We start from the raw sequence: 112,485 nt of genomic DNA, 5'->3' as shown, positions 1-112,485 counted from the left end.
CTGTGCTGTCAAAGCCAGCCTGGGCGCGGCACTGCACTCGTACTTCAGGACGCAGCAAGACTTCTTCGCAGGCGGGTGATGGCGCCAGGCAGGCCGCGCACCTTCAGGACGCGGCCATTCTCATCGTACTCCTCTGACAGGACGCGCGCGCTCTCGTACACCTCGCCGATCAGCCCTTGCTTCGCATATGGCAGGATCAGCACATCCTCAACCATCTCCGCCTCGAAGAAGGCGATGATGGTGTCCCGCAGCGCACTCACATCCCCAGGCGAATGGGCGGAGAGCATGATCGCGTCCGGATGCCTGGCCAGGAGCACGGCGCGCCGCACGTCGTCCACCCTGTCCATTTTGTTCAACACCAAGCGGGACGGTACCGCATCCGCGCCGATCTCCCTCAGCACGCTGCGGCTCACCTCGAGCTGCGCCTCATAGGTCGGGTCCGAGGCATCGACCACGAAAAGCAGCAGCGAGGCCTCGAGAGCCTCCGTCAAGGTCGAACGAAAGGAGGCGACGAGGTCGTGCGGTAGCTGCTTGATGAAGCCAACCGTGTCCGACACGAGCACTCGTGGCCTGGTTTCCGGCTGGAGGATACGAACCGTCGTATCGAGCGTGGCGAAGAGCTTGTCCTCCACCAGGACCTGACTTCCGGTCAGCGCACGCATCAGCGAGGACTTGCCCGCATTCGTGTAGCCGACCAGCGCCACCCGCAGCTGGTCCCGCCGGGCGGAGCGACGATGATCGCTGTCGCGCTGCACCGCCTCGAGCTGTTCCTTCAGTTCGGCCAGCCGATCGCGGATTTTGCGGCGATCGAGGTCAAGGTTGGTTTCTCCCGCTCCGGGCCCCTGCTGCCGGCCCCCGCCCCCCGACGATTCCCGCAGGCGCGGCGCGACGTATTTCAGCCGCGCCATCTCCACCTGCAGCTTCGCCTCGCGGGTATTGGCGTGCCGGTGGAAGATCTCGACGATGACGCCGGTGCGGTCGAGCACCTGGGCCCCGGTCGCCCGCTCCAGATTACGGATCTGGCTGGGCGAGAGCTCGTGATCGACGATGACGAACTCAGGCTTGCGGTCGAGCTCCGGTTCGGATTCCGTCGGGTCGGTTGGCGCGCCCGGAGCCGCGGCATCGGCCGCTCCCTCGAAACGTGTCCTGGCCTTCGACCTCGGCGGCGGCGCCATTGAGCCGATCACGCCGCTGCCGCCGGTCAGCGCCGCCAGTTCCGCCAACTTGCCGCTGCCCAGTACGGAACCGGCACCCGTCCCCTCTCTCCGCTGAGACACCGCCCCAACGACCTTGTAGCCAAGCGTTTTCACCAGGCGCCCCAGTTCCTCCAGGCTGGCTTCATGGGCGACATCATCGACTTGCGGCGTCTGAATACCGACAAGAACGGCAAGCGGGGTGGGGGGCTTGGTCTCCATGAAGGCCCAATAGCACGGCTCAAGCTAAAGCCCGAAGACCACCTTGTTATCGACCACGGCCGTTCCGAGTCCGTTTTATCCGATCTCACCTTTCCGTCGGGACTCCGAATGCCGCCGTTTTGTCGGCCGGCCCATTCAAGCGCCGACCGACATGGCAAGGGGCACGGAGTTGTGGATGGCCGACGCTCTGATCAGCCGAGGAGGATCGGCGTTCCAGCCGGTCCTGCCGGGAACGACATCGCCGCAACCATCGCACAGGCACATGCCGGCGCTGCCCACGAGAGGCCTCGCCGCCGGCCCTTGATCAACGGACCATCTGCGTCGCCGTGAATGCGAAGTTGTCATAGGAGTTCTCGGCCACGCGGAACCAAGTGAACTCCTCGTCGCGGTACCGACGATAGGATTCCAGCACCTTCCGGAACTTCTCGTTCCGCTGCGCCGTTTCCTCGAAAACAGCATTGGCGGAGCGCCAGGCCGCCTCGAGCACCGGGCGAGGATAGGCACGCAGCTGCGTACCAGCCGCTACCAGCCGCCGGAGTGCCTGCGGATTGGAATGGTCATAGCGACTGGTCAGCTCTGATTCCTGCTCGAGGCAGGCAACCTGGAAGGCCTGCTTGTACTGCTCGGGAAGCGCTTCCCAGGCACGGAGGTTCACCATCGTGAACAGGCGCGCACTCGGTTCGAAGAAGCCGGGATAGTAGTAGTAGGGTGCCACGCGCGCGAAGCCGAGCCGCTCGTCGTCATGCGGCCCCACGAACTCCACGGCGTCCAGCGTGCCGCGCTCAAGGGAGGGATAGATATCACCGGCCGCGATCTGTATCGGCACGGCGCCCATGCGCGCGAAAACCTCACCGGCCAGTCCGGCGACCCGGAACTTCAGGCCCTTGAAGTCGTCCGGGGTGCGGATCTCCTTGCGGAACCATCCCCCCATCTGCGCGCCGGTATCGCCGGTCGGAAATCCGAGAATATTGTATTCCTTGAACAGCTCGTTCGCCAGATCAAGGCCGCCTCCGTGGCGTAGCCAGGCAGTCATCTGTCGCTGCGTCAGACCGAATGGCAGGACGGAGAAGAAGGCGAAGGTCGGGTCCTTGCCTACATAGTAGTAGGGAGCCGTGAACGCTGCTTCCACCGTGCCCGCCTGCACGGCGTCGAGCGCCTGTAATCCGCCGACGATCTCGCCCGCAGCGAAGACGCGTATCTGGAAGCGGTTGTCCGTCAGCGCCGCGATCCGCCGCGCAGCATTCTCCGGGGCCGACGACAGGAGGTCGAGACTCTTCGGGAAAGATGAGGTCAGGCGCCACCGAACTTCCGGCAGCGTTTGCGCTATCGCAGGTGCGGCGAGCGCAGCCGGCAAGATGGCGGCAGAGCCGCCCAGCAGGGCACGGCGGTCCATGATCATTCCTCCCGTCGACTTCTTCTTGGATGCAGATAGGAAACAGAAATCTCGCAACGCGCAAGGGAGTCGCAGCGGCACGAGCCCTCTTCGGAGAGATCGCGTGCCTGCCGCGGCCCTTGCCAGCTCGGGGGTGCAGCGAGTTCATCGCGGGGACGAGACGTCGCGTGTTCGACGCGGAGGTTCCCTCGCCGGGGCAAGCTCCCAGCGGCCGGTTCACATCGAGTCCAGACCGAGTGCCCGGCGCATGCGCGCTTTCAGCGCCACCCCGTCGCGAGAAGGGATGCAGCGGGGCTTCTCCTCGCCACCGATCCGGACCACGGCGACGAGCGGCCCCGCTCCGAGCCGGCCCACCCTCTCCGCCAGCTCCTTGACCTGCGCCTCCGTCTCGATCCGCATCGTCTCGGCGATGCCGCAGGCCCGCGCCACCTGAGCCAAATCGGTCAGGCCGCCGGAGGTATGGCTCCGTTGCGCGCCGGTTTCACCGTAGAGGCCGTTGTCCAGGACGACCACGGAGAGGTTCGCGGGGCGCTGTACGGCGATGGTCGCCAGAGCGCCCAGGCCCATGAGGCACTCTCCATCCCCGACGAGAACGAGAACCGGCACCTCAGGTTGAGCCAGGGCCAAGCCCAGACCGAAAGTCGTTGCGCCGCCCATGGCACCCCAGAGATAGAAGTTCCGCTCATGGTCCCCGGCTGCTGCCAGATCGTAGGTAGGCGAGCCGAGGCTGGCGACGACCAGCAGGTCCCGACGGCCCCGCATGATCTCGAGAACGACTGCCCGCCGGTCGAGTGCTGGAGGGGCCGCCATGTCGCCCCCCGTCATTTGGTGAAGACCTTCGCGCCGATGAGCTTCTGTGACAGCAGCACCGCCACGGGTGTTCCCCCGAGGAAGGCCATCCGTGTCGCCGCTTCCACGGTAGGCGCCACTTCGGACGGGTCCGAAGCGCGGAAAACCTTCACGTCCATCAGCTCGAGTGCCTGCTGCGTCGCCGATCCCATAGGAACCTGCCACGGATTGAACTCGCCCCATTCACCGCGCATGGTCACCAGGGCGAGCAAAGGGAAGCGGCAGGTCTTCACGAGCGACAGCATGTTGACGCAATTGCCGACACCGCTCGACTGCATCAGCAGCACGCCTCGCCTGCCGCCGATCCAGGCACCGCTGACCAAGGCAACCCCCTCCTCCTCGGTCGTCAGCGGCACTGCCGTGACCGCGGGGTCGTCGTGCAATCGCTGGATCAGCTCGGCATGGCCCCCATCGGGAACATAGGCGGCGATCGTGACATCCATGCTGCGGAGGACGTCATAGATCTCGCGCGGCCAGGATGCGCGAGGCTGCTCCACCGTTTCGGAGTCTCCGGCCACGAAGGTCGTCATCAACACCTCGTCCTCTTTCTGCCCACGGGCTGGCCGCATCGCCTTCGAGCGGATCGCCCGGCAGAAGGTGAGGTCTGCCGGCGATCCTGGATATGTACAGCCCTTCAGCCAGGCGGCGTGCCAGCCTTCAATCTCGGCGGCGGCAGGCCCGAGAGGTCGCATTGCGCGTCGAGCAGCGCGGAGAAGTCCTTCCCTCCAAAGCCGCGCGCGCGAGCGGAGGAGAGCGTCTCGCGCCCGGCCGCCGCCATGGGCAGAGGCACGCGTTCCGCATTGCCCGCCTCCACGATCAGGGTCAGGTCCTTATGGGCCAGGTCGATGGCGAAGCCCGGCCCCGTGTCGCCGGCGAGTACCTTTTGCGGCCAGTTGACCTTCAGCTGCCCATTGGTCGCAGTGGTGCCGTGCAGCACCTCCAGCGTCCGCTCCAGGTCGAGCCCGAAGCTCGCCGCCAGGGCGAGCGCCTCGGCGTTGAGCGTGCAGAGCAGCACGGCAAGGTGGTTGTTCACCAGTTTCGTGCGCGTGCCGCTGCCCGGCGGCCCGCAATGGTGGATGGTGCTTCCCATCGCCTCCAGCAGGGGTCGGACGCGGGCGAAATCCGTGTCGCTCGCCCCTACCATGAACAGGCTCTCGCCGCGCTCCGCGTGGCTCGCCAGGCGACCAACCGGCGCGTCCACGAAGCCGACGCCCTTTTCCGCGCATGCCGCAGCCAGCGCGTCGCTCGTGGCAGGATCCACGGTGGAGGTGTCCATGACCAGCGATCCCGGGGCGAGGTGTGCCAACAGGCCGTCCGCGCCCAGCACCACCTCACGCACCTCCCGCGGCCCCGGCAACATCGTCATGACGACGGAAGAGCAGCGCGCCAGCTCGGCCGGCGAGGAGGCCCGGCTCGCCCCCAGTTCCTCCAGCGCCGCCGCCGCGGTGGGTGCCATGTCGAAGACCGACAGGGCGAACTGCTTGCGGCGCAGATTCGACGCCATGGGACGCCCCATCCGCCCGAGACCGATGAAACCGACACGCTCCATTCTTGCTTCCTCTCCCTTCGCCTCACCGGACTTCAAGGACCGGCTTGCATATGCCGAAGTAGGCGTTCGATGCCTCTTCGCCGTCCAGCATGGCATGTGCCGGCGCCCGAGTGCCGCACCGGACGGCCCGATCTGCTGGCGGTCCTGCGGAAGTCGCGCCTCGCCTTCCAGGATGCGCCCTGTATCGCCGGCCAGAAACGACCTCTCCGCCCGCTTCGCGACGACGAGCAGGTTCGAACCAATCAGGCATCGCCCGATCCTCGGGGTAAGCCACCAAGGGTTGAACCGCCTTCACCGCTTTGCAAGCCGGCTTCGCCGATGTTGGAGCGCATCCTCATCGCAAGGCACCTGCATCCGATCGGCAGGGCCGGCGGCCAGCACAGGTGCCTCATCCTCAACGATCCCCGGCGGAAGCACCGCCCGGGGTGAAGCTCCCTCCCCCACTGCCGCTGTAGCAGCGCAGGCGCGCATCATGTCATCGGCCGACAAGGCAGTGCGAGGCACCCTGCCGATGTCAGCATCGCAGAGCCCGTGCCGAGGCGCATTCGGGCAGATCCTCCCAATGGCCGGTTTTCTCGGCCTCTTCCGCGGTAACACGGACCGGAAACCGCTGTTGGGATCAGCGTAGCAACACGGTTCCGCGTTGAGAAACCCGTATTTGCAGGTGATCGCGAGTTCTGTTCTTTTCCTTGCATGAAGCGATCGCTGGCTTAGCCTTTGTCGCCGGGCAGCCCTCTGACCCGGGTTGGTGGCAGTTTCAGGGCCGTGCCGTTATGATCGCTCATCTGCCTTCGGGAAGGAGCAGGACCACGGGGCGGCCACGACCATCCGCGATCCACCAGATCTGCGCCTTTGTCAGCCAGAACAGGTCAGCCATGGCAGCACTTCCGGCCACCATGGATTCAGCCACCCAGATCAGGCGCTAGCCCTGATTGATGGACCCTGAGCCTCGAGTCACCAGTTCAGTACCGATCTCCCTAACTTACTTTAACGCATGTGCTGGCGGCCGGACGGGGCACCGGCTAGGGCGTGCCGCGTAGGTCCTTGGATCAACCCTTCTCACGAAGGCAGCGAATACTTGGCTCTCAGTGTCCCAACCCTCATCGTCTACACCGCTGTCCTGATGCTGGTCATCACGGGCGCTCTGGTCCTGCCGAGCACTAGGGGACAGGGGCGGCGATGGCTGATGGCGGCGAGTCTTCCCTTTCTCGTCGGCTTCCTGGCCGCCGCAGTTTTTGGGCTGGATTACGCCTTCCCAAGCCAATGGCTCGAGACGGTCGGCGTTACCTTCGTCATCGCGGCCTTCTCCGCAGGCTGGTATGTGGTCCGCAACTTCACCGGCCGCTCAGCCCGGTTGGCCTTGGCGCTCCTCTTTCCCTTCTCCTATGCCTTGCTGAGCGCCTTGATCTTCATCCCGTGGCAGCTTGAGGCTGCGGAGGCCGTCTATCGTACTGCAGCCACGCTGGTCCTGAATGGGCTGATCGCACGTGACCTGGCACCCGGCCGGGCGCCGGAATTACCTTCTCGTCCGGTGCTGCGGGGCGTCTTCCTGATCTTCGCCGTGCTTGCGGCGTTCCGGATCGTGCTCTCCCCCTGGCTGCCTTCACCCCTGGGCGCCGCCACTTCCCAGGCCTGGTCCGTGGCCGCCTACAATTTCGGCATCGTGATCCAGGCCCTTGTCACGGCCGTGCTGCTGGTGGCGCTGGCCCGCGAGAGAGAGGCGGCTCGAAATGAGGCGATGTCGCTGCAGGATCCGATGACCGGCGCGCTGAACCGGCGCGCCCTGGAACGCCACGGCGCCGTCGTGGCGATCGGCGGACAGCCACTGACGGTGCTCGCTTTCGACCTCGACCATTTCAAGCGCATCAATGACCGCTTTGGCCATTCCGTGGGGGACGCCGTGATCTGCACCGCTGTCGAGACCGCGCGGAGCGTCCTGCGGGAGGACGATGCGGTGTTCCGGCTCGGCGGCGAAGAGTTCGCCTGCGTGCTCAGGGGCGTGACACCCGAGGTCGGGGTATCGGTCGCGGAGCGGCTTTGCAGGAGCTTCGAGGAGGCAGGGCGGAATGTGGCCGGCCAGCGCGTGGGAGCGACGATGAGCGTCGGCATTGCCTCCGCCCCTGCAGGAGCGGCCATCGACCTGGAAGACCTCATCGCGGAGGCGGACCGCGGTCTCTACAGGGCAAAGAACCGGGGGCGGAACCAGGTCGCCGAGGCCGCGTGAAAGGGGACCGGCGCGAGAGTGTGCGCGGGGCCAAGCTATGTGGTGAAGGTCGCCACTCCGAGTAGTAGGTCTCACAGCCTGTTCGAGGGGCCCTCCGCCGTCCGTCCCCATCTGCTCCTGAGGTGAACACCGTGAACCGCCTGGCGGGGCGGAAGGGCGGGAGAGATATGGACGGAGCGGCATCGGGCACGCCATGCGGCGCGCCTGAAGCACATAGTTTTGAACTGCGCGGTCCGCGAGGGGGCGGGCTGGCCGGAGCGGGCTGATCCGCTACCAGCGATAGTGCCACGCCTGCCTTGGCGGTGATGCAGGCGATCGCGGGGCATCTGCGGGTGGGCGGTGGGCGGCGGGCGCTTCCACCGGACATGCCGCCGTGGCGCACGGTCTATGGCTGGTTCCGGCATTGGCAGGCGCTGGGACTTTTCGAGCGCATGATGCGCGACCCGGTCCGGCTGCGCCGCCGCGCGGCGGGCCGCAGGACCGAGCCCCGGCTGGCGATCATCGACACGCAAACGGTGAAGTGCATCCCGGTACGCGGGCCGCGCGGCTTCGACGCCGCCGAGCGCACACTGGGACGCAACCGGGTGGCCATGGTGGATGCCGACGGTCACCGGCTGGCCTTGCCGTCCTCCCGGCCTCGGTCCAGGCGCGCGACACCTTGCCCGCGCTCGACGTCGACAAGGCGACCTGGCCCAGCCTGCGGGTGGCGATCCTCGACGGCGCCTTCACCGCCGAGCGCTGCCGCGAATGGCCTAACCTGCACGGCATGCGCCACGAAGTCCTCGCGCGATCGCTTGGCCAGCAGGGCTTTGTCGTGCTGCCTCGGCGAGGGGTGGTTGAGCGAAGCTTGGGCTGGCTCACACACTGCGACGGCCTGTTGCGTGACCGTGCCGGGCGCCTCGACGTCGCGGCGGCCCGCATCGCCCGCACCGACGTGCTCGCCGCCACCAAGGCCCTCGTCAACCCAGCCCGAACTCCATCAAACAAGCTTTAAAGCCGACCGGCTAACGGACGCCTCTTTCAAGCTCGTCTGGCGGAAGTGCTTCGGGTCGCATAGCAGAGTCCGGACGAGGATCCGAAGACAGGGCATTCAGAAGCCGCGGACGACGAATAGTCGTTTTCGGAAAGGTGAGGGCAGCGAGTCAGCGATTGCGCGGGAGTGGGGTGCTGGTGTCTGGAGCCGCACCGGGCGTGTTCTGCACCGGTCATCGGATCGTCAGCTTCGGCAAGCGGAGGTGAACTCTGGCGGCCAGTTGCCGTTCTACCTGATCAGCCGTCTCTACAAGCAGGCCTCAACTTGGCCACGACCAGCCTGCTATTCGCCGAATAGCGCACCGTGCTCAACGCTCGTCCGCCTTACCCATCGATGCGGCATCATCGAGACCGGCGCGGCCAGCTAGCGATTTAGAAACCGCAACCAGCCCATCCGGAGAACCAACCAGGCGCCACGAACGGGGAACCATCTTGCACGCCGATCAGGGTTCAAGCTTGCATGCTGATTGACAGGCCACGTTCACGGAAAGGGTCTCCCCCAGCCCTCCCGGCTCTCACCAGCGTGTCTGCCTCTGGTGAGGCAGGAACCGCTCAACATTGTTCGGGATGGGCGCGTAGCGGCTGGATGTGCACGGTGGACGAACATGTCGGCTCTGCGTTCGGCATCCGACATCGGCTGGCTGGCCAGGCCTGCAGCAGCTCTCCGCCGCTGGTCGAAGCAGCCAGTTGGCGCTGCTCGTCACCTCGGGCATCACTGGGCATCCTGGAGGAGGCGCATATGCAGGGAATGCCGAGGATGAGGTTCCCTGGAGGCAGCCTGCTGGCGGCCATGCTCGGCGAGAACGCACCGATGGACGCCCGGCGCGCGGCGCGGCGCCTGCGCTCTGAAGGCGCGCCCGCTCTGGCGATCGACGATGATATCGCTGGCCTGGCACGCGGGCTGGCCTCCTCCGAGGTGTCGCATTCGCCCGCCGTGCTGGACGTCTTACCGCCGCTGTTCTGGCTCGAAGCCCAACGGGAGGACGGATCTGGTGCCCGCGGGATCCGCGGATGGGTTGTGGAGAAAAAGCGAGACGGGCTCGCCGCCCGGAGCTTCCGCATCGCCTCCGGTCATGAGGCCGTTCCCGAGCCGGGGGGAACCGCGACGGTGCCCTTCGGCGCGGGGCCGCAGGAGGAGGACGAGGAGACCTGCTATGTGAGAGGTCTGGTTACCGCCGTCAGCCTGCCCGAGATGCTGTCGCAGATGGGAGAGAGCTCCCCCGTCGCGCTGATGCCAGCCGACGCGCTCGACCGGGACATGCGCCTCCTGCGCGGCTTCAGGCTGTCCGTGGCAATATCACCGGACTCGGCGCCGACCTGAACCCTTGATACCCCGTGATGCAGTAGGTCCATGAAGTACCACTCCCGGTCCTATCTTGTCCTCTGTCCCGCTTTGGGGATTGGGGCTTCGAGAAGGTCCTGGATCGGCGCCAGGGCCTCCAGGATGCGGCACTCGGCGATCGTGCCGTGGCCGCACTGCCCGATAAGGGAGGCGAGCTCACGGCGGAGGGCGCCGAGGTCGGCGAGCTTGCGGTCCAGCTCGGCCATATGCTCCCGCGCGACGGCGTCCACCGCCTCGCAGAACCGTTCCCGCTGGTCGGCGAGGCCGAGAAGGATGCGGACCGGCTCGAGGGAGAAGCCGAGGTCGCGGGCACGCCGGGTGAAGCTCAGCCGCGCGAGCTGCCCCGGCCGGTAGCTCCAGTAGCCCCCGCCCGTGCGGGGCGGCGGCGGCGCTGATCCGCTTCCTTGCCTCTCCCGAGGCCGCGCCGGCGTTACGCCGGACGGGGCTGGAACCGCTGAACAGGGGTTGAGCCCCGTCCCGCCCGCGACCAACGCCGTTTCGAGGAGGTCCAGCTTGCCGCACCCCGTCCCGTCCCGCCGCACCCTTCTCGCCCTGGGCGGCGCCGCCCTGCTGCCCGCGCCCGCGGTCCAGGCCCAACGTGCCTTCCCCAACCGTCCCATCCGCCTCGTGGTCGCCTTCGCCGCGGGCGGCAACTCCGACACCCTCGCGCGCCTGATCGCCCCGAAGATGTCGGCGGTGCTCGGCCAGAACATCGTCGTGGACAATCGGGGTGGCGCCGGCGGCACCCTCGCGGCCAACGCGGTCGCCTCTGCCCCCGCGGACGGGCACACGCTGCTGTTCGACGCGGCGTCTTTCGTGGTCGCGCAGTTCGTTCACCGCAGCACGCCCTTCAACTACGAGCGCGATTTCGCGCCGGTCGGTACCGTCGCGGATGTCCCCTACATCCTCGCCGTTCCCTCGAATGCGGGCGTACGCGACCTCCAGGGCTTCCTCGGCAAGGCGCGCGCCGACCGCGAAGGCACCTCCTATGGCACGCCCGGCGTTGGCAGCCCCGGCCACCTCGCCGGCGCGCTGCTCGCACATCGGGCGGGCGTGAAGCTGGAGCACATCCCCTACCGCGGCGGCTCCGAGGTGGCGCGTGACCTCGCGGCCGGGACGCTCCCGGCAGGGATCCTCACCGCGAACTCGCTCAACCCCGTCGTGCAGGGCGGGCGCGCCGTGGCGCTTGCCGTCACCAGCGCCAAGCGCGGCGGCATCCCCGGCGTGCCGACGATCGCCGAGGCCGGCGTCCCCGACTTCGACATCACGAGCTGGAACGCCATCTTCTGCCGCAGCGGCACGCCGGAGGAGGCGCGGCACCGGCTGGAGGAGGCGATCAACGCCGCGACCTCCGACGCCGAGGTGAAGGCGCGCTTCACCGAGATCGGCGCGGAGGCGACCGCCGCCGAGCCCGCCCGCCTCGGCGAGCGGCTGGTGCGCGAGCGAGCCCTGATCCAGCGACTGGTCCGCGACACCGGGATCAGCCTGGGCTGACCTCGCAATGTGGATGAGCCCGGCTGCCCCCCTGGCCAGCCAACACGAAGGCCCTCACGGGCAGCAATTTGTCGGGCCAGCTCCCCACGAGTGAAATGGCAGCCTGTGACCCGACGGGGCCATGACGGCTGAGCGCCCATCCCGGCCATTCGGATCATCGGAGAGCTTTCCGCGTAGCGGACGTCGCTCTCTGGCCGCCTATGGGCTGAGCCGGGCTGGAACAGGCTGCCTTTCTGTCGCTAGCTGCTGGCGGCAAGCGCCCGTCGGTACATGCCCGGATCGACATTCGCACCGGTCAGTGCAACGGCCACGGTCCGGCCAGCGACAGGCAAACGACCGGCCAGAGCGGCCGCGAGCGCGACGGCGCCGCCCGGCTCCACCACGAGGCCGAACTCCTCGAAGGCGACCCGCATCGCCGCGAGCGCCTCGGCATCGCTCACGACCAGCCCTCCGCCGAGGCGGGGCGCGTTGATCGAGAAGGTCAGGGCCCCCGGCATCGGCGCCAGCACCGCATCGCAGATGGATGTCGCACCGGGGGCATTGCCCAGCCGGATCCCGGCCGCGAGGCTGCGGGCCGTGTCGTCGAAGCCTTGTGGCTCCACGGCGAAGACGCGCGCCGCCGGGAGAAGGGCCTCCCAGGCCAGGGCGCAGCCGGCGGTGAGGCCGCCGCCCGCACAACACACCAGCAGCACGTCCGGCACCGCCCCCATCGCCTCAGCCTGTCGCGCCACCTCCAGCCCGAGGGTAGCCGCCCCGGCGATCACGCGGCGGTCGTCATAGGGCGGCACCAGGATGAGGCCACGCTCAGCCGCGAGCCGGCGCCCCAGCGCTTCCCGGTCCTCGCTCGCTCGGTCGTAGAGGACAACCTCCGCACCCCAGCCGCGGGTCCGCTCGATCTTCGCCGCGGGCGCGTCCGCCGGCATGGCGATGACCACGGTCCCGATGCCCAGGCGCCGCCCGGCCCAGGCGACGGCCTGGGCATGGTTGCCGGAGGAGAAGGCCACTACGCCCCGGGTGCGCTCTTCGGCCGAGAGGAGCGAGAGGCGGTTCCAGGCGCCGCGCGCCTTGAAGCTGCCCGTCCGCTGCAGCCCCTCGGCCTTCACCAGGAGCCGCCCGCCCAGCCGCGCGTTCAGGCGCTCACTCTCCAGCAGCGGGGTTTCGACCAGCACGCCCCGGATGCGCCCGGCCGCATCCTCGATTTCCGGGAAGGAGGGGGCGGTCAGGTGCCAGGGATGGGGGGCGAGATCGTTCATGGGGCAAGGTTGAAAGCCGGACGGTCCTGGGGCAATCGCAACATTGTCTCAGAGACAATGGCGGAGTGATGAGCAACGGCGCCCAGGACATCGCGGCGGCCCTGGAGGCTGAGATCAGGGAAGGCACGCTCCTCCCGGGCGCGCGGCTGCCCACGCATCGCGAGCTCGCCTTCCGGCACGGCGTGGCGCTCAACACGGCATCGCGCGCCATGCGCCTGCTGGAGGCGCGCGGCCTGGTGGTGGGCGAGGTCGGGCGCGGCAGCTTCGTCCGCGCGCCCGGCCATATCGACGCGGCCTCCTTTCGCATCGAGGAACGGACGCCCGGCATCATCGACCTCGCCCGCAACGTCATGCCCCTGCCGGGACTGGCCGACCGCTTCGAGAGAGCCGCGCGGGCCGTCCTGCGGCGCGAACGGGCAGCCATGGCCGACTACCAGCCCCATGCCGGGCGCGCGGCTGACCGGGCGGCCGGAGCCGCGTGGATGTCGCGGCGCGGCCTGCCCGACGATCCTTCCCGCGTCGTCATCTGCGCGGGGGCCCAGCACGCCGTCACCGTGGCGCTGATGGCGACGACCCGGCCCGGCGACACCATCGCGGTGGAGGCGCTGACCTGGCCGGGGATCAGGGCCAGCGCCACGGCCCTGGGCCTGCAGGTCGTGCCCGTGCCGATGGACGAGGCCGGGCTGCGCCCGCGCGCCCTCTTACGGCTGGCGCTGCGCCACCGCATCGCGGCGCTCTACTGCATGCCGTCGCTGCAGAACCCGACGGCCGTGACCATGCCCGCCCAACGGCGCGAGGCGGTGGCCGCGGTCGCGCGGCGCCTCGACTTCCGCATCGTCGAGGACGACGCTTATGGCTTCCTCACGGAGGATGATCCGCCGCTCGCGCCCTTGGCGGCGATCGCGCCGGAGAGGAGCTGGTATCTGCGTTCCACCTCCAAGGCCTTCACACCCGGCCTGCGCGCGGCCTGGATGCTGACGCCGCCAGGGCAGGTTGACCGGGCCGCCGACCTCATCCGCGCCACGGTCTGGACCGCACCGCCGCTCGGCGCGGCCGTCGCGTCCCTTTGGGTGGGCGACGGAACCGCCAAGCTCCTGGAAGCAGAAAAGCGGCGCGAGGCGCGGCTCCGGCAGGCGCTTGCTGCGCAACTATTGCCGATCCGCGCAGCGCCCGCGGCCCACCCCGCCTCGATGCATCTCTGGCTCGACCTGCCGCGGAGGACGGCGGCGCAGGACCTGGTGCGGCGCCTGGAAGGCCTCGGCGTGAGGATCACACCCGGAGCGGCCTTCGGGGTAGGTAGCACGCCCAATTGCGTGCGCCTTGCCCTCGGAACACCCGTGGACCGTGCCGATCTGGAGCGGGCTCTGCGTGCTGTCGCCAGCGCTCTCTGAGTTGGGGAACCAGCGTCTGTGCAGCTTGCAAGAATGCCGAGCGGTGCCTGCGGTCAGGACCTGAGCACCAGCCGCATGTGCGCTTTCCGGCAGCGTGCCCCAGAAGCGGCCAGACTGCTCCGGGCCAAACTCGAACCATGGATCGGCCACGATTGCGGAAGAGGGTCGCAGTTTGCGCCTCCCCCCGGCTCGGGCCAGGGATGGCGCCCTTATCGCGTGTATACAACGCTGCTCACCCGCTCATCTTCTCCTTCGCGGGTTGGCCGAAGAAGTTGCCCGCTGCACACGAGTTAGCGAACTGGTTCTTCAGCCGAATTCGCACATGACCGCCGACGAGGCCGATGTGGTGAATCCTGCACCTTACGAGCGACGCCCTGACCACTGGAGGAGCGGGTCGGCAAAGATGCTGGCACGGTTCGCCCCAAAGCTCCGCGCCGTCCCCGCAGACAGCGCGGGATTTCCATAGCGCCTCAAAACGACCGGGGGGCGGCACAAGGGTCGGCACAGTAGCCTGGAACCGTTAGGCTGGCCCTGTCGACTGTTAGCCTAAGCTGTTGAAATGGCGGAGGGGATGGGATTCGAACCCACGATAGGACTTGACATCCTATAACGGTTTAGCAAACCGCCGCCTTCGGCCACTCGGCCACCCCTCCGCAGGAGTGGAAGTCACACGGCGTTGCAGGCGCCGCTTCTACCCGCACCCGGCCCCGCCGTCAAATGCTCAGGACAGCGCCACCTCGAAACCCCGCTTCACCCCGGGCCGCGTCATCATCCGGTCGTACCAGGCACCCACGTTGGGGAGGTCGTCGAAGGGGACGAGATGGCGCTCGTGCCGCCAGACCCAGCCGATGATGGCGAAGTCCGCGATGCTCGGCTGGCCCTCGGTCGCCACGAAGTCCCGCCCGGCCAACCGCTTTTCCAGCACCCCATAGAGACGCTTCGTCTCCTTCCCGTAGCGCGCCAGGCCGTAATCCTTCGCCGGCCCGTCCGGCTGCATGAGGAAGTGATGCACCTGGCCGGGCATGGGGCCGAATCCGCCCATCTGCCACATCAGCCACTCCAGAACCGGCACGCGGGCGCGCAGGTCGGCCGGCAGGAAACGGCCGGTCTTCTCTCCGAGGTAGAGAAGGATCGCACCCGATTCGAAGACACTGATCGGCTGGCCACCCGGCCCCTCGTCGTCCTCGATCGCCGGGATACGGTTGTTCGGGCTGATGGCCAGGAACTCCGGCCGAAACTGCTCTTCGGCACCGATGTTGACGGTTTTCACCCGGTAGGGCAGCCCCATCTCCTCCAGCGCCACGCTGATTTTGCGGCCATTGGGCGTGTTCCAGCTGTGCAGCGTAATCATCGGCAGGTCTCCTCGCACCCAGCATCACCCCGCGCGTGCCCTGGGGGAAGCCCGGCTGGAATTCCACCCCCCACGAGCCGATCTATGCCGGACATGGCAGAGACGCACCCGCCGCCCAATCATTGTGCCGGGCCCTTCGTCCCCTCCCGGGCCGGTCACCAAGGGCCCCCTTCCTGGGCGATCCCGGCCGGTCACGGCATCACCCGCCCTCGCGCAATCCGGCCGCCGAGGCCGCCCCTCCTGGCCCGCGCCGCCCCCACAGGGCAGGCTGCAGCAGTCTTTCGAGAAGGAATCGCCCGACATGTCCGGCTCCTCCCCCCATCCCGGCATGAGCGACACCGCCGCGATGATGCATTACGACGCGAACAAGCGCTCCGTCCTCGTCGGCTACATCCTATGGTTCTTCCTGGGCTGGTTCGCCGTGCACCGCTTCTATGCCGGGCGAACGATGAGTGGGCTGGTGATGCTCGCGGTCAGCCTCGTCTCCTGGGCGCTGACGGCGGTGGCGATCGGCTATCTCGGCCTCGGGCTGATCGGCCTCTGGCTGCTGCTGGACCTCTTCCTGATCCCCGGCATGATCCGGTCCTACAACCGCGAGATCATCGCCTCCCTCGGGCGCTGATCCGCGGGAGTGATGCAACGCCGGCGAGCCCCGCGCGTCGTTACACCGCGCGGAGGTTGCTCATGGAACAGGACGGCTGTCTCGATTGCCTCATCATCGGTGGGGGCCCGGCGGGGCTGACCGCCGCCCTCTATCTCGCCCGCTTCAACCGCCGCCTCGCCCTCGTCGATGGCGGGGACAGCCGGGCGGCCTGGATCCCCACAAGCCATAACTTTCCCCTCTTCGCCGAGGGGATCGGTGGCCGGGATATGCTGGCCCGGCAGCGCGAGAACCTGGCGCAGTACGGCATCGAGCCCCGCCGGGGGCAGGTGACGGCACTGGAGAAGCGGGAGGGCCGCTTCGTCGCCCGGTTCGAGGACGGCAGCCCCCCGATCGAGGCCCGGCGCGTGCTGCTGGCCACCGGCTCGCACGACATCGAGCCCAGCCTCCCCGACCATGCCGACGCGCTCCGCCGCGGCCTCGTCCGCTACTGCCCGATCTGCGACGGCTACGAGGCGCGCGGGCGCAAGGTGGCCGTGATCGGCCACGGCGCGCGGGGGCTGGGCGAGGCGGTCTTCGTGGCCCGCAGCTACAGCCCGGACGTCACGCTGCTGACGCTGGGCGACCCGATCTCGGAGGAGGATGCCGGCCGCGCCGAGGAGCACGGGATCCGCGTCATCACCGCCCCGATCGACGCGCTGGAGGTGGAGGGGGATCGAATCAGCGCCGTTCGCGCGGGCGGGCAGGAGCACCGGTTCGAGACGCTCTACTCCGCCCTCGGCCTGACCGTGCGCTCCGACCTCGCCACCCGCCTCGGCGCCGAGCACGACGACACGGGATCCCTCATCGTGGACGACCACTGCCGCACCACCGTCCCCGGCCTCTACGCCGCCGGAGACGTGGTGCGCGGCCTCAACCAGATCGTGGTGGCGATGGGCCACGCCGCCATCGCCGCCACCGACATCCACAACCGCTGCGAGCTGCCGACGGAGGACGAGCCCGGCGGCAACCGCGCGCGCTAGCCGTCGAGCCTGGCCTTGAGCACCTCGTTCACCAGGGCCGGGTTCCCCTGCCCCTTCATGGCCTTCATCACCTGGCCGACGAACCAGCCGAACAGCGTGGGCTTGGCCCTGTACTGCTCCACCTTGTCCGGGTTGGCCGCGATGATCGCGTCCACCGCTGCCTCGATCGCGCCGGTGTCGGAAACCTGCCGGAGGCCGCGCTCCTCCACGATGGTGCCGGGCGGCTTGCCCGTCTCGGCCATCGCCTCGAGCACCTCTTTCGCCATCTTGCCCGAGAGCGTGCGGTCCGCGATCAGGTCCAGCAAGGCGCCGAGATGCTTCGCGGAGACCGGGCTGTCCTCGATCCCGCGGCCCATCCGGTTCAGGATGGCAAAGAAGTCGCCCATCACCCAGTTCGCGGCGACCTTCGGGTCCCGCCCGGCGGCGACCTCCTCGTAGAAGGCCGCCGTTTCCTTCTCCGCCACCAGCACCGAGGCGTCATAGGCCGAAAGGCCGAACTCGTTGACGTAGCGCGTCCGCCGGGCATCGGGCAGCTCGGGCAGGCCCGACTTCAGCTCCTCGATCCAGCCGGGCTCGATCACCAGGGGCGGGAGGTCGGGATCGGGGAAATAGCGGTAATCATGCGCGTCCTCCTTGCTCCGCATGGAGCGGGTGACGCCGCGCGAGGTGTCGAAGAGCCGCGTCTCCTGGTCGACCGTGCCGCCGGATTCCCAGACCTCGATCTGCCGCCGCGCCTCGGCCTCCACCGCCTGCATGACGAAGCGGATGGAGTTGACGTTCTTCACCTCGCAGCGCGTGCGGAAGCCCTCGCCGGCCTTGCGGACGGAGACGTTCACGTCGGCGCGCAGCGAGCCCTGCTCCATGTTCCCGTCGCAGCTGCCGAGATAGCGCAGGATCTGCCGCAGCTTGGTGAGATAGGCGCCGGCCTCCTCGGGCGAACGCATGTCGGGCTCCGACACGATCTCCATCAGCGCCACGCCCGACCGGTTCAGGTCGATATAGGACTTGCCCGGGTGCTGGTCGTGCAGCGACTTGCCGGCATCCTGCTCCAGGTGCAGGCGGGTGATGCCGATCTCGCGCGTGCTGCCGTCCGACAGCTCGATCGTGATCTTTCCCTCGCCCACGATCGGGTGGGCGAACTGGCTGATCTGGTAGCCCTGCGGCAGGTCCGCGTAGAAGTAGTTCTTCCGGTCGAAGCGCGACCAGGGATTCACCTGCGCGTTCAGCCCGAGCCCCGTGCGCACGGCCTGGGCCACGCATTCGCGGTTGATCACCGGCAGCATGCCGGGGAAGCCCGCATCCACGAAGCTCACCTGGCTGTTCGGCTCGGCGCCGAACCCGGTGGCGGCACCGCTGAACAGCTTGGCGTTGCTGGTCACCTGGGCATGGACCTCCAGCCCGATCACCAGCTCCCAGGGGCCGGTCTCGCCCGAGATCGTGTAGCTCATGCGAAGGCCCTCACCTGCGGCAGCTTCGTCAGACCCGCGGCGTGCTCGATGGCGGCGCTCACCGCGAACACCGTTTCCTCGTCGAAGGCGCGGCCGAGCACCTGCAGCCCGAGCGGCAGGCCCTGGCGGTCATAGCCGGCCGGCACCGTCATGCCGGGGATGCCCGCGAGGTTGGCCGTCACCGTGAACACGTCGTTCAGGTACATCGCCACAGGATCGTCCTGCTTCTCGCCGGCCGCGAAGGCGGCGGAGGGGGTCGCGGGCGTCACGATCGCGTCCACGCCGCGGAAGGCCTCGTCGAAGTCCCGCTTGATCAGCGTGCGGACCTTCTGGGCCTTGAGGTAGTAGGCATCGTAGTAGCCGGCGCTCAGCACATAGGTGCCGATCATGATGCGCCGCTTCACCTCGTCGCCGAAGCCCGCGGCGCGCGTGCGCTCGTACAGGTCGCGCAGGTCCTCGCCGTCCCGGCGCAGGCCGTAGCGCACGCCGTCGTAGCGCGCGAGGTTGGAGGAGGCCTCCGCCGGCGCCACGATGTAGTAGGTCGGCAGTGCGTATTTCGTGTGCGGCAGGGAGATGTCCACGATCTCCGCCCCCTCCGCGCGTAACCAGGCGAGCCCCTGCTGCCAGAGCGCCTCGATCTCCTCGGGCATCCCCTCGAGCCGGTACTCGCGCGGCACGCCGATCCGCAGCCCCTTCACCCCGCGGGCGCAGGCGGCGGCGAAGTCGGGCACGGGGGCGGGAGCGGAGGTGCTGTCCTTCGGGTCGTGGCCGGACATGCTCTCCAGCAGGATCGCGCAATCCTCCACCGTGCGCGCGACGGGGCCCGGCGTGTCAAGCGAGGAGGCGAAGGCCACCACGCCCCAGCGCGAGCAGCGCCCATAGGTCGGCTTGATGCCGGCGATGCCGCAGAAGGCCGCGGGCTGGCGGATGGAGCCGCCCGTATCCGTCGCCGTCGCGCCCATGGCCAGCCGCGCCGCCACGGCCGCCGCGGAGCCGCCCGAGGAGCCACCGGGGACGAGCGTCGTGCCGTCGTCGTTGCCGCGCTTCCACGGGTTCTCCACCTCGCCGAAGGCGGAGGTGGCGTTGGAGGAGCCCATGGCGAACTCGTCCAGGTTCACCTTGCCCAGGAACACCGCCCCGTCCCGCAGGAGGTTGGAAGTGACCGTGCTCTCATAGGGCGGCGTGAACTCGCCGAGGATGCGGGACGCCGCCGTGGTCCGCACGCCCTGGGTGCAGAACAGGTCCTTGATGGCGAGCGGGATGCCCTCGAGCTTCCCCGCCACGCCGTTGGCACGCCGGGTGTCGGAGGCGCGGGCCGCCTCCATCGCGCGCTCGGCGGTGACGGTGATGAAGGCGTTCAGCCGGGGGTTCAGCGCCTCGATCGCCCGGAGATGGGCCGCCGTCAGCGCCTCGGAGGTGACGATGCCCTCAGACAGCGCCTCAAGCGCGCCGCGGATGGTGAAATCGGTGGGGTGCATCACTCGACAACCTTCGGAACGGCGAAGAAATCGCCCGCGCGGTCCGGCGCGTTGGCGAGCACCGCCTCCGCGCGCCCGCCATCATTCACCACGTCCTCGCGCATCGGCATGGCGGTGCCGCCCGCGCCGGAGAGGGGCTCCACGTCGCTCGTGTCCACGGCCTGGAGCTGCTCGATCCAGCCGAGGATCCCGTTCAGCTCCGCCTGCAGCCGCTGGTCCTCCCCCTCCTCCAGATGGAGCCGGGCGAGGGACGCGACGCGCCTCACGGTCTGCAGGTCGAGCGACATGGGAAATCCGGAGCTGGGACTGAGGTACGGTGGTGCAGGAAGCCCCCGGCACCCCTCAAGTCAAGGGGCCTCGCCTTTCCGCATCGCCTCCCCGGGCGCATATCGCCGGGAATGACGCCCCGCCCGTTCTCCCTCCCGCTGCTCGCCGCCCTCCTTGCCGCGGGCACCGCCGGGGCGGCCTGCCCTCCGGGAGAGGGGGACCGCCTGGTTCTCGCCGCCCCGGCCGCGCCGGCCGCGCTCTCCCTCCTCGGCCCGGGCCCCGGCCCCGTGCCGGTGGTTCTGGCCCAGGCAGATGGCGCCGCCCTGCCCTTCGCGCTCGATACGGGCTCCAGCCTCACCATGCTCCGCCCCGGTGCCGCCGCGGCGCTCAACCTCCCCTTCGATCCCGGGCGGGCGACGCCGATCACGGGGGTGGGCGGCACCTCGCGCATGCCGAATGCCCTGCTGCGGCACTTCCAGATCGGCCGGCGTGCCTTCCGGAACCTCTCCCTTCCCGTGGCGCCCGGCAGCAGCGAGGATGAGGGGCGCCTGGCCGGCATCATCGGAGCCGACCTGCTGCAGGCGGGCGCGCTGGAGCTGGATTTGCCCGCGGGCCGCGCCGTGCTGCACGATTCGCCCGCCTGCCTCGCCGCCCCGCCTCCCTGGCCTATCGGGGGGCCCGCCGAGGGGATCGCGGTGGAGGTGACGCCCGCGGGACTGGTCATCCTCCCCCTCCGGCTGAACGGCCAGCCGGCGCGCGCCCTGCTGGACACGGGCGCGGAGCGGACGGTGCTGCGCCAGGACCGCATCGCCGGCTTCGGCATCCCCGCCGCGGCGCTGCGGGCGCCGCCCGCCGGGACCGTCTTCGGCACGGGCGGGGAGGCCGCCGCCTTCCACATCCATGAGGGCGCGACGCTCCGCCTCGGGGAGGGCATGGTGGCGGCGATGCCCATCGTCATCGCCCCCCTGCCCCCTTCCCTGCCGGTGGACCTCGTCCTCGGCCAGGACGTTCTCGGCACGCGCCGGCTCTGGCTCTCCTACGCCGCGCGGCGGCTCTGGCTCGCGCCCTCCACCGGACGCCCCTGAGACGATACCCCGAGACCATGCCCGCCACCCCCCTCCCCGCCCTCCGCGCCGCCCTGCCCCGCCACGCCCGGCTGATCGGGCTGGACCCCGGCAGCAGGATCATCGGGATCGCCCTGTCGGACGTCCTCCTGATGCTCGCCTCCCCCTATGCCGCCCTGCCGCGCGGCAAGCTGGCCCCCACGGCCGCCGAGATCCGCCGCATCGCGGAGAAAGAGGGGGCCGGCGGGCTCGTCTGCGGCCTGCCGCTCGGCATGGACGGCTCCTTCGGCCCCGCCGCCCAGGCCGCGAAGGACTGGGCCATGGCGGTCTCGGATGCCACCGGCCTTCCCGTGGCCCTCTGGGACGAGCGCCTCTCCTCCTCCGCGGTGAACCGGATGATGATCGAGGCCGATCTCAGCCGGGCGAAGCGGGCCCGGGCCGTGGACGCCGCCGCCGCCGCCTACATGCTCCAGGGCGCGCTGGACGCGACCCGCCCCGAGGCCGGTCAGCCCGGCGGGCGCTCCATGTAGCGGGCGCCGGGGTCGTAGCGCCGCAGCACCGCGTCGAGCGCGGGATCGGGCACCGTCCCGAAGCCGTGGCGGCGCCAGAAGCCCTCCGTCCCGCCGATGGCGACGAGCGCCAGGGGCAAGGACCCCGCCAGGGCGGCCAGCCGCGCGACCGCGCCCTCCCCCGCCCTGGCGCCCCGGGCCGCCGGCAGGATCGCGAGGTCATGGAGGAGGAGGACCTCGGGCCTGGCCGGCAGCGCGCCGAGGAGGGTGTTCAGCGCCGGCGGCCGGCGGGTCCAGGGATGCGCCAGGGCGTAGCCGGCCGCCTCCCCCCGGACCTCAAGGAGAAGGCAGCCCTCCGGCGAGAGGCGGAGCCGCTCGGCGAAGACCTCGTCCGATTCGGGATGGCCGGGATGAACGGCGGCGGCGATCGCGGAAACGGGCGGCAGGTCGGCCTCCGCCATCGGCCGCCAAGCTCCCGCCTTCCCCCGCAACCCCGCCTCCCCTACACACGCGCTGTCGCGCCACCCCGCTGCCCCGAGGCCCCATGCCCCTCTACCCGCACCGGCACCTCCTCGCGCTGCAGGGGCTGGAGCCGCCTTACATCGCGGAGCTGCTGGACCTCGCCGAATCCTATGCCCTGCTGAACCGGGGCGGGAAGACGCAGCGGGACGTCCTGCGCGGCCGGACGCTGATCAACCTCTTCTTCGAGGACAGCACGCGCACCCGCACCTCCTTCGAGCTGGCCGGCAAGCGACTGGGGGCCGATGTGATCAACATGTCCGTCTCCACCTCCTCCGTGAACAAGGGGGAGACGCTGCTGGACACGGCCTCCACGCTGAACGCGATGAAGACGGACCTGCTGGTGATCCGCCACGCCCAGTCCGGCGCCCCCGCCCTGCTCTCCCAGAAGGTGGACGCCGCCGTGATCAATGCGGGCGACGGCACGCATGAGCACCCGACCCAGGCCCTGCTCGATGCCCTCACCATCCGCCGCCGCAAGGGGACGCTGGAGAACCTGACGGTCGCCATCTGCGGCGACGTGCTGCACAGCCGCGTGGCCCGCAGCAACATCCACCTCCTGCTGGCGATGAACTGCCGGGTGCGCATCGTCGGCCCGCCGACCCTCATCCCCTCCGAGGCCGAGGCGCTGGGGGTGGAGGTGTTCCACGACATGAAGGCCGGGCTGCGCGACGCCGACGTGGTGATGATGCTGCGCCTGCAGAAGGAGCGGATGCAGGGCGGGCTCGTCCCCTCCGCCCGCGAGTTCTTCCGCTTCTACGGGCTGGACGCGGCGAAGCTGAAGCACGCCAAGCCCGACGCCATCGTCATGCATCCGGGACCGATGAACCGCGGTGTGGAGATCGACAGTGCCGTCGCCGACGATCCCGCCCGCAGCGTGATCGGGGAGCAGGTGGAGATGGGCGTCGCCGTCCGTATGGCCGTGCTCGACATCCTTTCCCAGAACCAGCGGCGCAACGCCCGATGAGCCTCATCCTCCGGAACGCCCGCCTGGTCTGCCCCGCGACCGGCCGCGACGCCCCCGGCAGCCTCCTGATCCAGGACGGCCGCATCGTTTCCCTGGATGGGACCGGCGCCCCCGAGGGGGCCGAGCTGGTGGATTGCGGCGGCGCGATCCTCGCCCCCGGGCTGATCGACCTCCGCGCCTCGCTCGGCGAGCCCGGCCAGGAGCATCGCGAGACGATCGAATCCGCCGCCGAGGCCGCGGCGGCCGGCGGCATCACCACCCTCTGCGCCCTGCCGGACAGCGACCCCGCGCTGGACGACCCCGCCCTGCTGCAATTCGTCCTCCGCAAGGGAGAGGCGACGGGCAGCCTCACCGTCCTGCCCTATGGCGCCGCCACGCGCGGCTGCGCGGGGAAGGAGATGACCGAGTTCGGCCTGCTCTGCGAGGCCGGGGCCGTCGGCTTCACCGACGGCGCCCGGGCGATCGCCGACGCCCGGATGATGCGCCTCGCCCTCTCCTACGCCCGCGGCTTCGGCCGCTTCGTGGTGCAGCACCCGGAGGAGCCGTCGCTGACCCGCAACGCCTCGGCCACCGAGGGCGAGATGGCGACCCGCATGGGCCTCCCCGCCGCCCCTGCCGCGGCGGAGGCGATGATGGTCGCGCGCGACATCGCCCTCGCCCGCCTCACCCGGGGGCATGTGCACTTCGCCCATGTCTCCACCGGCGCCGCGCTGGACCTCATCCGCGCGGCCAAGGCCGAGGGGCTGCGCGTCACCTGCGACACCGCGCCCCCCTATTTCGACCTGAACGAGACGGCGATCGGCGACTTCCGCACCTATGCGAAGCTCTCCCCGCCGCTGCGGCGGGAGGCGGACCGGCTGGCCGTGGTGGAGGGGCTGCGCGACGGCACGATCGACGCCATCGCCTCCGACCATCAGCCCCGGGACGCGGACGACAAGCGCGTCCCCTTCGCCCAGGCCGAGGCGGGCGGCGCGGGGCTGGCCACGCTGCTCGGCGTGACCCTCGCCCGCTTCCATGGCGGGGACCTCGGCCTGATGCGGGCGCTCGAACTGCTGACCTCCGCCCCGGCGAAGCTGCTCGGCCTGGAGGCCGGGCGCCTCGCCCCCGGCGCCCCGGCCGACCTCGTGCTCTTCAACCCCGAGCGTGGCTGGAAGGTCGAGGCGGGCAAGCTGCCGGGCAAGGCGCAGAACTCGCCCTTCGACGGGCGGGCGCTGGAGGGGCGCGTGACCGGCACCTGGAAGGCGGGGCGGCGCGTTTTCGGATGAACCTCGTCATCGCGGCCGCCATCGGCCTCCTCCTCGGCTCGATCCCCTTCGGCCTGATCCTCACCCGCGCCGCCGGGCTGGGCGATATCCGCTCCATCGGCTCCGGCAATATCGGCGCGACGAACGTGCTGCGGACCGGGAACAAGAAGCTGGCCGCGGCCACGCTGGCGCTGGACTTCCTCAAGGGCGCCGTCGCGGTGTGGCTCGCCGCCGCCCTCCTCGGCCCGGAGGCGGTGGGGATCGCCGCCATCGCCGCGGTGCTCGGCCACTGCCATCCCCCCTGGCTCGCCTTCCGCGGGGGCAAGGGGGTGGCGACGGCGCTGGGCGTCTTCCTCGCCCTCGCCTGGCCGGTCTTCCTGGCTGCGGCGCTCACCTGGCTGGTCATGGCGAAGCTGGTGAAGATCTCCTCCGCCAGCGCCCTCACGGGGATGGCCGTCGCGGCCATCGCGGCCTTTCTCTGGGGGGGATGGGCGCTCTTCTGGCCGGTGGCGCTCATCGTCGCCTATGTCTTCCTGCGCCACCACGCGAACATCGCCCGGCTGATCGACGGCACCGAGCCCCGGATCGGCCAGGGCAAGTGACCCCCGCCGACTCCCTCGCCCGGCTGCGCCTCGCCCGGAGCGAGGGTGTCGGCCCGCAGGGTTTCCGCCGCGCCCTCCAACAGCACGGCGACGCCGCCCGGGCTCTCCGCGCCCTGGCCGCGAACGATCCCCGGCGCGTCGCCGATGCGGGCGCGGTGGAGCGAGAATTCAGGGCCGTCCTCGGCATGGGCGGCACCTGGCTGCATCTCGGCGCACCGGACTACCCGCCCCTCCTCGCCGCGCTGGACGACGCCCCGCCCGTGCTCGCGGCGCTCGGGGAGATGGGCCTTCTCCGCGGCCGGGGGGTCGCCGTGGTCGGCGCCCGCAACGCCTCCACCGCCGGGCGCCGCCTCGCGGGCGACATGGCGGAGGCCCTGGCCGAGGCGGGGGTGACGGTGACCTCCGGCCTCGCCCGCGGGATCGACACCGCCGCCCATCTCGGCGCCCTCCGCCACCGCCGGACGATCGCCGTCATCCCCGGCGGGCTCGACGTGGCCTACCCGCCGGAGAACCGGGGGCTGCAGTCCCGAATCGCGGAGGAAGGGCTGCTCCTCGCCGAGTCCCCGCTCGGCACCGCCCCGCTTGCCCGGCACTTCCCCCGGCGGAACCGGATCGTCGCCGGCCTCTCCCTCGGCGTGGTGGTGGTGGAGGCGGCGCACCGCTCGGGCACCCTCATCACCGCGCGCCTGGGCGCCGAGGCCGGGCGGGAGATCTATGCTGTCCCCGGCTCCCCGCTCGACCCGCGCTGCGCCGGGTCGAACGACCTGCTCCGCAACGGCGCCCATTTCTGCGAGACGGCGGCGGACGTGCTGGCCACCCTCCCCGCCACGGCCGAGGCCGTGCCCGTTTTTCGCCGTTCCCCTCGCGCGCCCGTGCGGCCGGAGACCAGGCGGCAAGAGGCGGAAATCCCGGACGAGCCACCCCCTTCCGGCGCCCCGGACCTCCTCTCCCTCATCGGCCCGACACCCGTTCCGGTTGACGAGGTGCTTCGCCACTGCCACCTCTCGCCGCCTGAGGCCCGCGCCGCGCTCCTGGAACTGGAGCTGGAGGGGCTCATCGAGGCGCTGCCCGGAAACCGTGTCGTGCGGTCCGGCATTCAGCGAACAGAGAGATTCGGAGGGCTCTAGGCCCCACATGACTGACGTCGTCGTCGTCGAATCGCCCGCCAAGGCGAAGACCATCAACAAGTATCTCGGTTCGGACTACACGGTCCTGGCCTCCTTCGGCCATGTCCGCGACCTCCCGGCCAAGGACGGCTCCGTCCGGCCGGAGGAGGACTTCGCCATGGACTGGTCCTCCGAGGACCGGGGGGAGAAGCAGGTCCGCGAGATCGCCCAGGCGCTGAAGGCCGGGCACGCCAAGCGCCTCTACCTCGCCACCGACCCCGACCGGGAAGGCGAGGCCATCTCCTGGCACGTCCGGCAGATGCTGGAGGGGCGGCGCGCGCTGAAGGGCGTCGAGGTCCACCGCATCACCTTCAACGAGATCACCAAGCGCGCCATCCAGCACGCGATCGAGCATCCCCGCGACCTCGACGTGCCGCTGATCGACGCCTATCTCGCCCGCCGCGCGCTGGACTACCTCGTCGGTTTCACCCTCTCCCCCGTCCTCTGGCGCAAGCTTCCCGGCTCGCGCTCGGCGGGGCGGGTGCAGTCCGTCGCGCTGCGCCTCATCACCGACCGCGAGGCGGAGATCGAGGTCTTCAAGCCGCGCGAGTACTGGAGCGTTGAGGCCGCCTTCCGTACCCCGACGGGCGCCCCCTTCAACGCGCGGCTGACGCATCTGGAAGGCAGGAAGCTCGACGGGTTCGACCTGCCGAACGAGGCCGCGGCCGCGCGCGCCAAGGCGCTGGTCGAGGGCGGCAGCTTCACCGTCTCGGCCGTCGAGAAGAAGCGCACCAAGCGCAACCCGCCGCCGCCCTTCACCACCTCCACCCTCCAGCAGGAGAGCAGCCGCAAGCTCGGCTTCGGGGCCCAGGCCACGATGCGCCTGGCCCAGCAGCTCTATGAGGGCGTGGACATCGGCGGCGAGACGGTCGGCCTTATCACCTACATGCGAACGGACGGCGTCCAGATGGCGCAGGAGGCCATCACCGGCATCCGCGACCATGTGAAGTCGGCCTTCGGCCCGGACTACCTGCCCGCCGCCCCGCGCGAGTACTCCTCCAAGGCGAAGAACGCCCAGGAGGCGCACGAGGCCGTCCGCCCGACGGACGTGACGCGCACCCCGCAGGAGGTGGCGCGCTACCTCAACCCGGACCAGCGGCGCCTCTACGACCTCGTCTGGAAGCGCGCCGTCGCCTCCCAGATGCAGTCGGCCGAGATGGACCAGACGGCGGTGGACATCGACGACGCCGCCGGCAAGGCCCGGCTGCGCGCCACCGGCCAGGTCGTCGCCTTCGACGGCTACCTCAAGCTCTACCGCGAGGGCTCCGACGACCGCCGCGCCGAGGAGACCGGCGACGCTGCCGCCGAGGGCGAGGACGGCCGCACCCTTCCCCCCATGGCGGAGGGCGATGCGCCGAAGCGCGGGGAGGTGACGGCGAGCCAGCACTTCACCCAGCCCCCGCCCCGCTACTCCGAGGCGTCCCTGGTGAAGAAGATGGAGGAGCTGGGCATCGGCCGCCCCTCCACCTACGCCTCCATCCTCCAAACCCTGCAGGACCGCGAATACGTCCGGATCGAGCAGCGGCGCTTCATCCCCGAGGATCGCGGGCGCCTCGTCACCGCCTTCCTCGTCTCGTTCTTCGAGCGCTACGTGGACACGAACTTCACCGCCGCGCTGGAGGAGAAGCTCGACGATATCTCCGGCGGCCGCGCCGAGTGGCGCGAGGTGATGCGCGACTTCTGGAACCACTTCCGGGAGGCCGTGGACGCCACCAAGGACCTCAAGATCAGCGACGTCATCGACGCGCTGGACGAGGATCTCGGCCCCCACTTCTTCCCGGCGAATGAGGGCGGCACCGACCCGCGCCTCTGCCCGAACTGCCATGCCGGCCGGCTCGGCCTGCGCCTCGGGCGCACGGGGGCCTTCATCGGCTGCTCGAACTACCCGGAATGCCGCTACACCCGGCCCCTCGCGGTGCCGAGCGCCGATGGCGAGGATGCGGGGAACGAGGGACCGCGCAGCCTCGGCACCGATCCTGCCACGGGCCAGGAGGTCTCGATGCGCCGCGGGCCCTACGGCCTCTACGTCCAGCTCGGCGAACCCGGCACGGACGAGAAGGGCAAGCCCACCAAGCCCCGCCGCGCCTCCCTCCCCCGCGGCATGGACCCGGAGACGCTGACGCTGGAGCGGGCTGTCGCGCTGCTGAACATGCCCCGCATCATCGGCCTGCATCCCGAGACGGGCGAGGAGATCACCGCCAATCTCGGCCGTTTCGGCCCCTATCTGAAGATGGGCGCCCTCTCGCAGAGCCTCACGCCAGGGGACGACATCCTCTCCGTCGGCATGAACCGCGCGATGGAACTGCTGGCCAATGCGAAGCCCCGCGGCATCACCCTCGGGGTGCATCCGAAGGACGGCGCCGCGGTGGAGGTGAAGCGCGGCCGCTTCGGCCCCTTCGCCCAGCACGGCCAAACCGTCGCCTCCCTGCCGCGCGGGGTGGAGATGGAGAGCTTCACCCTCGACCAGGCCGTCGCGCTGCTGGCCGAGAAGGGGAAGATCCTTCCGGCGAAGAAGGGCGCCGCCCGCAAGGCCCCGGCGCGCAAGGCGGCCAGCGCGAAGGACGACGCGCCGAAGCCCGCGAAGGCGGCGCCGAAGGCCGCCGCGGCCCGGGCCGCGAAGCCGGCGGCCTCGAAACCGGCTGCCGCAAAGCCCGCCGCCGCGAAGAAGGCCCCGGCGAAGAAGCCCGCCGCCAAGGCGAAGGCCGCGGCCAAGCCCGCCTCCCGCGCCAAGGGAACGGGCTGAATTGGCCAGGCGCCCGCCCCCGGGCGGCGCCGGAGGCCGCGAGGGCTCCGGGCGCCTTCCCCGCACGGGGCCGGTGATCCGGCGCCGCGAGCCGGGCACGACCAACCCGCTGCCCAGCCGGGAGGAGCTGCGGGCCTTCCTCCGCACCGCCACCGGCCGGGTGGGCAAGACCGAGATCTCCCGCCACTTCGGCCTCTCGACCGAGCAGCGCCCGGCGCTGCGCGCGCTGATGGCCGCGCTGAAGGAGGAGGGCAGCATCGCCCCCGTCGGCCGCCGCACCATCCGCCACGCCGCCAACCTGCCGGACATGGCGGCGCTGGAGGTCTTCGGCACGGATGCGGATGGCGAGCCCATGGCCCGGCCCATCACCTGGGAGGGGGCGGAGCGGCCGGTCGTCTACATGCGCCCGGAGCGCCCGGGCCAGCCTGCCCTCGCCCCGGGGGACCGGGTGCTGGCCCGCATCACCCGCCTCGGGCCCGGCAAGTATGAGGGGCGCACCTTCAAGCGGATCGGCACGGGATCGCCCTCCCGCATTCTCGGCATCTACACCAACGGGCTGGTCGAGCCCGTGGACCGCCGCGCGCGCTCGGCCTGGGTGATCCCGCCCGGCCAGGAGAACGGCGCGCAGGAGGGCGAGCTGGTCCAGGCCGAGCCGATCCCGGGCGGATCGCGCGAGCGCTACATGGGGCCGAGCCCGGCGCGGATCGTCGAGCGCCTGGGGCCGATGGACGATCCCCGCGCCGTCTCCCGCCTCTGCATCGCCGCCCACCGCATCCCCGACAACTTCCCGGCGGAGGTGGTCGCCGCCGCCGAGCGCGCCGAGGCCGTGCCGCCCGGCACGAGGGACGACCTGCGCGGCATCCCCCTCGTCACGATCGACGGCGAGGACGCCCGCGACTTCGACGACGCCGTCCACGCCGAGCCGGATGAGGATGGCTGGCGCATCCTCGTCGCCATCGCCGACGTGGCCCATTACGTCCGCCCCGACGCCCCGCTGGACCGCGAGGCACGGCTGCGCGGCAACTCCGTCTACTTCCCCGACCGCGTCGTGCCGATGCTGCCGGAGGCGCTGTCCAACGGCTGGTGCAGCCTCAAGCCCGGGGAGGACCGGGGCTGCCTCTATGTCGAGATGCGTTTCGACGCGGCGGGCACGAAGACCGCCCACCGTTTCGGCCGCGGCCTCATGCGCTCCGCCGCCCGCCTCACCTACGAGAAGGTCCAGGCCGCGCGGGACGCCGAGGGGGATGCGGGGCTGGCGGAGGGCCACATCGCCCGGCTCTACGGCGCCTTCGAGGCCCTGCTCGCCGCCCGCCTGCGCCGCGGCACGCTCGACCTCGACATCGCCGAGCGCCGGGTGATCCTCGGCCCCGACGGGAAGGTCCTCTCCGTCGCGCCCCGCCCGCGCCTCGACAGCCACCGGCTGATCGAGGAGTTCATGGTCGCCGCGAATGTCTGCGCGGCCGAGGAGCTGGAGCGGCTGCACCAGCCCTGCATGTACCGCGTCCACGACCGTCCCTCGGACGAGAAGATGGAGACGCTGCGCGGCTTCCTCTCCGGCCTCGGCATCTCCCTGCCGCCGTCCAACCTCGTGAAGCCGCGCGACTTCGCCCACATCCTGGAGCGGATGAAGGACGCGCCCGAATCCCGCCTCGTCAGCGAGACGATCCTGCGCGGCCAGTCCCAGGCGGAGTACAACCCGGAGAATATCGGCCATTTCGGCCTCGCCCTGCCGCGCTACGCCCATTTCACCAGCCCGATCCGCCGCTACGCCGACCTGCTGGTCCACCGCGCCCTCATTCGCGGGCTGAGGCTGGGCGAGGACGGGCTGACCGATGCCGAGGCCGCCGAGCTGCCCGACACGGGCGAGCACATCACCAAAACCGAGCGCCGCGCCGCCCTGGCCGAGCGCGACGCGGTGGACCGCTACCTCGCGGCCTTCATGGCGGACCGGGTGGGCGCGCATTTCGCGGCGCGCGTTTCGGGGGTGACACGCTTCGGCCTCTTCGTGACACTGGAGGAGAACGGCGCCAGCGGAATCGTTCCGATGGCTGCCCTTCCGGACGACCAATGGTTCCACGAGGACGCGGCGATGCGCCTGATCGGCCGCCGCACGGGATTGACCTTCACCCTCGGCCAGGAGGTGGAGGTGCGGCTGGCCGAGGCGGTGCCGCGCACGGGCAGCCTGAGCTTCGGGATGGTGGTGGGCGATCCCCGCGCCGCCGCGCCGCGCAAGCCGGTGCCCCCGCGCGGAAGACAGAAGCTGGCCGGGCGGGGCGGCAAGCCCGGCAGCGAGCGCCAGCGGGAGAAGCGGCCCCGCTAGGGGCGGCCCGGCGCGGCGCGAAGAGGCTGGGCGGTGCCCTGGCCTTCCTCGCCGCCCTGCTCCTCTCCCGCCCCGGCATGGGGCAGGACTTCGGCCCGACGCTCCGCACGGGCTTCGCCGCCATCGCCGAGCGCCACCTGGAGGCGACGGAGCCCCTTCTCGTCGGGCTCTGGGCCCTGCGCGGGCTGGAGGCGATCGACCCCTATCTCTCCGCCGCCCGGCGCGGCCCGGCCCTCGCCCTCGGCTTCTCCGGCCGGCTCGCCGCGGACCGGCTGGCGGGCAACACCCCGCTCTCCGTCGCCGATGCCGTGGCCACCCTCTTCGCGGAGGCGGAGCGCCAGTCCCCCGCCCTTCGCCAGGCGGGGCGGCAGGCGATGATCCAGGCCGCCTTCGAGGAGGTGTTCAACCACCTCGACCCCTATAGCCGCTATCTCGGCGCGGAGGAGGCGCGGCAGGGGCGCGAGCGGCGGCTCGGCGCGGCCGATCTCGGCCTTACCCTCGGCCCCGCGCCGCGCCGCGCTGTGGCCATCGCCGCCGTGGCACCCGGCAGCGCGGCGGAGCGGGCAGGCCTTCGCCCCGGCGATATCGTGGCGGCCGCCGACGGGATCGCCCTCGATGCGGAGCACCTGGACGATGCTCACAGGGCGCTGGAAGGCCCGCCCGGGAGCAGCGTGCTCCTCTCCATCCGGCGCGGGCGGCGGCGGGTCGATCTCCTGCTCACGCGCGGTGCGGCGCCCCTCCTCTCCCTCTCCGCCCGGGTGCGGGACGGGGTGCTCTGGCTCCAGATCCCGATCTTCTCCGCCGCCACGCCGGAGCAGCTCGACCGCGCCCTGACCGACTTCCCCGAGGCGGAGGCGCCGCTCGGCGTGGTGCTGGACCTCCGGGGCAACCGGGGCGGGCTGCTGCAGCAGGCGCTCCGCGTGGCCGATTCCTTCCTGCCGACCGGCACCATCGCCTCGACCGAGGGCCGCCACCCCGCCTCCCTCCGCCGCTTCGAGGCCACGGGGCGCGACCTCGCGGCGGGGCGGCGCCTCGTCGTGCTGGTGGACGGGCGCACGGCCTCCGCGGCCGAGGTGGTGGCGGCCGCCATGGCCGATCTCGGGCGCGGCGTGGTGGTGGGCAGCGCCACCATGGGCAAGGGGCTGATCCAGGTGCTCGTGCCGCTGCCCGACGGGGGGGAGCTGGCCCTTTCCTGGTCCCGCATCCTCGCCCCCCGCGGCTGGCCGCTGCAGATGCTGGGCGTGCTGCCCGCGCTCTGCACGGGCGGGGGGGCGGAGGAGACGGCGCGCAACCTCGCCACGCTCGGCACGGCCGACAGCCCGATGGCGGTTCCCCTCGCCCGCGCCCGTGCGGCCCGCGCGCCCGTGCCCGCGAGCGAGATCGCCGCGCTTCGCGGCGCCTGCCCGCCGGCCGAGGGGCGCGAGGCGGATCTGGCGGCCGCGCGCGCCGTGCTGGAGCGGCCGGAAGCCTATGCGGGGGCGCTCGCGCGGTAAAAGCTTGACGCGGGCGCGTCCGGCGCTAGTTTGCGGCCCCTCCGCGACCCGGCCCTGGCCGGCACTCGCCCCTGTGGAATCGAGTCCCAGAGTCAGAACATGGCCAAGTCCAACACCATCCAGATCCGCCTCGTCAGCTCCGCCGACACCGGCTACTTCTACGTGACCAAGAAGAACACGCGGAATGCCACCGGGAAGATGGAGAAGAAGAAGTACGACCCCGTCGCCCGCAAGCACGTCGTCTTCCGCGAGGCCAAGATCAAGTAATCGCCGCGGGGCGCCCTCGCGCCCCATCCGGACATGGCCGCCCGAGGACCCCAGGGTCCCCGGGCGTTTTGTGTTGGAAGGTCAGGCGGCCTCGGCCCGCAGGACGACGCGGCCCGTCACCTTCCCGTCCCTCAGGCGGCGCAGCACCGCGTCCGCCTCGGACATCGGCTCGGTCGTCACCGGCAGGGCGGCGAGCTTGCCCTCCCTGGCCAGGCCCATCACGGCCTTGAGGTCGTCGAGCGAGCCGACATAGGACCCCTGCAGCGTCAGGGCGCGGATCGCCATGAGCGGCAGGGGCACCGTCATTTCCCCGCCGAAGAGCCCGACCTGGACGAGGGTGCCCCCCTTGCCCAGCGCGTCGAAGGCGAAGCGGGCGGTCGCGCTGCCGTTCACGAGGTCGATCACCGCGAGCGCCGGGCCGCCGCAGGCATCGACGATGGCTTTCGTCACTTCGCCCTCGGCCAGCACCGTGTCGGTGGCGCCGGCGGCCTTCGCGGCCTCCAGCTTGGCCGGGGAGACATCGACCGAGACGATCCGGCGGTGCCCGAGCGCGCGCAGCATGTGGATCGCGTTCAGCCCGAGCCCGCCCGCCCCGACGAGCACGACCGGCCGCTCGGGCGGGATCGGGCCGAGCTTGCGGATGGCCGAGTGAACGGTGATGCCGGAGCAGGCATAGGTGGCCGCCACGGCGGGATCGAGCCCGTCCAGCGGCACGAGGTAGCGCGCATCGGGCACCAGGACGTGCGTCGCGTAGCCGCCGTTGCGGTAGATGCCCAGCGTCCGCGCGGCGTTAGGGCACATGTTGTCCTCCCCCGACGCGCAGCGCTCGCACTTGCCGCAGCCGATCCAGGGGAAGACGACCTTCTCCTCCCCGACCGCCACGCCCACCGCCTCCGGCCCGACCGCCGCGACGCGCCCGGCGATCTCGTGCCCCATGGCCAGCGGCAGCACCACGCCGCGATCCTTGAGCGACAGGGTGCCGCGGCTGCCGAGGTCGTAGCCGCCTTCCCAGATATGCAGGTCGGAATGGCAGACGCCGCAATGCGTCACCTCGATCAGCACTTCCGAGCCCTTCGGCTCCGGCGTCGGCAGGTCCAGGGCCTGCAAGGGCTTGCCCGTCTCAACCACGGCCCAGGCGCGCATCCGTTCCCTCCATTCTCTTCGGTGCGATGGCACACCCGGCGGGCGGCGGGGTCAAGCACGGCTCCCCCTGGCGTGGCGGGCGCGGAAGCGTTACCTCCGCCCGGTCTCTTGGAGGAGAACGTCATGGATCGCCGCGCCCTTCTGGGCCGCGCCGGGGGGGCCGCGACGCTGGCCGCCGGCGCCGCCTCCCTGTCCGCGGGCCTCGCCGCCCCCGCCATCGCGCAGACGGCGCAGCCGACGCTGCGCTGGCGCCTCACCTCCTCCTATCCGCGCTCGCTCGACTGCATCTACGGCGCGGGCGAGGTCTTCTCCCGCGTGGTGTCGGAGCTGACCGACGACCGCTTCCAGATCCGCGTCTTCTCCGCCGGCGAGATCGCGCCCCCGCTCCAGGCGCTGGACGCCGTGCAGTCCGGCAGCGTCGAGTGCTGCCACACCACGAGCTTCCTCTACAGCGGCAAGAACGAGGCGCTCGCCTTCGCCACCGGCCTGCCCTTCGGCCTCAACACGCGCCAGCAGAATGCCTGGATGTACGAGGGCGGCGGCATCGACCTGCTGAACGAGGTGCATCGCAAGTTCAACGTCTACGGCATGCCGCTGGGCGCGACGGGCGCGCAGATGGGCGGCTGGTTCCGCAAGGCGCTCGGCCCGGCCTCCGACCTGAACGGGCTGAAGATGCGGATCGGCGGGCTCGCCGGGCAGGTGCTGTCACGCCTCGGCGGCGTGCCGCAACAGCTCGGCGCGGGCGACCTATACCCCTCGCTGGAGCGCGGCACGATCGACGCGGCCGAGTGGCTCGGCCCCTATGACGACGAGAAGCTCGGCTTCGTGCGCGTCGCGCCCTTCTACCACTACCCCGCCTGGTGGGAGGGCGGGGCCTCGACCTACTTCTACGTCAACCTCGACCAGTGGAACGCCCTGCCCAAGTCCTACCAGGCCGCGATCCGCGCGGGCTGCGCCGAGGCGACGCACTGGATGGTCGCGCGCTACGACATCCGCAACCCGGACAGCCTGCGCCGCCTCGTGGCCCAGGGCGCGAAGCTCACCCCCTTCTCGCGGGAGCTGATGGACACCTGCCTCCGCGCCTGGCTCGACATCGAGAAGGATCTCGTCGCGAAGAATCCGGACTTCGCCAAGGTTCACGAGAGCTGGTCGAAGCACCGCGACGACATGCGGATCTGGCACCGCGTGTCCGAGCTGTCCTTCGACAACTACGTCGCCCAGGCCGGCGCGCGGCGCTGACCGCCGGGACCGGCGCCCGCCATCGCGGGTGCCGGTTCAGCCCCTTGGCTGCGCGGGCGCGCGGGCGGCGGTGAGGGCGCGGCGGATCTCCGCCTCCGCCTCGCCCAGCGCCTTCGTGGCCGCCACGCGCCGCTCCCGGCCTTCCTGGGCGATGCGCAGCGAGTCCTCGATCGTCGCGACGAGTGCTGAATTCGCCTTCTGGACGGATTCCAGGTCCACCACGCCGCGCTCCATCTCCGTCCGCACCTCGGCATTGGCGCGGCGCAGCCCTTCGGCATTGGCGGTGAGCAGCTCGTTCGTCAGGTCCGTCGCGGCGCGCACGGCCTGCCCGGCCTCGCGCATGCGGTGCAGGGCCAGGGCCTGGGCGAGCTGGGTCCGCCAGAGCGGCACGGTGTTGGCGAGCACGGAATGGATGCGGCCCGCCAGCGCCTTGTCGTTCTCCTGGATCAGCCGAATCGAGGGCAGCGCCTGCATGGCGATCTGGCGGGTGAGGCGGAGGTCGTGGACGCGCCTGTCCAGCTCCTCGCGCGCGGCGCGCAGGTCGCGAAGGCGCTGCGGGGCCAGCGGGTCCCGCCCGACCTCGGCCTCCCACTCGGCCGCGGGGATCGCCTCCTTGTCCGTCCGGGCGAGCACGGTCTCGCCGGCCGCGATGTGCTCGGCCAGCGCGTGGAACCACCCGAGCGTGGCCTCGTAGAGCCGCTCCAGCCGCTCCACATCCTCCAGCAACCGGGTGCGGTGGCCGTCCAGCCGGTCCCCGATCGTCTCCACCTGGCTCCGCACGCCCTCATAGCGCTGGAGGATGGCGGTCGTCTCGGCGCCCGCCCGGGTGAACAGCCGCGCGATCAGGCCGGGCTTGTTGTCCAGCTTCGTCACGTCGAAGCCGCGCAGCGTGGTGAGGAGGCGGGAGAGGGAATCGCCCGCCTCGCCCATCGCGTCGTTCCGGGCGGCGCCGAGCATGGAATCGGCCGCCGCGGCCGCGCGGGACTGCGCCTCCTGGCCGAAGCGGGTGATGCTGGTGTGGTCGCCCAGGTCGATCCGCTCGGCGAGCTCGGCCACGCGCTCCGGCGCGGGCTGAAGCCGGTCCTGGCTCACGCGTTCGCCGCTCAAGCGATGCCCTCCCGATGCAGACGGTCCTGCAGGACCTTCACCTGGATTTCCAAAGCTTCGGTTTCCGCCGCGCGGAGATCCTCGGCCGATTGCCGCGCGGCGCGGGCGAGGTCGTCCACCAGCACCGGCAGCGTGCCCGGCGGCGTCGCCCCCTGCGCCAGCCGGACGCCGATGCGCTCCAGCCCGTCCACCCCCACGGAAAGGACCCGGCGCGCCTGGCCCGCGGCATCGGGACGGAGGGCGAGCTCGTCGAGCAGGGCGCGCATCTCCCGGGCAGCGGGCAGGAGGCGCCGGTCCCCTTCCTCCAGGGCCGCGATCCGCGCGCGCATGGGGTCCAGCGTGTCCGGAGCCGGCGCGGGGCGTGGGGCGGGCGGCGGGGCCGCCTCCTTCACCCCGTCATAGAGGAGGCGGGCGCCCGCCCAGGCCATGAGGCCGAGTACGAAGGCGCCGATCCCGCCCGTGCCCCCCGCAAAGCCCGCGGCCAGACCCATGGCGACGCCCAGCAGCACCCCGGCCCGGCGCGCGTCCCCGCGCCTCGCCCGGGCAAGCCGGGACATGGCGAGGCCGACGCCCGCGAAGGCCGCGATGCAGCCCCCGATCAGCTTTCCCTCGCCACTCGCCAGGGCGAGGAAGAAGGCGGGCACGAAGGGCGCCGCGAGGAGGGCGATCGGGACGCCGCGCAGGCCCGTCCACCAGCGCGGCAACCGGTCATGCCCCCGATAGGGGCCTCCGGCAGTTCCCCCTGTAGTCCAACGAGGCGCGCTCAATCGAACAGCCTCACGAGGACGTGGATGAAGGAGAGCAGCCCGGTAAAGCCGACTCCGGCCGAGAGAAGGGCGAGGCCGGCGAGCCGGCGGACGGGGGCAGGGAGGGAAGCGGGGTTCATCGCAGAAGGGAGATCGCCCCGCGATGCCCCCGCTTCAAGCGCCCCCAGCGCCTACAGTTTCACCCTCAGCATCCGGGCGATCTCGCCCACGATGCCCGCGCGGAAGGCGAGCACGCAGAGGACGAAGATGCCGCCCTGGATGATGGTGACCCAGGCGCCGAAGGGGGCGAGGTAGGTCTGCATGGAAACCACCGCCGCCGCGCCGATCACCGGCCCGAACAGGGTGCCCAGGCCGCCGAGCAGGGTCATGAGCACGACCTCGCCGGACATGGACCAGTGGACGTCGGTCAGGGTCGCGATGCCCACCGTGATCGCCTTGGCCCCGCCCGCGACACCCGCGATCCCGGCCGAGAGGACGAAGGCGACCAGCTTGTAGTCGTCCGTCCGGTAGCCGAGCGAGGTGGCGCGCGGCTCGTTCTCCCGGATGGCCGTCAGCACCTGCCCGAAGGGCGAGTGGATGATGCGGTGGATCAGCAGGAAGCCGATGAGGAAGAGGCCCGCGACGAACCAGTACATCGACATGTCCGCCCGGAGGTCGATCACGCCGAAGAGCATGCCGCGCGGGATGGACTGGATGCCGTCCTCGCCATGAGTGAAGGGCGCCTGGAGGCAGAAGAAGTAGACCATCTGGGCCAGCGCCAGGGTGATCATGGCGAAGTAGATGCCGGCCCGCCGGATCGCGATCCAGCCGAAGACGAGGCCGAACAGCGCCCCCACGACACCCCCGAGCAGGATGGAAACCTCAGGCGTCAGCCCCCAGACCTTCGCCGCATGGGCCGCGATGTAGCTCCCCATGCCGAAATAGGCGGCATGGCCGAAGGAGAGCAGGCCGACATAGCCTATCAGCAGGTTGAAGGCGCAGGCGAAGAGGGCGAAGCAGAGCAGCTTCATCAGGAACTGCGGGTAGAGGAAGAAGGGGCAGGCGATCAGCGCCGCGATCAGCAGCAGCAGCGCGACCGCCTGGGCCCGGGTGAAGCCGAAGACGCCCGGCGCCGCGGGCGGCATGGCCGCCGGCGCCCCGCCTTGGGAGGCGCCCGGCGACAGGTCGGGGGAGAGGGTGGTGGCGGAAGCCATGGGTCAGGCCCTTCCGAACAGGCCGGCGGGGCGTGCGAGCAGCACGATCGCCATGATGACGAAGATCACGGTGGCCGAGGCCTCGGGGTAGACCACGCGCGTCAGCCCCTCGACCAGCCCGAGCCCGAAGCCCGTGATCACGGAGCCCAGGATCGAGCCCATGCCGCCGATCACCACCACCGCGAAGACGACGATGATGAAGTTCGAGCCCATGCCCGGGTTCACCGAGTAGATCGGCGCGGCCAGCACCCCGGCCAGCGCGGCCAGCGCCACGCCCGCGGCATAGGTGAGCGTGACCATCCGCGGCACGTTCACGCCGAAGGCCTGGACCAGGGGCGCGTTCTCGGTCGCCGCGCGTAGATAGGCGCCGAGTCGCGTCTTCTCGATCACCAGCCAGGTGGCGATGCAGACGGCAAAGGCCGCGACGACGACCCAGAGGCGGTATTTCGGCATGAGCATGAAGCCGAGATCGACGGGCGCGCCGCTCAGCGCCGCGGGCGGCGCATAGGGCAGGCCGGAGGCGCCGAAGCCGTTGCGGAACAACCCTTCGATGATCAGCGCCAGGCCGAAGGTCAGCAGCAGCCCGTAGAGGTGGTCCAGCTTGTAGAGCCGGGAGATCATCGTTTTCTCGAGGACCACGCCAAAGGCGCCCACGATGAGCGGCGAGAGGATGAGCGCCCCCCAATAGGGGATGCCGGCCCAGTTGAGCAGCATCCAGGCGACGAAGGCGCCCATCATGAACTGCGCGCCATGGGCGAAGTTGATGACGTTCAGCATGCCGAAGATCACGGCGAGGCCGAGCGAGAGGAGCGCGTAGAAGGCGCCGTTCACCAGGCCGAGCGCGATCTGCGGCGCCGACATCTCCAACTGAAAGAGGATTTCCTCGAGCAAAGGCGTGTTACCCGTCATGGGCGGGGGGCGCGCGGCCCCCCGCGTTTCGGATCAGGTACGGACGAGGGAGCAGCCGCCCTCGGCCATGGGCCGGAACGCCTCCTCCGCCGGCACGGTGCGGACGAGCTTGTAGTAGTCCCACGGCCCCTTGCTCTCGCCCGGCGCCTTCACCTCGAAGAGATAGGAGGGGTGCAGCTTCCGGCCGTCCTGGCGGATGGAGCCGGGGCCGAAGGCGTCGTCATCCGTCGGCATGGCCTTCATCCGCACCACGGTTTCCGCACCGCTCGCCTTGGCCTGGGCGACGCCCATGTCGGCCGCGGCCTTGAGGTAGTGCAGCGCCGCGCTGTAGCAGCCCGCCTGCCACATGGTCGGCATGGCGCCGTTCAGCTGCCCCTTGATCTTGTTGGCCAGGTTGCGCGTACGGTCGTTCAGGTCCCAGTAGTAGGTCTCGGACAGGACGAGGCCCTGGGCGGTGTTGAGGCCGAGGCTGTGCACGTCGCTGATGATCATCAGCAGCACGGCGAGCTTCTGCCGGCGCGTCAGCCCGAACTCCGCGGCCTGCTTCACGCTGTTGATCGTGTCCACGCCCGCATTGGCCAGGCCGACGACCTTCGCCCGCGACTGCTGCGCCTGCAGGAGGAAGGAGGAGAAGTCCGTCGTCCCCGGGAAGGGGTGGCGCACGGAGCCGAGCACGCGGCCGCCCTGCTTCTGGACGAGGCTGGTGGTGTCGCGCTCCAGCGCGTGGCCGAAAGCATAGTCGGCGGTGATGAAGTACCAGGTGTCGCCGCCCGCCTTCACCATGGCGCCGCCCGTGGAGTTGGCGAGCATCCAGGTGTCGTAGGTCCAGTGGATGGTGTTCGGCGTGCAGGCGGAGCCGGTGAGGTCGGCCGTCGCGCCCGTGGAGTTGAGCATGATCTTGTTCTTCTCGCGCACCACCCCGTGCACCGCGAGGGCGCAGGAGGAGGTGGCGACGTCGATGATCACGTCAACGCCGTCGCGGTCGATCCACTGGCGCGCGATGGTGGAGGCGACGTCGGGCTTGTTCTGGTGGTCGCCCTGCAGCACCTCGACCTGGATGTTCCGCCCGGTAACGCCGCTGTCCTGCACGGCCTGGCGCACGGCGGCGACCGAGCCCGGGCCGCAACCGTCGCGATAGGTGCCGGACATGTCGGTCAGCACGCCGATCTTCAGCGTGTTGTTCGCCTGCGCGCGGGCACTGTTCCAGGGCAGCGCACCGATGGCCGGGAGGGCTGCGGCGCCACCCAGGAGGGTGCGGCGGTCAATGGTCATTCCTTATCGTCTCCCTGTAGTTCTTCTTGGCGGCGGTGCCGACTGGCCCGCCTAGACTCCGAGATACTCGTGCAGCCGTTCCATGCTGCTGGCCATCTCGTGGTTTGCCACGCTGTCCACCACGCGCCCGTGCTCCATCACGTAGTGACGGTCCGCGACGGTCTGGGCGAAGCGGAAGTTCTGCTCCACCAGCAGCACGGTGAAGCCGCGCGACTTGATCTCCCGGATCATGGCGCCGATCTGCTGCACGATGACGGGGGCCAGCCCCTCGGTCGGCTCGTCGAGCAGCAGCAACGGCGCGCCGGTGCGCAGGATTCGCGCGATGGCGAGCATCTGCTGCTCGCCGCCCGAGAGCTTTGTCCCCTGGCTGCGCGCCCGCTCCTTCAGGTTGGGGAAGAGGCTGTGGATGGTCGGCACGTCCAGCCCGCCGTCCCGCACCTTGGGCGGCAGCATCAGGTTCTCCGTCACGTCGAGGCTGGCGAAGATGCCGCGCTCCTCCGGGCAGTAGCCGATGCCGGCGCGGCCGATGCCATCGGGGGACATACGGATGGTCTCGCGCCCCTCGAAGACGACCGAGCCCGTGCGGCGCCCGGTCAGGCCCATGATGGCGCGCAGCGTGCTCGTCTTGCCCGCGCCGTTGCGGCCGAGCAGCGTGACGACCTCGCCCTTGCGGATGTCGATGTTCACGCCGTGCAGCACGTGGCTCTCGCCGTACCAGGCATTGAGGTCGCGCACGGCGAGCATGGCATCCGTCACGGTCTCCGCGCGGGGCGGCAGGGCGTCAGGCATGGACCACCTCGGCTGCACCGGAAACGGAGGGATCGCTGCCGAGATAGGCCGCGATCACGTCGGGGTTGCGCGAGACCTCGGCATAGGGCCCCTCGGCCAGCACCTTGCCGCGGGTCAGCACCGTGATGGCGTCGCAGAGCCCCTCCACCACCTTGAGGTTATGCTCGACCATCAGCACGGTCCGGCCCTGGGCGACGCGCCGCACGAGGGCGACGATCCGGTCCACGTCCTCATGCGTCATGCCGGCGGTGGGCTCGTCCAGCAGCATCAGCGTGGGGTCGAGGGCGAGGGTGGTCGCGATCTCGAGCGCCCGCTTCCGGCCATAGGGCAGCGTGCCCGCGGGCGCCGCGGCATAGGTGGTCAGGCCGACATCGGCCAGCAGTTCCATCGCGCGGTCGTCGTAGCGGCGCAGCACCGAATCGCTGCGCCAGAAGTCGTAGCTCCCGCCCCGCTGGCGCTGGAGCGCCACCCGCACGTTCTCCAGCACGGAGAGGTGCGGGAACACGGCGGAGATCTGGAAGGAGCGGACGAGGCCGAGCCGCGCCACCTCGGCCGGCTTCATGCGCGTGATGTCGCGCCCGTCGTAGCGGATCGTCCCGCGCGAGGGCTGCATGAACTTCGTCAGCAGGTTGAAGCAGGTCGTCTTCCCCGCCCCGTTCGGCCCGATCAGCCCGTGGATCGTGCCGCGCCGGATGCGCAGGTCCACGCCGGAAACCGCGACGAAGCCGCGGAACTCCTTCGTCAGGCCTTCTGTCTCAAGGATGTGATCCTGCACCCAGTCCGTCCCATTTCCCTAGACGCCGTCTTCGCGGCTGCCCGGGAAACATGGCCGGGTGGCACAAGGGACGCAAGCGGATTGCTGTTCTGACACGAAAGCATGAGCCCTCGGCCGCCTGGAAGCGATGAATTCGGGGCTGAAGCGGACCGTTTGCGGCGAATCGTTCCGGTATGGCATGACCGGCCCTGCTGATTCGCGACCCGCTGCACCAAGGGAAGGACGGCAGCCCGTCGTTTCCCGCAGCGATACCTTCCTCAATTAGCTTTCCCCGCCTCGCCCACCGACACATCGGCGTGATCGATCAGCTTATCGATACAGGCACGCTGCTCCTGCGATTAGTCTCGGTGTATTGCCGGTCCGCGATGCTGGAGCACTATTTTGTCCGCAATCTCCCCATCTGATCGCATCGGACTTGGCCGCGGTCCAGGCGCCTTCGACAAGCGGGCAACAGAAACGTCTTCGGAACTTTCGCCTCTCGGGCCCAAGCTCCGAGAGGCCCCGCCGATCGGCCACGATCCTCTTGCCCCCACGATCTTCCATGAACCCTGGTGGCTGAGCGCCATGGCCGGCCCCCGGTACGAGGAGGTCACTGTCTCGGCAGACGGGCGCGTGATCGGACGGCTCCCCTTCATCGTCCGGAGCCGCCCCGGCGGACGGCGTTCGTGCGAGATGCCGCCGCTCACGCATTTTCTCGGGCCGGCCGTGGACGAGGGCGGGGGCAGTGCTCCGAACCGCGCGCTGAAGCGGGCGCAGATCATCCGCGAGTTGCTGGAGCAGCTGCCGCCCGTCGGCGCCTTCCGGCAGCGCATGCACCGCGGCATCCAGGAGACCATGGTCTTCCAGGAGAACGGGTTCCAATCCCTGGCCGACTTCACCTTCGAGATCGCCCCCGCCGAGGAGGGCGTGATCTGGAAGGGTATGCGCGACAAGACGCGCAACATGATCCGGCGCGCCAGGGAGCGCTACACCGTCACCAATCTCGACGATCCCGAGGTCTTCGCCGACTTCTACCAGCGCAATATCCAGGAGCGGGGCGAGGAGTTCTACTACTGCACCCCCGACATCACCCGCCTCTGCTACGAGACGGCCATCCGGAACCAGGGCCGGGTCCTCGTCGCCCGGACCGGGGACGGCGCGCCCGTTGCCGCGATCTTCTATGTCTGGGATGCCCGCAGCGCCTACTACCTGCTGAGCACGCGGGTCCGTGATTCCGACAACAGCGCCGTCAGCCTCCTCCTGTGGGAAGCGATCCGGCACACCACCTCGCTCGGCCTGATCTTCGATTTCGACGGCGTTGCCTCCCATGGAAGCCGCGTCTTCTTCACCGGCTTCGGGGGGGAGATCCGGCCGCGATACGTCATCTCCCGCGAGACGCCCTTCTTCAGGGCATCCACCATCGTGGCGGACAGGATCAAGGCGCTCCGCCGCCGGCTGGGCCGGTAGCGAAGGATCGGGAACCGTCCGCCCGGAAGCCGAATGGCCAGCAAAAAAGAAGGCGGCAACCCGGGGGTCGCCGCCTAAGTCTGGGAGGAAACGCTGAGAAGCTGACCTCACGACATCATCACAAGGTCGTGATCTTTATCGCAGATGGCGAGGGGTCCTCGCAACAACATTCTGCTGAGTAGATCGGTTTCATCAACCCGAGGTTGGAAAAGCGGGATCGTCACCGCCCAGGGCTACCCCGGGCTCAAGACCTGGTGCCCAGGAAAGGCCTCACCCGCCGTAAGCGATCCGGCGCGGCGCCTTCTCGGCCTGCTCGATGGCGGCCAGGGCGTCGGATACCTGATGGAACAGCCCGGCCTCCCGGCCCGAAGGCATGCTCGTCAGGACGACGCCCCGTCCCGTCCGAGAGAGGAGCCATGACAGGGTCCTGTCCTCCTGCGCCACGCCCCCGCTCGAGGGCGTGACGACGCCGAGCCACAGCTCGCCCTCCTCGCCCGCATGGGCCTCCACCCACCAATCGCCCCCCCAGCTGGAGACGAGGCTTGCGGCCCAGGCCGCGGCCCGTGCTCGTTCTTCCCGCGTGATCGTGGGGTGGACAGGGGCGCGGCGCGCGAAGGGCAGGATGATGGCGGACACGGTGAGTTCCCGGGCAACTCTTGTGTGCGGCTCTGGGCAAGAGGCCTTCCCGCACACACGACTCGTCACATCACGGAACCGTGAAGTCAACTGGAAAGCGCATTCCTGCCCTGTAATGAAAGATACTTGTCAGGATTCCTCGGCGGGAGCCCCGCTCCGCACGCCTCGTCCTCACCGCATCATGCCATGGAACCGCGCCGAAGGGGCACGGAAACCTGCACCGGCCGTTCCCTGACCCTCAGGCCGCGCGGGCGCCGCGCAGCGCGCGCCAGAGGCGCCTGGTCCCCTCCACCTGCTGACGCCACCAGCCGCCGCGCACGAGGTCCGCGGATGCCTCGGGATCGCCCGTGCGGGGGAAGACGTCGCGCCGGAAGTCGCCGGTGCGGAAGAGCATGTCCCAGAAGGGGAAGAGCACGGCGAAGTTCCGCCCCTCCTCCCCCGCCGAGAGCACGCCGTGATGCAGCCTGTGGAAGCGGGGTGAGACGAGCAGCCGCTCCCCCACCCGCCCGAAGGAGAGGCGGACATTCGCGTGGGACAGGCTCTCGGCCACGCGCAGGATCACGACGATCAGCGGGAACTGCCCCGGGGGTACCCCGATCAGCAGGGCGAGGCCGCCGAACCAGAGGGCCGCGATCATGTCGTCGATCACGTGATTCCGGTCATCCGTCCAGAAGGTCATCTTCTCCTGGGCGTGATGGATGGAGTGCAGGGCCCACCACCAGGGGATGCTGTGCTGCAGCCGGTGCCGCCAGTACTCGCCGAAATCGAGGATGAGGATGTAGAGCGCGAAGGCCAGCAGCGGCCGGGTCTCCAGCGCGGGGATCAGCGTCTCCAGGTTCGGCGCCACCCAGCCGGCATCGGCGATCCATCCGGCGACCTGCGCCTGCACCCCGGCGAGGATGACGAAGGCCATCAGCGGCAGCAGGCCGAGCCGGGCGAGCAGGGTGTAGGCCACGTCGGTCCAGACGACGCGCCGGTCGTCCCAGCGCTCCACCGGGCGCCAGGCCTCCAGCGGCCGGCAGACGGCGTAGACGACGCTCACCTGCAGCAGCCCGAAGATGAAGAAGTCCATCCAGGAGAAGGCGTCGTCCGCCCATTCCATCATCCCGGCAGCGTAGAGGGCCGGCTGCACGGCGTTCTGGAAGAGCCAGCTCGTGAAGGCGTCGTAGAGACGGATGACCGGATCGAACATCAGCGCCGCCCGTCCGGGGGAAGGGTTTCGAAGCAGAAGCCGCGCTCCTGCAGCCCCGCGATGAGCGGCTCCAGGATTCCCGCGAAGGGCTCCCGCCGGCTGCGGACGCCCCAGTGCATCACCAGCACCTCGCCGTCGCGGATAGCGGCCAGATTCCGCCGGAGCAAGGCCTCGTTGGGATGGGCGGCGGAGTCCAGCTCGTCCCCGAGGAAGCCATTGGCGGTCCAGCCCTGGTGCCTCAGCCCGCAGCGCTCGGCCATGGCCAGCGCCCCCGGCGTGGTCCGCCCCCCCGGCGCGCGCCAGAGCGGCAGCACCACGGCCTCCGGCACCATGGCGCGGAGGGCCTGGATCGGCCGCTCCAGCTCGGCGCAGAGGGCCGCAGTGTCGAGCACCTCCGCCCCCTCCCCCGCGCGGCGGGAGGCGTAGCGGACGCGCCCGGGGCCGGGATCCCCGGTGAAGTACCAGTGGCGCCAGGTATGGCTGGCGAAGACATGCCCCTCCGCCGCGCGGGCACGCCAGAAGGCGGCCCATTCCGGGGAGAGGGTACGATCGCCCCGGAAGCTCGGCTCGTCAGCCAAGAAGAGGGTCGCGCGCACCCCGCGGCGGCGCAGGACGGCGGCGATCTCCTCCGCCTCGCGCGACCAGCCGGTGTCGATGGTGAGGTAGAGCCTGCCCCGGCAGGCCGGGGCGGCTCCCTGGGCGAGGGCCGGCAGCGCCATCAGCGCGGCGAGGCCGCCCAGCACTGCCCGGCGAAGCACCCGCATCGCCGGACGGTGAAGCGCATGCATCGCCGGGCGGCGCAGCGCGAGAAGGGGAGCCGGCACGGCCTCAGCGCGTCGCCGGCGCGGCCGGGACCTCGTTGCGGGCCTGAACGAGATCGCGGTTGCGAAAGAAGATGCCGTGCGGCGAGCGACCCACCGGCGAGGTCGCCACCTCCCCCGTCTCGGGGTCCAGCAGGGCGAGCTGGCGGGTCCAGCGCAGGGTGGTCCAGAGCCGCCCCTGCCCGTCGAAGGAGATGCAGTCCGGGCCGCCCGGCACCTCATAGACCCGCATGACATCCAGCGTGACGGGATCGAGCGCGGCGATGCGGCTGTCCACGCGGCTGGTCACGTAGATCGGTCCCCCGCCGGGCGAGGGGAAGAGCGCGTGGGTGCCGCGGCCGATCCGGATGGTGCGCTCCACCTTCCGCGCCTCGGGATCGACGACGGCCACGTGGTCGGAGCCCATGATCCCCACCAGCAGCCGCCCGTTGTGCCAGATGATCCCCGCCGGCTCCCGCCCTACCTGGAGGGTCCAGGCGACCTGGCGGGTTCCCAGGTCGATCGCGGCGATGGAGCGGCTGCCCTGGAGGGTCACATAGACCGTGCTGCTGTCCGGCCGATAGGCGATGTGGCTGGGCATGTCGCCCGGCTTCACGCGGGAGAGCAGGTTGAGCCCCATCGAGGCCGCGTCCCACTCGTAGATGTCCACCTGGTCCCGGCGCAGGCCGGTGACGACCAGCAGCTTGCCGTTCGGGCTGAACTCAAGGTTGTAGGGATTGGCAATCCGCTCGCGCTTCCTCACCTCGCCGGTGGAGGGGTCGAGGAAGAGGATCTCGTTGCCCGCCGCATCGCCGACGAGGAGCAGGTCCTTCGCCGGGGAGAGGGCGAGGTGATGCGGCTCGCGCAGCGCCGGGATCTGCCGCAGCTCCGCGCGGGTGGCGGCATCCACCACCTGGATCCCGGGATCCAGGGAGTTGATGACGAAGACCACATCGGCCCGCCCCGCCCCGGGCAGGAAGCCGGCCGCGAGGAGCGGAAGCGCGAGGGCGAGGCGGCGCATGGGAAACTCCGGGAAGCCTGTCGGTCGAAGATTCGCGATTCTCGCAAATCATTGCCGACCGCGCCTTGATTTGCATCACGGCGCGGCCGGGCGCGACCCCTATTCGACGGCCGGGCCGTCCTCGTCCCTGGGATGGAAGTCCATGGCCACCCCGTTCATGCAGTAGCGCAGGCCGGTCGGGCGGGGGCCATCGGGGAAGACATGGCCGAGATGCCCGCCGCAGGCCGCGCAGTTGACCTCCGTGCGGGTCATGAAGTGCGAGCGGTCCGTGGTGGTGCGGACCGCGCCCTCGATCGGCTTCCAGAAGGAGGGCCAGCCCGAGCCGCTCTCGTACTTCGTGTCGCTGGTGAAGAGGGGCGACTGGCAGCCGGCGCAGTGGAACACGCCGTCCCGCTTCTCGACGTTCAGCGGGCTGGTGCCCGGCCGCTCCGTGCCGTGGTGGCGCAGCACGCGATAGGCGTCGGGCGAGAGGCTCTCCCGCCACTCCGCGTCACTGCGCTCGATCGTGTAGCCCTTCTCCTCGCTCACGCCGCGCGCTCCTTCAGCCGATGGGCGAAGCCCTTGCGGAACTTGGCCACCTTCGGCGCCACCACCGCCCGGCAGTAGCCGGACCAGGGGTTACGGGCGAAGTAGTCCTGGTGCTCACCCTCCGCGGCGTAGAAGACGGGCGCGGGGGCCAGCTCGGTCACGACCGGGCCGTTGTACAGCCCCTCGCGCTCCACCTCGGCCATCACCTCGCGGGCGGTCGCCTCCTGCTCCGGCCCGTCGAAGAAGATGACGCTGCGGTACTGCGGCCCGACATCGGCGCCCTGCCGGTCCTTCGTCGTGGGGTCGTGGATGGTGAAGAAAACCCGGAGGATGTCGGCATAGGAGACGACGGAGGGGTCGAAGGCCACGCGCACCACCTCGGCATGGCCGGTGCGCTTGCCGCAGACCTGCTCGTAGGAGGGGTTCTCGACATGGCCGCCGGCATAACCGGACACGACCTCGGAGACGCCGCTCAGGTTGCGATAGACGGCGTCAAGGCACCAGAAGCAGCCGCCGCCGAGGAGCGCGACCTGGGTGCCGGAACCAGGATTTTCGGGGGATTGGGTCATGGCCGTTATTTGGTGATTCGGCCCCCGAACACCAAGGCACTCCGAGGGTTTCGGCCCCTGCCCCCTTTGCCCCGGCCCGGCGCGGGTCCACCCTGCGCGGCAATGAGCTTCCCCGCCCCCTACCCCTCCCCCCTGCCCGAGGCGCCGCCCGGGACGCTGGGCTTCGACCCCGCCCGCCTCGCCGAGGCGGCGGAGTTCGCCCTCTCCCGCGAGACGCCCTTCCCCCGCGACCTCCTCGCCCATCTGGAGGCCGGGCATTTCGAGCCCGCGCCGGACAACGAGGTGCTCGGCCCCGTCCAGCCCCGCGGCGCCCCGAACGGGCTGGTTCTGCGGGAGGGCGTGGTCGCCGCGCGCTGGGGCGACACGCGGCGGGCGGACATGACCTTCTCGGTCGCCAAGTCCTGCCTCTCCCTCCTCGCCGGCATCGCCCATGGGGACGGGCTGATCCCCGACCTCGACGCCCCCGTCTCGGCGAGCGTGGACGACCCCGCCTTCGACGGGCCGCGCAACGGGGCGATCACCTGGCGGATGCTGCTGCAGCAGACGAGCGAGTGGGAGGGAACCCTCTTCGGCAAGGAGGACCGGATCGACCGCGGCCGCGACCTCGCCAGCGAGGGAGTGAAGCCCAAGGGCTGGCCCCGCCCCCTCGCCGCCCCCGGCGAGCACTGGGAGTACAACGACGTCCGCGTGAACGTCCTCTCCCTCGCCCTGCTGCGCCGCTTCGGCCGCGCACTCCCCGAAGTGTGGCGTGAGCGGGTGATGGACCCTATCGGCGCCTCGCCGGACTGGCGGTGGGAGGGCTACCGGACCTCCGTGGTGGATGTCGGCGGGGAGCCGGTCACCTCCGTCCCCGGCGGCGGCCACTGGGGCGGCGGCATCGTCACCCATGCCGAGGACCAGGCGCGGCTCGGCCTGCTCATGCTGAACGACGGCATGTGGGAGGGCCGCCGCATCCTGCCCGAGGGCTGGGTGGCGGAATCCGGCAAGCCCGTCGCGCTCCACCCGGATTACGGGCTGCTCTGGTGGCTCAACCGCAGCGGGCGCTTCCCGAAGGCGGACCGGGACAGCCTCTTCGCCGTGGGGGCCGGGGGGAACACGATCTGGATCGAGCCCGCCACCCGCCTCGTCGCCGTCTTCCGCTGGCTGCACCCCGACGCCCTGCCGCAGCTCATCGCCCGCATCGCGGACGCCCGGACAGCCTGAGGCCGATCATGCACGCCGAGATCCACGCCGAGACCCTCACCCTCGACACCCATGTCGATATTCCCTGGCCGGAGATGATCGACCCCCGCGGGGTGACCGGGCGGAACGTCGATTTCGCCCGGATGAAGGCCGGCGGGCTGAAGGCGGTGGTGTTCATCGCCTACACCCCCCAGGGCCCGCGCACGCCGGAGGACCATGCCGAGGCCGGCGCCCGCGCCGAGGCCATGCTCCGCCACATCCGCGACACCGCCCATGGCGAGGGCCGCCGCATCGTCACCCGGGTGGCGGAGCTGGAGGCCGCCCATGCCGAGGGCGCGACCTCCGTGCTGCTGGCGGTCGAGAACGGCAACGCGATGGGGCACGACCTCTCCCGCCTCGCCCTCTGGCGCGGGCTGGGGGCGATCTATCTCACCCTCACCCATGACGGGCACAACGACCTGGCCGATGCCGCCCGCCCGCGCCGCGACCGGCCCGAGCCGGCCACGCTGCACGGCGGCCTCTCGGCGCTCGGCCGGCGCGCGGTGGAGGAGATGAACCGGCTCGGGATGCTGGTGGACGTCTCCCACGCCTCCAAGGCCTCGATGATGCAGGCGGTGGAGGCCTCCCGCGCGCCGATCGTCGCCACCCATGCCTGCTGCGCCGCGCTGCGCGCCCATCCCCGCAACCTCGACGACGAGCAGCTCGACGCGCTGCGCAATTCCGACGGGCTGATCCAGATCACCGCCGTCCCCGCCTTCTTGCGCGATCCCGGGCCGGGCGGGAACAGCACCGCGACGGTGGACGACATCGCCGACCATGTGGACCACGCCGTGCGCCGCATCGGCATCGCCCATGTCGGCCTCTCCTCCGACTTCGACGGGGGCGGCGGCGTCACGGGCTGGATGCATGCGGGCGAGACGGGCGCGCTGACCGAGGCGCTGCACCGCCGCGGCTACGACCGCGAGGCGATCGGGCTCCTCTGGGCCGGGAACTTCCTCCGCGTCTGGCGCCGGGCGGAGCGGGTGGCGGCGGAAGGGTTCTAGCCGCCCCTTACTCCGCCGGCGTCGCCGCGGCGGCGGGAACGATGCGGGACAGCTCCGCCGCGAGCGCCTCGCGCGTGACGGGCTTGGCGAGGTAGCCGGTCATCCCCGCCGCCCGGCAGGCGGCATTGTCCCGATCGAACACGCCGGCGGTCAGGGCCACCACGGGCACGTCCCGCCCCTCCCCCTCCGGCAGGGCGCGCAGCTGGCGGGTTGCTTCCAGCCCGTCCATGCCCGGCATGGCGAGATCCATCAGGACGAGGTCGAACGGCTCGCCGGCACGGGCGGCGGCGGACACGGCCTCCACGGCTTCCCGGCCGCCCGTGGCCAGCTCCGCCCGGTGGCCGGCGCGCTCCAGCAGGGCGCGGGCGACCAGCCGGTTCGTAGCGACGTCGTCGACGACGAGGACGCGGAGGCTGTGGGTGCCCGCCTCCCCCGCGACGGGAGCCGGGACCGCGGGCTGGAGCAGCGCGGCCGCCTGAATCGGCGCCTCGACCCAGAAGCGCGAGCCCGTCGCCCCCCGGGCCACGGCATCGGGGTTGTCGTCCACCCCGATGCGCCCCCCCATGGCCTCCACGATGCCCGTCGAGATGGCGAGGCCGAGGCCGAAGCCCTCCGCCACCGGGGCGTCCGGGCCGGAGCGCTCCAGCCGGACGAAGTCGCGGAAGATGTTGGCGCGCTGGTCCGGCGGGATGCCCGGACCGGTGTCCAGCACCTCCAGCCGCAGCCGGTCGCCCGAGGCATCGCTCAGGAAGACGCTCCTCAGCGTGACCTGGCCGCCGGCGGGGGTGAACTTCACGGCGTTGGAGAGCAGGTTGAGCACGAGCTGGCGCAGGCGCATCGCGTCCAGCAGGAGGCCGGGCGGCAGCGCCTGGTCGTTCTCGGAGAGCACGGCGATGTCGCGCGCCGCCGCCGCCGGGCGGATGAGGTCCGTGCAGGCGCCGAGCAGCGGGCGGATCGCGGTCGGCTCCCGCCGCAGCGGCATCCGCCCCGCCTCGACATGGGCGAGGTCCAGCACGTCGTTGGCAACGTCCAGCAGGTGCCGCCCCGCCGCCTCCAGCATCCCGGCGCGCCCGCGCTGCTCAGGGGTGAGGGCGGGGTCGCTCGACAGCGCCTGGGCCATGCCGAGCACCCCGTTCAGCGGCGTGCGCAGCTCATGGCTCATGCGGGCAAGGAAGCGGGACTTGGCGGCCCCCGCGGCGGCGGCCTGGTCGCGCGCCTCGGCCAGGTCGGCGGCGGCGCGCTTCTGCTGGGTGATGTCGGTCCGGATGCCGACCGAGCCGCCTCCCGGCACCCGCCGCTCCGTCACCAGGATCCAGCGGCCATCGGGCAGCAGGCGCTCCACCGGGGCCGTGTTCCAGGGATGGCGGTAATGCGCCATCGCCTCGGCCACGAAGGCCTCCTTGTCGGTGCCGGCCTGCGGGTACTGCCCGTGGGCGGCGCCGTAGCGCATGATCTCGGTGAGGGTCACGCCGGGGCGGATCATCGGGGCGCTGGCGCGGTAGAAGTCCCGGTAGCGCTCGTTGCAGACGATCAGCCGGTCCTCCTCGTCCCACATGACGAAGCCGTCCGACATCGCCTCGATCGAGGATTCGAGCAGCTGCCGGCCCCGCGCCCGCTCCGCCTCGGCCAGGTCGCGCTGGCGCAGCATGGCCAGGAGCAGCGCGGCGATGGCGATGGTGAGGGCCGCCAGCCCGCCGGCGGCGTAGAGGATGCGGTCCTCGTTCTCCTCCCAGGCCCTCAGGGCCGGGGCGGTCTCCTGCACCGCCACCACGTGCAGCGACGGGTAGAGGGTGCGCCGGAGGGCGGTGAAGCGCCCGGGATCCAGCCCTTCCGAGAGCGGCCGCGCCACGGGCCGGCCGATCCTCGCCTCGTCATGCGGCGCACTGGCCAGCAGGACCCGGTCCTCGCTGCGGATCAGCAGCACGCGGCGCCCGTCGGGCTCGCCGCGCGCGCCGTAGCCCGCCAGCCCCGCGGCGATCACCGGCACCGGCACCTCGGCGACGGCCAGTACCGGGGCCATGCCCTGCAGGGTGACGGGCCGGGCGAGGAAGAGCGCCCACTCGCCCGTCGTCGGGTTCGGCACGGGGCCGGCGACGGTCACCCCGCCCCGGCTCGGCGTGGTCGCCTGGGTCGGCGCCAGCAGGGCCTCGTGCGGCACGGCCGGCGGCCGGCGGCGCGACCCGGCCAGGGCGGCGGCGATGGGCGTCCCGCCCTCCATGGGGAGAAGGATCAGGTCCCGGAAGCCGAGGCTGCTGTCGCTCAGGCCCATGAGGACGCGCGAGAGGGCGGCCGAGCGCTCGCTCCGCGAGGTGCCGGGGGAGAGATCGGTCAGGGCCGGGGCGAGAAGGTTGGGCAGCCCCGCCAGCGCGCTGTCCACGGCGAGGAAGGCGCGGTTCATGGAGGCCGCGGCGCTTTCCGCCGTCGCCCCCACCATCGCCTCCGCATTCGCGATCGCGGCCGTGCGGCCGTGCCGCACGATCATCCGCGCCACGGTGAACTGGATGCCCAGCAGCACGAGCGTGCCGAGGATGATCCACAGCCCGGCCGAGCGGGTCTGGAGGGATCGGAAGAGGCGGCGGGCGGGCATGGGGGCTAGCGCGGGCCGAGGGCGGAGATGCCGAGGGCGTTGCCGGAGCGCTCGTTCCACTCCTCGGCGCAGCCGGGGCCGCAGCGGTCCACCCAGCGCGGCAGGATCACCTCCCGCACCAGCCGCCGGCGCAGCTCGTCGTCCTGGGGCGTCACCTCCACGCGCGTCATGCGGCCCCGCGCGCGCGATCCCCCCACCTGCTCGGGCGGGCATTCCGCCTGCCCGGTGTTGCAGGCGATGCCGAGGCCGGTCTCGGTTTCCGCCGCTTCCCAGATGCGCCCCTCCAGCTCCCCCAGTTCGCGCTTCAGCACGTCGCGCATGTCACCCGGCAGGGCGGCCCAGGCGGCGCGGTTCGCGCCGAAGAGCGAGACGCCCCAGGTCAGCGCCATCGCATGGACATGGCTGGTGACCTCGTTCAGCCCGATCTGCCAGCCCGAGAGCGTGCCGGTGATCGCGCACTCCACCACGCCCGTGCGGATGGAGGGGATGATCTCGGCGAACGGGATCACCACCGGCACCGCGCCGATCGCCGAGACCCATTCGGACTGCGCGGCGGATGAGGTGCGGATGCGCCGGCCCCGGAGGTCCAGCAGGCCGGAGAAGGGTCGGGCGCAGAAGAAGACCTGGGCGGGATAGACATAGACGGCCAGGAGCTCCGTCTCGTGCCGCTCGCGCAGCATCGCCTCGAGCCAGGGCCGGTTGAGGGAGATCACGCTCCGCAGCGTCGCCATGTCGGGCGCGACGCCCGGCAGCTCCACCGAGGAAAGCTCGGGCTCGTCGGCGGCCACGAGGCCGAGAAGCGCGGTGCTGAAGGGCGTGACGCCGAGCCTGAGGAGGCGAAGCGCCTCCTGGCCGCGGATGCCGCTGCGGTCGAAGGGGGAGATGTCGGCGACCAGCCGGCCGCCCGTCACCTCGGGCAGCCGCCTCGTCCAAAAGGGTTCCTCCAGCCGGGTGTACTGGTTCACCCCGGCCAGGCCACCGACAACCTGCAGGCGAATCCTCTCCGGTCCCTCGGAGCGGGATGGGGTGGGCAGGAGGAGGGCACCGACCACGAGGGCGCCGGCCAGGGCCCGGGCGCCACGCCAGACCAGCCGGCGGAGATTCAGCAACGGTGCCACGCTCTTACTCCGGCCCCCCCGGCAAGAAGGCCGAATGGCCGCCTCTTGCTCCCTCGGCGGCGAGCCTACCCGATTTTCCACACGAAAAAAACAACCATGACGCGAGTTAATTCCCCCCTCTCGCGCAGCGATCCAGATGCCTGAGCGACCTGGGCACCACGCCGGCCGCAGAGGTTGATGAGGCTTCAGCCGCAGGCCGCAATGCCGCGCAACAGGCTCGCGCGGAGGATGCCGGCCACCCGCCCGCTCTCGTCCAGGGGAGGGCGCGATGGCGCATGGGGGAAATGATCGAGCGGAACGGCCTGCCCCGCGGCGATGAGGGAGGCGTGCAGCGCCCGGTGCCGGCGCGCGCCGGGCGGCGCTCCGGCGATGAAGACGGGCGCGGCGGTGGCCAGGGCCTCGGACAACATCGAAACGGAATCGCCGCTCACCACCACCGCATCGGCGAGGGCCAGGAAGGCGGCATAGGGGTTGGGCCCCGGCGTTCCCCAGCGGTGCAGATGCCCCGGCACCCCCTCCAGCCTTCCGGCAAGCGCCTCCCCCGCCGCGGTGCCGGAGCGCCGGCTGGTCGTGGCGAGGATGCTGCCAGCGCCGGGGATCACCCGCTCGATGATGCCCAGGGCCTCGCCCGGGTCGAGCCCTTCACCCCGGACGGCTCCGCCCAGCAGGACGGCCACGCGCGGCCGGGGCAGGGCCTCCAGCCCCGGCCATTCCGCGCGCGCCACCGCCAGCACGGCGGGCGAGATGCGGTGCGTCGCGCCCAGGATCGGGAGGATGTTCGGCGCGGGCGCAGGGTCGTCATGCCGGCCGATCACCAGCAGGTCGAAATCGTCCGCCGCCAACCCCGGGCGCATGCAATGCACCGTTCGCGCGCCACGGCGCCGAAGCCAGCGCGAGACGGGCGCGGAGCGCCGCCCGGCCGAGATCACCAGCCCGGGCCAGGGCGGCGCGATCAGCCCCCGCGCGGCCGGCGCCAGCCCGGCGAGACTCGGCCAGGCCAGGGGCAGGCCGGCGAGCGCGGACCATTCCAGCGGGAGCGTGCGGAAGGGCCAGCCCAGCCGTTCGGCGATGCCGAGCGCCTGCGCCGCCGTTCCCGCGCGCGGGTCGGCCAGCACCCAGACCTCCTCCCCCGCCTGCCCGTTCATCCGCGCGCCGTACCGCGCGCCCGGGCACATGGACGGCGCCGCGCCGGGCCGCTAGGGAACCCCATCGCCCGCCCCGGGGACAGGAGAGGGAAAGCAGCCATGGCCATCCAGCACGCCTCCGAATGGGACCGCGACGCGGCCCTCACGACGGCCCGCATCCTTCTCGAGATCAAGGCGGTCAACTTCCGGCCGGAAGAGCCCTACACCTTCACCTCGGGCTGGAAGAGCCCGGTCTATATCGACTGCCGCCGCATCATCTACTTCCCCCGCGCGCGCAAGACGATCTGCGACCTTGCCGCCGAGAAGATCGGGCGGCACATCGGCTACGAGACGATCGAGGCGGTGGCGGGCGGCGAGACGGCGGGCATTCCCTTCGCCGCCTGGATCGCGGACCGGATGATGACGCCCATGGCCTATGTGCGGAAGAAGCCCAAGGGCTTCGGCCGCAACGCCCAGATCGAGGGCGACGTGCCCGAGGGCAAGCGCACCATCCTGGTGGAGGACCTGACCACCGACGGCGGCAGCAAGATCCGCTTCGCCCAGGCGCTGCGCGACGCCGGCGCCATCTGCAACGACACCTTCGTCGTCTTCTTCTACGGCGTCTTCCCCGGCGCCTTCGACACGATGAAGGCGATGAACCTCAACCTCCTCCACCTCTGCACCTGGTGGGACGTGCTCGAGGTCTGCCGCGAGCGCCCCTACTTCTCCGAGGAGGCGCTGCGCGAGGTGCGCCGCTTCCTGGAGGACCCGATGGCCTGGTCCAAGGCGCGCGGCGGAATAGGCAGCGCGGAGGAGGCGGCTTCGAAGGGCATCACTGCGGGCTGAACCAGGGCGAGCAGGCAGCGATGCTGCTTGCGGGCACCCGGCGCCTCGGCTACGAGCGGATAAAGCGTTGAATCTCAATGCAATAGCTCGACACGTCACGACCTGAACAGCTGTTCATGCGTGCATCGTGTCGGCCCGGAAGGATGCCGATGCCGCGAGACGAGGGACCCGCCCACCTGCTCGACCAGACGCCCAGCCTTCCCGAGGTGAACCGCAGCGTCGCCGTGCCGAATGCCGGGAGCTGGCTGCGGCGCCTGATGGCCTTCATCGGGCCGGGCTACCTCGTCGCCGTCGGCTACATGGACCCCGGCAACTGGGCCACCGCCCTCGCCGGCGGCTCGGCCTTCGGCTACACGCTGCTGAGCGTCGCGCTGCTCTCCTCGCTCATGGCGATCCTCCTCCAGGCGCTCTGCGCGCGGATCGGTCTCGCCACCGGGCGGGACCTCGCCCAGCTCTGCCGGGACCGCTTCCCCCGCTGGGTCGGCCTGCCGCTCTGGTTCCTCGCCGAGATCGCGATCTGCGCGACGGATCTCGCGGAGCTGATCGGCACGGCCATCGCGCTGCAGCTCCTTTTCGGCATCCCGCTCATCATCGGCGTGCTGCTGACGGCGCTCGACGCCTTCCTCATCCTCTGGCTGCAGAACAAGGGCATGCGCTGGCTGGAGGCTTTCATCATGGGGATGATCGTCCTCATCGCCGGCTGCTTCGTCGCCCAGCTCATCCTGGCGGACCCGAACTGGGGTGAGGTGCTGCGGGGCTACCTGCCCTCGACCTCCGTCGTGACGGACGGGGCGCAGCTCTACATCGCCCTCGGCATCCTCGGCGCCACGGTGATGCCGCACAACCTCTACCTCCACACCGCCGTCATCCAGTCGCGCGACGTGGCGCGGGACGAGGCGGGGAAGCGGGAGGCGATCCGCTTCGCGACGATCGACAGCACGGTGGCGCTCGGCCTCGCCCTGCTGATCAACTCCTCCATCCTCATCCTCGGCGCCGCGGCCTTCCACGCGAACGGGCGGACGGAGGTGGCCGAGATCGGGGAGGCGCACGCGCTGCTCGCCCCGCTGCTCGGCGCGGCGGCGCCGACGCTCTTCGCCGTCGCGCTGCTCGCCTGCGGGCTGAACTCCACCGTCACGGCAACGCTGGCCGGGCAGGTGGTGATGGAGGGCTTCCTGCGCCTCCGCCTCTCGCCCGTGATGCGGCGGCTGATCACGCGCCTCGTGGCGATCGTGCCGGCGGTGATCGTCACGGCCTTCTACGGGGAGAGCGGGACGGCGCAGCTGCTCGTGCTCTCGCAGGTGGTCCTCTCGCTCCAGCTCCCCTTCGCGGTGATCCCGCTGATGATCTTCGCCGGGGACCGCGCGCGACTGGGGACGCTGCGGGCGCCGGGCTGGCAGATCGCCCTCGGCTGGACCTCGGCGGCGCTGATCGTGGTGCTGAACGTGAAGCTGCTGGTGGACTTCTTCCTCGGGGATTAGCCGCGCGCCGGGCGGGCCAGGGCTACCGGCCGCCCGCGTCCCGCCGCATGATCCCGGAGATGAGAGAAGCAGAGCCCCTCCGCGCGGCCGCCCTGGCCCTCCTCCCGCTCCTGGCCGCCGCGCCGGCCGCGGCCCAAGGGCGCGACCAGGGGCGGGACACGCTCACCATCGGCCTGTCCCAGGCCACGGGCACCTTCCACCCGAATATCGAGAGCATGGCGGCGAAGTCCTACATCCTGGGCTTCGCGCGCCGCCCCCTCACCGGCCACGGCCCGGACTGGCGCCCCCTCTGCCTCGCCTGCGATGTCTTCCCCACGCTGGAGAACGGGCAGGTGGTGCTGGAGAACACGCCCGAGGGGAAGCCGGGCATGCGCGTGACCTGGCGCCTCCGGGAGGACCTGCGCTGGGGCGACGGGCGCCCCGTGACGGCCGAGGACCTGCGCTTCGCCTGGGAGGCCGGGCGCGCCTTCGAGACGGGCTTCGGCGGGGCCGAGTTCTACCGCCAGGCCTACGAGTTCATCTCCCCCGATCCGCGCACCGTGACGCTGCGCCTGGACAAGGTCTCCTTCGACGCCGGCAGCGCGGGCGGCTTCGAGCCCCTGCCCGCCCATATCGACCGCGCGATCTGGGAGGCGGACCGCCGGAACTACCGCTCCCGCACGGCCTACGACACCGACACGACCAATCGCGGCCTGTGGAACGGGCCCTACCGCGTCACCGCCGTGCAGCCCGGCGCGGGGGTGACGCTGGAGCGCAACGAGGCCTGGGCCGGCCCCGCCCCCGCCTTCCGCCGGGTCAACATCCGCGTGGTGGAGAACTCCGCGGCGCTGGAGGCGCAGCTCCTCGCGGGGCAGGTGGACATGATCGCGGGGGAGCTCGGCCTCTCCCTCGACCAGGCGATCGCGCTGGAGCGCCGGGCGCGCGGGCGATTCCGCTTCGAATACCGCGCGGGGCTCGTCTGGGAGCATCTGGACCTGCGCCTCGACAACCCGATCCTGTCCGACCTCCGCGTGCGGCAGGCGCTGATGCTGGCGATCGACCGGCCGCGCATCGTCGCGGGCCTGTTCGACGGGCGGCAGCCCGTGGCGGCGACCTCGATCCATCCCGACGACCCCATGATCGACAAGAGCCTCGCCCCCTGGCCCTTCGACCTCGCCCGCGCGCAGGCGCTGCTCGAGGAGGCCGGGTGGCGCCCCGGCCCGGACGGCATCCGGCGCAATGCCGAGGGGGCGCGGCTGACCGTCGATCTCCAGACCACCGCCGGCAACCGCTCCCGCGAGACGGTGCTGCAGGCGATCCAGGGCATGTGGCGCGCGGCGGGGGTGGAGGGCCGCATCGCCAACCAGCCGCCGCGCGTGCTCTTCGGGGAGACACTGTCGCAGAGGCGCTTCCAGGGGGCCGCTCTCTTCGCCTGGATCAGCAGCCCGGAGAACGTGCCGCGCAGCACGCTGCACTCCGACGAGATCCCGACGGCCGCGCGCAACTGGTCCGGCCAGAACTACCCGGGCTACAGAAACCCCGAGATGGACGCGCTGATCGAGGCGCTGCCGCAGGAGCTGGACGCGGAGAAGCGCCGCCCGATGTGGTCCCGCCTGCAGGCGATGGTGCACCGGGACCTGCCCGCCCTCCCCCTCTGGCACCGGGCCGACGCGCATGTCTGGCCGCAGTGGCTGGAGGGCGTGCGCCCGACGGGGAACATGTCGCCCTCCTCGCTCTGGGTGACGGATTGGAGGATGCGCTGAGATGGCGCGCATGATCGCCTGGCGCGTGCCGCAGATCGCGGCGACGCTCGCGATCCTCTCCCTGGCCGCCTTCCTCGCCATCGGGGCGATGCCGGGCGACCCGATCTCCCTCGCCATGATGGCCGATCCGCGGCTCGGCCCGGCGGATGTGGAGCGGATGCGCGCGCTGCACGGGCTGGACCAGCCGCTGCTGCTGCGCTGGTGGGCCTGGGCGACGGGGGTGCTGCGCGGGGAGTTCGGCTATTCCCGCCTCTTCGCCCGCCCGGCGGCGGAGGTGCTTTGGCCGGCGCTGCGCGGCAGCCTCGTCCTGCTCGGCACGGCGCTCGCGCTGGCGGCGGGGCTGGGCATCGGGGCGGGGATGCTCGCCGCGCTGCGGCCGCGCTGGCGGGGGGCGGTGGATGCGGTGGCGCTGCTCTCACAGGCGCTGCCAGCCTTCTGGCTCGGCATCCTCCTCATCATTCTCTTCGCCGTCACCCTGGGCTGGCTGCCGGCGGGCGGCGCGCCGGATGCGGGCGGGGTGGCGGAGGCGGCGCGCTTTCTCGTCCTGCCCGTGGCGACGCTGGCCATCGCCCATCTGGCCGCCTATGCCCGGCACACCGCCGCCGCCATGGCCGAGGTGCTGCGCGCGCCCTGGATCACCGCCGCCCGCGCGCGCGGCGCGCCGGAGTCCCGCATCGCCTTCCGCCACGCCCTGCCCAACGCCGCCGTGCCGCTGCTCTCCATCCTCGCGCTCGATGCCGGCGCCCTCGTCTCCGGCGCGCTCATCACCGAGACGGTCTTCGCGCGGCCCGGGATGGGCAAGCTGCTGACCGATGCGGTAATGGGGAACGATCACAACCTCGCCCTGCTGGCGCTGCTGCTCGTGGCCGGGACCACGCTGCTGGCCACCCTCGCGGCCGATCTCGCCCAGCGCGGGCTCGACCCCAGGCTGGGGCGGGAGGGGTGATGGGCGGCGATGCCTGGAGGCTCCGCACCGGCCTCGCGATCCTGCTCCTCCTCGCCCTCGCCGCGCTCGCGGCGCCGGGGGTGGCGGCGCTGCTCGGCGTCGATCCGGAGGTGCCGGACATCCTGGCGCGGCAGGCCGGTCCCTCCGCCGCGCATCCCCTCGGCACGGACGAGCTGGGGCGGGACATCCTCGTGCGGCTGCTGGTCGGGGCACGGGTCTCGCTCGCGGTAGGGATCGCGGCGGCGCTGGCCTCGACCGTCATTGGGCTGGCGGCGGGGCTGCTCGCGGCCTGGCGCGGGGGCTGGGTGGATGCGGCGCTGATGCGGCTGGCGGACGGGCTGCTCGCCCTGCCCGCCCTGCCCCTGCTCGTCCTGCTCGCCGCGATGGACCCCGCGGCGCTCGGCCTGCCGCGCGGCGGCGCGCTGTCGGACGTGCTGCGGATCGTGCTGATCCTCGCCCTCTTCGGCTGGGTCGGCGTCGCGCGGCTGGCGCGGGCAGCTGCGATCTCCGTCCTCGCGCGGGACCATGTGCGGGCCGCGCGGGCCTTGGGCGTGGGAGAGGCCCGGCTGCTGCGCCGCCATGTCGTGCCGGCGCTCGGCGCGCCGCTGGCGGTGGCGGCCTCGCTCGCCGTGGCCGGGGCGATCCTGGCGGAGAGCACGCTCTCCTTCCTCGGCCTCGGCATCCAGCCCCCGGCCTCCTCCTGGGGCAACATGCTGGCCAACGCGCAGGACCTCGTCTTCAGCGCGCCGATGGCGGCGCTGTGGCCGGGGCTGGCGATCGCCCTCGCCGTGGCGGGGGCGATGCTGGTGGCGGACGGGCTGCGCCCGCGGAGCGGCTGACGCCGCCGCTCAGCTCCCGATCTCGCCCCCGTCCCGCTTCACGATGGCGATCACGGAGGGGCGCGGCGGCATTCCCTCCCGGTTGTCCGGCCAGCGGGTCGAGGGCTTGTCGAAGGTGCTGCCCGCATCCTCGCCGGGGTGCTGGATGGCGAGGAACACCGTCCGGTCGGCCGGCCCCAGCAGCGGCCCGCAGACCTCGGCCCCCGTCGGCGCGGCGTAGAAGCGGCGGGTGAGCGCGCGTCCGTCCCCCTCCGTATCGGCGGCGAAGAGGCCGTCCGCGATCCTTGCCGCGGCCGGGGCGCCGTCGGTCGAGATCCAGATGCGGCCCTTGCTGTCGAAGGCGCAGTTGTCGGGGCAGGAGAGCCAGCCGCCCTCCGCGTCCACGGCCGCGTGATAGGCGGCGCCGGCATGGGTGCCGGGCTGGCCCGCCATCAGGAACACCTCCCAGCGCGCGGAGGTCGCGGCGTGGTCCATCCGCCCGCGCCCCTCATTGGCGCCGCTCATGGCGGGGGGCAGGATCTCGATGACGTGGCCGTGCGCGTTGTTCGGGCGCGGGTTCGCGGCGCCGGTCCCGTTGTCCCGGCGGGAGGTGTTGTTCGTCAGCATGACGTAGACGCGGCCGGTGACAGGGTTCACCTCCACATCCTCTGGCCGGTCCATCGGCGTCGCGCCGAGCAGGTCGGCGGCGCGCCGCGCCTCGATCACCACGTCGCCCTGGGAGCGGAAGCCGTTCGCCTCGGTCAGCGGCCCTTGGCCATGCACCAGAGGCATCCAGTCGAGGCTGCCATCATCGTTGAAGCGCGCGACATAAAGGGTGCCGTCGTCGAGCAGGTCGCGGTTCAGCCCGGGCTCGTCGCTGTTCCAGGGCCGCGCGGTGACGAACTTGTAGACGTAGTCGAAGCGCTCGTCGTCGCCCATGTAGATCACCACGCGCCCATCGGACGAGATAGCGTGGGTGCAGCCCTCGTGCTTGAAACGGCCGAGGGCGGTGCGCTTCACCGGCACGCTCCCGGGATCGTAGGGATCGAACTCCACCACCCAGCCAAAGCGGTTCGGCTCGTTCGGCTCCCGCGCCACGTCGAAGCGGGGGTCGAAGCGGTGCCAGGTGTACTGCGCGTCCCGCACGAAGCCGTAGCGCTTGAAGGCCGCCGCCTGCGGCCCCGTCTCCACGCCCGGGCCGCCGAAGTAGTAGTTGAAGTTCTCCTCGGCGATCAGGACCGTGCCCCAGGGCGTGTTGCCGCCGGCGCAGTTGTTCAGCGTGCCCCGCACGCGCCTACCCGTCGGGTCCGCCGAGGTGCGCAGCCGCTCATGCCCCGCGGCGGGTCCGCTGACCCGCATCTCGGTCTCCGCCGTGATGCGGCGGTTCAGCGCGCCGCCCCTCACCGGCACCCAGCGCCCGTTCTCCCGCCGGATCTCCACGACGCTCGCGCCATGCGCCATCTGCTCCACGCGCATCTGCGCCTCGCTCGTGCGCTGCCGCGCCTCGCGGGCACCGCCCAAGCCGGGGAACATCAGCTCGGGATTCGTGTACTCGTGGTTCACGACGAGCAGGCCGTGCTCGCCGCCGGCCGCGCCCTTGGGCAGCGGGAAGAAGTCGAGATAGTCGTTGTTGTAGCCGAATTGCAGCGCCTGGGCCTCGGCGCTCTGCTTCGCCGGGTCGAAGGCGGGGGCGCCGGGCAGCACCGGGTCGCCCCAGCGCATCAGCACCTGCACCTCATAGCCCTCGGCCACCGCCTCGCCCGGTCCCGTCCCCTGGGGCAGGCCGCGGAAGCCGAGGCTGGAGGAGGGGGAACGGGCCTCCTCGGCCGCGGCCCGCGCGGCGCCGGCGAGGGGCAGCGCCCCTGCTGCTGCCGCGCCGAACAACCCGCGAAGGGCGGAGCGCCGGGTGAGGCGCCGCCCGATGACCGAGCCGATGGAATCGGCGGCCGACGGATTGCTGCCGATATCCTCCAGCGCCTGCTGGTCCGGCGGAAAATTTTCCACCCCCATCCCGGTCATGCCCCTGATCCCCCGAACTGACGGGCGCGCTCATAGGACAGGGCGGCGAAGGCCGCGTGACAGCCGGATGACGAAAGCATGACGATCCCGGGCGGCCGCCCGGGACTAGAGGAACACTTCCAGGAGCTTCGCATGCCATTCCTGCAGCCGGCTGCCCAGGCCGCGTCGGCGCCAGGCCGCGAGGGTGATCTCGTGGGAGGCGGCGACGTCCTGCCGGAACAGCGCCTCCATCTTCCCGCCGAACTCCTCGCCGAGGATGATCGCGTCGATCTCGTTGTTCCAGACCGTGCTGCGCCAGTCGAGATTGGAGGAACCCACCGCGGACCAGGCGCCGTCCACCACGGCGGTCTTGGCGTGCAGCACCCTTCCCTGGCGCTCGTGGATCCGGACGCCCGCCCGGAGCAGCGCGTCATAGGAGGCGCGCCCCGCGGCGATGGCGAGGCTGCTGTCGCTCTCCCCGGGCAGCACGATCTGCACGTCCACCCCGCGCCGCGCGGCGGCCATGAGCGCGCGGGCGAGGTCCGGGGTCGGCACGAAGTAGCCCGTCGTCAGGTGGACCGACTTCTGGGCGAGGACGATGGTCGCGAGCAGGGTGCGGTAGATCAGCGGCTGGTCGCTGTCCGGCGAGCCGTCGATCGCCTGCACCGTGGTCGGCCCCATCGGCGCCGAGGGGGCGGGCGGCGGGTCCGCGATGGGCGGCCCCTTCTGCTGGCGCCAGGTCTCCATGAAGTAGCGGCTGAACTGGGAGACCACCGGCCCCTCGATGCGGACGCTCGTGTCCCGCCAGGCCTGCTCGTCGGAATCCGTGCCCCGCGGCTTCGGCGTGTTCCGGAGGACCTTGCTGATATTCGCCCCGCCCGTGATGGCGACGCGGCCATCGGCGATGAGCAGCTTGCGGTGGTCCCGCCGGTTGAGGTCCACCGGGACGCGCTCGTTCGGAACGAGCGGGTTGAACTCCAGCACGCGCACGCCGCCCGCGCGCAGCCGCTCGAACAGGGACTCCGGCGTGCCGAACGCGCCCCAGGCGTCGTAGACGAGGTTCACCTCCACGTCCCTGGCGCGCGCGGCGAGGAGCAGGTCGGCGAAGCGCCCGCCGGCCTCCTCGTCGAACTCGTAGCTCTCGATGTCGATCCGCCTCCGCGCGGAGCGGACGGCCTCGGCCATGGCGGGAAGGATGGCCGGGCCGTCCACCAGCAGGTCCACGCGGTTGCCGGGCACGAAGGGCATGCCCGCGAAGCGCTCGCCCTGCTGGCGGATGAGGTCGATGCTCCCGCCCGGCGCCCCCCTCTCCCGCGCGGCGAGCAGGTCCGGGCTCACCCCGGGCGTCGGGGCGGCGACGCAGGCGCCGAGGAGGATGGCGGCGAGCAACGGCAGAAGGCGGGGGAGGAAGGCCATGCTGCAACGATGCCGCAGGACTCTGGCGAAACATGGACCCTGCCGGGGCAGTCGCGCCGCATGCCCGCCCTCGCGGCGCGGTGCCCCGGCAGGGGTCGGGACCGGCGCCGGCACGCCTTACCCGCCCACCCGGCCGCCGCGGATGCGGGTGAAGGTGACGAGCGCGCTGCGGGGCGGGGCCTTGCTGTCGAAGGCCGGCCACAGCGTGCCGGGCCTGTCCCAGGAGGCGCCGGGCTCCGCGCCCGGGGTGCGCACCATGGCGAAGAGCGCCTCCCCATCAGGCGCCACGGCCGCGCCGCCGACCGCCGCGGCGCGAGGGGCGCCGTAGAGCGGGAAGAGCGCGCCGCGGCGGGGGCCGCGCGTCTGGCAGCAGAGCAGCATGTCCGGCTCGGCCCCCACGCGCCCTCCCCTGTCCGTTCCGATCCAGACGCGGCCCGCGCCGTCGGCCGTGACGGTGTCGGGGTGCTCCGGCCCGCCCGGTGCGAGGCGGCCGGGGGAACCGCTGGGGAGCAACGTCGCCACCGCGGCCGTGTCCGCCCCGTGATCGCCGCCCGTCGGGAGGATCTGCAGCACCCCGCCCGGCATGGGCGGCACCGCGCCCGGGCTGCCGCGACAGGTGAGGAACAGAGCGCCGTCGGCGTCCAGCGCGAGGCCGGATGGCTGGACCAGCCCCGTGCCGCCCATGCGGGCAGCGAGGCCGATCGTGTCGGTCAGCGCCGCCGGCTCGCGCGGCAGGTCGACCCAGCGCAGCCGCTCCCCCTCGATCCGCGCCACGGCGAGGATGCCGGCATCCAGGGCGTCCGGCATCCGCGCCGGGCCGCGGGAGGTGAAGCGGAGGAGGAAGCCGCCGGGCCGGCGGTCGGACATGTAGACCACCGCGCGCCCGTCCCGCGTGAGGGCGGCAGCGGCGTCGCCATGCCCGAAGCGGCCGAGCGAGCTGCGCTTCACCGGCACGGAGCCCGGCTCCGTCCCGTCCAGCTCCACCACCCAGCCGAAGCCGCGCGGGTCCTCGAAGCGCGGCTCCAGCCCGCGCAGGCGGGCGATCCAGCTTCCCGGATTGTCCTCGGTGAGGAGAAGGCTTCCCCAGGGGGTCCAGCACCCGCCGGAGACGGCGAGCAGCCCCCGCACCGCCCCACCCAGCGGCCCCGCCGCGCCGCCCGAGATGCGGCAGAGGGTGTTCGCCGTGAGCCGGCGGGACTGGTACCCGCCATCCACCACGGCCCAGCGGTCCCGCTGCTTCTCGACATTGAGCAGCGAGGCGCCCTGCATGACGGCCGCGACATCGGGCTGGTCGAGGCCGCCGGGGAAGGCCATGGCGGGATCGACGGTCGGATGCGCCACCGTCAGCACGCCGCGCGGCACCCCGTCCGCCCCGGCGGGCGGCACCCAGAGCCCGATGATCCGCCCGTCCCAGCCGAACTGGGTCTCGGCGGCGTCCACGGTCGGCTCGTGCGGGATCCAGGGGCGGGCGTCGGGCGTCACCCGGTCCCCCCAGCGCACGAGCAGGTCGCGCTGGTAGCCGGGCGCGACGGTGTCGGAGGTCTGGGTGAGGAAGGCGGGGGCCTCCCCCATCTGCGCCAGGGCCGGGAGAGCGGGTCCGAAGGGAAGGGCGCCAGCCGCGCGCAGCAGCCGGCGTCGCGTGGTGGCGCGAGGCGTGTTCTCGGATTGCGTGGGCATGTCAGCCTCGGGTCGTGACCCCGGGCCCTGGGTTGCCGGCGGGCAACCCCTCGGCGGCGCCTGCCGCGCTTCGCACCGCCGCCGTGCCGCGGGCCCACTGCCGCGGCACGACGAGGTCAGAGGGGGCGGCGCCGTGCCGCGCGACCCGGCGGGGAGGGCCACGGCGGGCATGGGGCGGCGCGGCATGGTTCATGCGCGCAAGATGGCGCGGCGCGCGGGGTGTGGGGAACGGCCGCGGCCATCACGCTTCGTCGAACTCGCGAAACGAACGCGCCCCCGTTTCCAGGGATGGAATCCGCGACCGGGCCGAGGGCGGCCGGCCCTACCCCGCGAGGATCCGCCGCGCCCCCTCGGCCAGCACGCGCATGCCGAGAGCCAGGTCCTCCTCCTTCGTGTCCTCGGTCCAGTGGTGGCTGATCCCGTTGATCGAGGGCACGAAGAGCATGGCGGCCGGCATGACCCGGGCGAGGTACTGCGCGTCATGCCCCGCCCCTGACGGCATGCGCTGCCAGCGCCCGGGCGCCAGCGCCTCCGCCGCATCCGCCAGCGCGTCCTGCAGCGCGGGGTCGCTGACGGCGGGGGTGGAGAGGGAGAGGGCTTCGAGCGTCGCCGTGCAGCGCTCCCGCCGGTTGCTCTCGGCGACGCAGCGGCGCAGCACCTCCTCCAGCCGGCGCAGCACCTCGATGTCCACGTCCCGGTACTGGAACAGGATCTCGGCGCGGCCGGGGATGATCGACGGCGCGCCGGGGGTGAGGGCGATGCGCCCGGCGGTCCAGACCGTGCGCTCGGCGCAGTGGCGCGGGAACTCCTCGTCGATCATGGCGAGCAGGCGCACGGCGGCCAGCCCGGCATCCCGCCGCTCGGCCATGGTGGTGGTGCCGGCGTGGTTCTGCTGGCCCTCGATGGTCATCTTCCACTGCCAGATGGCGACGATGCCGGTCACGACGCCGATGCCGAGCCCGCCCTTCTCGAGCTGCCGACCCTGCTCGATATGCATCTCCAGGAAAGCCTTGTAGCGGTCCCGCTCCACGGCCAGGCGCGGGCGCCCCTCCAGCCCGGCCTCGCGCAGCGCCTCGCGCAGCGGCTTGCCGTGGTAGCGGTTGGCGAGGCGGTCGATCTCCGCCTCCTCGAGCAGCCCGGTGAAGGAGCGGCTGCCGATAAAGCTGCCGTAATGCCCCTCCTCGTCGGAGAAGACGGCCACGTCCACGGGCAGGCCGGCGGCGGCGAGATGCAGCGCGGCCACGCAGCCCAGCGCGCCGTCCAGCCATCCCGCCTCGTTCTGGCTTTCCAGATGGCTGCCCGCGAGAAGATGGGGCCCGGGCTTCGGGCTGCGGCCGAGGATGTTGCCGATCCCGTCGATCTCCGCCTCCAGCCCCTCCTCGCGCAGGCGGGAGATGAACCAGTGGCGGGCCTCCATGTCCTCGGGGGAGAAGGTCGGGCGGTGGACGCCCGTCCGGAACTCGCCGAAGCGCCTGAGCGCCTGCAGGTCCGCCAGGAAGCGATCCGTATCAACCCTCATGCGCGACCCCTCATTCTCGATGCCGCGCGCAGGTTAGGGGCGCCCCGCCGCACCGCACAAATCGGCGGCGGGCTCCAGCGTCAGAGCTGCCAGTCGGAGGGCGGTGGCGCGGCGCCGTTCACCAGGACCTCCAGCGCCTCCACGCCCGAGAGAGTGAGCCCCAGCCGCGCATCGGTGAAGGCCGCATCCCCCGCCGAGCCGCCCGCGATCCAGCGGGCGAGCGAGGCGGCGGCCGAGCGCAGCCCGGCATCGGCCCAGTCGGCCGAATCGATCTCGATCCGCAGCCTGTCCCAGCCCGCGCCGCCGATGAGGATGTCCCCTCCCGGGTCGCGATCGGCGAGCGCGAGGATGAGAAGGTCATCGCCCGCCCCGCCGTCCAGCCTGTCCGCCCCCGCACCGCCGGACAACGTGTCCGCGCCCTCGCCGCCGAGAAGCCTGTCCCGCCCGGCCTGGCCGAGGACGAGGTCATTCCCCTCCCCGCCTTCGGCGAGGTCATCCCCGGCGCCGAGGAGGAGGAAGTCGTCGCCCTCGCCGCCGAGCACGGTGTCGTCTCCGGCCGCTGCGGAGACGAGGTCCATGCCCGCGCCGCCGAGGATGAGGTCGCTGCCACCCCCGGCATGGATCATGTCATGCCCGGCGCCGCCCTCAATCCGGTTGTCGCCGTCGCCCGCATTGATGGCGTCGTTCCCAGCGCCGCCGAGGATCGTGTCGGCCCCGGCGCCCGCGGTGATCGAATCAGCCCCGCCACTACCGCTCAGCCGGTTCGCGCCCTCGCCGCCATCGATTCGGTCGTCGCCATCGCCGCCGGCCAGCAGGTCGTCCCCGGCGCCGCCGCGCAGGAAGCGCTCGGCCGGGGGCGGCGCGGGAGGCGGGACGCTCAGCGCCGTGTCGGGCGAAGGCGGCGCGGGGGTGATGACCGGCTGCACGGGTTCGGCGTGGGAAGCGGGCACGGGACCGGTCCCGACGACCGGCGGGGTGGACGGAACTGGGGCCGTCAATACCTCGGGGGCTATGGCCTGTTCCGGGCCCCGTTCCGGGACCGGCTCCGCGGTTCCGGCCGTGGCCTGCTCCGCCCCCCCTTCCGTGACTGGTTCCGCGGTTTCGGCCATGATCGGCTCGGTCACCCCCAGCGGCGCCACCGGGGCGGGGCCGGGGGACGCGGCCGGGAGGGGCGAGGCCTCGCCCGGCGCGGCATCCGCCAGCGGCGCCGCGCCCTGCCCGGCCGCGAAGGGCTGCGCGAGGAGCATGAGGTGGTGCAGGACGCGGCCATCCGGCTCGGTGCCGCTCTCCGCCGTGGCGGCGGCCAGCGCGATCACGGCCAGGGGTTCGGCCAGGGGTCCTGCGGGGGGCAGCGGGCCGAGGGGAGGCAGCAGGAAGGGACCGGTCCGCACGATTCGTTCACCAATCGCTAACGATCTCTTTCCTGAGACATCCGCCGCCGGGCTTCAATACGAATCGGCATTAACTATTTTGAAATCTTTTGTTCCCCAAGCTTGCTCCCGCGGCCCGGAGCGGCTACCCGCCCCCGCCCCATCCGACGGCCCATCCCCCTTGCCTCCCCTCTCCGAACGTCCCCTGGCCACGTCCGACTTCGCCTTCGACCTGCCCGAGGCGCTGATCGCCCAGTCGCCCGCCCGCCCCCGGGATTCCGCGCGCCTCCTGCGGATCGGCGCGGCTCGGGAGGACCTCTCGGTCCGCGACCTGCCCGCGCTGCTCGGCCCGGGCGACCTGATGGTGGTCAACGACACCCGGGTGATCCCCGCGCGGCTGCGCGCCCGGCGCGGCGAGGCGCGGGTGGAGATCATGCTCAACCGCGCCGAGGCCGACGGCACCTGGCACGCGCTGGTCCGCAACGCCCGGCGGCTGCGCGCGGGCGACGTGCTCAGCATCGAGGGCGCGCCGGAGCTCGCCCCCCGCGTGGTGGACGCGCCCGAGGGCGGCGCCGTGCGGCTCGACTTCGGGCCGGACGGGGCGGCGCTGGCCGCGGCGCTGGAGCGGGCCGGGGAAATCCCCCTCCCCCCCTACATCGCCCGGCCGGAGGGCCCGCGCCCGGAGGACCGGGAGGACTACCAGCCGATCTTCGCCCGCGTGCCCGGCGCCGTCGCCGCCCCCACCGCCAGCCTTCACTTCACGCCGGCCCTGCTGGAGGCGCTTCAGGCGCGCGGGGTGGGCCGCACCACCCTCACCCTGCATGTCGGCGCCGGCACCTTCCTCCCCCTCCGCGGCGAGGACCCGCGCGCGCAGCGCCTCCACGCCGAGTGGGGCGAGGTGACGGAGAGGGCCGCCCGCGCGATCAACGAGACCCGCGCCAGGGGCGGCCGCGTCGTCGCCATCGGCACCACGGCGCTGCGCCTGCTGGAAACCGCGACGGGGAGCGACAACATCACCCGTCCCTTCCGGGGGCTGACCGACATCTTCCTCCTGCCCGGGCACCGTTTCCACGGCGCCGACCTCCTCCTCACCAACTTCCACCTGCCGCGGAGCACCCTGTTCATGCTCGTCTGCGCCTTCGGCGGCACCGAACGGATGCGCGCGGCCTATGCCCACGCCGTCGGGGCCGGCTACCGCTTCTACTCCTATGGCGACGCCTGCCTCATCGACCGCAACGACGCGGAGGCCGCGCCGGGCGGCGCAGGGGCGGGCGCGTGAACGGCCCGCTGAACTTCACCCTCCAGGCCCGGGACGGCGGTGCCCGCGCCGGCACGCTGCACACTGCCCATGGCGAGGTGCCCACCCCCGTCTTCATGCCCGTGGGCACCGCGGGCACGGTGAAGGCCATGACGGCGGACGCCGTGCGCGCCACCGGGGCGCGCATGGTGCTCGGCAACACCTATCACCTCATGCTGCGCCCCGGGGCCGAGCGCGTCGGCCGGCTGGGCGGGCTGCACCGGCTGATGGACTGGCACGGCCCCATCCTGACGGATTCCGGCGGCTTCCAGGTCATGTCGCTCGCCGGGCTGCGGAAGATGGACGCCGATGGCGTGACCTTCCAGAGCCATATCGACGGCAGCAGGCACCGGCTCACGCCCGAGCGCAGCATCGAGATCCAGCATCTCCTCGACGCCGATGTCACCATGTGCTTCGACGAGTGCACGCCCTTCCCCGCCACCCTCGAGGACGCGGCGAAGAGCATGCGCCTCTCGATGAAGTGGGCGGCCCGCTCGCGCGAGGCCTTCACGCCGCGCGGCGGCTACGGCCTCTTCGGCATCCAGCAGGGCAGCATCTTCGAGGACCTGCGGGCGGAGAGCGCGCGCGCCCTGACCGAGATCGGCTTCGAGGGCTACGCGATCGGCGGCCTCGCCGTGGGCGAGGGGCAGGCGGAGATGTTCCGCACCCTCGACTTCTCCGTCCCCATGCTGCCGCAGGACAAGCCGCGCTACCTCATGGGCGTCGGCACGCCGTCCGACATCATCGGCGCCGTCGCGCGCGGGGTGGACATGTTCGATTGCGTGATCCCCACGCGGTCGGGCCGCACCGGCCGCGCCTATACCAGCCGCGGCGTGCTGAACATGCGCAACGCGCGCCACGCCGAGGATGCGTCCAGCCTGGACCCGGAATGCGATTGTCCCGCCTGCACACGGCACTCGCGCGCCTATATCCATCACCTCATCAGGGCCGAGGAGATGCTCGGCCCGATGCTGCTGACCTGGCACAACATCCGCTACTACCAGACCCTCACGGCACGGCTCCGCGCCGCCATCCTGGAGGGTCGCTTCGAGGCCGAGGCCGCCGCCATCGCCGCGCGCTGGGAGAACGCCCCGCCGCCCGAGCCGCCCTCGCCGGAGGAGACAACATCATGAACCACGACGTATCCGGCCTGACCATGCTCGGCCGCAGCACCGCCCAGCCCGGCTCGCCCGAGGAGGCGGTGCTGGAGCGCGTGCCCAACCCGCATCCCGGCACCCACTACGTCGCCCGCTTCACCGCGCCGGAATTCACCAGCCTCTGCCCCATCACGGCGCAGCCGGATTTCGCGCATCTCGTGATCGACTACATCCCCGGGGACTGGCTGGTGGAGAGCAAGAGCCTGAAGCTCTACCTCACCTCCTTCCGCAACCACGGCGCCTTCCACGAGGCCTGCACGGTGGACATCGCCAAGCGGCTGGTGGAGTTGCTTGCCCCCGTCTGGCTCCGCATCGGCGGCTACTGGTATCCGCGCGGCGGCATCCCGATCGACGTCTTCTGGCAGACGGGCGCGCCGCCTACCGGTGCCTGGATTCCCGACCAGGGCGTCCCGCCCTATCGCGGCCGGGGATGAACGAGGCCGACCCGCGCGCGCTCATCCGCGACGAGGCCCTTCGCCTGGGCTTCGACGCGGTGGGCTTCGCGCGGGCGGAGCTCGGCCCGGAGGTGCGCGACCGCCTTGCCGATTTCCTGGCCGCCGGCATGCATGGCGAGATGGGATGGATGGAGGGCCGCGCCGAGCAGCGCGCCCATCCCCGGGCGCTGTGGCCGGAGGCGCTGTCGGTCGTCTCCCTCGGCCTCTCCTACGCGCCGGAGGACGACCCGCTCCGCTATCTCGAAATGCCCGATCGCGGCGCGATCAGCGTCTATGCCCGCCATCGGGACTACCATGACCTCGTGAAGTCGCGGCTGAAGGCGCTGGCGCGCTGGATGGTGGCGCGCTTCGCCGGGAGCGACGTAAAGGTCTTCGTGGACACCGCGCCGGTCTCGGAGAAGCCGCTGGCGCAGCAGGCGGGTCTCGGCTGGCAGGGCAAGCACACGAACCTCGTCTCCCGCGCGCACGGTTCCTGGCTCTTCCTCGGCGAGGTCTACACCACCCTCGCCCTGGAGCCCGATGCGCCGCATGCCGACCGCTGCGGCTCCTGCACGCGCTGCCAGGCTGCCTGCCCGACCGACGCCTTCCCCGCGCCCTACCGTCTCGATCCCCGGCGCTGCGTCTCCTACCTCACCATCGAGCATCGCGGCCCGATCCCGGAGGAGCTGCGCGCGCGCATGGGCAACCGGATCTATGGCTGCGACGACTGCCTCGCCGTCTGCCCCTGGAACCGCTTCGCGACGCCGACCACGGTGCCCGGGCTGGTCGCGCGGGAGGACCTCGTCGCGCCCCGCCTCGCGGAACTGGCGGCGCTGGACGACGCCGCCTTCCGCGCGCGCTTCTCCGGCTCTCCCATCAAGCGCGTGGGGCGCGGGCGCTTCGTGCGGAACGTGCTGAACGCCATCGGCAATTCGGGCGACGCGTCCCTGCTGCCGGTCGCGCTACGCCTTTCGGAGGACGAGGATCCCGTGGTGGCGGACAGCGCGCGCTGGGCCGCCGGCCGGCTTCAGACGATCTCCACGGCGTAGCGGTGCGCCCGCGTGTCGAGGCGGGACACGCGCAGCTCCACCGGGCGGCCGGCGGCATCGAAGGTCACGCGCTCGATCAGCAGCAGCGGCGCGCCGACGGGGCAGCCGAGCAAGGCCGCTTCCTCCTCGGTCGCCGAGGCGGCGGAGAGGTCCTCCTCGGCGCTCACCACGATGATGCCGTGGGCGTTGCGGTAGTGGACATAGATCTCGGCGCCGAGCTGCTTCGGAGCGAGCGGCAGCGAGAGGCCGGGGAACAGCGCCGCCGGCAGGGCGATCCGCTCCGCGATCCGGGGCTCGCCTTCCAGGTGGCGCCTGCGGTCGATGCGGTGGACCGCCTCGCCCGGGGAGAGCCGCAGGCGCGCGGCCTCTTCCGGCGTCGCGGGGCCGGTGGTCACGCCCGTGATGAAGCTCTCCGGCCGCACCGGCTTCCCCGCGAAGTTCCGCACGCGGAAGAAGAGGCCGAGCGCCTGCTGGCTCGTCTGCTGCGAGACGTAGGTGCCGCGCCCCTGGCGCCGCTCGATCAGGTGCCGCTGCTCCAGCCGGGCCAGCGCGCGGCGCAGCGTGCCGGCGGAGACGCCGAGCTCGGCCGCCAGTTCCGGCTCCGCGGGGATGGCCTGGCCGGACTTCCACTCGCCCGACACGATCCGCTCGTTCAGGATCGCCTCGACCTGGACATAGAGGGGGCGGGCGTCGGGCCGACGCAACTCGTTCAAGGGACGTTTCCGAAGGTGGTGACTCGGACGAGCCTATCACCGCGCGCCGAGTCAGGGCGAGAGCGCGTCGGAACCTCTCCTGCGGGAGCGCATGGGGCGATGCACGTCCGGGTGTTGTTTTTCCTTAAGGGTCTTGTGTCTTATACAAGACCGTGCAACACACTCCCCAGCCGCCGTCAAAGACGGGCCGGGTTTGGGGAAGGAAACGAAGAGACGGCGTTACCCGCCATGGGTTCCGCAGGATGCAATGCATCCCGGAACTGCGGGTAGCGCCGTCATCTTTTATTCCACCCCTGGTTTCCCCCTCCTCACCAGTTCGCCCCGCTACGCGCCTCGCTGGCGCGCGCTTGCGCATGCCCGCACGCTTCCGGCCGTTACTGTATTCACCAGTATCGAATCCTCCTTTCCAAGCCCATCTCAAGTACTCAATGCATACCGAATACTTCGTCGCCACCATACAACGAGACGTTATGGAATTACTGGCGCCGCACCGCCCGAGGACTTTCGTTTCGTCAACGCGTTATCATTGGCCGGAATGATCCGTCGGCCTTTTGGGTTGCGCTGACCTGCGTCTTGCTGGTACCGCATTTGCCATGACGTCCGCGCCCCGAATGTCGGCCCCCTCCGGCCGGCAGCTCAACGCGGCGTTCCCGTGCGCGATGCCGCGGAGCGCCCCTCCGACCCGAGCCGGGAGCCCTGCCCCTCGACGCCCTCGTGGCGTCGTCCGGGCCGTGCTCGCCTCGACCCTCGTCCTCAGCCTCGGCTCCCTCGCGGCGGGCTGCGCGACGGCCGAGGATAGTTCCCAATTCGCCGCCGAGGCAGGCGGTCTCTCCAACGCCTCGCCCGATCCGACGATGGCGGACCGGGCCGGTGACGGGCTGGCGCCCGGCATCATCCTGGCCAGCACCAGCCAGCCCAACCGCACGGGAGCCCGCCCCGCGGTCGAGCGCCGGGACATCAACAGCCCCCGCGCGGCCTGCCTCGACGCCGTTCGTCAGGCCGAGCGCGCCCATAACATCCCGGACGGGCTGATGGTGGCCGTGGCCCTGGCCGAATCCGGCCTGCACGCCCATGCGATGAACATCGGCGGCCGGGCCGTCTTCCCCGAGAGCACGGAGGAGGCGCGGCGGATCTACCGCGCCGCCCGGCCGAACCAGTACGTCATGGCGGGCTGCGTGCAGGTGAACGCCCGCGTTCATGCCCGCAACTCCGACTGGCCGCTGGACCCCTGGCGGGCGGCCGACTGGGGCGCCTCCTACCTCCGGGGCCACTTCGAGAGGCTGGGCAACTGGGCGGACGCGATCCGCCGCTGGAACGGCGGCGGCGCCTCCGGCGACCGGCTGGCCTGCCGCGTCCAGGCGAAGCTGCAGGTGACGAATCCGGGCAGCGGCGCGCTCGGCAACGCGCGTTGCAGTGGCGGCGCCCGCGAGCGGCGCGACGGCGAGGCCCTGCTGGAGATCGCCGAGGCGGCGGAGTAGCGCTTCCCCTCCCGGATGGCGGAGGGGGTCGGGCGCGCGCCGATCCTTTTCAGATCCGGCCGGCGCGGCCATCTCCCCGCCATGCCCCATCCCGAGACCTGGATGACCGTGACGCCCCTCGGCCTCTTCTGCGAGCCGGGGGGCTTCTACATCGACCCCTCCCGCCCCGTGGACCGGGCCGTCGTCAGCCACGGCCATGCCGACCATGCCCGGCCCGGCCACCGCGCCGTCCTGGCCACGCCGGACACGCTGGCCATCATGCGCGCCCGCTTCGGCGAGGACCGCGCCGGCGATGTGCAGCAGCCCCTGGGCTATGGGGAGAGCGTCACGGTGAACGGGGTCCGCATCACCCTCCTCCCGGCCGGGCACGTCCTCGGCTCGGCCCAGGTCGCGCTGGAGTGGCGCGGGAGCCGGATCGTGGTCTCCGGCGACTACAAGCGCCGGCGAGACCCGACCTGCGCGGGCTTCGAGGTGATGGAGTGCGACGTCTTCGTCACCGAGGCGACCTTCGCCCTCCCCGTCTTCCGCCACCCCCCGGACTCGCACGAGATCCGGCGGCTGCTGGACAGCGTGGCCCTCTTTCCCGAGCGCGCGCATGTCGTCGGCGCCTATGCCCTGGGGAAGACGCAGCGGATCATCGCCCTGTTGCGGGAGGCCGGCTGGGACCGGCCGGTCTATCTCCATGGCGCCGTGGAGAAGCTTTGCACCCTTTACGAATCGCTCGGCGTGCCGCTGGGCGACCTGCGCCCCGTGCCAAAGGGGCTGAAGCGCGGCCATCCGCCGATCCTGGCGGGGGAGATCGTGCTCGCCCCTCCCTCGGCCGAGGCCACGCCCTGGGCGCGGCGCCTGGCCGATCCCGTCACCTGCGCCGCCTCGGGCTGGATGACGGTGCGCCAGCGCGCGAAGCTGCGCGGGGTGGAGCTGCCCCTGATCGTCTCCGACCACGCCGACTGGGACGAGCTGCTGGAGACGATAGAGGAGGTCCGCGCCCCCGAGATCTGGGTGACGCATGGGCGGGACGACGCGTTGGTCCATGCGCTCTCCCTCCGCGGCATCCGCGGCCGCGCCCTGCACCTCGTCGGCCGCGGGGACGAAGAGGACGAGGGTGCCCCCGAGGCACCCAGCACCGAGGAGGAGGCCGACAAGGCCCGGGGGGCGCATTGAGCGCCGCACCGGAGGCGCATCGACCCGTTGCGCCGGAGCTTCGCGTGGGCATCGCCCTGGAGGCGCGCGGCCCGGGATCACCGGAGACCCGCCGATGAGCGTGCAGGCCTTCGCCGATCTGCTGGAGCGGCTCGTCTTCACCCCCGGGCGCAACGCCAAGATCGCCCTCATCCGGCGCTGGTTCGCCGAGCAGCCGGACCCGGACCGGGGCGTCGGCCTCGCCGCGCTGACGGGGGAGCTGGCCTTCACCGCCGCCAAGCCGTCGATCGTGCGCGACCTCGTGGCGAGCCGGGTGGACCCCGTGCTGCTCGCCCTCTCCCACGACTATGTGGGCGACCTCGCCGAGACCGTCGCCCTCATCTGGCCCGCGCGGGAGGGGGTGAACGCCCCCCCGCCCGCCCTCTCCGAGGTGGTGGAGGGGCTGGAGCTGGCCTCGCGCGCCGAGGTTCCGGCGCTGCTGGAGGGGTGGCTGGACACGCTGGACGCGGGCGGCCGCCTCGCCCTCATCAAGCTCGTCACCGGCGGGCTGCGCGTCGGCGCCTCCGCGCGGCTGGCCAAGACGGCGCTGGCCGAGTGGGCGGGGCAGGATGTGAGCGAGATCGAGGAGGTCTGGCACGGCGTCGCGCCGCCCTACATCCCGCTCTTCCGCTGGCTGGAGGGCACGGGGCCGCGGCCGGACGCGGCCGGCGCCCCCGTCTTTCGCCCGCTCATGCTCGCCCATCCGCTGGAGGCGCCGCCCGACATCGCGGCGGTGGAGGCGGCGCCGAACGACTGGCGGGCGGAGTGGAAGTGGGACGGCATCCGCGTCCAGCTCACCGCCGGCCCCGGCGGGCGGCGACTCTGGTCCCGCACGGGGGAGGACATCTCCGGCGCCTTCCCCGAGATCGCGGAGGCGATGGACTTCCACGCCGTGCTCGACGGCGAGCTGCTGGTGATCCGGGACGGGCCGGATGGCGGGCGGGTGGCCCCCTTCTCCGACCTGCAGCAGCGGCTGAACCGCAAGGTGATCGGCCCGAAGCTGATGCGGGACTACCCCGTCGCCGTCCGCCTCTACGACCTCCTGCTCGACGGGGAGGAGGATCTGCGCGCCCTGCCCTTCGATGCCAGGCGCGCGCGGCTGGAGGCCTGGGTCGCCCGCCACGCGCCCGCGCGGATGGACCTCTCGGAGATGATCCGCTTCGCCAGCCTCGACGACCTCTCCGCCCTGCGCGACACGGCGCGGGAGGCCTCGATCGAGGGGCTGATGATCAAGCGCGCCGACAGCCCCTACCTGCCCGGCCGGGTGAAGGGTCTCTGGTGGAAGTGGAAGCGCGCCCCGCTCTCGGTGGACGCGGTGCTGATGTATGCCCAGCGCGGCCACGGCAAGCGCAGCAGCTACTACAGCGACTACACCTTCGGCCTCTGGCGCACGAACCCCGGCGGCACGCGGGAGCTGGTGCCCGTCGGCAAGGCCTATTCCGGCTTCACGGACCAGGAGCTGATCTTCCTCGACCGCTGGGTCCGCAACCACACCACCGGGCGGTTCGGCCCGGTGCGGGAGGTGGAGAAGAGCTTCGTGCTGGAGGTGATCTTCGATGCCGCGCAGCTCTCCTCCCGCCACCGCTCGGGGGTGGCCATGCGCTTCCCCCGCATCGCGCGGCTCCGCCAGGACAAGCCGGCGGAGGAGGCGGACGCGCTGGAGACCCTGATGGCGATGGTGGAGAACCGGGCGGGCGGGCCGCGGGAGGTCTGATCCCGCGCCCCGTTCCGGCACCGGGCAGGCGTTTACGAACGCTTCATTAAACGAGCGTCATACGCCCGTCATGCGCGTCCGAGACCTCGCTCCCGCCGCCCTCCTGCTCGCCCTCTCCACAGTCCCCCTCGCCGCCGCGAGGCTGGCCCCCGTGGCGGGCGTGCCGGTCCTGGTGCGGCTGGGCGCGGATGGCCTCGCCCCGCTCGGCGATCCGGCCCTGTCCGGCATCGCCCTGGTTTCCCTCCCCGCGCCGGGCCTCGCCGTGCTGAGCGGCGACCTCGCGCTCATCCGCTCCGCTTTCGGCCCCGGCCTGGCCTGGAAAGAGAAGACACCGTGCTCTCCCAATTCCTGACGACCGCGGACGGGGTCCGCATCCGCGCCCTGCGCCGCGCGGCGGAGCGCGCGATCCTCGCCGCGCTCCTCCTGCACGGCCCGGCGCTGCTCGCCTCGGGCCTTCTCGCCGGCGGGGAATTCCGCCTGCCCCTGCTGATCTGGGCCGGCATCGCGGCGGTGGCGGGCCTCGCCCATCTGTGCAGCCCGGGCACGGCGGCGACGCGGATCACGCTCTCCGTCGGCCTCTGCCTCATGCCCGCCCTTCTCATCGAGGAGCTGGCCGGGCATCCCTGGCAGTCGGACGGGCACATGTACTTCTTCGCGCTGCTCGCCGTGAGTGCCCTCATGCTGGATGCGGGCGCGGTGCTGGCCGGAACGGTGGCAATCGCGCTGCACCACCTCGTCCTCAACTACGCCATGCCCTACCTCGTCTTTCCCGGCGGCGGGGATCTCGGGCGCGTGGTGTTCCACGCCGTGATCGTGATCTTCGAGGCGGCGGCCCTCTGCTGGCTCTGCCAGCAGGCCACGAGTGCGATCGGCCAGGCCGAGAGCTCCGCGGCGGAGATCGAGCGCCTGGCCTCCGCGCGGGAAGCGGAGCGGGCCGAGGCGGAGGCGCATGCCGCCGCGCAGCGACGGGCGGCCGCGCTCTCCATGGCCTCTGAGCTGGACCGCTCGCTCGGAAGCATCGCGGGCGCCCTCTCCGAATCGTCGCAGCGCCTCGGCGGCTCGGCGGACGCGCTCTCCGCCTCGGCCGAGCGCATGGTCGCGCAGGCGGAGGCCGCCGCCACCGACACGCGGGAGGCGAGCGCGGGCGTGGGCACCGTCGCCGCCGCGGCGGAGGAGATGATCGCGACGGTTGAGGAGATCACCCGCCGCGTCGCCGAGACCGCCGCCATCGCGGGAAGCGCCGTGGCCGAGATCCGCGCCACCGATGAGACCGTGCGCCAGCTCTCCGAAGGGGCGGAGCGGATCGGCAGCGTCGTCGCGCTGATCGCCCAGATCGCGGGGCAGACGAACCTCCTCGCCCTCAACGCGACGATCGAGGCGGCGCGCGCCGGGGATGCCGGCAAGGGCTTCGCCGTGGTCGCCTCGGAGGTGAAGACGCTCGCCTCCCGCACGGCGACCGCGACGAGCGAGATCGGGGAGCAGGTCGCCCTCATGCAGGCGGTGACGGCGCGCGCGGTCACGGCCATCCAGGGCATCGGCGGCACGGTGGAGCGCACGAGCGAGATCGCGACCGCCATCGCCGCCGCCGTGGAGCAGCAGGGCGCGGCCACGCGCGAGGTGAGCCGCGCGGCGCAGGAGGTCGCGGCGGGGACGGGGCGCGTCTCGGCGAGCGTCGCCGATGTCAGCGCCTCCGCGCAGGGCAACGGCGAGGCGGTGGACGGCGTGCGGGCCTCCAGCCGCGATGTCGCGCTGCAGGGCGAGGCGCTGCGGGCCGAGGTCAACCTCCTGGCGGAGCGGCTGCGGCGCCAGGGGGAGGCGGCCTGAGAGGGGCCTCCCCCCTTGACCTTCCCATGATGGGAAGCACCATCTGGACGGGCAGCGAAGGATGCCCGCGATGCCCGTTGCCGAAGCCAGCCGCCTGACCCTGCCCGTCGAGGGCATGCATTGCGCCGGATGCGCCGGGAAGGTGGAGCGCGCCCTCGCGGCCCTGCCCGGCGTTTCCGGCGCGGCCGTGAACCTCGCCACCCACCGCGTGACGGTGGAGGGAGAGGCGCTGGACGCCGAGGCGCTGCGGGACGCCATCTCCCGCGCCGGCTTCGCCTCGCCCGAGGAGGCGACGGAGATCGGCGTCGAGGGGATGAGCTGCGCCGCCTGCGCCGGCCGGGTGGAGCGCGCGCTCGCCGCCCTGCCCGGGGTGAACGCGGCGGTCGTGAACCTCGCCACCCGCCGCGCCACGGTGCGCCACGCGCCAGGGGCGGTGGACCGGCCCGCGCTGGAGGCGGCGGTCCGCGCCGCAGGCTACCAGCCCGCGCCCGAGGCGGCGGAGCCCTCGCCCGGCGACGACACCCCCTCTGCCGCATCGCCCGACCATCACGCCGCCCCGCCCGTGCGCGGCGAGGAGGCGGGGCTGCGGCGCGATGCGATCGTCGCGCTCCTCCTCGCCGCGCCGCTCTTCCTGGTGGAGATGGGCGGGCATCTCCTGCCCGCGCTTCACCACGCCGTCGGCGGGCCGGCCTGGAACTGGACGCAACTCGCCCTGGCCACGGCGGCGATGTTCGGCCCGGGCCTGCGCTTCCACCGTACGGGCTGGCCGGCCCTGTTCCGCGGCGGGCCGGAGATGAACAGCCTCGTCGCCCTCGGGACGCTGGCGGCCTGGGGATACTCGGCGGTGGTTCTCCTCGCGCCGGGCCTCGTGCCGGAGACGCAGCGGCACCTCTATTTCGAAGCCTCGGCGGTGATCGTCGCGCTCGTGCTCCTCGGCCGCTGGCTGGAGGCGCGCTCCCGCGGCCGGGCCTCGGCCGCCATCCGCCGCCTGCTGGACCTCCAGCCCCCGACCGCACGGGTGGAGCGCGGCGGCCGCGAGGAGGAGATCCCCGCCGCCGCCCTGCGAGTGGGCGACGTGCTGCGCCTGCGCCCGGGCGAGCGCGTGCCGACCGACGCGCTCGTGCTGGAGGGCGAGAGCCATATCGATGAATCCATGGTCACGGGCGAATCCATTCCCGTGCGGCGCGGCCCCGGGGAGGCCGTGGTCGGCGGCACGGTGAACGGGGCGGGCTCCCTCCGCCTGCGTGCCACGGCCGTGGGCTCGGCCACGGTGCTGGCCCGGATCACGCGGCTGGTGGAGGAGGCGCAGGGCGGCAAGCTGCCCATCCAGGCCCTGGCGGACCGGGTGACGCGCTGGTTCGTGCCGGCGGTGATGGCGCTCGCGGCCCTCACCTTCCTCGGCTGGCTGCTCCTCGCGGGCGGGGTGGCGGAGGCGCTGGTCGCGGCGGTGTCCGTGCTCATCATCGCCTGTCCCTGCGCGATGGGGCTTGCGACGCCGGTCGCGGTCATGGTCGGCACCGGGCGCGGGGCGGAGCTGGGCGTGCTGTTCCGCCGGGGCGCCGCGCTCCAGGCGCTGCGGGACGTGACGGTGGTCGCCATGGACAAGACCGGCACGCTCACCGAGGGCCGCCCGGCCCTGACCGACCTCATCCCCGCCCCCGGCTTCGACAAGGCCACCCTCCTCCCCCTCATCGCCGGTGCCGAATCCGGCAGCGAGCACCCTGTGGCGCGTGCGATCCGGGAGGCGGCGACGGAGCGCGGCCTCCCCGTGCCGGCGGCGAGCGGCTTCCAGGCCCTGCCCGGCATGGGGCTGCGGGCGGGCGTGGGCGGGCATCGCGTGGAGGTCGGGGCGGACCGCTTCATGGCGGCGCTCGGCCTCGAGGTGGCGCCCTTCGCGGCGGAGGCGGCGCGGCTGGCCGATGCCGGCCGCACGCCGGTCTATGCGGCGGTTGATGGCCGGCTCGCCGGCATTCTCGCGGTCGCCGACCCCGTGCGCCCGACGGCGGCCCCTGCCCTCTCCGCCCTTCGCGCCATGGGCCTGCGCCTGGCCATGGTGAGCGGCGACAACCGCCGCACCGCCGAGGCGGTCGCCCGCCCCCTCGGGATCGGCGAGGTGAGGGCGGAAGTGCTGCCCGAGGGCAAGGTGGAGGCGGTGCGCGGCCTGCGCGGCGCCGGGCGCCTCGCCTTCGTCGGGGACGGCATCAACGACGCCCCGGCCCTGGCCGCCGCCGATGTCGGCATCGCCATCGGCACGGGGACGGATGTGGCGATCGAGAGCGCCGATGTCGTGCTCATCTCCGGCGACCCGCGCGGGGTGCCGACCGCGGTCGCCCTCAGCCGCGCGACGCTGGCCAACATTCGGCAGAACCTGTTCTGGGCCTTCGCCTACAACGTGGTCCTGATCCCCGTAGCCATGGCCGGGCTGCTCTCCCCGATGCTGGCCGCGGCGGCGATGGGGCTGTCGAGCGTCTTCGTCGTGGGCAACGCGCTCCGGCTCCGGAGCTTCGAGGCATGAGGATCGGGGAGGCGGCCGAGGCCTCCGGCGTCTCGGCCAAAATGATCCGGCATTACGAGGCGGTGGGTCTGCTGCCCGCCGCCGCCCGGCGGGATTCCGGCTATCGCGACTATGGCGAGGGGGATGTCCACGCGCTCCGCTTCATCCGCCGCGCGCGGGACCTCGGCTTCTCCCTGGCCGAGATCGCGGGGCTGCTCGCCCTCTGGGGGGACCGCAACAGGGCGAGCGCGGAGGTGAAGCGCGTGGCGCTCGCCCATGTGGAGGCGCTGGAGGCGAAGGCGCGGGACCTCTCGGCCATGGCCGCCACGCTGCGCCACCTCGCCGCCCACTGCCACGGCGACGCGCGGCCCGACTGCCCGATCCTGGAGGAACTCGCCGGGGGCCGCTGAGGCGGCCTCAGCCCGGGAGCGCCGCCTCCAGCGAGGCGCGCACTGCCGCTTCCACCCGCAGCGCGGCATCCAGGGCGGCGCGGCCTGCGGTCCCATCGGCCTCCACCGGCGCGCCGTCGAGGCAGGCCGCGGCGAAGGAGGCGTGCTCGGCCTCCAGGCTGTCGCTCTCGGCCCAGGCAGTGCGGGAGAGGCCGTGGCCGGGGACCTCCTCCAGCGCCTCGCCCTCCCCCTTCCGGACGAGGATCATCTCGCGCTTCAGGTGATCGAGGTTGAGGTAGCCCTCGCTCCCGAAGAGGCGCAGCCGGCGCTCCATGTGCAGCGAGACGCGGCTGGCGGTGATGGTGGCGGCGGCGCCGTTGCCGAAGCGCAGCCGGGCATTGGCGATGTCGATGGTGGGCGAGGCAATGCTGGCCCCCACCGCGTCCACCCCGACCAGCGGGCTGCCCGCCAGGGCGAGGGCGAGGTCGAGGTCGTGGATCATGAGGTCCAGCACCACCGAAACGTCCAGGCTCCGCGGGCGGAAGGGGGCGATGCGGATCGCCTCCATATACAGCGGCCGCCCGATCTGGGCCGCGAGCCCGCCCTCCTGCCGAAGGGCACGCATTCCGCCGGAGAAGCGTTCGAGCTGCCCGACCTGGAGGACCACCCCCTTGGCACGGGCGAGGGCGACGAGGTCGTCCGCCTGCTCCAGCGTAGCGGCGATGGGCTTCTCCACCAGCACGTGCCGGCCCGCGGACAGGGCCGCATGGGCGAGGCCGTGGTGGAAGGCGGTAGGGGCGGCGACGATGACGGCATCCGCGCGGCCGATCACCTCCTCGGCCGACAGGGCGGGGCAGCTGGCCTCCCCGGCCACCAGGGCGGCGCGCTCGGGGCTGGCGTCGTGCAGGCCGATGAACTCGAAGCGCGGCCCCTTGGCGGCTTTCAGCGCGTGGAACCGGCCGAAATGCCCGGCGCCCAGGATGCCAAGACGGAGCCGCATGGTGACGTTGATCCCTTCGTAACCGCGCGGCCTGTAGCAGGGAAGCGCAAGGGTTGCATCGGGGGCGGCCGGGCCGCATGTTCCGGCCCTGTTTCCAGGGCATAACGCCAGTTAATTGACGGGGGGCCGAAAAGGCCATGCTGTACTTCGCGCGGTGGAAGGTCGCCGCGATCCTCGGCGTCATCGCCCTGGGCCTGCTTCTCTGCGTCCCGAACCTCGTCCCCCGCTCGGCCCTGCCGGGATGGGCGGCGCGGGGGATCTCGCTCGGCCTCGACCTCCGTGGCGGGTCCTACCTCCTGCTGGAGGTGGACATGAACGCGGTGGTGCGGGAACGGGTGGAGAGCCTCACGGACGCCGCCCGGACCCGGCTGCGGCAGGGGAATATCGGCTACCTCAACCTGGCCGGGGACCCGAACAACCGGCGCCTGTCCCTCCGCGTGCGCGATCCCGCCCAGGCCGAGGCCGCGGCGGCGCAGCTGCGCGAGCTGGCCATCCCCGTCCCCGTGCGCGGCTCCGCCACCGGGGTGACCGAGCCCGACATCGCTGTGGCCACGAACCCCGACGGCACGGTGACCGCTACCCTGTCGGACGCCGCACTCGTGGCGCGGGCGGGCGGGGCGGTGGAGCAGTCCATCGAGATCGTCCGCCGCCGCATCGACGAGACCGGCGTGGCCGAGGCGCTGATCGCCCGCCAGGGGCAGAACCGCATCCTCGTCCAGCTCCCCGGCGTCGAGGACCCCAACCGCATCAAGGACCTGCTGGGCCGCACCGCCCGCATGACCTTCCACCTGCTGGACGAGAACGCGAACCCGAATGCCGGCGGCGCCCCGCCCCCGGGGGTGCAGTTCCTGGCCGGCGAGGAGCGGGGCGGGCAGCTTCCCGGCCGCTACGCCGTGCGCCGCCGCGTGGAGGTGGACGGCGCCAACCTCTCCGATGCCCGCGCGGGGCAGGACAGCCGCAACGGCGAGTGGGTGGTGAACTTCACCTTCGATTCCGTCGGCACCCGCCGCTTCGCCGAGGTGACGCGCCAGAACGTCGGCCGGCCCTTCGCCATCGTGCTGGACGAAAAGGTGATCACCGCCCCCGTCATCCGCGAGCCCATCACGGGTGGGCGCGGGCAGATCTCGGGCAGCTTCAACGCCCGCACGGCGAATGACGTGGCCGTGCTGCTGCGCGCCGGCGCCCTCCCCGCCCCGCTCACGGTGGTGGAGGAGCGGACGGTCGGGCCCGAGCTGGGGGCGGACGCCATCCGGGCGGGGATGCTCTCCCTCGCAGCCGGCGCGGCTTTCGTCTTCCTCTACATGGGCTTCGCCTACGGGCTGCTCGGCTGGTTCGCCAATATCGCGCTGCTCGTGAATATCCTGCTGATGATCGGCGCCCTCTCGCTGCTCCAGGCGACGCTGACCCTGCCCGGCATCGCGGGCATCGTGCTCACCCTCGGCACGGCGCTCGACGCCAACATCCTGATCAACGAGCGCATCCGCGAGGAAACGCGGGCGGGGCGCACGCCGATCCAGGCTCTGGAGGCTGGCTTCACCAAGGCCTCCGGCACCATCATGGACAGCAACCTGACCAACCTGATCGCCATGGTCTGCCTCTACGCCTTCGGCTCCGGCCCGGTGAAGGGCTTCGCCGTCACGGTCGCCATCGGCACGATCGTGCAGATGTGGACCGCCACCACCCTCGTCCGCCTGCTCGTCTCCTGGTGGTACCGCGCGCGCCGCCCGCGCGAGCTGCCGGTCTGAGAGGGAAGAAACCCATGCCCGGCTTCCTCCGCCCCCTGTTCCGGCTGGTTCCGGACGACACGCGCATTCAGTTCATGCGCGGCCGGATCGCGGGGCTCGTCGTCTCGGCGATCCTCTCCATCGGCTCGGTGATCCTCGCCTTCCATCCCGGGCTGGAGCAGGGGATCGACTTCCGGGGCGGCATCATCATGGAGGCGCGCACCCCGGGCCCGGCCGATCTCGGCGGTCTCCGCGGCGCCGTCTCCGGCCTGAACCTCGGCGATGTCGGCATCCAGGAGTTCGGCGACGCCTCCACCGTCCTCATCCGGCTGCCCGTGCAGGGAGAGGAGGCGGCCACCCAGCAGGCCGTGTCCCGGGTGCGCGGTGCGCTCGAGGCGGCGGCGCCCGGCACGCGCATCCTGCGCACGGAGGCCGTGGGCAACCGCGTCTCGGACGAGCTGTTCACAGGCGGGCTGATCGCTCTGGGCATCTCGCTCGGCGCGATGCTGATCTACATCTGGTTCCGCTTCGAGTGGCAGTTCGCGGTGGGCGCCATCGTCACCCTCATCCTCGACACGACGAAGGTGGTAGGTTTCCTCGCCGTCACGCGGATCGAGTTCAACCTCACCACCATCGCGGCGATCCTGACGATCATCGGCTTCTCGGCCAACGACAAGGTCGTGGTCTATGACCGGATGCGGGAGAATCTGCGCAAGTTCAAGACGATGCCGCTGCGCGAACTGATCGATCGCTCGATCAACGAGACGCTGAACCGCACGCTCGGCACCTCCATGACGCTGTTCCTCTCCGCCCTGCCGCTGGCGCTCTTCGGCGGGGACGCGCTGGCGGGCTTCGCCTGGGTGATGCTCTTCGGCATCGTCGTCTCCGCCTCCTCCTCGATCTTCATCGCTGCACCCATCCTCCTCTTCCTCGGGGAGAACCGGCTGCGGCGCGGCACGGAGGCGGCGGCCAGGCCCGCCGCGCCGCAACCGGCCCGCGCCGGCGGCACGGTCGCGGAACGCCGGGGGTGACCACCCGGCGCGCGCTGCTCGGCGCGCTGGCCCTGGCCGCGGCCGGCGCGCGCGGGGCGGCGGCGCAGTTCTCCATCCCCTACACCCCGGCCGTCGCGAGGCCGCGGGCCGTGACGCTGCTGGTCGGCGCGGCCGGGGGGAGCGCGGCGGACCTCTGGGTGCGCGGCTTCGCCCCCTTCCTGGAACGGCATCTCAAGCGGGTGCAGGTGGGCGTGGTGAACCGCGCCGGCGAGGGCGGGCTGGGCGCGATCCGCGACCTCGCGGAAGCGAAGGGCGACGGGTCCGTCCTGGCCTATGCCGCCACCCCCTTTCTCGTCGCGCGCGTGGTCGAGCGGAATGCCGCGCCGCTGCTCGGCCGGATCCGGCTTCTCGGCACGGTGACGGAGGAGCCCGTCGTCCTGCTCGCCCCGCCGGGGACGGAGCTGGAGGCGCTGCGCGCGCGCGGGGGGAGCCGCCCCCTGGGGCTTCCGCCGCCGGTCAGCGCGGCCTCCATCGCCGCGGCGGAACTCGCGCCGCTCCTGCCGATGGAGCAGCTCCACTTTCCCTCCGCCGCCGCCGCGCGGCAGGCCGCCATCGCCGGCAATGTCGGCGCCGCCCTTCTCACCCTGCCGGAGGCGATCGGGGCGGTGCGGGACGGGAAGCTCGCCGTCCTCGGCATTGCCTCCGCCACCCGCCACCCGCTGCTGCCGGAACTGCCGACGCTGCGGGAGGCTGATCTGCCCGTGGAGGTCGCGCTCCGGCGCGGGATCGCGGCGCCTGCGGGGATCGACCCCGAGGCGGCGGCGCGCCTCGCCCGCGCCATGGCCGCCGCCGTGACCGACCCGGAATACCTCGCCCAGGCGGAGGCGCGCGGCGTCCTGCCGAACCACCTGGGCGCCGAGGCCTGGTCCGCCCTGGCCATGCGGGACCTCGGTGATCTCCGCAGCCGCTGGGAGACCTCTCCCTGGCCGCTCAGCGGCGGCTAGGGCGCGGCCGCTTCAGGCATAGACCTCGCGGTAGAGCGCGACGATCTCCCCGGCATCGGGCACGCGCGGGTTGTTCGCGGGGCTGCCGGAGGCGAGGGCCTGGGCGGCCATGGTCTCCAGCAGCCCGTCCCAGCGGTCCGCCGCGATGCCGTGGGATGCCGGACTGGGCACGGAGAGGTCGCGGTTCAGCGCCTCCAACTCCTCCACCAGCCGGGCGGCGGCGGACTGGTCGCCCTCCCCCTCCCCGGCCACCCCCATGATGCGCGCGGCCTCGGCGTAGCGCGGCAGGGCGGATTGCAGGCCGAAGCGGGTCACGGCCGGCAGCAGCATGGCGTTGGACAGCCCGTGCGGCACGTGGAAATGCGCCCCGATCGGGCGGGACATGCCGTGGACCAGCGCGACGGAGGCGTTGGAGAAGGCGAGGCCCGCGAGCATGGCCCCCCGCATCATCGCCTCCCGCGCTTCCTCGTCCCGCGCGCCGCCCCCGCCGTTCTGGGCATCGGCATAGGCGCGGCGGAGATTCGGCGCGATCAGGCGCATGGCGAGGCGGGCGTAGTCGTCGCTGAACGGGTTGGCCTTCCTGCTGACGAAGGCCTCCAGCGCGTGGGTGAGGCTGTCCACCCCCGTATCGGCCACGGTGCGGGGCGGGACGGTCCAGGTGAGCTGGTGGTCCACGATGGCGGCCAGCGGCAGGGCGCCGAGCCCCGCGATGAGCATCTTCTCGTCATTCGCGGTATCGGTGATGACGGTGAAGCGCGTGGCCTCGCTGCCCGTGCCGGCGGTGGTGGGAATGCAGATCACGGGCACCGCGCCGTTGTTGGCCCCGGCCGGAACCTTGAAGGCGCGGATATGCACCCCCTCCGGCGCGGCCGCGAGGATGGCCATGGCCTTGGCCGTGTCCATCGGGCTGCCCCCGCCGAAACCGATGAGGCAGTCGTAGTCCCCGGCGCGGAAGGCGCGCACGCCCGCCGCCACCACCTCGTCGGTCGGGTCCGGCACGGTCTCGTGGAACAGGCCGGGGGTGATGCCGGCGGCGCGCAGCGGCTCCAGGCACCGCTCGACCGTGCCGGAGGAGGCCATCCAGGGATCGGTGACGACCAGCGGGCGGGAGAGGCCGAGCTGTGCCAGCACCTCCGCCACCTTGGAAACCGAGCCACCGCCGGAGAGGATGAGCCGCGGCGCGAGGAGAGTGACGGTCACGGAAGCGCTTCCCCCATCTGTTCGCGCGCATCCTGCGGCCGGGCCGGCGGCCCGGCAATGGGCTCTCAGGCGGCAGGCACGGGGGCCGGGGTCGGCTCGGCCGTCCGGGACTCCCGCGCCGCGGCGAAGGCGGCGAGGCGGCGCGCGGCGACGGGGGCCAGCCCCGCCCCGGCCTCGGCGTCGAAGCGCGGCAGGTCCTCGGCGAAGTGGCAGGCGCTGGTGTGCCCGGGCGCGATCTCCCGCAGCGGCGGGTCGCTCTCCTTGCAGAGTGGCTGGGCCAGGGGGCAGCGCGTGTGGAAGCGGCAGCCGCTCGGAATGGCGAGGGGGCTCGGCAGGTCCCCGCCCAGCGGCGTGACCGTCCCGCGCCGGGAGGGATCCGGGCGCGGAATGGCGGCCAGCAGCGCACGCGTATAGGGGTGCCGGGGATCGGAGAAGAGCGCGCGCTTCGGCGCCACCTCCACGATGCGGCCGAGATACATCACGGCGACCCGGTCCGCGACGTGCTTCACCACGGCGAGGTCGTGCGCGATGAAGAGATAGGACAGGCCGAGGCGCTGCTGCAGGTCCCCCAGCAGATTCACGACCTGGGCCTGGATCGAGACGTCGAGCGCCGACACCGGCTCGTCCAGCACCACCACCTCCGGTTCCACGGCGAGGGCGCGCGCGATGCCGATGCGCTGGCGCTGGCCGCCGGAGAACTCATGGGGATAGCGGTCCGCGTGGAAGGGGCGCAGCCCCGTCAGCCGCAGCAACTCGACCACGCGCTCGCGGCGGGAGGCGGCGCTGCCGATGCCGTGGACCGCCATGGGCTCGGCGACGGCGTCCGCGACCGTCAGCCGCGGGTTGAGGCTGGCATAGGGATCCTGGAAGACGATCTGGAGGTGCCGCCGCAGGGCGCGCAGCCGGGCACCGCCCACCTCCGTGACGTTCTGGCCCTTGAAGAGGATGTCGCCGGCGGTCGGCTCGATCAGTCGCATGACGACGCGCGCGGTGGTGGACTTGCCGCAGCCGCTCTCCCCCACCAAGGCGAGGGTCTCCCCGCGGTTCAGCGCGAAGGAGACGCCGTCCACCGCGCGCACGGCGCCAACCTGGCGCGAGACGATCAGCCCCTTCTTCACAGGGTAGTGCTTGGCGACGCCCACGGCCTCGAGAAGCGGCGCCTCGGTCATACCAGGCACTCCACCACCGCCTCGACCGGCGCGCGGATGCAGGCCGCCTGGTGGCCGGGGGAGAGCTCTCGCAAAGGGGGGTCCTTCTCCGTGCAGGCACGGATGGCAAAGGGGCAGCGGGGATGAAAGCGGCAGCCCTGCGGCAGGGCGAAGGGCGGGGGAACGCTGCCGTCGATGGAGAGCAGGCGCTCGCGGTCCTCCTCGATGCGCGGGATGCTGCCGAGGAGACCGATCGTGTAGGGGTGCTGCGGGTCCTCGAAGATGTCGCGCGCGGTGCCGCGCTCCACCACGCGGCCGGCATACATCACGGCGACCTCGTCGGCCATTTCCGCCACCACGCCGAGATCGTGGGTGATGAGGATGACGGACATGCCCGTCTCCGCCTGGAGGTCGCGCAGGAGGTCGAGGATCTGCGCCTGCACGGTGACGTCGAGCGCGGTGGTAGGCTCGTCCGCGATGAGCAGGCGCGGGCGGCAGGCGAGCGCCATCGCGATCATCACGCGCTGGCGCATGCCGCCCGAGAGCTGGTGCGGGTACTCCCCGAAGCGCCGCTCGGGCGAGGGGATGCGCACGCGGCGCAGCGCGTCGATAGCGCGCTTGCGCAGCTCCGCCTCGCTCGCCCCGGCGTCATGGGCGCGCATGGCCTCGACGATCTGGTCCCCGACGGTGTGGACGGGGTTCAGGGAGGTCATGGGCTCCTGGAAGATCATCGCGATCCCGGCGCCGCGCACGGCCCGCATCCCGGCAGGGGTAAGGCCGGTGAGGTTGATGTCCTCCAGCAGGACGCGCCCCGCGCCTACCCGGCCGGGGCGTGGCACCAGCCCCATGATCGAGAGGGAGAGCATCGACTTGCCGCATCCGCTCTCGCCCACGATGCCGAGCGTCTTGCCGCGCGGCACCTCCAGGCTCACGCCATCCACCGCCGCGATGTCCCCGGCGCTGGTGGAGAAGAGGGTGCGGAGGCCCTCGACGCGGAGGAGCGGCGCGTTGCTCACGCCCATGGGAAGCTCGGCGGGCTGATGGCCTCCACCGGGCGATGCGCCCAGTCCTGCGAGGGGGCGCTGTCGAGCACGCGCTTCTGCGCCTCGTGCAGCTCCGCCGCCGCGGCCTCGTAGTCCATGGTCAGCACCATCCCGTCCTTCACGACGAGCTGCCCGTCCACATACACGTCCCGCAGCGCGCGGTCCCCGGCCGCGTAGACGAGGCTGCGCACGGGATCGCGGCCCGGGCGCATCATGGGGTGCTCCGCATTCACCAGCACGATGTCGGCGCGGCATCCCGCGGCGAGGCGGCCGATGTCCTCGCGCCCGAGCGCGCGGGCGCCGCCGATCGTCGCGGCGTCGAAGATCTCGGTCGTCGTGACCGCCCGTGGATCGGTAGCCTGGGTGCGGGCGAGATAGCCGACGAGCCGCATCTCATCGAGCATGTTGTGGGGATAGGTGTCGGTCCCCAGCCCCATGTTCACGCCCGCGCGCTTGTAGCGGCCGAAGTTCTTCATGGTGATGCCGCGGCGCGCGAAGACGGTCGGGCAGTGCGCGACCGTCGTTCCCGTCTCCGCCAGGCGGGAGAGGTCGGTGCTCGTGTGCCAGGGCGTGGAGGGATGGTCGTCGAGGAAGATGCCGTGGCCGATGATGGCGCGCTCGTTCAGCAGCCCCATGCTGTCGAGCCAGCCGATGGGGGTGTAGCCGTGCCGCCGGGTGATCTCGTGGAACTCCACTACCGACTGCGCCGCGTGGATCTGCCAGGAGAGGCCGCGCGCCGCCGCCTCCTGGCTGCTCTCGCGCAGCAGTCCGGGGGCGCAGGTGTCGATCTGCGCGGGCACCACCATGCCGAAGAGGCGGCCGCACTCGTGCTGCTGCGCGCGGTCGACGAGTTGCAGCGCCTCGGCCATCGCCTTCTCGCCGGCGGCCTCGTCCCACTCGTACTCCACCACATGGCCGTTCTTCGTGTACCAGCGGGCGGAGCGGAACATGGGCGCCACGCAGACGCGCATGCCGGATCCCGCCAGCAGGTCCAGCCAGCCCGGATGCGCCATGGAGAGATCCGCGACGGTGGTGACGCCAGAGAGCAGCAGCTCGCTCAGCGCCACGCGCACGCAGCTCGGCACCGCGCCCGAATCCGCGCGGAAGATCGGCATGTACTCGTAGAGAGACGAGTTGTAGAGCCCGGGCGAGCCGATCTCGTCCAGCAGCCCCTTGTTCATGGGCTCGCTGGAGGGGTGGGAGTGGATGTTCACCAGCCCCGGCATAACCATCAGTCCGCGGCCGCCGACCTCCTCCTCCGCCGGGCCGGTATAGCCGCGGCCGACATAGGTGATGATGCCGCCCTCGAAGGCGATGTCGGCGCCGGTGAGATAGACGTGGCGCTTTGCCGAGGCGTCCCAGGCAACGACAACATCGGCGTCGCGGATAACGGTGGTGGTCATGGCTCGTCCCCCAGATGGGTGGGCGGCGGTGCCGCCGCCCCTGCCCGGTCTCAGCGTGTCAGGCGAATGTCGAGGCCCTTGTAGAGGCCGACGCCGTAGATGCCGTGCGGCCGCGCGCCCTCCGTCCGCTGGGAGGAGGCGAGCCAGAGCTGCTCGCGGGCCAGCGGCACCCAGACATTCTGGCTCACGATGCGGCGCTGCGCCTCGGCGATGGCCTGGCTCCGCTCGCCCTCCGTCAGCGCGGTCTTGGCCTGGCGCAGCAGGCGGTCGGTCTCGGCGTCCGTCCAGTTCATGCGGTTCGGCGTCGGCTTGTTGGCGCTGTCGAAGTACAGGGCGAAGCCGTCCGTCGCGGAGATATAGGGATAGGACATGACGAAGGCGTCGAATTCCTGCGTCGCCAGCTTGCCCCAGCCCACCGTGGCGTCCCAGAGCTGGACGCGCATCTCCACGCCCACGCGGCGGAGATCCGCCTGCATCGCCTCGGCCATGCGGCGCCACTCGGCCGTCTGCAGGCCGTAGAGGAGGAAGGAGGCGCGCTGCCCGTCCTTCTCGCGCACGCCGTCCGCACCGGGCTTCCAGCCGGCCTCGTCGAGCACGCGGCGGGCCTCATCGGCGTTGAACTGCGGCACCATCTTCGCGGCCTCGGCGTCGTAGCCGGTGACGCGGGGGTTCAGATAGGCATCGGCCGGATCGGCCGCGCCGAAGAAGGTGGCCTGCACCACGGCGCTGCGGTTCACGGCCAGGTTGATCGCGCGGCGCACCGCGGGGTCGCTCACCACGGGCTTGTCCACCTTGAAGCCCATGAAGAAGTCCCAGAAGTAGTTCTCCTGGCGCGCCAGCTTCACGGTCGGGACGTTGCGCAGGCCCTGGATCGCGAATTGCGGGACATACTGCGTCACGTCGCCCTGGCCGGACTGCATGGCCGCCAGCCGCGTGTTCGCCTCGGGGATGACGCGCCAGATCACCCGCTCCACCTGCGGCGAGGGGTTCTGGTAAATGGGCGGGCCCCACCGGTAGTTCGGGTGGCGCTGCAGCACGAAGTCCTGGCGCGGCGACCAGGAAACCCAGCAATAGGGCCCGGTGCCGTTGAAGCCCTGCACGCCGAAATTCGCGCCCAGCTTCTCGACCGTGGCCTGGTCCACGACGGAGGCGAAGAAGAGGGTGAGCTGGTAGAGCAGCTCGCCATAGGGCTCCTTCAGCTTGTACTCGACGGTGTAGTCGTCCACCGCCACCACGTCGTCCACCGGGCCCGCGCGCCAGCGCACGGGGGAACGGGTGGCGGGATCGACCCAGCGCTTGATGGTGTAGGCGACGTCGCGCGCGGTAAAGGGCTTGCCGTCGCAGAAGGTGACGTCCCGGCGGAGCTTGAAGGTGTAGGTCTTGCCGTCCTCGGAGACGGTCCAGGACTCCGCCAGCCCCGGGCGGATCGTCTTCTGGTCCCAGTCGAGCGAGACGAGCGTGTCGCTCATCATGTACACGACCTCGCCCGCGCCGCGCGCGGTGGAGCGGGGCGGATCGTAGTTGTCCGCGTCGATCTCGCGCAGCACGACGAGGGTGTTGCGCGGCGCCGCCTGGGCCAGCGCCTCGGCCGCGGGCGCCGCGGCGCCCATGGCCACCATGCCGGCAAGAAGCCACTTCTTCATCGTCCTGTCCCTCTCTGTCACGCGCGGAGCCGGGGGTCGAGCGCGTCCCGCAGTGCGTCCCCCAGCACGTTGAAGGCGAGCACCACCGCGAAGATGGCGACGCACGGGATCACCGCGATATGCGGCGCGAAGAACAGGAAGTTGCGCCCGTCGCTCGCCATGGCGCCCAGCTCCGGCGTCGGCGGCTGCGCGCCGAGGCCGAGGAAGGAGAGCGCGGAGCCCAGCAGGATCACCTGCCCGAAGCGCAGCGTCGCGAAGACGAAGATGGAAGAGAGGCAGTTCGGCGCGACGTGGCGGAGGATGATCCGCGCATCCGACATGCCGGTCGCCCGCGCCGCCTCGATGTAGTCCAGCCCCATCACCGCGAGCGCGGAGCCGCGCACGATGCGCGCCATCAGCGGCACGGTGGCAACCGAGAGCGCCAGCACCACCGCCGGGATGCCGGGGCCGAAGATCGCCGCCAGCGCCAGGCCGAAGAGGATGGCGGGGAAGGAGAGCATCACGTCCATCAGCCGCATGATCAGCCCGTCCACCCGCCGGTAGAACGCCGCCGTGAATCCGAGCAGCGCCCCGATGCCTCCGCCCAGCAGCACCGAGGCGAGCCCCATGAGCAGGGTGATCCTGAGCCCGTAGAGCAGGCGCGTGACGAGGTTTCGCCCCTGCGCGTCCGCGCCCAGGGGCAGCCCGGGCGAGCCGGGGGCCTGCATGGCGACGGCGAGGTCGTTGTCATAAGGGTCGGTCGGCGCCAGCACCGGCGCGAGGGCGGCCGCCCCGATCATCAGCAGGACGAGCAGCAGCGAGATGGCCGCCGCCGGCTCCCGCAGCAGCCGCGCCAGCGTTCCCGGCCGCTTCGGCGGCGCGGCTTCGGCGGGGAGGGTCGGTGTTTCCAGCGCCGCGCTCATCAGCTCCGCATCCGGGGATCGAGGGCGGCGTAGAGGACGTCCACCACCAGGTTGATAAGGATAAAGCCGAGGGAGAGGACGATGATCGTGCCCTGCGCCATCGGGAAGTCGGCCGAGAGGATCGCGCCCACGGCCAGCCGCCCCACGCCGGGCCAGGAGAACACCGTTTCCGTCACGACCGCGCCGCCGAGGAGGAAGCCGATCTGCAAGCCGATCAGCGTGACGACGGGGATCAGCGCGTTGCGCAGCGCGTGGCGCGTGACGACGCGGAACTCGCCCAGCCCCTTCGCCCGCGCGGTGCGGACGTGTTCCACGCCCAGCACGTCGAGCACGGCCGTGCGCGTCATGCGCGCGACGGGGCCGATGAAGGTGCCGCCGAGGGTGAGCGCGGGCAGGAGGATGCCTTTCAGCCCCTCCTCGCTCCAGAGCGGGCCGCTGCGCCCGGTGAAGGGCAGCAGCTGCAGCTTGAAGCCGACATACCAGATCAGCAGCAGGCCGAGAAAGAAGACCGGGATGGAGCCGCCCGCCACCGCGAAGGCGGTGATGATCCGGTCCACCAGCCGCCCGCGCCAGTAGGCGCCGGCCGTGCCGAGCGCGATGCCGATCGGGATGGACCAGATGAGGCTCGCGAACATCAGCTCCAGCGTCGGGCCGACCGTGCTCGCCAGCTCCTGCACCACCGGGACGTTGTTGATGATGGAGACGCCGAGATCCCCATGCGCTAACCGCCAGAGATAGAGGCCGAACTGCTCGTAGAGCGGCCGGTCCAGCCCCATGTCGCGGCGGATCGCCGCGATCACGTCGGGCGTGGCGGAAGGGCCGGCGCGCACCAGCGCCGGGTCGTTCGGCACGACCTGCATCAGCAGGAAGCCCACCAGCACCACCCCGAACAGGACGGGGATGGCCATCAGCAATCGCTGGACGGCGTGGCGGCCCATCCCGTCAGGCCGCCGCAGCGCGCAGGGCGCCGTGCCGGTCGAAGATCGGCTCGCCGCCGCGCAGGGTGAGGTCGGCCTCGACCGCCAGCAGTTCCTCGGGCGGGATGGCGAAGATATCGCGCGACAGCACGGCGATGTCGGCCTGCATCCCCGGCTCCAGCGTGCCGCGCCGGCCCTCGGCGAACTGCGAGTGCGCCCCGCACCAGGTGTAGCAGTGGACGGCCTGCTCCATCGTCAGCGCTTCCTCCGGCCCCAGCACCGTCCCCTTGTTCGTCCGGCGCGTGACCATGGTGAAGAGATTCGCGAAGGGGTCCACCGAGCAGACGGGGCAGTCGGTGGAGGCGGCGGGATTGTGCCCCTCCTCCAGCCAGGTCCGCATGGGATAGGCGGCCTCGGCCCGCGCCTGGCCGAGATTGCGGACGTAGAGATCGCCGAACTCGTACATGAAGGAGGGCTGCGGCACGGGGATGATGCCGTGCGCCTTCATGCGCGCGCGCTGGCCCGCGTTGAGGAAGCCGCAATGCTCGATCCGGTGGCGGCGGCCGGCGAGCGGCGCCTCCTCCGTGTCCGCCTTCTCCATCCCCACCAGCACCTGCTCGATTGCGGCATCGCCGATGGCGTGGATGTCGAGCTGCCAACCCTGGCGGTGGTAGAGGGCGAGGAGGCGGTGGATCGTCTCGTCGGGGAACATGAACATCCCCGTCCCGCCCCCGGCGCTCTCCAGATAGGGCTCGAAGAAAGCGGCGGTCAGGCCACCGGCCGACCCGTCCCCGAAGACCTTCACGGCGCCCCAGGCGAGCATGTCATGCGTGTGGTCCGGGCGAAGCCCCTCGTTCCAGGCGGCTTCGGCGATGCCCTCGGGATTGCCGGCCAGGACCTGCCACATGCGCTGGATGAGGCGCCCTTCGGCCAGCGCGCGGCGGTAGGCGGCGATCTCGTTCAGCCCCGCGGTCATGCCGACATTCATGTCGGAGGCGCTGGCGAAGCCGCGGGCCGCGAGGTCGTGCCCCGCCGCCTCGATCGCGGCCACCATCGCGTCCTCGCTCGGCAGCGGGATGGAGTCCACCACCAGCCGCATGGCCCGTTCCTGGAACAGGCCGGTGAGCTCTCCGCCGCGCCGCTCGATCGCCCCGCCCTCGGGGTCCGGCGTGTTGTGGCCGACGCCCGCGGCCCTGATGGCGGCGGTGTTGGCGACGGACATGTGGCCGCAGGTGCGCACGATATGGACGGGATTGTCCGGCGAAACCCGGTCCAGCTCCTCCGCCGTGGGGTGCCGGCCGACATCGAGCGCGCCGTGGTCGTAGCCGCGGCCGAGCACCCAGGCGCCCTTCGGGACCTTCCGCGCCGCCTCGCCCACGCGGCGCAGCAACTCGTCCAGCGTCGTCACCTGCTCGGCGCGCAGGTTCACCTGCGAGAGGGCAAGGCCGTAGGGGAGGAGGTGCATATGGGCCTCGTTGAAGGCCGGGATCGCCACCCGCCCCGCAAGGTCCACCCGCCGCGCGCCGTTCGGCGCGGCCCTCTCCACCTCCTCCGCCGGGCCGACCGCGGCCACGCGCCCGTCCTGGACCAGCAGGGCCTCGGCGAAGCCGCCGGAGAGGCCGCGGAAGATGCGGCCGCCGGTGATGAGAAGAGGCGCGCTCAAGACCGCCAGTCCCTCCCCTGCCCCTCGATCAGCGCGAGGGAGGATTCCCAGGAGAACTGGGCATGGGCGAGGCTCGTCGGGCTGTTGAACTGGGCGGCGGTCTTCAGCCTGACCTCCTCGGGCGGGAAGACCAGCTCGGCGCCGCCGGCCAGCGCGGCCACCTGCGCCTGGCAGGCGCGCTCGAGGTAGTAGATGGCGTTCCAGGCCTCGGGGATGGTGCGGCCGCCCACCAGCAGCCCGTGGTTCAGGAGGATCATCGCCTTGTTGGTGGGGCCGAGATCCGCGATCAGCCGCTCCCGCTCGTCCAGGTCGAGCGCGATGCCCTCATAGCCGTGATAGGAGAGGTGGCCGTAGAACTTCAGCGCGTGCTGGCTGATTGGCAGCAGCCCGTGCTTCTGGCAGGACACCGCGATCCCTGCGGCGGTGTGGGTGTGGACCACGCAGCTCAGATCCTCCCGCGCCATGTGGATGGCGGAGTGGATGGTGAAGCCGGCCGCGTTCACCTTGCGGGAGGCGGGCTCGTCCTCGAGCACGTTGCCGTCGAGGTCGATCTTCACCAGGTCGCTCGCGCGCATCTCGTGGAAGAGCACGCCGTAGCGGTTGATGAGGAAGTGGTGCTCCGGCCCCGGGATGCGCGCTGAGATGTGGGTGTAGATGAGGTCCGTCATCCGGTGGTGAGCCACCAGCCGGTAGAGCGCCGCGAGGTCGCAGCGGATCGACCATTCCTCGGCGCTCATGCCGGCGGGCGCATCGCCGGCCCCGCCCAGGCCCGGCTTGGTGGAGACGTTCATCGCGGGGTCCTCCGTGCCCGAGGATGGTTCCCCCGGCACGGCAGGCCGTCAACCCGGATATCGTATATCTTCGCCAGCCCAAGGCGTGGCCGGGAACGCGAGCGGCCCGTCCGGTGCGCAGCCTGCCCTCGGATTGGGCGCACCCGGCCCATCGGGCGCGGCCCGGGGGCCGGGCGCCCTCCCCTCCTCCCGGCCGGTCAGGCCGGCTTGCGGAGGATCCACTTCGGACCCTTCATTGGCAGGTTCAGCCCGCAGACGGCCGCCGGGGTAAGAACGAGGGACGCGACCTCGCTCAATGGATCTCATCCGCCCGGGCGAGCGCCTCGCGCAGCGCCGCCACCGTGAAGTCGCGGGAGGCGCAGAGGTCGAGGATCACCTTCTCCCGGCGGGAGAGGAGCTCGATTGCCGCCGGGATCTTTGTAACCGCGTCGTGCGGGATCACCACCGCCCCGTGGCGGTCCGCATGCACCACCGCGTCATGGTGGCAGGCCATGCCGTGCACCGAGACCTCCTGCCCGTACTGCACGATGTGGACATAGGCGTGGGAAGGGTTCACCGCGCCGGCGATGAGCTGGAACCCCGTCGCCAGCATGTCGAGGTCGCGGATCGAGCCGTTGGTCACGCAGCCCAGCGCCCCGATCGCCTTGTGGACGTTCGTGTTCACCTCGCCCCAGAAGGCGCCGGTGCCCGGCGTGTCGTCGAGGTCCTGGAGCACCACCACGCTCGGCATGGCGGCGTCGGCGACATACTCGTACCAGCCGATGCGGGCGGCGCGGTCCACCTCCTTTGCCCGGCCCGAGGGCGCGGCGGCGCGGATGGTGCCCGTGCGCGCGAGGCCGCAGATCGGCGGCAGAGTGGTCGAGGCCGGCACGAGCGGGCGGAGGGTGAAGCCGTGCCCGCGCCGATGGGGGGCGACCATCTCCAGGGCGTTGCAGATCGTCGGCGTGTCCCAGGCGCGAAGGGCCTCGAGATCCGCGGCGGTAAAGGGATATTCGGGCATGCTTTCTCCTGGCTCCTCCCGCGGGAAGCCCCTCCGGGCTCGGCGCGAGGCCCCAGCATCGCCGGGCGAGAGGCGGAGGGCAAACCCGGACGAGCTATCCCCCCAGGCGCCGCCGCCCCGCGCCTCCCCCGTGAAGGGGGCGGAAGACGATGCAGAGGTTGTCCAGCAGGGCGACGGGGCGGCCGTCGAGCAGGATCGTGGCATCGGCCGAGAGGCGCTGCCCCCCGCGGGCGATCCGCCGGAGGTCGAGACGGTACTCGATCCGCCCGGTTTCGCCGACGACCACGGGCATGCGCCGCAGCCGCCCGGGCCGCACGGCCTCCGCCCTCCCCTGGAACCCGAGCCAGAGGCCGTAATGGGCGAGCAGGCGCAGGACGACCTCGAGGTCCTCGGCCGTGCCGCCCGTGCCGTCCACGGCCGAGACGGCACGGACCGCCCCCAGCCCGTGCCGCCCGTCCTGCATGCCGAGGGTGAGGATCGCTCCTGGCCCCTCCCAGCACGGTTCCGGCGGGAAGGCGAAGGCCTGCCCGGCCTCATCCATCTGGAGGAAGTTGTCGTTGGAGCCCGCGATGCCCTGGGGAACGCCCACGCCGTCCCTCGCGCATATCGCCGTCACGAGGGAGGAGAGTCGGTCGGGCATGACGCGGTTACCCTACGAGGTTTCCCCACAATTATTCACGATGGCGCGATCCCTGACATCCTCAAAAATGAGGGCTGCGTCCCGAAAGTTGCAGTTTGTCAAGTCGAACGATGCGCCAGGGCGGGAAGCATCGTTCCTTTCCAAGTCTCTAGCACAGGGGAAGTGCCTGAAAGGCTCTCCGCGGACTGCGGATGGGGCGCGGCCGCTTTTCCCGCTTCCGGGCGGGTAGGCCCATCCCGGCTGCCGGCAGTGGCAAAAGCGCCGTAGCGGCGCGGTGCTGATGCGAGCGCCGGGCTCGTCCTCGGCCCAGGCCGGACTACCCGGGAGCTGGGCAGCCACTCCCTGTCGAAAGCGCGGAGCGTGAGGCGGCCGGACTAGCTCTCCGTGTCCAGCGCGTAACCGGCGCTGCGGACCGTGCGGATCACATCCGTGTCGTGGTCACCGTTCACCGCCTTCCGGAGGCGGCGGATATGCACGTCCACCGTGCGCAACTCCACATGGATGTCGCGCCCCCAGACGGCATCCAGCAACTGCTCGCGCGAGAAGACACGCCCGGGGTGCTGGAGGAAGAACTCCAGCAGGCGGTACTCCGTCGGCCCGAGATGGAGGGTGCGGCCGCCGCGCGTCACGCGGTGCGCGTCCTGGTCCATCGCGATATCCTGCCAGGACAGCACCCCTTTCGGCGTCGGCCCGGTCGCGCGGCGCATCACGGCGCGAATCCGCGCCAGAAGTGCCTCGATGGTGAACGGCTTGCCGATATGGTCGTCCGCCCCGGTGTCCAGGGCGCGGACGGCGTCCGCCTCCTCGGTGCGGGCGGTGACCATGATGATGGGCAGGTCGCGCGTGTCGGCCCGGCGCCGGAGCTGGCGGCAGACCTCGAGGCCGGACATGGCGGGCAGCATCCAGTCCAGCAGCATGAGGTCGGGCTTGGACTCCGCAACCCGGATCAGCGCCTCGGGGCCGTCCGTCGCCTCCTCCACCCGGAAGCCCTGCTTTTCCAGGTTGTAGCGAAGCAGCGTCAGCAGCGGCGCCTCGTCCTCCACCACCAGGATGGTCGGGCGCTGGTTGTCGGGGAGGCTGCCGATCCTCATGCCGTCGGCCCGAGATAGGGGGGCACCTCGGCCGAGATGTCGGCCTTGGGCCGGTCCTCCGGCAGCACCGCGCCCCGCACGGCGTAGTGCACGGTCTCCGCGATGTTCGTCGCGTGGTCGCCGATCCGCTCGAAGTTCTTCGCGATGAAGAGCATGTGCGTGCAGGCCGTGATGTTGCGGGGATCCTCCATCATATGCGTCAGCATCTCGCGGAAGATGCCGGTGTAGATGTCGTCCACCGGCGCATCGGCGGCCCAGACGCGCTCGGCCAGGTCGGCATCGTCCCGCACGAAGGCGTCGATGCTGTCCTTGAGGTTGCGCTGCACGAGCTGGGCGAGCCACTGGAAGCCATTCACGCCCCCCATGAAGGGCTGGCCGGAGACGATGATGGCGCGCTTGGCGACGTTGCGGGCGTAGTCGCCGATCCGCTCGATGTCCTGGCTGATCTTCAGCGCGGCCACGATGAAGCGGAGGTCGCTCGCCATGGGCTGCCGCAGCGCGAGGAGGCGCACGCAGAAGGAGTCGACCTCGCGCTCCAGCGCGTCGATCGGGGCGTCCCGGCCCACCACCTCCCCGGCCATCTCGGCATCGCGCCGCACCAGGGCATAGGCGCAGTCGGCCACCTGCCGCTCGGCCAGCCCGCCCATCCGGGCGATCAGCTCCCGCAGGCGGCGGAGCTCTTCCTCATAGGACTTCACGATATGGTCCATCCTTCTCGCCTCCCGCTCAGCCGAAGCGGCCGGTGATGTATTCCTGCGTGCGCTTCTGCCGCGGCGCGGTGAACAGCTCGGCGGCCGGCGCCACCTCCACCAGCTCGCCGAGGTAGAAGAAGGCGACCTGGTCGGCGCAGCGCGCGGCCTGCTGCATGTTGTGCGTGACGATCGCGATGGTGAAATCGCGCTTCAGCTCGTCGATCAGCTCCTCGATCTTGAGGGTGCTGATGGGGTCGAGCGCGGAGGTCGGCTCGTCGAACAGGATCACGTCCGGGCGCACGGCGATCGTGCGCGCGATGCAGAGCCGCTGCTGCTGCCCGCCCGAGAGGCCCATCGCCGAGGAGTGCAGCCGGTCCTTCACCTCGGGCCAGAGGGCGGCGCGGGTCAGCGCCCACTCCACCCGCTCCTCCATCTCCGCGCGGGAGAGCTTCTCGTGCAGGCGGATGCCGAAGGCGATGTTCTCATGGATCGTCATCGGGAAGGGCGTGGGCTTCTGGAAGACCATGCCCACCTTCGCGCGCAGGGCGTTCAGGTCCTGGTCGGGATGGATGATGTTCTGCCCGTCCAGCATCACCTCGCCCTCGGCGCGCTGGCCGGGATAGAGGCTGTACATGCGGTTCAGCACGCGCAGCAGCGTGGACTTGCCGCAGCCCGAGGGACCGATCATCCCCGTCACCTGCCGGTCCGGGAGGTCGAGGCCGATGCCCTTCAGGGCCTTGTTCGTGCCGTAGTAGAAATTGAGGTCGCGGATCGCGATCCGGGCGGGGCCGATCCGCGCCCCGGAGCGCGCCGCCATGCCGCCGAAGCTCCCCTGCACCACGCCCTGCGGCGGCAAGGCCTGCTGCGCGGGCGGCGGGACGGAGGGCGCCTGGGCGGAAGCAGCGGCTGGGATGTTCTGGCTCATGATGTTCCCTATCGGCGCGCGCGCAGGACGGCGCGGGCCAGTATGTTCAGGCCGAGCACGCCGAGGGTGATGATCAGGGCACCGGTCCAGGCGAGGGTGATCCAGTCCTCATAGGGGGAGCCGGCATAGGAGTAGATGGTGATGGGCAGGCTCGACATGGGCTGGGCGAGGCTCAGGGACCAGTTGAGGTTGCCGAGCGAGGTGAAGAGGAGCGGCGCCGTCTCCCCGGCCACGCGGGCCACCGCCAGCAGCACGCCGGTGATGATGCCGGACAGGGCCGCGCGCCAGCAGACGAGCACGATCATCTTCCACTTCGGCGCGCCCAGCCCGATCACCGCCTCGCGCAGCGTGTTCGGGATGAGGCGCAGCATGTCCTCGGTGGTGCGGACCACTACGGGGATCACGATGATGGCCAGCGCCACCACTCCCGCCCAGCCGGAGAAGCCGCCGAAGGGCAGGACGAGGATCTGGTAGACGAAGAGGCCGATCAGGATCGAGGGAGCGGAGAGCAGCACGTCCGACACGAAGCGGACGACGGTGCCGAAGCGCGAGCCGCCCGCATACTCCGCGAGATAGGTGCCGACGAGCAGCCCGATCGGCGTGCCGACGAGGGTGGCGAGCCCGACCTGGATGAGGCTGCCGATGATCGGGTTCAGCAACCCGCCCCCCGAGCCCGGCGGGCGCGTGACATCGGTGAAGACGCGGAGCGAGATCCCACCCGCGCCCTTCACCACCAGCGTCGCGAGGATGGAGGCGAGGAAGACCAGCCCGAGGATGGTCGCCGCCGTGCAGAGGAAGCGGACGACCGCATCGGTCCGCGCGCGGCGGCGCCCGAGGGCGATGGAGGCGCGCTCGTCCTTCGGGCGGCCAGGGATGGAGGAGGTGGTGGTGGCGGACATGGGTTTCAGCCCTTAAGCCGCGAGCGCAGCAGCCAGCGCGAGAGCGCGAGGACGCCGAAGGAGATGACGAAGAGAAGGAAGCCGAGCGCGAGCAGCGAGGAGAGCTTCAGGCTGCCCGCCGCGCTCTCCCCGAACTCCAGCGCGACGATGGAGGCGATGGTGTTGCCCGGCCCGAAGAGGGAAGCGGTGATCCGGTTCGCGTTGCCGATCACAAAGGTGACGGCCATCGTCTCGCCCAGCGCGCGGCCGAGGCCGAGCATGATGCCGCCCACGACGGAAACCCGGGTGTAGGGCAGCACGACGCGCCGCATCACCTCCCACCGCGTGGAACCCAGGCCATAGGCGCTCTCCTTGAAGACGCCGGGAACCTGCAGGAAGACGTCCCGCATCGTGGCGGCGATGAAGGGCAGCACCATGATGGCGAGGATGAGCGCCGCGGTGAAAAGCCCCGTGCCGAAGGGCGGCCCTTGGAAAAGGCTGCCGATCACGGGCAGCTCTCCCACCGTGTCGATGATGGCCGGCTGGATCGTGCCCGCCATCAACGGGACGATGACGAAGAATCCCCACATGCCGAAGATGATCGAGGGCACGGCGGCGAGCAGCTCGATCGCGGTGCCGACCGGCCCCCGCATCCATTCCGGCGCCAGCTCCGTCAGGAAGAAGGCGATGCCGAAGGCGAGCGGCACGGCCATGAGAAGGGCGAGCACGGCGGTCAGGAGCGTGCCGTAGACCGGCACCCCCGCGCCGTAGACGTCCTGCACCGGATCCCATTCGGTGGAGGCCAGGAAGGCGGTGCCGAAGGCGCGGAAGGCGGGCAGCCCCCCGAGGAACAGCTCGATGATAATGGCGCCGAGCAGCACGAGCACCAGCGCTGCCGATGCGCGGCAGAGCGCGGCGAAGACCGCGTCACCCGCCCCGCTGCCGCGCCGCGTCGCCGGGCGTGCCGGGGCGGAGGGAAGGGCTTCGGGGATGGCAACCTGGGCCAAGCATTCCTCCTGGGGCAGTGGGTCGCCCGGCGGCGTGCCGCCGGGCGGTTCGGATCAGCGCGCGGGCCAGGCCGGCTGGCCGTTCACCTGGACCCCGGCCCAGGCGGCGCGGACCGCGGTCTGCACGGCCTCGGGCAGCGGGATGTATTCCAGCTCGCGCGCCGCGGCGCCCCCATTGGTGTAGGCCCAGTCGAAGAAGCGCATCACCGCGCGGGTGCGATCGGCATCCGTCGGGTTGGTCGGCAGCAGGATGAAGGTGGGCGAGACGATCGGCCAGGAGGCATCGCCGCCCTGGTCGATGATGCTCGCCGCGAAGCCCGGCACGCTCCAGTTCGCGCTGGAGGCCGCGGCCTGGAAGCTCTCCATGCTCGGGTGGACGAACTTGCCGGCCTTGTTGCGCAGCTGCGCCGCGGCCAGCTTGTTCTGCGAGGCGTAGGCGTTCTCGACATAGCCGATGCCGCCGCGTGTGTTCCGCACGGTGCCCGCCACGCCCTCATTGCCGCGGGCGCCGGCGCCCGTGCCCCAGCGCACCGAGGTCCCGGCGCCGACCTTGTCCTTCCACTCGCTCGAAACGGCGGCGAGGTAGGAGGTGAAGACGAAGCTCGTGCCCGAGGAGTCCGCGCGGTAGACCGGCGCGATCGCCAGGTTCGGGAGGGTGACCCCGCTGTTCATCTCGACGATCCGGGGATCGTTCCACTTCGTGACCTTGCCGAGATAGATGTCGGCGAGCAGTTCGCCGGTCAGGCGGAGCTGGCCGTCGGCGACGCCGGGGATGTTCACGATGGGAACCACCGCGCCCATCACCGTCGGGAACTGCATCAGGTTCCCCTCGGTGAGCTGCTGCTGCGAGAGCGGAGCGTCGGAGGCGCCGAAATCGACCGTGCGGTTGCGGATCTGGTTCACGCCCGCGCCCGAGCCGACGGACTGGTAGTTCAGCTGCAGCCCGGCCGCCTTCGCGCCCTCGCCCCAGCGCTGGTACACCGGATTCGGGAAGGACGCGCCGGCGCCCGTGATCGTGGCGGGCTGCGCGAAGGCCAGGGTCGGGGCGACGGCGAGAGCGACAAGGCCCCCGAGAGCGAGGCGACGATGGATCACCGAGAGGTCTCCGCAAGTTCGGCCGGACCCTTCGGCCGGCGCGGGCCTTCTAGGAGGGTGCGGCGTCATCTCGATTGCGGTTTTATGACAGATCGATGACAGGCCTGCCTCACGAAAAAGGGCACCTCCCTTCGGAGGTGCCCCTCGTAGCCTTCACTCGACCCCGGTCAGGCGCGCCGGCCGCCCCGCAGCTTCGGCCAGAGCGCCGCGAGGACGATCCCGCCCAGTGCCATCAGCGGCCCCGCCTTCGTGGTGAACCCGCTGATGGCGGACTGCGCCGCGCCGGTCAGGGCCACGTTGCGCACCGCCTGTGCCTCCATCTCCTCCCGCGCCGTGGTGTGGCGGGATGCGAGGAGGACGCAGATGCCGGCGAGGACGAGATCTACCACCAGCACGATGAGCGCCGAGGCAATCGGGCCGAAGCTGCTGCGGGCGACGTACCAGCCGAGCACGTGCAGCATCACGAAGGCGGCGAGGCCCATGAGCCCGGCCGCGGCGTAGAAGGCCATCCGCGTCGCGGTGGCATTCGCCCGCGCCTTGAGGCGGCGGCCTTCCGCCTGCGCCGCCATTCCGACCAGGCTGAAGGTCCGCAGCATCCCCCGCCCCCCTCTCAGCGCCCGAGGATGCGCGCGAGGATGTAGCCCACAGCAGCGGCGATGAGGATCGACTGGGCCGGGCGCTCGCGCACGTGGTCGGTCACCTGCTCGTACTGGACCTGCGCCGTGTCGGCGGCACGGGCGGCATAGCCCTCGGCGACATTCACCGCCTGGGACAGGTACTTCTGCCGGTCAGCGTAAAGTTCCTCGACCTGCTTGCGCAGCGCGGCGATCTGCTCGCTGGCGCTCGCCGCGGCATCGTTCACGGCGGTCGCAGCATCGTCGACGGTCTTGCCTACTTCAGTGTTCGCAGCCATGGATCCCTCCTCAGGAACGTCTCTGTCCCCACGGCAACGCCGCCCCGGCGGGCCGGTTGCGGTGCAATGACAGTGCCTTCGAGCCGGGCTTCCGCACGGAGAAACCAGCCATCGGAACTCGCGTTCTGGTGGTGCAGGCCGGCTTTGCCGGCTTCGAGGAGGAACGGGCGATGCGGGTCGGTCGGATTGCGATGATGGTCCTCCTCGCCGCGCTGATCGCGGCGCCCGTCGCCTACGCCCAGCTCAGCGGCGTCCTCGATGGCGCAGAGCTGCTCATGGCAGCCTTCGGCCCTGGGGAAACCGAGATGGCCTCCATCGCCCGCTGATTCTGCCCTTTCCTGAAGGGGTTCGAGAGGACGCGTCCTCGCTAGCGTCCCAGGGGGCGGGGTGCCGGGTTCTCGCGGACGGGGAAGCGCACCGTCCAACTCGTTCCGCCCGGTTCTCCCTCCACGCGCCCACCAACCAGCGTGCCGCCGAGCTGCTTGGCGAAGCCCTCCATTAGCTGGAGGCCCAGTCCGCGCGGCCGCGTCTTCCGGTCGGGAAGCCCGATCCCGTCGTCCCGCACCAGGAGCGTGACCTCTTCGCCCTCGGCCGAGATGCTGGCCCAGACGGTGCCGCGGGCCTCGTCCGGAAAGGCGTGCTCCACCGCGTTGCCGACGGCCTCGGTGACGAAAAGGGAGAGCGAGACGGCCTGGTCGGTCGAGATCGCGATATCCGCCACGTCCAGCTTGAGGGCGAGCCGCTCGCCCGGCGCCTCGTTGTGGGAGGCGAATTGCTGGTTCGCCAGCTCGGTCAGGAAGGGCTGGAGCGAGACCGCCTCGAAGCTGTGCTGCATGTAGAGATGGCGGTGGAGCGTGGCCAGCGCGCGAACCCGGTTGCGGGCGGCCAGGAACTCCTCGGCGGCGGCGGGGTCGGCGATGCGCCCGGCCTGCAGGTTGAGCAGCGAGGAGACGATCTGGAGGTTGTTCTTCACGCGGTGATGGATCTCGCCCATCAGGGCGTCGCGTTGCTCGAGCGCGGCCCGGAGATCCGCCTCGCGCCGGGTCAGCGCGGCAGCGGCCTCGCTGAAGGCCTGCTCGACCGCCCTCACCTCCCGCGGCTCCGTCCCGGCCGGGCTGACGCGAAACGGGTTGCCCGGCCGCCATCCGCGCACCCTGGCAGAGAGAAGGCGCAGCGGGCGCACCATGGCGAGATCGGCGCCGACCACGATCGCGGCGAGGCAGGCGATCAGGAAGGTCGCCAGCTCCATGATGCGCTGGAGAAGGATGGCACGGGCCGCCTCTCGCACCGCCGCGACGGGACGGCCGACCACGAGGCTCAGGCCTGAATTGAGGCGCGCCCCGGCGAAGGCGATCGCTCCGCCTCGCCCCTCGATGCCCGGCCCTCCCTCCTCGATCCGCGCGAGGACGGCGCTGTCCAGCACGGGGGTGGGGCGCCCGTCGGCACGGCCGGGGGAGACGATGTGGTCTGTGCGGTCGATCAGCCAGACCAGGTGGTCGGGGATGCTCCCCTCGCCGGGCAGGGCGGCATAGTCGCGGAGGAGCAGGACGCCGATGATGGCCCAATCGCCCGTCTCACCGCCGGCCGGCAGGGCGATCGGCAAGCCGGCCGGCCGCCCCGCCGTGGCCGGGAGGAAAGCGCCATAGACCGTGCGGCGGCCGAGGATCGCCTCGCGCGCGAGGGCCTCCGCATCCACCCCGGCCGGCAGGGTGCCGCAAAGAGGCGGCTGCCCCGGCCGGATCACCGCAAGGTGGGAGATCTCGTTCGAGTGGAGCTCGATGGTCTGGCTGAAGGCGGTGGTGCAGCGCCCCTCGGCGCTCAGCCGAGGATCCTGGCGGGCCAGGGTCGCGAGGACCGATTCCGAGATGCCGAGGGCCACGCCGTAGCGAGAGGCCACCAGCGTGCGGAGCGTCTCCACCTCCCGCCGGCCGTCCTCCAGTGCGCCCTTATAGTCCTGGACCGAGTTGCCGATGGCGATGGAGGCGACGGGGATGCCGGCCACCATCAGGAGCACGATCATCCGGCCGCGAATGCCGCCGAGGATCGAGGCGAGCCGGAGCCTCAGAGACCCCCTCCCCTCCTTCTGCACCACGGATGTGGGACCTTCCATCGGTCGCGCGCTGGACAGTACCGAATCGTCCGGCACCGCCTTTCAGCCCTGTCCGCGGTCCTGCTCGATCAACCGCAGAAGCTCCTCGGGAATGGGCTCGCGCATCACGTCGTCGAACAGGTCGTGCAGGCCGCGCTGCAACCAGAGATCGAAGGCGCTTTCGGGCGCGGCTTGGCCGCGCCCGTTCGCAACACCCGGTCCGGGCTTTGCCATCGGCCCTGATTTTCCCTTGGGCTTACCTTCGTCCATTCTCAGACAGGGGTCGCGTGCCCCATTCCCGAATCACTCGCCAGAGTAGAGCGACGCGACGCGCGAGGGGAAGAGGCGGACTTGCGGGTGGTGGCCGGAGCCTCCACGCCCCGCTCCTCGCCGGTCAGCCAGCGCTGGAGGGTCTGGCGGGCGCGGAACACGCGGCACTTGGCGGTGCCCACGGCGCAGTCCATCGCGGCAGCCACTTCCTCGTAGGACATGCCCTGGACCGTGACCATCACGAGCGCCGTGCGCTGCTCGGCCGGCAGCCGGGAGAGGTGGCCGCGCAGCTCGCGCATCACCAGGCTGTCCTCCTGCGCGCCGGGGCGGGCGAAGGCGCTGCTCGGCACGTCGTCGATGTCGGTGGTCTCGCGCTTGCGGCGCACGTCGGAGATGAAGCGGTTGCGGAGGATGCGGAACATCCAGGCGCCGAAGTTCGTGCCCGGCGTGAAGCTGTCCTTCGCGGCGAGGGCCGAGGTGACCGCGGCCTGGACGAGATCATCCGCATCGGCGCGGTTACGGGTCAGCGCGAGAGCCTGGACGCGGAGACGCGGGAGGGTGGTGACGAGCAGCTTGTGGAAATCCGCCACGCTATGGGTCGGGCGGGCGGCGATCGGCGTCTCAACGGTCTGGGTCATCTGAGCAATCCCCTCTTCTCTAACTTCACCCGACCAATGCGCCGCCCCGGAATCCGGTTACCGCCTCCTGGATCACGAAAACGGCAGAGGCCGCGCAGAGGCGATCAGGATGCCTCCTCGCCTTCCCCGCCCTCCTCTTCACCGCTGCTGTACCGGACCGCGAGCGCCTTGCGCGCGCGCGAGACGCGCGCCTTGAGAGTTCCGACCTGAATGCCCGCGACCCGCGCCGCATCCTCGCTTGAGAAGCCGAGCGCACCGACGAGAACGAGCGCCTCCTGCTGCTCGCGCGGCAGGCGGGTCATGGCGCGCGCGAGGCCCATTACCTCCATCCGGTGCTCCTGGCCCGCCGGAATCCCTTCCTCCACCGACACCTTATCCAGCGCGCGTTGTCGTGCGGCAGCGCGGCGTCGGTTCTCGAACCACGCATTGCGCAGGATGGAGAAGGTCCAGGCCTTCAGGCTGGTCCCCGGCTGCCATTGCGCCTCGTTGCGGAGCGCACGCAACAATGTGTCTTGCACGAGATCATCGGCTGCTGCCGGATCACGCGAGAGAAAACGGGCGAAGGCCCGTAGATCGGGGAGAAGCCGTGTCAGGGCCGGGCGGAAATCCTGGTCGTTCGTCATGCACCCGGCTGAGAAAGAGCCGCGCCCCGTATCGACGCGGGGCGCGGCGGACCCATGTAAGAGCCCCGGACGATGCTGTCATGACGGCGGCGCCTTCCGGGGCGGCGGAGGAATATCACGGATGAATGCTGCGACGCAGGGGGAGTTGCTTCGTACCCTGCCCTTCGCCCGGCGCTATGCCCGGGCCCTGATCGGCGGCCAGGAGCGCGGCGATGCCCTTGTGGCACAGGCCCTTCGCGCGGGATTGCCGACCGATGTTCCGGGCCCGCTCGCCTTGTTCGCCGGCGTCAGCCGCCTCGTTCCCGACAGCCCGGGCGAGCACATCTCCGCGAAGCAGCGCCAGTTGCTCCTCCTGACCTCGCTCGAGGACCTGTCGCTCACGGATGCGGCGCTCGTGGTCGGTCTTCCACTGACAGAAGCGCGCGAGAGGCTCGAGACGGCGCGCCATGCCCTGCGGGCCGTGGCTGCCACGGACATCATGGTGATCGAGGACGAGCCCATCATCGCCATGGACATCCGCCAACTCGTGGAGAGCTGCGGCCACAACGTTGTCGGCATTGCGAGCGGTGAGGCTGAGGCGGTTGGCATGGCGCGCGAGCTGAAGCCCGGCCTGATCCTGGCCGACGTCAATCTCGGCCCTGGGGGCGACGGTATCTCCGCCGTGCAGCGCATCCTACAGGAGCAGAACACGCCCGTGATCTTCGTCACGGCTTATCCCGAACGGCTTCTGACCGCAGAGCGGCTCGAGCCCGCTTTCATCATCAGCAAGCCTTTCGAGCCCGTGGCACTCGCGATCGCGACTTATCAGGCCGTCTCCGGCGGCGTCTCGATCGATTGAGAGCCTTCGGTAGCTGGGTCCAGGCCAGCTTCTCGTGTCCAGAACCAGGGCCCGCCTCCTTGCGGGCCCTGCAGTAAAGTACAATTCGGAGGAAAGTGGCGCCAAGGGCGCTTTGCTCGCTACTGCCCTTGCAGCATCGGCAATGCCCGTGAGCGGTCCGAAGGCACTTCGGCGACTGCCGGAAAGACGGGCATTGCGCCGGATTGGAGCACTTTGAAACGCCCTGTGTAGCACGTGGAACACGCGGCGTTGCGGGCGGGCAACCCGCCCTTCGATCCTACGTTCAGGGACCATCTATCTACTCAAGGAATCCAGAGATGCTCTACTGGACCGTCATATTCCTGATCATAGCACTCGTGGCCGGCGTGCTCGGTTTCGGAGGCGTGGCTTCCGCGGCCAGCGGCATTGCCAAGGTCCTGTTCGTTATCTTCCTCGTGCTTTTCCTCGTTTCCCTCGTGGCAGGTCGTGGCTGGATCTGAAACTCCGATGCGCCGCCGGGCGGTGCTGCTAGCCGGTCTCGCGTCCCTGGTGACGGTAGGGCCGGCATTCTCTCAGGGCAGTACTCCAACCTCGCGCTTCTGGTTCGATCCGACCCAGCTGCCGTCCTTCAACGGCGTGGTGGAGCGCTATCTCCTGACGCCGGAGGGCAAGACAGACCGGCTTCTCTTCCGAGAGGGACCGCAGGTTCTTTTCCCCGAGCATGTTGCTGACGAGATAATGGCGGCTGTGCCGACGGGGCAGCCGATCGTCGTCTACGGAATTCGTGCGCGACGTGCGCCGGTCATCACCCTTCTCGCTTGGGCAAGAGAAGGGGAGAACCAACCTCATTTCGTAGATCGCCCGAGCTGGACCTTTCCGGAGTACCGTGCTGCCGATGAGCGGCTCCAGGTCTCGGGAACGGTGCGTGCTCCGCTGTACACGCCGCAGGGTGACATTATCGGGGTCGTCCTCGACGAGGGTGTCGTCGTGCGCCTTCCAGCAGGGGTCGCCGTCGCCTTGGCAGAAAAGCTGAACGTTGGGAAACCCTTGGCAGCATCTGGGCGCGGAGCCGTGGTGCCAAATCGCGGTAGGGCCATCGACGCAGATCGGCTCGGCGACTCGTTGGAGAGGCTTGAGCCGCTTCCTGCGCCGGTCGAGCGCGCACGCTGAACGCCCAAACAGCACAAAGCCCCGACGGGCGATGCCTGTCGGGGCTTTGTGGATGGGATGTATTTGGATGCGGGGACAGGATTTGAACCTGTGACCTTCAGGTTATGAGCCTGACGAGCTACCGGGCTGCTCCACCCCGCGTGGGTGATGTATCCGTTTTTTGATCCGGTCTGGTGGCCTGGCGCCGACCGACTCTCCCGCGCCTTAAGACGCAGTACCATGG

103 protein-coding genes, 2 tRNA genes and 2 pseudogenes are annotated in these 112,485 nt (G+C 71.5%); 45 read left to right on the top strand and 62 right to left on the bottom strand.

The window, feature by feature from the left end; all coding sequences use genetic code 11:
- Positions 1 to 44: 44 nt before the first annotated feature.
- The 5 genes from hflX to FHS87_RS09280 form a co-directional block, all read right to left on the bottom strand.
- Complete coding sequence (hflX, locus tag FHS87_RS09300) at positions 45 to 1,415, bottom strand: GTPase HflX (protein WP_184516760.1); 1,371 nt, start codon at positions 1,413 to 1,415, stop codon at positions 45 to 47.
- Between the two features lie 304 nt (positions 1,416 to 1,719).
- Positions 1,720 to 2,808 carry a TRAP transporter substrate-binding protein gene (locus FHS87_RS09295; RefSeq protein WP_184516757.1) on the bottom strand — a complete coding sequence of 363 codons (1,089 nt, stop codon included), beginning with the start codon at positions 2,806 to 2,808 and terminating at the stop codon, positions 1,720 to 1,722.
- A 216-nt stretch (positions 2,809 to 3,024) separates the two neighbouring features.
- On the bottom strand, positions 3,025 to 3,633 hold the full coding sequence (locus FHS87_RS09290) for a thiamine pyrophosphate-dependent enzyme (RefSeq protein ID WP_246418275.1): 609 nt from the start codon (positions 3,631 to 3,633) through the stop codon (positions 3,025 to 3,027).
- Positions 3,630 to 4,187 carry a thiamine pyrophosphate-binding protein gene (locus FHS87_RS09285; protein ID WP_184516754.1) on the bottom strand — a complete coding sequence of 186 codons (558 nt, stop codon included), beginning with the start codon at positions 4,185 to 4,187 and terminating at the stop codon, positions 3,630 to 3,632. The genes FHS87_RS09290 and FHS87_RS09285 overlap by 4 nt, the downstream gene beginning before the upstream one ends.
- Positions 4,188 to 4,291: 104 nt before the next feature.
- On the bottom strand, positions 4,292 to 5,302 hold the full coding sequence (locus tag FHS87_RS09280; RefSeq protein ID WP_184516751.1) for an NAD(P)-dependent oxidoreductase: 1,011 nt from the start codon (positions 5,300 to 5,302) through the stop codon (positions 4,292 to 4,294).
- A gap of 982 nt (positions 5,303 to 6,284) precedes the next feature.
- Here FHS87_RS09280 and FHS87_RS09275 point away from each other — a divergent pair.
- The 4 genes and pseudogenes from FHS87_RS09275 (at position 6,285) to FHS87_RS09265 (ending at position 9,783) form a co-directional block, all read left to right on the top strand.
- Positions 6,285 to 7,430 (top strand): GGDEF domain-containing protein, encoded by a 1,146-nt coding sequence (locus tag FHS87_RS09275; protein ID WP_184516748.1) that lies wholly within the window; start codon positions 6,285 to 6,287, stop codon positions 7,428 to 7,430.
- A gap of 305 nt (positions 7,431 to 7,735) precedes the next feature.
- Positions 7,736 to 7,855, top strand: a pseudogene (locus FHS87_RS24605) (transposase); the annotation flags it as partial.
- A 233-nt stretch (positions 7,856 to 8,088) separates the two neighbouring features.
- Positions 8,089 to 8,424, top strand: coding sequence for a hypothetical protein (locus tag FHS87_RS23715; protein ID WP_246418273.1), 336 nt, complete (start codon positions 8,089 to 8,091; stop codon positions 8,422 to 8,424).
- Positions 8,425 to 9,057: 633 nt separating this feature from the next.
- Positions 9,058 to 9,783, top strand: coding sequence for a hypothetical protein (locus FHS87_RS09265; RefSeq protein WP_184516742.1), 726 nt, complete (start codon positions 9,058 to 9,060; stop codon positions 9,781 to 9,783).
- Between the two features lie 50 nt (positions 9,784 to 9,833).
- Here FHS87_RS09265 and FHS87_RS09260 read toward each other — a convergent pair whose 3' ends face one another.
- Positions 9,834 to 10,346 carry a MerR family DNA-binding protein gene (locus FHS87_RS09260; RefSeq protein ID WP_312861942.1) on the bottom strand — a complete coding sequence of 171 codons (513 nt, stop codon included), beginning with the start codon at positions 10,344 to 10,346 and terminating at the stop codon, positions 9,834 to 9,836.
- Here FHS87_RS09260 and FHS87_RS09255 point away from each other — a divergent pair.
- Positions 10,318 to 11,298, top strand: a complete 981-nt coding sequence (locus FHS87_RS09255; RefSeq protein WP_246418272.1) for a Bug family tripartite tricarboxylate transporter substrate binding protein — start codon at positions 10,318 to 10,320, stop codon at positions 11,296 to 11,298. The genes FHS87_RS09260 and FHS87_RS09255 overlap by 29 nt on opposite strands.
- Before the next feature lie 239 nt (positions 11,299 to 11,537).
- On the opposite strand, the gene FHS87_RS09250 is transcribed toward FHS87_RS09255, so the two are convergent.
- Positions 11,538 to 12,551, bottom strand: a complete 1,014-nt coding sequence (locus tag FHS87_RS09250) for a threonine ammonia-lyase (RefSeq protein ID WP_184516733.1) — start codon at positions 12,549 to 12,551, stop codon at positions 11,538 to 11,540.
- A 68-nt stretch (positions 12,552 to 12,619) separates the two neighbouring features.
- Here FHS87_RS09250 and FHS87_RS09245 point away from each other — a divergent pair, with 68 nt between their 5' ends.
- The gene (locus FHS87_RS09245) at positions 12,620 to 13,942 is read left to right on the top strand and encodes an aminotransferase-like domain-containing protein (protein WP_184516730.1); all 1,323 of its coding nucleotides are present in this window, start codon (positions 12,620 to 12,622) and stop codon (positions 13,940 to 13,942) included.
- Between the two features lie 560 nt (positions 13,943 to 14,502).
- On the opposite strand, the gene FHS87_RS09240 is transcribed toward FHS87_RS09245, so the two are convergent.
- Positions 14,503 to 14,595 (bottom strand) — tRNA-Ser (locus FHS87_RS09240).
- Between the two features lie 68 nt (positions 14,596 to 14,663).
- Positions 14,664 to 15,293: a glutathione S-transferase family protein gene (locus FHS87_RS09235; RefSeq protein ID WP_184516727.1), complete on the bottom strand. Its 630-nt coding sequence runs from the start codon at positions 15,291 to 15,293 to the stop codon at positions 14,664 to 14,666.
- 301 nt (positions 15,294 to 15,594) lie between these two features.
- Between FHS87_RS09235 and FHS87_RS09230 the strand changes: the two genes are divergently transcribed.
- Both FHS87_RS09230 and FHS87_RS09225 read left to right on the top strand, forming a co-directional pair.
- A complete protein-coding gene (locus FHS87_RS09230) occupies positions 15,595 to 15,915 on the top strand; it encodes a TM2 domain-containing protein (RefSeq protein WP_221299731.1) in 321 nt (106 codons plus the stop codon).
- A gap of 62 nt (positions 15,916 to 15,977) precedes the next feature.
- Entirely contained in the window at positions 15,978 to 16,916 is a 939-nt protein-coding gene (locus FHS87_RS09225; RefSeq protein ID WP_184516723.1) for an NAD(P)/FAD-dependent oxidoreductase, read from the top strand.
- On the opposite strand, the gene gatB is transcribed toward FHS87_RS09225, so the two are convergent.
- Genes gatB through gatC form a run of 3 tightly spaced genes read right to left on the bottom strand, consistent with a single transcriptional unit; the run spans position 16,913 to position 20,129 of the window.
- The gene (gatB, locus tag FHS87_RS09220; protein ID WP_184516720.1) at positions 16,913 to 18,364 is read right to left on the bottom strand and encodes an Asp-tRNA(Asn)/Glu-tRNA(Gln) amidotransferase subunit GatB; all 1,452 of its coding nucleotides are present in this window, start codon (positions 18,362 to 18,364) and stop codon (positions 16,913 to 16,915) included. The genes FHS87_RS09225 and gatB overlap by 4 nt on opposite strands.
- Positions 18,361 to 19,842 (bottom strand): Asp-tRNA(Asn)/Glu-tRNA(Gln) amidotransferase subunit GatA, encoded by a 1,482-nt coding sequence (gatA, locus tag FHS87_RS09215; protein ID WP_184516717.1) that lies wholly within the window; start codon positions 19,840 to 19,842, stop codon positions 18,361 to 18,363. The genes gatB and gatA overlap by 4 nt, the downstream gene beginning before the upstream one ends.
- Positions 19,842 to 20,129: an Asp-tRNA(Asn)/Glu-tRNA(Gln) amidotransferase subunit GatC gene (gene gatC / locus FHS87_RS09210; RefSeq protein ID WP_184516714.1), complete on the bottom strand. Its 288-nt coding sequence runs from the start codon at positions 20,127 to 20,129 to the stop codon at positions 19,842 to 19,844. The genes gatA and gatC overlap by 1 nt, the downstream gene beginning before the upstream one ends.
- Before the next feature lie 111 nt (positions 20,130 to 20,240).
- On the opposite strand from gatC, the gene FHS87_RS09205 reads away from it, so the two are divergent.
- Positions 20,241 to 21,194, top strand: a complete 954-nt coding sequence (locus FHS87_RS09205) for a retropepsin-like aspartic protease (RefSeq protein ID WP_184516711.1) — start codon at positions 20,241 to 20,243, stop codon at positions 21,192 to 21,194.
- 17 nt (positions 21,195 to 21,211) lie between these two features.
- Positions 21,212 to 21,703, top strand: coding sequence for a Holliday junction resolvase RuvX (gene ruvX, locus FHS87_RS09200; protein ID WP_184516708.1), 492 nt, complete (start codon positions 21,212 to 21,214; stop codon positions 21,701 to 21,703).
- Here ruvX and FHS87_RS09195 read toward each other — a convergent pair.
- On the bottom strand, positions 21,679 to 22,143 hold the full coding sequence (locus FHS87_RS09195) for a GNAT family N-acetyltransferase (protein WP_184516705.1): 465 nt from the start codon (positions 22,141 to 22,143) through the stop codon (positions 21,679 to 21,681). The two genes, ruvX and FHS87_RS09195, sit on opposite strands and share 25 nt — an antisense overlap.
- Positions 22,144 to 22,226: 83 nt before the next feature.
- Between FHS87_RS09195 and FHS87_RS09190 the strand changes: the two genes are divergently transcribed.
- The 8 genes from FHS87_RS09190 (at position 22,227) to rpmG (ending at position 33,003) form a co-directional block, all read left to right on the top strand.
- Entirely contained in the window at positions 22,227 to 23,168 is a 942-nt protein-coding gene (locus FHS87_RS09190; protein ID WP_184516702.1) for an aspartate carbamoyltransferase catalytic subunit, read from the top strand.
- Positions 23,165 to 24,433, top strand: coding sequence for a dihydroorotase (locus FHS87_RS09185; RefSeq protein WP_184516700.1), 1,269 nt, complete (start codon positions 23,165 to 23,167; stop codon positions 24,431 to 24,433). The genes FHS87_RS09190 and FHS87_RS09185 overlap by 4 nt, the downstream gene beginning before the upstream one ends.
- On the top strand, positions 24,430 to 25,014 hold the full coding sequence (gene plsY, locus FHS87_RS09180) for a glycerol-3-phosphate 1-O-acyltransferase PlsY (RefSeq protein WP_184516698.1): 585 nt from the start codon (positions 24,430 to 24,432) through the stop codon (positions 25,012 to 25,014). The genes FHS87_RS09185 and plsY overlap by 4 nt, the downstream gene beginning before the upstream one ends.
- Positions 25,011 to 26,141 (top strand): DNA-processing protein DprA, encoded by a 1,131-nt coding sequence (gene dprA, locus FHS87_RS09175; RefSeq protein ID WP_184516696.1) that lies wholly within the window; start codon positions 25,011 to 25,013, stop codon positions 26,139 to 26,141. Before plsY ends, dprA begins: the two co-directional genes overlap by 4 nt.
- Positions 26,142 to 26,148: 7 nt before the next feature.
- Complete coding sequence (topA, locus tag FHS87_RS09170; RefSeq protein ID WP_184516694.1) at positions 26,149 to 28,923, top strand: type I DNA topoisomerase; 2,775 nt, start codon at positions 26,149 to 26,151, stop codon at positions 28,921 to 28,923.
- A 76-nt stretch (positions 28,924 to 28,999) separates the two neighbouring features.
- Positions 29,000 to 31,243, top strand: coding sequence for a ribonuclease R (gene rnr, locus FHS87_RS09165; protein ID WP_376766430.1), 2,244 nt, complete (start codon positions 29,000 to 29,002; stop codon positions 31,241 to 31,243).
- A gap of 77 nt (positions 31,244 to 31,320) precedes the next feature.
- Positions 31,321 to 32,736, top strand: a complete 1,416-nt coding sequence (locus FHS87_RS09160; RefSeq protein WP_184516692.1) for a S41 family peptidase — start codon at positions 31,321 to 31,323, stop codon at positions 32,734 to 32,736.
- Between the two features lie 99 nt (positions 32,737 to 32,835).
- Entirely contained in the window at positions 32,836 to 33,003 is a 168-nt protein-coding gene (gene rpmG, locus FHS87_RS09155) for a 50S ribosomal protein L33 (RefSeq protein WP_073134866.1), read from the top strand.
- 81 nt (positions 33,004 to 33,084) lie between these two features.
- On the opposite strand, the gene FHS87_RS09150 is transcribed toward rpmG, so the two are convergent.
- Positions 33,085 to 34,146 (bottom strand): alcohol dehydrogenase, encoded by a 1,062-nt coding sequence (locus FHS87_RS09150; protein ID WP_184516688.1) that lies wholly within the window; start codon positions 34,144 to 34,146, stop codon positions 33,085 to 33,087.
- Positions 34,147 to 34,269: 123 nt separating this feature from the next.
- On the opposite strand from FHS87_RS09150, the gene FHS87_RS09145 reads away from it, so the two are divergent.
- A complete protein-coding gene (locus tag FHS87_RS09145) occupies positions 34,270 to 35,385 on the top strand; it encodes a TRAP transporter substrate-binding protein (RefSeq protein ID WP_184516685.1) in 1,116 nt (371 codons plus the stop codon).
- A 36-nt stretch (positions 35,386 to 35,421) separates the two neighbouring features.
- Here the strand turns inward: FHS87_RS09145 and FHS87_RS09140 are convergent, their stop codons facing one another.
- Genes FHS87_RS09140 through FHS87_RS09110 form a run of 8 tightly spaced genes read right to left on the bottom strand, consistent with a single transcriptional unit; the run spans position 35,422 to position 42,197 of the window.
- Positions 35,422 to 36,492 carry a toxic anion resistance protein gene (locus FHS87_RS09140; protein WP_184516683.1) on the bottom strand — a complete coding sequence of 357 codons (1,071 nt, stop codon included), beginning with the start codon at positions 36,490 to 36,492 and terminating at the stop codon, positions 35,422 to 35,424.
- Complete coding sequence (locus FHS87_RS09135) at positions 36,489 to 37,196, bottom strand: hypothetical protein (RefSeq protein ID WP_184516680.1); 708 nt, start codon at positions 37,194 to 37,196, stop codon at positions 36,489 to 36,491. The genes FHS87_RS09140 and FHS87_RS09135 overlap by 4 nt, the downstream gene beginning before the upstream one ends.
- A gap of 59 nt (positions 37,197 to 37,255) precedes the next feature.
- Positions 37,256 to 37,378 (bottom strand): hypothetical protein, encoded by a 123-nt coding sequence (locus FHS87_RS24205; protein ID WP_281394338.1) that lies wholly within the window; start codon positions 37,376 to 37,378, stop codon positions 37,256 to 37,258.
- 51 nt (positions 37,379 to 37,429) lie between these two features.
- Positions 37,430 to 38,452 carry a branched-chain amino acid ABC transporter permease gene (locus FHS87_RS09130; RefSeq protein WP_184516677.1) on the bottom strand — a complete coding sequence of 341 codons (1,023 nt, stop codon included), beginning with the start codon at positions 38,450 to 38,452 and terminating at the stop codon, positions 37,430 to 37,432.
- Positions 38,453 to 38,455: 3 nt separating this feature from the next.
- Positions 38,456 to 39,343 carry a branched-chain amino acid ABC transporter permease gene (locus tag FHS87_RS09125; protein WP_456306609.1) on the bottom strand — a complete coding sequence of 296 codons (888 nt, stop codon included), beginning with the start codon at positions 39,341 to 39,343 and terminating at the stop codon, positions 38,456 to 38,458.
- A 51-nt stretch (positions 39,344 to 39,394) separates the two neighbouring features.
- A complete protein-coding gene (locus FHS87_RS09120) occupies positions 39,395 to 40,633 on the bottom strand; it encodes an ABC transporter substrate-binding protein (protein ID WP_184516674.1) in 1,239 nt (412 codons plus the stop codon).
- A 51-nt stretch (positions 40,634 to 40,684) separates the two neighbouring features.
- Positions 40,685 to 41,422: an ABC transporter ATP-binding protein gene (locus FHS87_RS09115; RefSeq protein WP_184516671.1), complete on the bottom strand. Its 738-nt coding sequence runs from the start codon at positions 41,420 to 41,422 to the stop codon at positions 40,685 to 40,687.
- Complete coding sequence (locus FHS87_RS09110; protein WP_184516668.1) at positions 41,415 to 42,197, bottom strand: ABC transporter ATP-binding protein; 783 nt, start codon at positions 42,195 to 42,197, stop codon at positions 41,415 to 41,417. Before FHS87_RS09110 ends, FHS87_RS09115 begins: the two co-directional genes overlap by 8 nt.
- Before the next feature lie 672 nt (positions 42,198 to 42,869).
- Here FHS87_RS09110 and FHS87_RS09105 point away from each other — a divergent pair.
- Positions 42,870 to 43,643: a GNAT family N-acetyltransferase gene (locus FHS87_RS09105; RefSeq protein WP_184516666.1), complete on the top strand. Its 774-nt coding sequence runs from the start codon at positions 42,870 to 42,872 to the stop codon at positions 43,641 to 43,643.
- A gap of 270 nt (positions 43,644 to 43,913) precedes the next feature.
- Here the strand turns inward: FHS87_RS09105 and FHS87_RS09100 are convergent, their stop codons facing one another.
- The 6 genes from FHS87_RS09100 to msrA form a co-directional block, all read right to left on the bottom strand.
- Complete coding sequence (locus FHS87_RS09100; RefSeq protein ID WP_184516663.1) at positions 43,914 to 44,279, bottom strand: hypothetical protein; 366 nt, start codon at positions 44,277 to 44,279, stop codon at positions 43,914 to 43,916.
- Positions 44,280 to 44,517: 238 nt separating this feature from the next.
- Positions 44,518 to 45,471: a sterol desaturase family protein gene (locus tag FHS87_RS09095; protein ID WP_184516660.1), complete on the bottom strand. Its 954-nt coding sequence runs from the start codon at positions 45,469 to 45,471 to the stop codon at positions 44,518 to 44,520.
- Complete coding sequence (locus FHS87_RS09090) at positions 45,471 to 46,295, bottom strand: polysaccharide deacetylase family protein (protein WP_312861940.1); 825 nt, start codon at positions 46,293 to 46,295, stop codon at positions 45,471 to 45,473. Before FHS87_RS09090 ends, FHS87_RS09095 begins: the two co-directional genes overlap by 1 nt.
- Positions 46,296 to 46,299: 4 nt before the next feature.
- Positions 46,300 to 47,292, bottom strand: a complete 993-nt coding sequence (locus tag FHS87_RS09085) for a YncE family protein (RefSeq protein WP_184516658.1) — start codon at positions 47,290 to 47,292, stop codon at positions 46,300 to 46,302.
- Between the two features lie 99 nt (positions 47,293 to 47,391).
- On the bottom strand, positions 47,392 to 47,820 hold the full coding sequence (gene msrB, locus FHS87_RS09080) for a peptide-methionine (R)-S-oxide reductase MsrB (protein ID WP_184516655.1): 429 nt from the start codon (positions 47,818 to 47,820) through the stop codon (positions 47,392 to 47,394).
- On the bottom strand, positions 47,817 to 48,389 hold the full coding sequence (msrA, locus tag FHS87_RS09075; protein ID WP_184516652.1) for a peptide-methionine (S)-S-oxide reductase MsrA: 573 nt from the start codon (positions 48,387 to 48,389) through the stop codon (positions 47,817 to 47,819). Before msrA ends, msrB begins: the two co-directional genes overlap by 4 nt.
- A 102-nt stretch (positions 48,390 to 48,491) precedes the next feature.
- Here msrA and FHS87_RS09070 point away from each other — a divergent pair, with 102 nt between their 5' ends.
- Both FHS87_RS09070 and FHS87_RS09065 read left to right on the top strand, forming a co-directional pair.
- Positions 48,492 to 49,592, top strand: coding sequence for a serine hydrolase domain-containing protein (locus FHS87_RS09070; protein WP_184516649.1), 1,101 nt, complete (start codon positions 48,492 to 48,494; stop codon positions 49,590 to 49,592).
- 8 nt (positions 49,593 to 49,600) lie between these two features.
- Positions 49,601 to 50,614, top strand: coding sequence for a dipeptidase (locus FHS87_RS09065; RefSeq protein ID WP_184516646.1), 1,014 nt, complete (start codon positions 49,601 to 49,603; stop codon positions 50,612 to 50,614).
- 7 nt (positions 50,615 to 50,621) lie between these two features.
- Here FHS87_RS09065 and FHS87_RS09060 read toward each other — a convergent pair whose 3' ends face one another.
- The 3 genes from FHS87_RS09060 to FHS87_RS09050 form a co-directional block, all read right to left on the bottom strand.
- A complete protein-coding gene (locus tag FHS87_RS09060; protein WP_184516643.1) occupies positions 50,622 to 53,201 on the bottom strand; it encodes a hybrid sensor histidine kinase/response regulator in 2,580 nt (859 codons plus the stop codon).
- A 5-nt stretch (positions 53,202 to 53,206) separates the two neighbouring features.
- A complete protein-coding gene (locus FHS87_RS09055) occupies positions 53,207 to 54,319 on the bottom strand; it encodes a TRAP transporter substrate-binding protein (protein WP_221299722.1) in 1,113 nt (370 codons plus the stop codon).
- A 185-nt stretch (positions 54,320 to 54,504) separates the two neighbouring features.
- Positions 54,505 to 55,494: a mitochondrial fission ELM1 family protein gene (locus tag FHS87_RS09050; RefSeq protein WP_246418271.1), complete on the bottom strand. Its 990-nt coding sequence runs from the start codon at positions 55,492 to 55,494 to the stop codon at positions 54,505 to 54,507.
- 69 nt (positions 55,495 to 55,563) lie between these two features.
- On the opposite strand from FHS87_RS09050, the gene FHS87_RS09045 reads away from it, so the two are divergent.
- The 5 genes from FHS87_RS09045 to FHS87_RS09025 all read left to right on the top strand — a co-directional run bounded on the left by FHS87_RS09045 (position 55,564) and on the right by FHS87_RS09025 (position 61,294).
- Positions 55,564 to 56,289, top strand: coding sequence for an orotate phosphoribosyltransferase (locus tag FHS87_RS09045; protein WP_184516640.1), 726 nt, complete (start codon positions 55,564 to 55,566; stop codon positions 56,287 to 56,289).
- A gap of 149 nt (positions 56,290 to 56,438) precedes the next feature.
- Positions 56,439 to 57,767, top strand: coding sequence for an Nramp family divalent metal transporter (locus FHS87_RS09040; RefSeq protein WP_246418270.1), 1,329 nt, complete (start codon positions 56,439 to 56,441; stop codon positions 57,765 to 57,767).
- Between the two features lie 59 nt (positions 57,768 to 57,826).
- Complete coding sequence (locus FHS87_RS09035) at positions 57,827 to 59,509, top strand: peptide ABC transporter substrate-binding protein (protein ID WP_184516635.1); 1,683 nt, start codon at positions 57,827 to 57,829, stop codon at positions 59,507 to 59,509.
- A gap of 1 nt (position 59,510) precedes the next feature.
- Complete coding sequence (locus FHS87_RS09030; RefSeq protein WP_184516632.1) at positions 59,511 to 60,455, top strand: ABC transporter permease; 945 nt, start codon at positions 59,511 to 59,513, stop codon at positions 60,453 to 60,455.
- Entirely contained in the window at positions 60,455 to 61,294 is an 840-nt protein-coding gene (locus tag FHS87_RS09025; RefSeq protein WP_184516629.1) for an ABC transporter permease, read from the top strand. Before FHS87_RS09030 ends, FHS87_RS09025 begins: the two co-directional genes overlap by 1 nt.
- A gap of 9 nt (positions 61,295 to 61,303) precedes the next feature.
- Here the strand turns inward: FHS87_RS09025 and FHS87_RS09020 are convergent, their stop codons facing one another.
- The 5 genes and pseudogenes from FHS87_RS09020 to FHS87_RS09000 form a co-directional block, all read right to left on the bottom strand.
- On the bottom strand, positions 61,304 to 63,292 hold the full coding sequence (locus FHS87_RS09020) for a PhoX family protein (RefSeq protein WP_221299720.1): 1,989 nt from the start codon (positions 63,290 to 63,292) through the stop codon (positions 61,304 to 61,306).
- A gap of 267 nt (positions 63,293 to 63,559) precedes the next feature.
- Positions 63,560 to 64,456: pseudogene (locus tag FHS87_RS09015) on the bottom strand (phospholipase D-like domain-containing protein); the annotation flags it as partial.
- A gap of 348 nt (positions 64,457 to 64,804) precedes the next feature.
- Positions 64,805 to 66,364: a PhoX family protein gene (locus tag FHS87_RS09010; RefSeq protein WP_184516624.1), complete on the bottom strand. Its 1,560-nt coding sequence runs from the start codon at positions 66,362 to 66,364 to the stop codon at positions 64,805 to 64,807.
- A gap of 322 nt (positions 66,365 to 66,686) precedes the next feature.
- Positions 66,687 to 67,883 (bottom strand): Zn-dependent hydrolase, encoded by a 1,197-nt coding sequence (locus FHS87_RS09005; RefSeq protein ID WP_184516622.1) that lies wholly within the window; start codon positions 67,881 to 67,883, stop codon positions 66,687 to 66,689.
- Positions 67,884 to 67,963: 80 nt separating this feature from the next.
- The gene (locus tag FHS87_RS09000) at positions 67,964 to 69,274 is read right to left on the bottom strand and encodes a calcium-binding protein (RefSeq protein ID WP_312861939.1); all 1,311 of its coding nucleotides are present in this window, start codon (positions 69,272 to 69,274) and stop codon (positions 67,964 to 67,966) included.
- A gap of 184 nt (positions 69,275 to 69,458) precedes the next feature.
- Between FHS87_RS09000 and queA the strand changes: the two genes are divergently transcribed.
- The 4 genes from queA to queG are packed head-to-tail and all read left to right on the top strand — an operon-like array spanning position 69,459 to position 73,190.
- A complete protein-coding gene (gene queA / locus FHS87_RS08995; protein WP_456306610.1) occupies positions 69,459 to 70,532 on the top strand; it encodes a tRNA preQ1(34) S-adenosylmethionine ribosyltransferase-isomerase QueA in 1,074 nt (357 codons plus the stop codon).
- Positions 70,529 to 71,683 carry a tRNA guanosine(34) transglycosylase Tgt gene (gene tgt, locus FHS87_RS08990; protein ID WP_184516616.1) on the top strand — a complete coding sequence of 385 codons (1,155 nt, stop codon included), beginning with the start codon at positions 70,529 to 70,531 and terminating at the stop codon, positions 71,681 to 71,683. Before queA ends, tgt begins: the two co-directional genes overlap by 4 nt.
- A complete protein-coding gene (gene queF, locus FHS87_RS08985) occupies positions 71,680 to 72,141 on the top strand; it encodes a preQ(1) synthase (RefSeq protein WP_221299718.1) in 462 nt (153 codons plus the stop codon). Before tgt ends, queF begins: the two co-directional genes overlap by 4 nt.
- The gene (queG, locus tag FHS87_RS08980) at positions 72,138 to 73,190 is read left to right on the top strand and encodes a tRNA epoxyqueuosine(34) reductase QueG (protein ID WP_184516613.1); all 1,053 of its coding nucleotides are present in this window, start codon (positions 72,138 to 72,140) and stop codon (positions 73,188 to 73,190) included. Before queF ends, queG begins: the two co-directional genes overlap by 4 nt.
- Here the strand turns inward: queG and FHS87_RS08975 are convergent.
- The gene (locus FHS87_RS08975) at positions 73,169 to 73,903 is read right to left on the bottom strand and encodes a GntR family transcriptional regulator (RefSeq protein WP_184516610.1); all 735 of its coding nucleotides are present in this window, start codon (positions 73,901 to 73,903) and stop codon (positions 73,169 to 73,171) included. The two genes, queG and FHS87_RS08975, sit on opposite strands and share 22 nt — an antisense overlap.
- A gap of 731 nt (positions 73,904 to 74,634) precedes the next feature.
- Here FHS87_RS08975 and FHS87_RS08970 point away from each other — a divergent pair.
- The 7 genes from FHS87_RS08970 to cueR all read left to right on the top strand — a co-directional run bounded on the left by FHS87_RS08970 (position 74,635) and on the right by cueR (position 83,005).
- Entirely contained in the window at positions 74,635 to 75,381 is a 747-nt protein-coding gene (locus tag FHS87_RS08970; RefSeq protein WP_312861938.1) for a transglycosylase SLT domain-containing protein, read from the top strand.
- 102 nt (positions 75,382 to 75,483) lie between these two features.
- Positions 75,484 to 76,545: a ligase-associated DNA damage response exonuclease gene (locus FHS87_RS08965; RefSeq protein ID WP_246418268.1), complete on the top strand. Its 1,062-nt coding sequence runs from the start codon at positions 75,484 to 75,486 to the stop codon at positions 76,543 to 76,545.
- Between the two features lie 94 nt (positions 76,546 to 76,639).
- Positions 76,640 to 78,277, top strand: coding sequence for a cisplatin damage response ATP-dependent DNA ligase (locus tag FHS87_RS08960; protein WP_184516605.1), 1,638 nt, complete (start codon positions 76,640 to 76,642; stop codon positions 78,275 to 78,277).
- Positions 78,278 to 78,347: 70 nt separating this feature from the next.
- Entirely contained in the window at positions 78,348 to 78,629 is a 282-nt protein-coding gene (locus FHS87_RS08955) for a hypothetical protein (protein WP_184516602.1), read from the top strand.
- On the top strand, positions 78,611 to 80,101 hold the full coding sequence (locus tag FHS87_RS08950; protein WP_184516600.1) for a methyl-accepting chemotaxis protein: 1,491 nt from the start codon (positions 78,611 to 78,613) through the stop codon (positions 80,099 to 80,101). The genes FHS87_RS08955 and FHS87_RS08950 overlap by 19 nt, the downstream gene beginning before the upstream one ends.
- 70 nt (positions 80,102 to 80,171) lie before the next feature.
- The gene (locus FHS87_RS08945; protein WP_221299717.1) at positions 80,172 to 82,616 is read left to right on the top strand and encodes a heavy metal translocating P-type ATPase; all 2,445 of its coding nucleotides are present in this window, start codon (positions 80,172 to 80,174) and stop codon (positions 82,614 to 82,616) included.
- Positions 82,613 to 83,005, top strand: coding sequence for a Cu(I)-responsive transcriptional regulator (cueR, locus tag FHS87_RS08940; RefSeq protein WP_184516592.1), 393 nt, complete (start codon positions 82,613 to 82,615; stop codon positions 83,003 to 83,005). The genes FHS87_RS08945 and cueR overlap by 4 nt, the downstream gene beginning before the upstream one ends.
- Before the next feature lie 7 nt (positions 83,006 to 83,012).
- On the opposite strand, the gene FHS87_RS08935 is transcribed toward cueR, so the two are convergent.
- Complete coding sequence (locus tag FHS87_RS08935; protein WP_184516589.1) at positions 83,013 to 83,984, bottom strand: Gfo/Idh/MocA family protein; 972 nt, start codon at positions 83,982 to 83,984, stop codon at positions 83,013 to 83,015.
- A 137-nt stretch (positions 83,985 to 84,121) separates the two neighbouring features.
- On the opposite strand from FHS87_RS08935, the gene secD reads away from it, so the two are divergent.
- Genes secD through FHS87_RS08920 form a run of 3 tightly spaced genes read left to right on the top strand, consistent with a single transcriptional unit; the run spans position 84,122 to position 87,704 of the window.
- Complete coding sequence (secD, locus tag FHS87_RS08930) at positions 84,122 to 85,729, top strand: protein translocase subunit SecD (RefSeq protein ID WP_184516585.1); 1,608 nt, start codon at positions 84,122 to 84,124, stop codon at positions 85,727 to 85,729.
- A 14-nt stretch (positions 85,730 to 85,743) separates the two neighbouring features.
- Complete coding sequence (gene secF, locus FHS87_RS08925; protein WP_184516582.1) at positions 85,744 to 86,739, top strand: protein translocase subunit SecF; 996 nt, start codon at positions 85,744 to 85,746, stop codon at positions 86,737 to 86,739.
- Positions 86,736 to 87,704, top strand: coding sequence for a tripartite tricarboxylate transporter substrate-binding protein (locus tag FHS87_RS08920; RefSeq protein WP_184516579.1), 969 nt, complete (start codon positions 86,736 to 86,738; stop codon positions 87,702 to 87,704). The genes secF and FHS87_RS08920 overlap by 4 nt, the downstream gene beginning before the upstream one ends.
- 12 nt (positions 87,705 to 87,716) lie before the next feature.
- Here FHS87_RS08920 and FHS87_RS08915 read toward each other — a convergent pair whose 3' ends face one another.
- From FHS87_RS08915 to FHS87_RS08825, 19 genes are all read right to left on the bottom strand, one after another.
- Positions 87,717 to 88,904: an iron-containing alcohol dehydrogenase gene (locus FHS87_RS08915; RefSeq protein WP_184516576.1), complete on the bottom strand. Its 1,188-nt coding sequence runs from the start codon at positions 88,902 to 88,904 to the stop codon at positions 87,717 to 87,719.
- Between the two features lie 65 nt (positions 88,905 to 88,969).
- The gene (locus FHS87_RS08910; RefSeq protein WP_184516573.1) at positions 88,970 to 90,073 is read right to left on the bottom strand and encodes an ABC transporter ATP-binding protein; all 1,104 of its coding nucleotides are present in this window, start codon (positions 90,071 to 90,073) and stop codon (positions 88,970 to 88,972) included.
- Entirely contained in the window at positions 90,070 to 91,074 is a 1,005-nt protein-coding gene (locus FHS87_RS08905; protein ID WP_184516570.1) for an ABC transporter ATP-binding protein, read from the bottom strand. The genes FHS87_RS08910 and FHS87_RS08905 overlap by 4 nt, the downstream gene beginning before the upstream one ends.
- Entirely contained in the window at positions 91,065 to 92,498 is a 1,434-nt protein-coding gene (locus FHS87_RS08900) for an amidohydrolase family protein (protein WP_184516567.1), read from the bottom strand. Before FHS87_RS08900 ends, FHS87_RS08905 begins: the two co-directional genes overlap by 10 nt.
- 50 nt (positions 92,499 to 92,548) lie before the next feature.
- Positions 92,549 to 94,141 (bottom strand): ABC transporter substrate-binding protein, encoded by a 1,593-nt coding sequence (locus tag FHS87_RS08895; RefSeq protein WP_184516564.1) that lies wholly within the window; start codon positions 94,139 to 94,141, stop codon positions 92,549 to 92,551.
- Positions 94,142 to 94,158: 17 nt separating this feature from the next.
- Positions 94,159 to 95,043 (bottom strand): ABC transporter permease, encoded by an 885-nt coding sequence (locus FHS87_RS08890; RefSeq protein ID WP_184516561.1) that lies wholly within the window; start codon positions 95,041 to 95,043, stop codon positions 94,159 to 94,161.
- A complete protein-coding gene (locus tag FHS87_RS08885) occupies positions 95,043 to 95,981 on the bottom strand; it encodes an ABC transporter permease (RefSeq protein WP_184516558.1) in 939 nt (312 codons plus the stop codon). Before FHS87_RS08885 ends, FHS87_RS08890 begins: the two co-directional genes overlap by 1 nt.
- A 4-nt stretch (positions 95,982 to 95,985) precedes the next feature.
- Positions 95,986 to 97,623 carry an amidohydrolase gene (locus tag FHS87_RS08880; RefSeq protein ID WP_184516555.1) on the bottom strand — a complete coding sequence of 546 codons (1,638 nt, stop codon included), beginning with the start codon at positions 97,621 to 97,623 and terminating at the stop codon, positions 95,986 to 95,988.
- Complete coding sequence (locus FHS87_RS08875; RefSeq protein WP_184516552.1) at positions 97,620 to 98,414, bottom strand: class II aldolase/adducin family protein; 795 nt, start codon at positions 98,412 to 98,414, stop codon at positions 97,620 to 97,622. Before FHS87_RS08875 ends, FHS87_RS08880 begins: the two co-directional genes overlap by 4 nt.
- A 292-nt stretch (positions 98,415 to 98,706) precedes the next feature.
- Positions 98,707 to 99,414 (bottom strand): RraA family protein, encoded by a 708-nt coding sequence (locus tag FHS87_RS08870; protein ID WP_184516549.1) that lies wholly within the window; start codon positions 99,412 to 99,414, stop codon positions 98,707 to 98,709.
- Between the two features lie 94 nt (positions 99,415 to 99,508).
- Positions 99,509 to 100,054: a hotdog family protein gene (locus FHS87_RS08865; protein WP_184516547.1), complete on the bottom strand. Its 546-nt coding sequence runs from the start codon at positions 100,052 to 100,054 to the stop codon at positions 99,509 to 99,511.
- A 374-nt stretch (positions 100,055 to 100,428) separates the two neighbouring features.
- On the bottom strand, positions 100,429 to 101,145 hold the full coding sequence (gene phoB, locus FHS87_RS08860; protein WP_184516544.1) for a phosphate regulon transcriptional regulator PhoB: 717 nt from the start codon (positions 101,143 to 101,145) through the stop codon (positions 100,429 to 100,431).
- Positions 101,142 to 101,855 (bottom strand): phosphate signaling complex protein PhoU, encoded by a 714-nt coding sequence (phoU, locus tag FHS87_RS08855; protein ID WP_184516541.1) that lies wholly within the window; start codon positions 101,853 to 101,855, stop codon positions 101,142 to 101,144. Before phoU ends, phoB begins: the two co-directional genes overlap by 4 nt.
- A gap of 16 nt (positions 101,856 to 101,871) precedes the next feature.
- On the bottom strand, positions 101,872 to 102,654 hold the full coding sequence (gene pstB, locus FHS87_RS08850) for a phosphate ABC transporter ATP-binding protein PstB (RefSeq protein ID WP_184517011.1): 783 nt from the start codon (positions 102,652 to 102,654) through the stop codon (positions 101,872 to 101,874).
- Between the two features lie 116 nt (positions 102,655 to 102,770).
- Positions 102,771 to 103,661, bottom strand: a complete 891-nt coding sequence (pstA, locus tag FHS87_RS08845; protein WP_184516538.1) for a phosphate ABC transporter permease PstA — start codon at positions 103,659 to 103,661, stop codon at positions 102,771 to 102,773.
- Between the two features lie 5 nt (positions 103,662 to 103,666).
- Positions 103,667 to 104,647 (bottom strand): phosphate ABC transporter permease subunit PstC, encoded by a 981-nt coding sequence (gene pstC / locus FHS87_RS08840; protein WP_221299715.1) that lies wholly within the window; start codon positions 104,645 to 104,647, stop codon positions 103,667 to 103,669.
- A gap of 54 nt (positions 104,648 to 104,701) precedes the next feature.
- Positions 104,702 to 105,742, bottom strand: coding sequence for a phosphate ABC transporter substrate-binding protein PstS (gene pstS / locus FHS87_RS08835; RefSeq protein ID WP_312861935.1), 1,041 nt, complete (start codon positions 105,740 to 105,742; stop codon positions 104,702 to 104,704).
- A gap of 167 nt (positions 105,743 to 105,909) precedes the next feature.
- Complete coding sequence (locus tag FHS87_RS08830) at positions 105,910 to 106,338, bottom strand: hypothetical protein (RefSeq protein WP_184516532.1); 429 nt, start codon at positions 106,336 to 106,338, stop codon at positions 105,910 to 105,912.
- Positions 106,339 to 106,352: 14 nt separating this feature from the next.
- A complete protein-coding gene (locus FHS87_RS08825) occupies positions 106,353 to 106,655 on the bottom strand; it encodes a hypothetical protein (protein WP_184516529.1) in 303 nt (100 codons plus the stop codon).
- A 128-nt stretch (positions 106,656 to 106,783) separates the two neighbouring features.
- On the opposite strand from FHS87_RS08825, the gene FHS87_RS08820 reads away from it, so the two are divergent.
- Positions 106,784 to 106,981, top strand: coding sequence for a hypothetical protein (locus tag FHS87_RS08820; protein ID WP_184516526.1), 198 nt, complete (start codon positions 106,784 to 106,786; stop codon positions 106,979 to 106,981).
- Positions 106,982 to 107,022: 41 nt separating this feature from the next.
- Here FHS87_RS08820 and FHS87_RS08815 read toward each other — a convergent pair whose 3' ends face one another.
- The 4 genes from FHS87_RS08815 to FHS87_RS08800 form a co-directional block, all read right to left on the bottom strand.
- A complete protein-coding gene (locus FHS87_RS08815) occupies positions 107,023 to 108,765 on the bottom strand; it encodes a sensor histidine kinase (protein WP_184516523.1) in 1,743 nt (580 codons plus the stop codon).
- Between the two features lie 42 nt (positions 108,766 to 108,807).
- Positions 108,808 to 108,978 carry a hypothetical protein gene (locus FHS87_RS08810; RefSeq protein WP_184516520.1) on the bottom strand — a complete coding sequence of 57 codons (171 nt, stop codon included), beginning with the start codon at positions 108,976 to 108,978 and terminating at the stop codon, positions 108,808 to 108,810.
- Positions 108,979 to 109,016: 38 nt separating this feature from the next.
- A complete protein-coding gene (locus FHS87_RS08805) occupies positions 109,017 to 109,652 on the bottom strand; it encodes a sigma-70 family RNA polymerase sigma factor (RefSeq protein WP_184516517.1) in 636 nt (211 codons plus the stop codon).
- A gap of 104 nt (positions 109,653 to 109,756) precedes the next feature.
- Positions 109,757 to 110,275 (bottom strand): sigma-70 family RNA polymerase sigma factor, encoded by a 519-nt coding sequence (locus FHS87_RS08800; RefSeq protein ID WP_184516514.1) that lies wholly within the window; start codon positions 110,273 to 110,275, stop codon positions 109,757 to 109,759.
- A gap of 121 nt (positions 110,276 to 110,396) precedes the next feature.
- Here FHS87_RS08800 and FHS87_RS08795 point away from each other — a divergent pair, with 121 nt between their 5' ends.
- The 3 genes from FHS87_RS08795 (at position 110,397) to FHS87_RS08785 (ending at position 112,262) form a co-directional block, all read left to right on the top strand.
- Positions 110,397 to 111,113 carry a response regulator gene (locus FHS87_RS08795; RefSeq protein ID WP_184516511.1) on the top strand — a complete coding sequence of 239 codons (717 nt, stop codon included), beginning with the start codon at positions 110,397 to 110,399 and terminating at the stop codon, positions 111,111 to 111,113.
- A gap of 317 nt (positions 111,114 to 111,430) precedes the next feature.
- Positions 111,431 to 111,592: a DUF1328 domain-containing protein gene (locus FHS87_RS08790; protein WP_073136696.1), complete on the top strand. Its 162-nt coding sequence runs from the start codon at positions 111,431 to 111,433 to the stop codon at positions 111,590 to 111,592.
- Positions 111,593 to 111,599: 7 nt separating this feature from the next.
- Entirely contained in the window at positions 111,600 to 112,262 is a 663-nt protein-coding gene (locus tag FHS87_RS08785) for a hypothetical protein (protein WP_184516508.1), read from the top strand.
- 64 nt (positions 112,263 to 112,326) lie between these two features.
- On the opposite strand, the gene FHS87_RS08780 is transcribed toward FHS87_RS08785, so the two are convergent.
- Positions 112,327 to 112,403, bottom strand: a tRNA-Met gene (locus FHS87_RS08780).
- Positions 112,404 to 112,485 lie beyond the last annotated feature (82 nt).

Source organism: Muricoccus pecuniae (assembly GCF_014199205.1).
Classification (GTDB): Bacteria; Pseudomonadota; Alphaproteobacteria; order Acetobacterales; family Acetobacteraceae; genus Roseomonas; species Roseomonas pecuniae.
The sequence above is the reverse complement of the archived record's forward strand: the minus strand, read 5'-3'. Positions and strand labels throughout refer to the sequence as shown.

Bases quoted from the DNA above. Each gene is read 5' to 3' on its own strand.
- hflX (WP_184516760.1), bottom strand. From the start codon at position 1,415: ATGGAGACCAAGCCCCCCACCCCGCTTGCCGTTCTTGTCGGTATTCAG.
- FHS87_RS09295 (WP_184516757.1), bottom strand. From the start codon at position 2,808: ATGGACCGCCGTGCCCTGCTGGGCGGCTCTGCCGCCATCTTGCCGGCT.
- FHS87_RS09290 (WP_246418275.1), bottom strand. From the start codon at position 3,633: ATGACGGGGGGCGACATGGCGGCCCCTCCAGCACTCGACCGGCGGGCA.
- FHS87_RS09285 (WP_184516754.1), bottom strand. From the start codon at position 4,187: ATGACGACCTTCGTGGCCGGAGACTCCGAAACGGTGGAGCAGCCTCGC.
- FHS87_RS09280 (WP_184516751.1), bottom strand. From the start codon at position 5,302: ATGCCATGCTGGACGGCGAAGAGGCATCGAACGCCTACTTCGGCATAT.
- FHS87_RS09250 (WP_184516733.1), bottom strand. From the start codon at position 12,551: ATGAACGATCTCGCCCCCCATCCCTGGCACCTGACCGCCCCCTCCTTC.
- FHS87_RS09245 (WP_184516730.1), top strand. From the start codon at position 12,620: ATGAGCAACGGCGCCCAGGACATCGCGGCGGCCCTGGAGGCTGAGATC.
- FHS87_RS09235 (WP_184516727.1), bottom strand. From the start codon at position 15,293: ATGATTACGCTGCACAGCTGGAACACGCCCAATGGCCGCAAAATCAGC.
- FHS87_RS09230 (WP_221299731.1), top strand. From the start codon at position 15,595: ATGTCCGGCTCCTCCCCCCATCCCGGCATGAGCGACACCGCCGCGATG.
- FHS87_RS09225 (WP_184516723.1), top strand. From the start codon at position 15,978: ATGGAACAGGACGGCTGTCTCGATTGCCTCATCATCGGTGGGGGCCCG.
- gatB (WP_184516720.1), bottom strand. From the start codon at position 18,364: ATGAGCTACACGATCTCGGGCGAGACCGGCCCCTGGGAGCTGGTGATC.
- gatA (WP_184516717.1), bottom strand. From the start codon at position 19,842: ATGCACCCCACCGATTTCACCATCCGCGGCGCGCTTGAGGCGCTGTCT.
- gatC (WP_184516714.1), bottom strand. From the start codon at position 20,129: ATGTCGCTCGACCTGCAGACCGTGAGGCGCGTCGCGTCCCTCGCCCGG.
- FHS87_RS09205 (WP_184516711.1), top strand. From the start codon at position 20,241: ATGACGCCCCGCCCGTTCTCCCTCCCGCTGCTCGCCGCCCTCCTTGCC.
- ruvX (WP_184516708.1), top strand. From the start codon at position 21,212: ATGCCCGCCACCCCCCTCCCCGCCCTCCGCGCCGCCCTGCCCCGCCAC.
- FHS87_RS09195 (WP_184516705.1), bottom strand. From the start codon at position 22,143: ATGGCGGAGGCCGACCTGCCGCCCGTTTCCGCGATCGCCGCCGCCGTT.
- FHS87_RS09190 (WP_184516702.1), top strand. From the start codon at position 22,227: ATGCCCCTCTACCCGCACCGGCACCTCCTCGCGCTGCAGGGGCTGGAG.
- FHS87_RS09185 (WP_184516700.1), top strand. From the start codon at position 23,165: ATGAGCCTCATCCTCCGGAACGCCCGCCTGGTCTGCCCCGCGACCGGC.
- plsY (WP_184516698.1), top strand. From the start codon at position 24,430: ATGAACCTCGTCATCGCGGCCGCCATCGGCCTCCTCCTCGGCTCGATC.
- topA (WP_184516694.1), top strand. From the start codon at position 26,149: ATGACTGACGTCGTCGTCGTCGAATCGCCCGCCAAGGCGAAGACCATC.
- FHS87_RS09160 (WP_184516692.1), top strand. From the start codon at position 31,321: ATGGGGCAGGACTTCGGCCCGACGCTCCGCACGGGCTTCGCCGCCATC.
- rpmG (WP_073134866.1), top strand. From the start codon at position 32,836: ATGGCCAAGTCCAACACCATCCAGATCCGCCTCGTCAGCTCCGCCGAC.
- FHS87_RS09150 (WP_184516688.1), bottom strand. From the start codon at position 34,146: ATGCGCGCCTGGGCCGTGGTTGAGACGGGCAAGCCCTTGCAGGCCCTG.
- FHS87_RS09145 (WP_184516685.1), top strand. From the start codon at position 34,270: ATGGATCGCCGCGCCCTTCTGGGCCGCGCCGGGGGGGCCGCGACGCTG.
- FHS87_RS24205 (WP_281394338.1), bottom strand. From the start codon at position 37,378: ATGAACCCCGCTTCCCTCCCTGCCCCCGTCCGCCGGCTCGCCGGCCTC.
- FHS87_RS09130 (WP_184516677.1), bottom strand. From the start codon at position 38,452: ATGGCTTCCGCCACCACCCTCTCCCCCGACCTGTCGCCGGGCGCCTCC.
- FHS87_RS09120 (WP_184516674.1), bottom strand. From the start codon at position 40,633: ATGACCATTGACCGCCGCACCCTCCTGGGTGGCGCCGCAGCCCTCCCG.
- FHS87_RS09115 (WP_184516671.1), bottom strand. From the start codon at position 41,422: ATGCCTGACGCCCTGCCGCCCCGCGCGGAGACCGTGACGGATGCCATG.
- FHS87_RS09105 (WP_184516666.1), top strand. From the start codon at position 42,870: ATGCCGCCGCTCACGCATTTTCTCGGGCCGGCCGTGGACGAGGGCGGG.
- FHS87_RS09095 (WP_184516660.1), bottom strand. From the start codon at position 45,471: ATGTTCGATCCGGTCATCCGTCTCTACGACGCCTTCACGAGCTGGCTC.
- FHS87_RS09085 (WP_184516658.1), bottom strand. From the start codon at position 47,292: ATGCGCCGCCTCGCCCTCGCGCTTCCGCTCCTCGCGGCCGGCTTCCTG.
- msrA (WP_184516652.1), bottom strand. From the start codon at position 48,389: ATGACCCAATCCCCCGAAAATCCTGGTTCCGGCACCCAGGTCGCGCTC.
- FHS87_RS09070 (WP_184516649.1), top strand. From the start codon at position 48,492: ATGAGCTTCCCCGCCCCCTACCCCTCCCCCCTGCCCGAGGCGCCGCCC.
- FHS87_RS09065 (WP_184516646.1), top strand. From the start codon at position 49,601: ATGCACGCCGAGATCCACGCCGAGACCCTCACCCTCGACACCCATGTC.
- FHS87_RS09060 (WP_184516643.1), bottom strand. From the start codon at position 53,201: ATGCCCGCCCGCCGCCTCTTCCGATCCCTCCAGACCCGCTCGGCCGGG.
- FHS87_RS09050 (WP_246418271.1), bottom strand. From the start codon at position 55,494: ATGTGCCCGGGCGCGCGGTACGGCGCGCGGATGAACGGGCAGGCGGGG.
- FHS87_RS09045 (WP_184516640.1), top strand. From the start codon at position 55,564: ATGGCCATCCAGCACGCCTCCGAATGGGACCGCGACGCGGCCCTCACG.
- FHS87_RS09040 (WP_246418270.1), top strand. From the start codon at position 56,439: ATGCCGCGAGACGAGGGACCCGCCCACCTGCTCGACCAGACGCCCAGC.
- FHS87_RS09035 (WP_184516635.1), top strand. From the start codon at position 57,827: ATGAGAGAAGCAGAGCCCCTCCGCGCGGCCGCCCTGGCCCTCCTCCCG.
- FHS87_RS09030 (WP_184516632.1), top strand. From the start codon at position 59,511: ATGGCGCGCATGATCGCCTGGCGCGTGCCGCAGATCGCGGCGACGCTC.
- FHS87_RS09025 (WP_184516629.1), top strand. From the start codon at position 60,455: ATGGGCGGCGATGCCTGGAGGCTCCGCACCGGCCTCGCGATCCTGCTC.
- FHS87_RS09020 (WP_221299720.1), bottom strand. From the start codon at position 63,292: ATGACCGGGATGGGGGTGGAAAATTTTCCGCCGGACCAGCAGGCGCTG.
- FHS87_RS09010 (WP_184516624.1), bottom strand. From the start codon at position 66,364: ATGCCCACGCAATCCGAGAACACGCCTCGCGCCACCACGCGACGCCGG.
- FHS87_RS09005 (WP_184516622.1), bottom strand. From the start codon at position 67,883: ATGAGGGTTGATACGGATCGCTTCCTGGCGGACCTGCAGGCGCTCAGG.
- queF (WP_221299718.1), top strand. From the start codon at position 71,680: ATGAACCACGACGTATCCGGCCTGACCATGCTCGGCCGCAGCACCGCC.
- queG (WP_184516613.1), top strand. From the start codon at position 72,138: ATGAACGAGGCCGACCCGCGCGCGCTCATCCGCGACGAGGCCCTTCGC.
- FHS87_RS08965 (WP_246418268.1), top strand. From the start codon at position 75,484: ATGACCGTGACGCCCCTCGGCCTCTTCTGCGAGCCGGGGGGCTTCTAC.
- FHS87_RS08960 (WP_184516605.1), top strand. From the start codon at position 76,640: ATGAGCGTGCAGGCCTTCGCCGATCTGCTGGAGCGGCTCGTCTTCACC.
- FHS87_RS08955 (WP_184516602.1), top strand. From the start codon at position 78,348: ATGCGCGTCCGAGACCTCGCTCCCGCCGCCCTCCTGCTCGCCCTCTCC.
- FHS87_RS08945 (WP_221299717.1), top strand. From the start codon at position 80,172: ATGCCCGTTGCCGAAGCCAGCCGCCTGACCCTGCCCGTCGAGGGCATG.
- cueR (WP_184516592.1), top strand. From the start codon at position 82,613: ATGAGGATCGGGGAGGCGGCCGAGGCCTCCGGCGTCTCGGCCAAAATG.
- FHS87_RS08935 (WP_184516589.1), bottom strand. From the start codon at position 83,984: ATGCGGCTCCGTCTTGGCATCCTGGGCGCCGGGCATTTCGGCCGGTTC.
- secD (WP_184516585.1), top strand. From the start codon at position 84,122: ATGCTGTACTTCGCGCGGTGGAAGGTCGCCGCGATCCTCGGCGTCATC.
- secF (WP_184516582.1), top strand. From the start codon at position 85,744: ATGCCCGGCTTCCTCCGCCCCCTGTTCCGGCTGGTTCCGGACGACACG.
- FHS87_RS08910 (WP_184516573.1), bottom strand. From the start codon at position 90,073: ATGACCGAGGCGCCGCTTCTCGAGGCCGTGGGCGTCGCCAAGCACTAC.
- FHS87_RS08905 (WP_184516570.1), bottom strand. From the start codon at position 91,074: ATGGGCGTGAGCAACGCGCCGCTCCTCCGCGTCGAGGGCCTCCGCACC.
- FHS87_RS08900 (WP_184516567.1), bottom strand. From the start codon at position 92,498: ATGACCACCACCGTTATCCGCGACGCCGATGTTGTCGTTGCCTGGGAC.
- FHS87_RS08895 (WP_184516564.1), bottom strand. From the start codon at position 94,141: ATGAAGAAGTGGCTTCTTGCCGGCATGGTGGCCATGGGCGCCGCGGCG.
- FHS87_RS08890 (WP_184516561.1), bottom strand. From the start codon at position 95,043: ATGAGCGCGGCGCTGGAAACACCGACCCTCCCCGCCGAAGCCGCGCCG.
- FHS87_RS08885 (WP_184516558.1), bottom strand. From the start codon at position 95,981: ATGGGCCGCCACGCCGTCCAGCGATTGCTGATGGCCATCCCCGTCCTG.
- FHS87_RS08875 (WP_184516552.1), bottom strand. From the start codon at position 98,414: ATGAACGTCTCCACCAAGCCGGGCCTGGGCGGGGCCGGCGATGCGCCC.
- FHS87_RS08870 (WP_184516549.1), bottom strand. From the start codon at position 99,414: ATGCCCGAATATCCCTTTACCGCCGCGGATCTCGAGGCCCTTCGCGCC.
- FHS87_RS08865 (WP_184516547.1), bottom strand. From the start codon at position 100,054: ATGCCCGACCGACTCTCCTCCCTCGTGACGGCGATATGCGCGAGGGAC.
- phoB (WP_184516544.1), bottom strand. From the start codon at position 101,145: ATGAGGATCGGCAGCCTCCCCGACAACCAGCGCCCGACCATCCTGGTG.
- phoU (WP_184516541.1), bottom strand. From the start codon at position 101,855: ATGGACCATATCGTGAAGTCCTATGAGGAAGAGCTCCGCCGCCTGCGG.
- pstB (WP_184517011.1), bottom strand. From the start codon at position 102,654: ATGGCGGCGCGCTCCGGGGCGCGGATCGGCCCCGCCCGGATCGCGATC.
- pstA (WP_184516538.1), bottom strand. From the start codon at position 103,661: ATGTCCGCCACCACCACCTCCTCCATCCCTGGCCGCCCGAAGGACGAG.
- FHS87_RS08830 (WP_184516532.1), bottom strand. From the start codon at position 106,338: ATGCTGCGGACCTTCAGCCTGGTCGGAATGGCGGCGCAGGCGGAAGGC.
- FHS87_RS08825 (WP_184516529.1), bottom strand. From the start codon at position 106,655: ATGGCTGCGAACACTGAAGTAGGCAAGACCGTCGACGATGCTGCGACC.
- FHS87_RS08815 (WP_184516523.1), bottom strand. From the start codon at position 108,765: ATGGAAGGTCCCACATCCGTGGTGCAGAAGGAGGGGAGGGGGTCTCTG.
- FHS87_RS08810 (WP_184516520.1), bottom strand. From the start codon at position 108,978: ATGGCAAAGCCCGGACCGGGTGTTGCGAACGGGCGCGGCCAAGCCGCG.
- FHS87_RS08805 (WP_184516517.1), bottom strand. From the start codon at position 109,652: ATGACCCAGACCGTTGAGACGCCGATCGCCGCCCGCCCGACCCATAGC.
- FHS87_RS08800 (WP_184516514.1), bottom strand. From the start codon at position 110,275: ATGACGAACGACCAGGATTTCCGCCCGGCCCTGACACGGCTTCTCCCC.
- FHS87_RS08795 (WP_184516511.1), top strand. From the start codon at position 110,397: ATGAATGCTGCGACGCAGGGGGAGTTGCTTCGTACCCTGCCCTTCGCC.
- FHS87_RS08790 (WP_073136696.1), top strand. From the start codon at position 111,431: ATGCTCTACTGGACCGTCATATTCCTGATCATAGCACTCGTGGCCGGC.
- FHS87_RS08785 (WP_184516508.1), top strand. From the start codon at position 111,600: ATGCGCCGCCGGGCGGTGCTGCTAGCCGGTCTCGCGTCCCTGGTGACG.